The 113,060-nt window shown below is 62.1% G+C and carries 106 protein-coding genes, 1 tRNA gene, 1 pseudogene and 1 riboswitch (2 of these 109 running past the window's edge); of the genes and pseudogenes, 46 read left to right on the top strand and 62 right to left on the bottom strand.

Annotated elements, in window-relative coordinates:
* The 8 genes from C9I57_RS12895 to C9I57_RS12860 form a co-directional block, all read right to left on the bottom strand.
* On the bottom strand, positions 1–292 hold the beginning of the coding sequence (locus tag C9I57_RS12895) for an SDR family NAD(P)-dependent oxidoreductase (protein WP_107151028.1). 413 nt of this gene lie to the left of the window's left edge; only the first 292 of its 705 coding nucleotides appear in the window; it begins with the start codon at positions 290–292; its stop codon lies off the left edge, out of view.
* Positions 293–314: 22 nt separating this feature from the next.
* Complete coding sequence (locus C9I57_RS12890) at positions 315–1,073, bottom strand: glycosyltransferase (RefSeq protein WP_107151027.1); 759 nt, start codon at positions 1,071–1,073, stop codon at positions 315–317.
* A complete protein-coding gene (locus tag C9I57_RS12885; RefSeq protein ID WP_107151026.1) occupies positions 1,070–2,065 on the bottom strand; it encodes a glycosyltransferase in 996 nt (331 codons plus the stop codon). The genes C9I57_RS12890 and C9I57_RS12885 overlap by 4 nt, the downstream gene beginning before the upstream one ends.
* Before the next feature lie 79 nt (positions 2,066–2,144).
* Complete coding sequence (locus C9I57_RS12880; RefSeq protein ID WP_146166210.1) at positions 2,145–2,954, bottom strand: hypothetical protein; 810 nt, start codon at positions 2,952–2,954, stop codon at positions 2,145–2,147.
* A gap of 129 nt (positions 2,955–3,083) precedes the next feature.
* On the bottom strand, positions 3,084–4,151 hold the full coding sequence (locus C9I57_RS12875) for a glycosyltransferase family 4 protein (protein WP_107151024.1): 1,068 nt from the start codon (positions 4,149–4,151) through the stop codon (positions 3,084–3,086).
* Entirely contained in the window at positions 4,148–6,484 is a 2,337-nt protein-coding gene (locus tag C9I57_RS12870) for a glycosyltransferase family 4 protein (RefSeq protein ID WP_107151023.1), read from the bottom strand. Before C9I57_RS12870 ends, C9I57_RS12875 begins: the two co-directional genes overlap by 4 nt.
* Before the next feature lie 6 nt (positions 6,485–6,490).
* Complete coding sequence (locus C9I57_RS12865; protein ID WP_107151022.1) at positions 6,491–8,662, bottom strand: glycosyltransferase family 2 protein; 2,172 nt, start codon at positions 8,660–8,662, stop codon at positions 6,491–6,493.
* A gap of 3 nt (positions 8,663–8,665) precedes the next feature.
* Complete coding sequence (locus tag C9I57_RS12860; protein ID WP_107151021.1) at positions 8,666–9,646, bottom strand: glycosyltransferase family 4 protein; 981 nt, start codon at positions 9,644–9,646, stop codon at positions 8,666–8,668.
* A gap of 275 nt (positions 9,647–9,921) precedes the next feature.
* On the opposite strand from C9I57_RS12860, the gene C9I57_RS12855 reads away from it, so the two are divergent.
* Genes C9I57_RS12855 through C9I57_RS12845 form a run of 3 tightly spaced genes read left to right on the top strand, consistent with a single transcriptional unit; the run spans position 9,922 to position 13,795 of the window.
* Entirely contained in the window at positions 9,922–10,881 is a 960-nt protein-coding gene (locus C9I57_RS12855) for a UDP-glucose 4-epimerase family protein (RefSeq protein WP_107151020.1), read from the top strand.
* Between the two features lie 8 nt (positions 10,882–10,889).
* Entirely contained in the window at positions 10,890–11,900 is a 1,011-nt protein-coding gene (locus C9I57_RS12850; protein WP_107151019.1) for an MraY family glycosyltransferase, read from the top strand.
* A gap of 5 nt (positions 11,901–11,905) precedes the next feature.
* Entirely contained in the window at positions 11,906–13,795 is a 1,890-nt protein-coding gene (locus C9I57_RS12845; protein WP_107151018.1) for a nucleoside-diphosphate sugar epimerase/dehydratase, read from the top strand.
* A 72-nt stretch (positions 13,796–13,867) separates the two neighbouring features.
* Here the strand turns inward: C9I57_RS12845 and C9I57_RS12840 are convergent, their stop codons facing one another.
* The 6 genes from C9I57_RS12840 to C9I57_RS12815 all read right to left on the bottom strand — a co-directional run bounded on the left by C9I57_RS12840 (position 13,868) and on the right by C9I57_RS12815 (position 20,038).
* A complete protein-coding gene (locus C9I57_RS12840) occupies positions 13,868–14,308 on the bottom strand; it encodes a GtrA family protein (protein ID WP_308836354.1) in 441 nt (146 codons plus the stop codon).
* Entirely contained in the window at positions 14,305–15,411 is a 1,107-nt protein-coding gene (locus C9I57_RS12835) for an MraY family glycosyltransferase (protein WP_107151016.1), read from the bottom strand. Before C9I57_RS12835 ends, C9I57_RS12840 begins: the two co-directional genes overlap by 4 nt.
* A gap of 139 nt (positions 15,412–15,550) precedes the next feature.
* Positions 15,551–16,558: a sulfotransferase family protein gene (locus tag C9I57_RS12830; protein ID WP_146166209.1), complete on the bottom strand. Its 1,008-nt coding sequence runs from the start codon at positions 16,556–16,558 to the stop codon at positions 15,551–15,553.
* 344 nt (positions 16,559–16,902) lie between these two features.
* Positions 16,903–18,252 (bottom strand): O-antigen ligase family protein, encoded by a 1,350-nt coding sequence (locus C9I57_RS12825; protein WP_107151014.1) that lies wholly within the window; start codon positions 18,250–18,252, stop codon positions 16,903–16,905.
* A 72-nt stretch (positions 18,253–18,324) separates the two neighbouring features.
* The gene (locus C9I57_RS12820; protein ID WP_107151013.1) at positions 18,325–19,188 is read right to left on the bottom strand and encodes a beta-1,4-mannosyl-glycoprotein beta-1,4-N-acetylglucosaminyltransferase; all 864 of its coding nucleotides are present in this window, start codon (positions 19,186–19,188) and stop codon (positions 18,325–18,327) included.
* A 559-nt stretch (positions 19,189–19,747) separates the two neighbouring features.
* The gene (locus C9I57_RS12815; RefSeq protein ID WP_107151012.1) at positions 19,748–20,038 is read right to left on the bottom strand and encodes a HigA family addiction module antitoxin; all 291 of its coding nucleotides are present in this window, start codon (positions 20,036–20,038) and stop codon (positions 19,748–19,750) included.
* 455 nt (positions 20,039–20,493) lie between these two features.
* Here C9I57_RS12815 and C9I57_RS33015 point away from each other — a divergent pair, with 455 nt between their 5' ends.
* From C9I57_RS33015 to C9I57_RS12805, 3 genes are read left to right on the top strand one after another with little or no spacing between them, the layout of a single operon-like run.
* Positions 20,494–21,270, top strand: coding sequence for an aspartate aminotransferase family protein (locus C9I57_RS33015; RefSeq protein WP_219909868.1), 777 nt, complete (start codon positions 20,494–20,496; stop codon positions 21,268–21,270).
* Positions 21,267–21,761, top strand: coding sequence for an aminotransferase class III-fold pyridoxal phosphate-dependent enzyme (locus C9I57_RS33010; RefSeq protein ID WP_219909867.1), 495 nt, complete (start codon positions 21,267–21,269; stop codon positions 21,759–21,761). Before C9I57_RS33015 ends, C9I57_RS33010 begins: the two co-directional genes overlap by 4 nt.
* Positions 21,758–22,720 carry an inositol monophosphatase family protein gene (locus C9I57_RS12805; RefSeq protein ID WP_107151011.1) on the top strand — a complete coding sequence of 321 codons (963 nt, stop codon included), beginning with the start codon at positions 21,758–21,760 and terminating at the stop codon, positions 22,718–22,720. Before C9I57_RS33010 ends, C9I57_RS12805 begins: the two co-directional genes overlap by 4 nt.
* A 176-nt stretch (positions 22,721–22,896) precedes the next feature.
* Here the strand turns inward: C9I57_RS12805 and galE are convergent, their stop codons facing one another.
* The 4 genes from galE to C9I57_RS12785 are packed head-to-tail and all read right to left on the bottom strand — an operon-like array spanning position 22,897 to position 27,171.
* A complete protein-coding gene (galE, locus tag C9I57_RS12800) occupies positions 22,897–23,919 on the bottom strand; it encodes a UDP-glucose 4-epimerase GalE (protein ID WP_107151010.1) in 1,023 nt (340 codons plus the stop codon).
* An 18-nt stretch (positions 23,920–23,937) separates the two neighbouring features.
* The gene (locus tag C9I57_RS12795) at positions 23,938–25,077 is read right to left on the bottom strand and encodes a glycosyltransferase family 4 protein (RefSeq protein ID WP_107151009.1); all 1,140 of its coding nucleotides are present in this window, start codon (positions 25,075–25,077) and stop codon (positions 23,938–23,940) included.
* Positions 25,078–25,081: 4 nt separating this feature from the next.
* The gene (locus C9I57_RS12790) at positions 25,082–25,912 is read right to left on the bottom strand and encodes a glycosyltransferase (protein ID WP_107151008.1); all 831 of its coding nucleotides are present in this window, start codon (positions 25,910–25,912) and stop codon (positions 25,082–25,084) included.
* Positions 25,909–27,171 carry a lipopolysaccharide biosynthesis protein gene (locus tag C9I57_RS12785; RefSeq protein ID WP_107151007.1) on the bottom strand — a complete coding sequence of 421 codons (1,263 nt, stop codon included), beginning with the start codon at positions 27,169–27,171 and terminating at the stop codon, positions 25,909–25,911. The genes C9I57_RS12790 and C9I57_RS12785 overlap by 4 nt, the downstream gene beginning before the upstream one ends.
* A gap of 355 nt (positions 27,172–27,526) precedes the next feature.
* On the opposite strand from C9I57_RS12785, the gene C9I57_RS12780 reads away from it, so the two are divergent.
* Positions 27,527–28,921, top strand: coding sequence for a phosphomannomutase/phosphoglucomutase (locus C9I57_RS12780; protein ID WP_107151006.1), 1,395 nt, complete (start codon positions 27,527–27,529; stop codon positions 28,919–28,921).
* A 13-nt stretch (positions 28,922–28,934) separates the two neighbouring features.
* On the opposite strand, the gene C9I57_RS12775 is transcribed toward C9I57_RS12780, so the two are convergent.
* Entirely contained in the window at positions 28,935–29,975 is a 1,041-nt protein-coding gene (locus C9I57_RS12775; RefSeq protein ID WP_107151005.1) for a DUF2242 domain-containing protein, read from the bottom strand.
* A gap of 284 nt (positions 29,976–30,259) precedes the next feature.
* On the opposite strand from C9I57_RS12775, the gene waaC reads away from it, so the two are divergent.
* Genes waaC through waaA form a run of 3 tightly spaced genes read left to right on the top strand, consistent with a single transcriptional unit; the run spans position 30,260 to position 33,479 of the window.
* Positions 30,260–31,255 carry a lipopolysaccharide heptosyltransferase I gene (gene waaC, locus C9I57_RS12770; RefSeq protein WP_107151090.1) on the top strand — a complete coding sequence of 332 codons (996 nt, stop codon included), beginning with the start codon at positions 30,260–30,262 and terminating at the stop codon, positions 31,253–31,255.
* Positions 31,256–31,275: 20 nt separating this feature from the next.
* A complete protein-coding gene (locus C9I57_RS12765; RefSeq protein ID WP_107151004.1) occupies positions 31,276–32,160 on the top strand; it encodes a Kdo hydroxylase family protein in 885 nt (294 codons plus the stop codon).
* Positions 32,157–33,479: a lipid IV(A) 3-deoxy-D-manno-octulosonic acid transferase gene (waaA, locus tag C9I57_RS12760; RefSeq protein ID WP_107151003.1), complete on the top strand. Its 1,323-nt coding sequence runs from the start codon at positions 32,157–32,159 to the stop codon at positions 33,477–33,479. The genes C9I57_RS12765 and waaA overlap by 4 nt, the downstream gene beginning before the upstream one ends.
* Before the next feature lie 52 nt (positions 33,480–33,531).
* Here waaA and ureG read toward each other — a convergent pair whose 3' ends face one another.
* From ureG to C9I57_RS12705, 11 genes are all read right to left on the bottom strand, one after another.
* Positions 33,532–34,152 (bottom strand): urease accessory protein UreG, encoded by a 621-nt coding sequence (ureG, locus tag C9I57_RS12755; protein WP_107151002.1) that lies wholly within the window; start codon positions 34,150–34,152, stop codon positions 33,532–33,534.
* A gap of 24 nt (positions 34,153–34,176) precedes the next feature.
* The gene (locus C9I57_RS12750; RefSeq protein WP_107151089.1) at positions 34,177–34,857 is read right to left on the bottom strand and encodes an urease accessory protein UreF; all 681 of its coding nucleotides are present in this window, start codon (positions 34,855–34,857) and stop codon (positions 34,177–34,179) included.
* Complete coding sequence (ureE, locus tag C9I57_RS12745; protein WP_107151001.1) at positions 34,844–35,509, bottom strand: urease accessory protein UreE; 666 nt, start codon at positions 35,507–35,509, stop codon at positions 34,844–34,846. Before ureE ends, C9I57_RS12750 begins: the two co-directional genes overlap by 14 nt.
* A gap of 21 nt (positions 35,510–35,530) precedes the next feature.
* Positions 35,531–37,237 (bottom strand): urease subunit alpha, encoded by a 1,707-nt coding sequence (gene ureC, locus C9I57_RS12740; protein WP_107151000.1) that lies wholly within the window; start codon positions 37,235–37,237, stop codon positions 35,531–35,533.
* A 99-nt stretch (positions 37,238–37,336) separates the two neighbouring features.
* The gene (locus C9I57_RS12735) at positions 37,337–37,642 is read right to left on the bottom strand and encodes an urease subunit beta (RefSeq protein WP_107150999.1); all 306 of its coding nucleotides are present in this window, start codon (positions 37,640–37,642) and stop codon (positions 37,337–37,339) included.
* A gap of 19 nt (positions 37,643–37,661) precedes the next feature.
* Positions 37,662–37,964 carry an urease subunit gamma gene (gene ureA / locus C9I57_RS12730; protein WP_018442305.1) on the bottom strand — a complete coding sequence of 101 codons (303 nt, stop codon included), beginning with the start codon at positions 37,962–37,964 and terminating at the stop codon, positions 37,662–37,664.
* A 47-nt stretch (positions 37,965–38,011) separates the two neighbouring features.
* On the bottom strand, positions 38,012–38,731 hold the full coding sequence (locus tag C9I57_RS12725) for an amino acid ABC transporter ATP-binding protein (RefSeq protein ID WP_107150998.1): 720 nt from the start codon (positions 38,729–38,731) through the stop codon (positions 38,012–38,014).
* Positions 38,718–39,368, bottom strand: coding sequence for an amino acid ABC transporter permease (locus C9I57_RS12720; protein WP_107150997.1), 651 nt, complete (start codon positions 39,366–39,368; stop codon positions 38,718–38,720). Before C9I57_RS12720 ends, C9I57_RS12725 begins: the two co-directional genes overlap by 14 nt.
* On the bottom strand, positions 39,365–40,033 hold the full coding sequence (locus tag C9I57_RS12715; RefSeq protein ID WP_107150996.1) for an amino acid ABC transporter permease: 669 nt from the start codon (positions 40,031–40,033) through the stop codon (positions 39,365–39,367). Before C9I57_RS12715 ends, C9I57_RS12720 begins: the two co-directional genes overlap by 4 nt.
* Complete coding sequence (locus C9I57_RS12710; protein WP_107150995.1) at positions 40,033–40,830, bottom strand: transporter substrate-binding domain-containing protein; 798 nt, start codon at positions 40,828–40,830, stop codon at positions 40,033–40,035. Before C9I57_RS12710 ends, C9I57_RS12715 begins: the two co-directional genes overlap by 1 nt.
* A gap of 235 nt (positions 40,831–41,065) precedes the next feature.
* Positions 41,066–41,989 (bottom strand): urease accessory protein UreD, encoded by a 924-nt coding sequence (locus tag C9I57_RS12705; protein WP_107150994.1) that lies wholly within the window; start codon positions 41,987–41,989, stop codon positions 41,066–41,068.
* Positions 41,990–42,301: 312 nt separating this feature from the next.
* Between C9I57_RS12705 and C9I57_RS12700 the strand changes: the two genes are divergently transcribed.
* The 4 genes from C9I57_RS12700 (at position 42,302) to C9I57_RS12685 (ending at position 47,652) form a co-directional block, all read left to right on the top strand.
* Positions 42,302–44,548, top strand: coding sequence for a T6SS effector phospholipase Tle3 domain-containing protein (locus tag C9I57_RS12700; RefSeq protein WP_107150993.1), 2,247 nt, complete (start codon positions 42,302–42,304; stop codon positions 44,546–44,548).
* Positions 44,545–46,029: a virulence factor gene (locus tag C9I57_RS12695; protein WP_107150992.1), complete on the top strand. Its 1,485-nt coding sequence runs from the start codon at positions 44,545–44,547 to the stop codon at positions 46,027–46,029. Before C9I57_RS12700 ends, C9I57_RS12695 begins: the two co-directional genes overlap by 4 nt.
* Before the next feature lie 17 nt (positions 46,030–46,046).
* On the top strand, positions 46,047–46,310 hold the full coding sequence (locus C9I57_RS12690; RefSeq protein ID WP_107150991.1) for a PAAR domain-containing protein: 264 nt from the start codon (positions 46,047–46,049) through the stop codon (positions 46,308–46,310).
* Between the two features lie 112 nt (positions 46,311–46,422).
* On the top strand, positions 46,423–47,652 hold the full coding sequence (locus C9I57_RS12685) for a hypothetical protein (RefSeq protein ID WP_107150990.1): 1,230 nt from the start codon (positions 46,423–46,425) through the stop codon (positions 47,650–47,652).
* Here C9I57_RS12685 and C9I57_RS12680 read toward each other — a convergent pair.
* Positions 47,649–47,783 (bottom strand): annotated as a pseudogene (locus C9I57_RS12680) (ABC transporter ATP-binding protein); the annotation flags it as partial. The gene C9I57_RS12685 and the pseudogene C9I57_RS12680 sit on opposite strands and share 4 nt — an antisense overlap.
* 294 nt (positions 47,784–48,077) lie before the next feature.
* Here C9I57_RS12680 and C9I57_RS12675 point away from each other — a divergent pair.
* Genes C9I57_RS12675 through C9I57_RS12660 form a run of 4 tightly spaced genes read left to right on the top strand, consistent with a single transcriptional unit; the run spans position 48,078 to position 54,815 of the window.
* Entirely contained in the window at positions 48,078–50,783 is a 2,706-nt protein-coding gene (locus C9I57_RS12675) for a type VI secretion system Vgr family protein (RefSeq protein WP_107150989.1), read from the top strand.
* 23 nt (positions 50,784–50,806) lie between these two features.
* Positions 50,807–53,053 carry a T6SS effector phospholipase Tle3 domain-containing protein gene (locus C9I57_RS12670; RefSeq protein WP_107151088.1) on the top strand — a complete coding sequence of 749 codons (2,247 nt, stop codon included), beginning with the start codon at positions 50,807–50,809 and terminating at the stop codon, positions 53,051–53,053.
* Positions 53,050–54,534 carry a virulence factor gene (locus C9I57_RS12665; RefSeq protein WP_107150988.1) on the top strand — a complete coding sequence of 495 codons (1,485 nt, stop codon included), beginning with the start codon at positions 53,050–53,052 and terminating at the stop codon, positions 54,532–54,534. Before C9I57_RS12670 ends, C9I57_RS12665 begins: the two co-directional genes overlap by 4 nt.
* Before the next feature lie 17 nt (positions 54,535–54,551).
* Positions 54,552–54,815 (top strand): PAAR domain-containing protein, encoded by a 264-nt coding sequence (locus tag C9I57_RS12660; RefSeq protein WP_107150987.1) that lies wholly within the window; start codon positions 54,552–54,554, stop codon positions 54,813–54,815.
* A 36-nt stretch (positions 54,816–54,851) separates the two neighbouring features.
* Here the strand turns inward: C9I57_RS12660 and urtE are convergent, their stop codons facing one another.
* The 5 genes from urtE to urtA form a co-directional block, all read right to left on the bottom strand.
* Entirely contained in the window at positions 54,852–55,544 is a 693-nt protein-coding gene (urtE, locus tag C9I57_RS12655; RefSeq protein ID WP_107150986.1) for an urea ABC transporter ATP-binding subunit UrtE, read from the bottom strand.
* Between the two features lie 19 nt (positions 55,545–55,563).
* Positions 55,564–56,409, bottom strand: a complete 846-nt coding sequence (gene urtD, locus C9I57_RS12650; RefSeq protein ID WP_107150985.1) for an urea ABC transporter ATP-binding protein UrtD — start codon at positions 56,407–56,409, stop codon at positions 55,564–55,566.
* Positions 56,406–57,596, bottom strand: a complete 1,191-nt coding sequence (gene urtC, locus C9I57_RS12645; RefSeq protein ID WP_107150984.1) for an urea ABC transporter permease subunit UrtC — start codon at positions 57,594–57,596, stop codon at positions 56,406–56,408. Before urtC ends, urtD begins: the two co-directional genes overlap by 4 nt.
* A 10-nt stretch (positions 57,597–57,606) precedes the next feature.
* A complete protein-coding gene (urtB, locus tag C9I57_RS12640; protein WP_258187616.1) occupies positions 57,607–59,283 on the bottom strand; it encodes an urea ABC transporter permease subunit UrtB in 1,677 nt (558 codons plus the stop codon).
* Between the two features lie 137 nt (positions 59,284–59,420).
* Positions 59,421–60,719 carry an urea ABC transporter substrate-binding protein gene (gene urtA / locus C9I57_RS12635; RefSeq protein ID WP_107150982.1) on the bottom strand — a complete coding sequence of 433 codons (1,299 nt, stop codon included), beginning with the start codon at positions 60,717–60,719 and terminating at the stop codon, positions 59,421–59,423.
* 446 nt (positions 60,720–61,165) lie between these two features.
* Here urtA and C9I57_RS12620 point away from each other — a divergent pair, with 446 nt between their 5' ends.
* On the top strand, positions 61,166–63,124 hold the full coding sequence (locus tag C9I57_RS12620; RefSeq protein WP_146166208.1) for a carboxypeptidase regulatory-like domain-containing protein: 1,959 nt from the start codon (positions 61,166–61,168) through the stop codon (positions 63,122–63,124).
* A 146-nt stretch (positions 63,125–63,270) separates the two neighbouring features.
* On the opposite strand, the gene C9I57_RS12615 is transcribed toward C9I57_RS12620, so the two are convergent.
* The 3 genes from C9I57_RS12615 to C9I57_RS12605 all read right to left on the bottom strand — a co-directional run bounded on the left by C9I57_RS12615 (position 63,271) and on the right by C9I57_RS12605 (position 64,756).
* Positions 63,271–63,594, bottom strand: coding sequence for a rhodanese-like domain-containing protein (locus C9I57_RS12615; RefSeq protein ID WP_107150978.1), 324 nt, complete (start codon positions 63,592–63,594; stop codon positions 63,271–63,273).
* Between the two features lie 29 nt (positions 63,595–63,623).
* The gene (locus tag C9I57_RS12610) at positions 63,624–64,277 is read right to left on the bottom strand and encodes a protein-L-isoaspartate O-methyltransferase family protein (RefSeq protein WP_107151087.1); all 654 of its coding nucleotides are present in this window, start codon (positions 64,275–64,277) and stop codon (positions 63,624–63,626) included.
* A gap of 221 nt (positions 64,278–64,498) precedes the next feature.
* On the bottom strand, positions 64,499–64,756 hold the full coding sequence (locus C9I57_RS12605; RefSeq protein ID WP_107150977.1) for a hypothetical protein: 258 nt from the start codon (positions 64,754–64,756) through the stop codon (positions 64,499–64,501).
* 216 nt (positions 64,757–64,972) lie between these two features.
* Between C9I57_RS12605 and C9I57_RS12600 the strand changes: the two genes are divergently transcribed.
* From C9I57_RS12600 to C9I57_RS12590, 3 genes are read left to right on the top strand one after another with little or no spacing between them, the layout of a single operon-like run.
* The gene (locus C9I57_RS12600; protein ID WP_107151086.1) at positions 64,973–65,278 is read left to right on the top strand and encodes a YkgJ family cysteine cluster protein; all 306 of its coding nucleotides are present in this window, start codon (positions 64,973–64,975) and stop codon (positions 65,276–65,278) included.
* Positions 65,275–65,868: a DUF1439 domain-containing protein gene (locus C9I57_RS12595; protein ID WP_107150976.1), complete on the top strand. Its 594-nt coding sequence runs from the start codon at positions 65,275–65,277 to the stop codon at positions 65,866–65,868. The genes C9I57_RS12600 and C9I57_RS12595 overlap by 4 nt, the downstream gene beginning before the upstream one ends.
* Before the next feature lie 32 nt (positions 65,869–65,900).
* On the top strand, positions 65,901–66,743 hold the full coding sequence (locus tag C9I57_RS12590; protein ID WP_107150975.1) for an undecaprenyl-diphosphate phosphatase: 843 nt from the start codon (positions 65,901–65,903) through the stop codon (positions 66,741–66,743).
* Positions 66,744–66,747: 4 nt separating this feature from the next.
* Here the strand turns inward: C9I57_RS12590 and trmB are convergent, their stop codons facing one another.
* On the bottom strand, positions 66,748–67,551 hold the full coding sequence (gene trmB / locus C9I57_RS12585) for a tRNA (guanosine(46)-N7)-methyltransferase TrmB (RefSeq protein WP_107150974.1): 804 nt from the start codon (positions 67,549–67,551) through the stop codon (positions 66,748–66,750).
* Positions 67,552–67,671: 120 nt separating this feature from the next.
* Positions 67,672–67,878, bottom strand: coding sequence for a hypothetical protein (locus C9I57_RS12580; RefSeq protein ID WP_258187615.1), 207 nt, complete (start codon positions 67,876–67,878; stop codon positions 67,672–67,674).
* A 236-nt stretch (positions 67,879–68,114) separates the two neighbouring features.
* Here C9I57_RS12580 and C9I57_RS12575 point away from each other — a divergent pair, with 236 nt between their 5' ends.
* The gene (locus C9I57_RS12575; RefSeq protein ID WP_107151085.1) at positions 68,115–69,848 is read left to right on the top strand and encodes a PQQ-binding-like beta-propeller repeat protein; all 1,734 of its coding nucleotides are present in this window, start codon (positions 68,115–68,117) and stop codon (positions 69,846–69,848) included.
* Between the two features lie 67 nt (positions 69,849–69,915).
* Here C9I57_RS12575 and C9I57_RS12570 read toward each other — a convergent pair whose 3' ends face one another.
* Positions 69,916–71,133 carry a YeeE/YedE family protein gene (locus C9I57_RS12570; RefSeq protein WP_107150972.1) on the bottom strand — a complete coding sequence of 406 codons (1,218 nt, stop codon included), beginning with the start codon at positions 71,131–71,133 and terminating at the stop codon, positions 69,916–69,918.
* A gap of 155 nt (positions 71,134–71,288) precedes the next feature.
* Positions 71,289–71,363 (bottom strand) — tRNA-Gly (locus tag C9I57_RS12565).
* A gap of 192 nt (positions 71,364–71,555) precedes the next feature.
* Between C9I57_RS12565 and C9I57_RS12560 the strand changes: the two genes are divergently transcribed.
* Both C9I57_RS12560 and C9I57_RS12555 read left to right on the top strand, forming a co-directional pair.
* A complete protein-coding gene (locus C9I57_RS12560) occupies positions 71,556–71,852 on the top strand; it encodes a DNA-binding protein (RefSeq protein ID WP_107151084.1) in 297 nt (98 codons plus the stop codon).
* On the top strand, positions 71,852–72,157 hold the full coding sequence (locus C9I57_RS12555) for a helix-turn-helix domain-containing protein (RefSeq protein ID WP_107150971.1): 306 nt from the start codon (positions 71,852–71,854) through the stop codon (positions 72,155–72,157). The genes C9I57_RS12560 and C9I57_RS12555 overlap by 1 nt, the downstream gene beginning before the upstream one ends.
* Positions 72,158–72,298: 141 nt before the next feature.
* Here C9I57_RS12555 and gstA read toward each other — a convergent pair whose 3' ends face one another.
* Complete coding sequence (gene gstA / locus C9I57_RS12550; RefSeq protein WP_107150970.1) at positions 72,299–72,925, bottom strand: glutathione transferase GstA; 627 nt, start codon at positions 72,923–72,925, stop codon at positions 72,299–72,301.
* 129 nt (positions 72,926–73,054) lie between these two features.
* Here gstA and C9I57_RS12545 point away from each other — a divergent pair, with 129 nt between their 5' ends.
* The 4 genes from C9I57_RS12545 (at position 73,055) to C9I57_RS12530 (ending at position 77,771) form a co-directional block, all read left to right on the top strand.
* Complete coding sequence (locus C9I57_RS12545; protein ID WP_107150969.1) at positions 73,055–73,987, top strand: LysR family transcriptional regulator; 933 nt, start codon at positions 73,055–73,057, stop codon at positions 73,985–73,987.
* A 128-nt stretch (positions 73,988–74,115) separates the two neighbouring features.
* A complete protein-coding gene (locus C9I57_RS12540; protein WP_107150968.1) occupies positions 74,116–74,988 on the top strand; it encodes an AraC family transcriptional regulator in 873 nt (290 codons plus the stop codon).
* A gap of 450 nt (positions 74,989–75,438) precedes the next feature.
* Positions 75,439–77,154: a CHASE domain-containing protein gene (locus tag C9I57_RS12535; RefSeq protein ID WP_146166207.1), complete on the top strand. Its 1,716-nt coding sequence runs from the start codon at positions 75,439–75,441 to the stop codon at positions 77,152–77,154.
* Positions 77,151–77,771 carry a response regulator transcription factor gene (locus C9I57_RS12530; RefSeq protein WP_107150966.1) on the top strand — a complete coding sequence of 207 codons (621 nt, stop codon included), beginning with the start codon at positions 77,151–77,153 and terminating at the stop codon, positions 77,769–77,771. The genes C9I57_RS12535 and C9I57_RS12530 overlap by 4 nt, the downstream gene beginning before the upstream one ends.
* Here C9I57_RS12530 and C9I57_RS12525 read toward each other — a convergent pair.
* From C9I57_RS12525 to C9I57_RS12510, 4 genes are read right to left on the bottom strand one after another with little or no spacing between them, the layout of a single operon-like run.
* Positions 77,759–78,463: a Crp/Fnr family transcriptional regulator gene (locus C9I57_RS12525; protein ID WP_107150965.1), complete on the bottom strand. Its 705-nt coding sequence runs from the start codon at positions 78,461–78,463 to the stop codon at positions 77,759–77,761. The genes C9I57_RS12530 and C9I57_RS12525 overlap by 13 nt on opposite strands.
* A complete protein-coding gene (locus C9I57_RS12520) occupies positions 78,456–79,085 on the bottom strand; it encodes a 2-hydroxychromene-2-carboxylate isomerase (RefSeq protein ID WP_107150964.1) in 630 nt (209 codons plus the stop codon). The genes C9I57_RS12525 and C9I57_RS12520 overlap by 8 nt, the downstream gene beginning before the upstream one ends.
* 9 nt (positions 79,086–79,094) lie before the next feature.
* Positions 79,095–79,769, bottom strand: coding sequence for a 3-oxoacid CoA-transferase subunit B (locus tag C9I57_RS12515; protein WP_107150963.1), 675 nt, complete (start codon positions 79,767–79,769; stop codon positions 79,095–79,097).
* 23 nt (positions 79,770–79,792) lie between these two features.
* Positions 79,793–80,563: a CoA transferase subunit A gene (locus tag C9I57_RS12510; protein ID WP_107150962.1), complete on the bottom strand. Its 771-nt coding sequence runs from the start codon at positions 80,561–80,563 to the stop codon at positions 79,793–79,795.
* Positions 80,564–80,892: 329 nt separating this feature from the next.
* Positions 80,893–80,955: riboswitch (Fluoride riboswitch) on the top strand.
* An 86-nt stretch (positions 80,956–81,041) separates the two neighbouring features.
* On the opposite strand from C9I57_RS12510, the gene crcB reads away from it, so the two are divergent.
* Positions 81,042–81,428, top strand: a complete 387-nt coding sequence (crcB, locus tag C9I57_RS12505; RefSeq protein WP_107150961.1) for a fluoride efflux transporter CrcB — start codon at positions 81,042–81,044, stop codon at positions 81,426–81,428.
* A gap of 64 nt (positions 81,429–81,492) precedes the next feature.
* Positions 81,493–81,825, top strand: coding sequence for a DUF190 domain-containing protein (locus tag C9I57_RS12500; protein ID WP_107150960.1), 333 nt, complete (start codon positions 81,493–81,495; stop codon positions 81,823–81,825).
* 19 nt (positions 81,826–81,844) lie between these two features.
* On the opposite strand, the gene C9I57_RS12495 is transcribed toward C9I57_RS12500, so the two are convergent.
* Positions 81,845–82,408 (bottom strand): YggT family protein, encoded by a 564-nt coding sequence (locus C9I57_RS12495; protein WP_107150959.1) that lies wholly within the window; start codon positions 82,406–82,408, stop codon positions 81,845–81,847.
* Between the two features lie 285 nt (positions 82,409–82,693).
* Positions 82,694–82,876 carry a hypothetical protein gene (locus tag C9I57_RS32425; RefSeq protein WP_146166206.1) on the bottom strand — a complete coding sequence of 61 codons (183 nt, stop codon included), beginning with the start codon at positions 82,874–82,876 and terminating at the stop codon, positions 82,694–82,696.
* Between the two features lie 327 nt (positions 82,877–83,203).
* Here C9I57_RS32425 and C9I57_RS32740 point away from each other — a divergent pair, with 327 nt between their 5' ends.
* Together C9I57_RS32740 and C9I57_RS12490 are read left to right on the top strand one after the other, a co-directional pair.
* Entirely contained in the window at positions 83,204–83,365 is a 162-nt protein-coding gene (locus tag C9I57_RS32740; RefSeq protein ID WP_018442160.1) for a hypothetical protein, read from the top strand.
* A gap of 362 nt (positions 83,366–83,727) precedes the next feature.
* Positions 83,728–84,006 (top strand): hypothetical protein, encoded by a 279-nt coding sequence (locus tag C9I57_RS12490; RefSeq protein WP_107150958.1) that lies wholly within the window; start codon positions 83,728–83,730, stop codon positions 84,004–84,006.
* A 106-nt stretch (positions 84,007–84,112) separates the two neighbouring features.
* Here C9I57_RS12490 and C9I57_RS12485 read toward each other — a convergent pair whose 3' ends face one another.
* A complete protein-coding gene (locus C9I57_RS12485; protein ID WP_107150957.1) occupies positions 84,113–84,787 on the bottom strand; it encodes a LysE family translocator in 675 nt (224 codons plus the stop codon).
* Between the two features lie 103 nt (positions 84,788–84,890).
* Entirely contained in the window at positions 84,891–86,465 is a 1,575-nt protein-coding gene (locus C9I57_RS12480) for a UbiD family decarboxylase (RefSeq protein WP_107150956.1), read from the bottom strand.
* 631 nt (positions 86,466–87,096) lie between these two features.
* On the opposite strand from C9I57_RS12480, the gene C9I57_RS12470 reads away from it, so the two are divergent.
* A complete protein-coding gene (locus C9I57_RS12470) occupies positions 87,097–88,221 on the top strand; it encodes a lytic transglycosylase domain-containing protein (protein WP_107150954.1) in 1,125 nt (374 codons plus the stop codon).
* A gap of 129 nt (positions 88,222–88,350) precedes the next feature.
* Here the strand turns inward: C9I57_RS12470 and C9I57_RS12465 are convergent, their stop codons facing one another.
* The 5 genes from C9I57_RS12465 to mdtD all read right to left on the bottom strand — a co-directional run bounded on the left by C9I57_RS12465 (position 88,351) and on the right by mdtD (position 93,238).
* Complete coding sequence (locus C9I57_RS12465; protein WP_107151083.1) at positions 88,351–89,568, bottom strand: pyridoxal phosphate-dependent aminotransferase; 1,218 nt, start codon at positions 89,566–89,568, stop codon at positions 88,351–88,353.
* A gap of 46 nt (positions 89,569–89,614) precedes the next feature.
* Positions 89,615–90,055: a transcription antitermination factor NusB gene (nusB, locus tag C9I57_RS12460; RefSeq protein WP_107150953.1), complete on the bottom strand. Its 441-nt coding sequence runs from the start codon at positions 90,053–90,055 to the stop codon at positions 89,615–89,617.
* Positions 90,052–90,564: a 6,7-dimethyl-8-ribityllumazine synthase gene (ribH, locus tag C9I57_RS12455; protein ID WP_018442167.1), complete on the bottom strand. Its 513-nt coding sequence runs from the start codon at positions 90,562–90,564 to the stop codon at positions 90,052–90,054. Before ribH ends, nusB begins: the two co-directional genes overlap by 4 nt.
* A 69-nt stretch (positions 90,565–90,633) precedes the next feature.
* The gene (gene ribBA, locus C9I57_RS12450) at positions 90,634–91,764 is read right to left on the bottom strand and encodes a bifunctional 3,4-dihydroxy-2-butanone-4-phosphate synthase/GTP cyclohydrolase II (protein WP_107150952.1); all 1,131 of its coding nucleotides are present in this window, start codon (positions 91,762–91,764) and stop codon (positions 90,634–90,636) included.
* A 79-nt stretch (positions 91,765–91,843) separates the two neighbouring features.
* On the bottom strand, positions 91,844–93,238 hold the full coding sequence (gene mdtD, locus C9I57_RS12445) for a multidrug transporter subunit MdtD (RefSeq protein ID WP_107150951.1): 1,395 nt from the start codon (positions 93,236–93,238) through the stop codon (positions 91,844–91,846).
* Between the two features lie 109 nt (positions 93,239–93,347).
* On the opposite strand from mdtD, the gene C9I57_RS12440 reads away from it, so the two are divergent.
* The 3 genes from C9I57_RS12440 to glgA all read left to right on the top strand — a co-directional run bounded on the left by C9I57_RS12440 (position 93,348) and on the right by glgA (position 97,294).
* Entirely contained in the window at positions 93,348–94,208 is an 861-nt protein-coding gene (locus C9I57_RS12440) for a LysR substrate-binding domain-containing protein (protein ID WP_107150950.1), read from the top strand.
* 259 nt (positions 94,209–94,467) lie between these two features.
* Entirely contained in the window at positions 94,468–95,736 is a 1,269-nt protein-coding gene (glgC, locus tag C9I57_RS12435) for a glucose-1-phosphate adenylyltransferase (protein WP_107150949.1), read from the top strand.
* A gap of 73 nt (positions 95,737–95,809) precedes the next feature.
* Positions 95,810–97,294: a glycogen synthase GlgA gene (gene glgA / locus C9I57_RS12430; RefSeq protein ID WP_107151082.1), complete on the top strand. Its 1,485-nt coding sequence runs from the start codon at positions 95,810–95,812 to the stop codon at positions 97,292–97,294.
* 33 nt (positions 97,295–97,327) lie between these two features.
* Here glgA and C9I57_RS12425 read toward each other — a convergent pair whose 3' ends face one another.
* Positions 97,328–98,368: an SGNH/GDSL hydrolase family protein gene (locus tag C9I57_RS12425; RefSeq protein WP_107150948.1), complete on the bottom strand. Its 1,041-nt coding sequence runs from the start codon at positions 98,366–98,368 to the stop codon at positions 97,328–97,330.
* A gap of 357 nt (positions 98,369–98,725) precedes the next feature.
* On the opposite strand from C9I57_RS12425, the gene C9I57_RS12420 reads away from it, so the two are divergent.
* The 5 genes from C9I57_RS12420 to C9I57_RS12400 all read left to right on the top strand — a co-directional run bounded on the left by C9I57_RS12420 (position 98,726) and on the right by C9I57_RS12400 (position 104,511).
* Complete coding sequence (locus C9I57_RS12420) at positions 98,726–99,304, top strand: acetate uptake transporter (RefSeq protein WP_107150947.1); 579 nt, start codon at positions 98,726–98,728, stop codon at positions 99,302–99,304.
* 80 nt (positions 99,305–99,384) lie between these two features.
* Entirely contained in the window at positions 99,385–101,325 is a 1,941-nt protein-coding gene (acs, locus tag C9I57_RS12415; RefSeq protein ID WP_107150946.1) for an acetate--CoA ligase, read from the top strand.
* A gap of 12 nt (positions 101,326–101,337) precedes the next feature.
* The gene (locus tag C9I57_RS12410; RefSeq protein WP_107150945.1) at positions 101,338–102,384 is read left to right on the top strand and encodes a tellurite resistance/C4-dicarboxylate transporter family protein; all 1,047 of its coding nucleotides are present in this window, start codon (positions 101,338–101,340) and stop codon (positions 102,382–102,384) included.
* A gap of 131 nt (positions 102,385–102,515) precedes the next feature.
* A complete protein-coding gene (locus C9I57_RS12405; RefSeq protein WP_107150944.1) occupies positions 102,516–102,833 on the top strand; it encodes a DUF1840 domain-containing protein in 318 nt (105 codons plus the stop codon).
* Positions 102,834–102,906: 73 nt separating this feature from the next.
* The gene (locus C9I57_RS12400) at positions 102,907–104,511 is read left to right on the top strand and encodes an APC family permease (RefSeq protein WP_258187614.1); all 1,605 of its coding nucleotides are present in this window, start codon (positions 102,907–102,909) and stop codon (positions 104,509–104,511) included.
* Positions 104,512–104,615: 104 nt separating this feature from the next.
* Here C9I57_RS12400 and C9I57_RS12395 read toward each other — a convergent pair whose 3' ends face one another.
* Together C9I57_RS12395 and C9I57_RS12390 are read right to left on the bottom strand one after the other, a co-directional pair.
* Entirely contained in the window at positions 104,616–105,029 is a 414-nt protein-coding gene (locus C9I57_RS12395; RefSeq protein WP_107150943.1) for a (R)-mandelonitrile lyase, read from the bottom strand.
* Positions 105,030–105,042: 13 nt separating this feature from the next.
* A complete protein-coding gene (locus C9I57_RS12390; protein ID WP_107150942.1) occupies positions 105,043–105,369 on the bottom strand; it encodes a carboxymuconolactone decarboxylase family protein in 327 nt (108 codons plus the stop codon).
* 471 nt (positions 105,370–105,840) lie between these two features.
* Between C9I57_RS12390 and C9I57_RS32735 the strand changes: the two genes are divergently transcribed.
* A complete protein-coding gene (locus C9I57_RS32735; RefSeq protein ID WP_181321813.1) occupies positions 105,841–106,269 on the top strand; it encodes a hypothetical protein in 429 nt (142 codons plus the stop codon).
* A 235-nt stretch (positions 106,270–106,504) separates the two neighbouring features.
* Here the strand turns inward: C9I57_RS32735 and C9I57_RS12380 are convergent, their stop codons facing one another.
* Both C9I57_RS12380 and C9I57_RS12375 read right to left on the bottom strand, forming a co-directional pair.
* The gene (locus tag C9I57_RS12380; RefSeq protein WP_146166205.1) at positions 106,505–106,813 is read right to left on the bottom strand and encodes a hypothetical protein; all 309 of its coding nucleotides are present in this window, start codon (positions 106,811–106,813) and stop codon (positions 106,505–106,507) included.
* Between the two features lie 96 nt (positions 106,814–106,909).
* The gene (locus C9I57_RS12375) at positions 106,910–108,373 is read right to left on the bottom strand and encodes an efflux transporter outer membrane subunit (RefSeq protein ID WP_107150939.1); all 1,464 of its coding nucleotides are present in this window, start codon (positions 108,371–108,373) and stop codon (positions 106,910–106,912) included.
* 92 nt (positions 108,374–108,465) lie between these two features.
* Between C9I57_RS12375 and C9I57_RS12370 the strand changes: the two genes are divergently transcribed.
* The 3 genes from C9I57_RS12370 to C9I57_RS12360 all read left to right on the top strand — a co-directional run.
* The gene (locus C9I57_RS12370; protein WP_107150938.1) at positions 108,466–109,083 is read left to right on the top strand and encodes a TetR/AcrR family transcriptional regulator; all 618 of its coding nucleotides are present in this window, start codon (positions 108,466–108,468) and stop codon (positions 109,081–109,083) included.
* A gap of 81 nt (positions 109,084–109,164) precedes the next feature.
* Positions 109,165–110,280, top strand: a complete 1,116-nt coding sequence (locus C9I57_RS12365; protein ID WP_107150937.1) for an efflux RND transporter periplasmic adaptor subunit — start codon at positions 109,165–109,167, stop codon at positions 110,278–110,280.
* On the top strand, positions 110,277–113,060 hold the 5' portion of the coding sequence (locus C9I57_RS12360) for an efflux RND transporter permease subunit (RefSeq protein WP_107150936.1). The gene runs 357 nt beyond the window's last position; only the first 2,784 of its 3,141 coding nucleotides appear in the window; its start codon is at positions 110,277–110,279; the stop codon falls past the right edge of the window. Before C9I57_RS12365 ends, C9I57_RS12360 begins: the two co-directional genes overlap by 4 nt.

Below are 113,060 nucleotides of genomic sequence, written 5' to 3'. Positions count from 1 at the left end.
ACGTACACGCGCTTTCCAAATAAATCCCGGCGTTATTTATCAATACGTCAAGCCGCCCGAAGCTTTCGTCGATTTCTCGAAAGCAATCGGTTACGCTTGAAGCGTCGGCAATGTCTAGCCGAACCGACCGAACCGTAAGGCCGTATGTGCGAAGTCTCTCTGACTCTGTCCGACCGCAATCGACGTCACGTGCTCCGAGGAGTGCGATATACCCCAACTCGGCCAGTAGCCGAACGCAGGCAAGGCCCAGCCCTCGATTGCCGCCTGTTACCAACGCGACCTTCAGATCCATATATCTCCCCCCGACAATGTCACTACGCAGGGTCTCGACCCTCGATGGAAGTCATTGTCTGGTATTGCAAGCTAAAAAAGCCACAATACGCTACAAGCCATGGCAGAAGTATCCGAAAATAACCTTGCTTGTGGAAGCGTCGCAAAGAGCAATATATCGGACGCCGAATGTGTCCGAACACTCTTCCGTTTCGTTTTGCTAGGCTCTTTACCCGGACGAGAAATTCGACGTTCTCGCCTAGCGCTACGCGTTCGTTGTAGCCGCCGCTATCCTTGTACAAGCTCTTGTGGACATAGCTTTTGCCAAACGGACGACGCAACAGCATCTTGATGAGTTCAAGCGTCCAGAAAACAAAAAAGGCCCGCACGTCCGCTATGTCAGGGAGTGTCCGGATCGTACCTGCGACGCTGTCCTTTTCATGCATATGGTGTGACAGGCCGGATAGAAATGTGGGCGAGACGCGGTTGTCCGCATCAAGGAACACTAGCGTCGTTCCTTTTGCGGCGGCTGCTCCAGCATTTCGGGCACGCGAGACGCCCATGCGATACTCGTGAACAAGTCTAACGTTAAGCTCTTTATGGCCGCGCGCAAACTCCCAGATCACCTCGCTGGTCGCGTCCGACGAGCTATTGTCGACTAGAATAACTTCAAACTGCTGGAGCCCGATTGTCTGCTTAGTTAGATCATGAAGCAGGTTTCCGATGTATGCTGCCTCGTTATGACAGGGAACGACAACAGAAAAATCAACTCGTCGAATATTCATTACAGCTGATTTGCTCATACGTCGTGCCCAGTCCTCGCTCTCGCACTACGCTTTATCGCTTCCGCCATTGGCACCAAGGAGTGTGGCGCCAGGTGCTTGCGCTGTATTTCCCTAGACAGCGCTTCACCATGGAAGGGCTGCTGCAGTGCGTTTCTAACAGCCCTGGCGATGGCTTCTTCGTCAAGCGGATTGACTGTCACGGCATGGGAGCCGAAATGCTCCTTTGTCCAAGGCCCCTCGGATAAAATGAGTGGCCGGCTGGCCAACGCGGCCTCCAGAGCCGAGGCGCCAGGCGGTTCGAGGGGAACCTCGAGGAACGCGCTGCAACCCTGAACGGCAGAGCACAATATTTCCGATGCTGGCGGCATCTGCGGTACGAAAATGAAATGCGATGGCGCAGATGATCGACACTCCTCGAAGTAGTCTTCATCGTTTGGGTGTCCGACAAAAACCATCGGCACATCGATATCTCGTAAAGCCCGTATTGCGGTAAGCTGATTCTTTTTCCTATTTAATACGCCAATCCAAAGGATGTACTTGTCGAGGTCGTAAATTCGCTTGAAAAGTCGGGGATCGGACGGGTGCAAAAAATTCGCGCTTAGCGGTACTGGAACGTGTAGCGTCTTTTCGTCCTTAATCGAAATGTATTGTCGGACATGAGCTAATTCCGATTTAGACTTGAAAATCACTTTGTCGGCGAGCTCAAAGAAGCTGGCTACGAGATTCTTTTCTTCAGACGCAGGCGGCTGATCCCACCAGAGGTTTGGCCAAAGAAAGACCGACTTCTTTTGTGACTTGGCCCGCTGAAGCATGGTGAGTCCGTCAGCCTGTACCGAAAAATGCAGGACACTGGAGTATGATGACAGGGGCCGGCTAGAAGGCCCGTAGACGTCAGCATCGATGCCTAGCATGCGCAAACCCTCGATGAGGCCGAGCAACTCAGTCTCCCCTCCGCCTGGGTTGAGGAACGCACTGTAGTAGGTCGTTATCAGAAGTCTTACCGTGTCCATGTGACAATCATGCGATGAAAAGTACTAGGGGAGCCGGGCAGAGTCGGGGCTGCTCGCGTCGCAATCAGTGTACCGCAAGCTAGGAGTAATAGGGCGCGATATGGCGATCGGGCAACTTCTCGAAGAAATTTGCGTCGATTATCGGGCAATTCATGGCGAACAGGCGCGCGGAGAGAAAATGTTCCGATAAGATAGCTCGTGCCTTCTTCTTGAAGAACGAGAAGTTCTCATGATTGACTGGTTGAGAGCTGTGCCAGTGAAGTTGGTATTCCGGATAGTCGGGGTTCACTGTCCCAAACAACCAGCTGCTGATGTATGCTTTCCAGTTATCGGAGATCTTGTCGGAGTCACTCCAGAAGGTTTCCGGAGCGCTAGAGAAGATCTCGCTTTCGGGCAACGGAAACGTCAACTTTCCAAGTCGCTCGCAGACATTAAAGGGGAGGAAGAGGATGTTGCTTCGTATCCACTGGCGGTACCGAATCCCCATGAGTTCCACGTCGCGCGGAAAGTCATCGAGGTAGCCGATAGATTCGGCCGTAAGATCATGTCCTTCGATTAGCGGTCGATTGAAGAAATCGAGGAAGCTCCGGCCACCCTCGCGATAACTGCGTCGAAAGAACGTGTCATTGGCGAAAAGAATCAGATCGTTGGCAGTAAGGTTTAGCGCAGACTTCGCAAAAGCGTAGCCGTGATCCCATCCTGTAAATTCGGAAAGGCGATTATCGCCGCTGATCTCCCAGATAGGGTCATCGGTTTTCCGGTAAGCTTCGGTCGCCTTGTTGTTGATGATGATCAGCTTCTTCTCGCTCTCGGGGAACATGCGCCCGAGGATTTTTTTGGTCATGGACATGCCTTCGGCCACATGAGTATTGCCGTAGACGAGAAACAAAACTACGATCCTTTCTGCACCGGTTATCATGTAACGCCTCAGTTCCTTCTAACGCTTCAGATAGTTCGATATTGCATAAGCTGAGTCAACTTCGCCGCACGCCCAGGAACGCGGAGCATCGGGGGGGGCTCACGTAGCTATCGATTCGCCTTCGTGCGTCAGCAGCTTTAGCCACTCCTCGTCGGAGGTTGTCGAAAGAATCGCCTGGGCGCGAGCGTGGTACATGGAGGCTGCCTTCGATGTATCGTTGGCGTCGCGACTAAGCAACCGATGCGTTGCCGCTGCCCATATATCCGCAGACGAATCGCTAGGCAGGATGTCGCTCGGTGCGCACAATTCCTCGGCTGCGGTACCAGCGCGCACGAGGGCCGGCTTACCATGATGCATCGCTTCGAGTACCGGGACACAGAAGCCCTCATGGCGGCTCGGCACGAGTAGAACGTCGGCGCGCGCGAAGCAGTCGACGAGGTCCGCGTCGTCCAGCATGCCTTTAAAATCGACGTGGGTCAAAACGCCCTGGCTGCGGGCGAAGTTGAGCAGATACTTCGCATAGTCGTAGTTAGGCATACTGCCAACAACCGATAGCAGGGCGTCTGCTCCGAGTTCGCTCAGCTTGGGCAGCAGCGCAATAGCGTCCTCAACGCGCTTGTGTGGAACGACGCGGCCAACCACGAGCAACTGTCGAATTCGGTCGGTTGCGATGTCTTGCCGGCGTTCGTGCCTGAATGCCGGCATATCGGCAAACACTGGCGGTAAGACCTTGATCGCGCAGGCATCTGCGTGCTGTGCAAGCGCGCGCGCGGAGAAGCGCGAATTGGCAATAAGCAGGTCGAAGGTGCTCAACTGATGGAGCTGTTGCATTGCGTCGCGGCAAAGCTGTGCGGTACGGGGCTCGAACGCTTCGAGCAGCTCAGAATCTGTGACACCGTGGAAATAGCAGAGCTTTCTGCAATCTAGCTTTGCAAGCTTATCCAGATACGGATCAAAGATCGAGTAGCTTACAAGCAGCACGTCTTGGGGCTCGCACTCGGCGAAGAGTTCCGCAAGAGGCCGCACGCGCGCGCTCGCGGCATCAAATCGTTCTGCGTACAATTCGACTGCAAGGCCCAGACGCTCGCAGGCTCGTGCGATGCCGAGGCAATGATTACCGACCGCATCTCCGATGAAAATGTCGGGCGCACACACAAGGACTTTCATCGCCCTTCCACCAATCCCGTGATGTCGGACAGCCTTTGCGCATAGGCACGGGACACGGATGCGATCGAATAGTCTTGGATGATTCGTTGCTGGCCTGCGCGCGAAACCCGATCGCGCCTTTTTTGATCTTCGAAGACGGTTCTGATCTGATCGGCCGCGATCGAAGTATCAGGATCGCACCAGTATTGCCCTTCGTAAAACAGGTAATCTCCGGCACGCAAGGGAACAAGTTCTCCTTGCACCAAGAATGAGGTGTCCTCGTCGCAAAAGTCGACGTTTCCGGAAAAATTCGTCACGACAACAGGCTGACCCAGAAGCATTGCTTCTGCGATGATGCGCCCGAACCCTTCGCTCCGATGAAGGGAGATGTATGCGTCGCACGACGCCATGAAGTCGATAGTGTCCTGACGCGATAGCCGCTCTGAGATGATTTGAATCCTCGAATCCATAGACGCCCATTCCTTGACAGTGCGCCACGTCGGATCGCTGTCCTGCACATTCATCGCTTTCACGACCAAGCTGACGTCCGTCGCGCCATCTCCAAACGCTTTGCGGAATGCTTCGATGCCTGCAAGCGGGTTCTTCCGAGTGAGCCAGGAGTGGCCGTCAAACATCAGATAAAACAAGAACTTCCCATTCGGAAGTCCGAATCGCTCCCGTACGGGGGCGACAGGTGCCGGTACCTCGACGGCCATCGGCATGTGGTAGACCGGGGCTTCCGTCTGCCAGGAAAACGCAGACTGGACAAACTTGCTCTGAGCCCAGATTTCGTTGACGAATCGGTGCAACTTGCCGAACGCCGTTGGCCATTGAGGCAGTTCCCATGGCCATGCGCCAATCTTGTAAGTATCGCGCTCGATGAGGCTGCGCCCCCCCTCAAGAGCCAAGCGAAACATTTCTGGTGGCGGTAGGCAGAAAAGGCTGACCCCGTATTTGAGATCCGTGCTGATGAGGTGGTCGACGGACGTATCCAGCCGCGCCGGACCCGACATTGGCGCGTTCACAAGTACGCGAGGTATCGACGCAAGCTCGAGTGCACGAGCAGCCATGCGCGCGTCCTCAGCGAGGCCCAGCACGCCTTGCGGGAATCCTACGATGTTCACGCCGAACGGGAGTTCGTGCCAGGGGGTCTCCGGGGCAACGGCGATAAACTTGTCGTCGCCATCGACTTTGATGACGGAAACAGAATTGAGGGCAATATATTCGTTCTTGCCGTGAGCTTGCCACCAGTTCACCAGGCTCGCTACGCCAGCTAGGTTGGTGGGGTCGAATGCTGCCCGAAGATCGCCTCGCTCCTTCCATATCGAAACGAGGAATTCGGGTAGTTGAGCCGCAGCCACGCGACCGTCGCCCAGTTCGTTCGCGTTTCGAGTGGAGAGAATGTTAGTCGTAATTGTTGCCAACGGGCTGGCCAACTTTTGGGTGCCGCTCCACCAAGTCAGGCTCGCTTCCAAGTCCTCCAGCTGATCATTTGCAGCGCCCCTGCGGCGGCTGGCTTCACATTGCCGAAGCAGATCGGAAAAGCGTGCGTGAGGCAGCCCGATATAGTTCCTGCCTGCCTCGTCGAGGCGAGGGAGTTGCTGGGAGGCCGATGACAGCGTCCAGCGAATACCAGGACAGACGATGTGCGAATGTTCGCGCCACCAACCAAGGTAGTTGAGGCGACCAGTGAACGTGCTCACATCGAACGCTTGTCGTAAGTTATGGTGCTCCTCTCTGACAAGGTGTAGCAAGCGAGGCAACGCAAGTTCGCCGGTGTCGTTCGGCGGCGCCGCGCGCAAGAGGTCGCTCAGTGTGTCTGCGGGCGACCAGCTGATCTTCGGGTATTCGTTTTGCCCGTGCTCTTGCCACCAAGCGAAGCATGCCAGGCGTCCAGAGATGGTGTTCATGTGGAACGCCCGCCTCAAATCAGAGCGGCTATCGACAATCATCTCGAGAAAGCGCGGGAAAACAAGGCGGTCCCTACTGTCAGAACTGACGCCCCGCGACAACGTCAGCACGAGTTGTTTTCTATCGAGAACGCTCTCTCGGGTGTTCCTAAGCCAATAAGCAATCGCCCGCCCGTAGTCGGAAATCAGTGTTTCATCGTCCAGCTGAGATAGATGCTCAATGTCCTGGGGCCTGAGCGTCCAATCGAAATCGGGGTAAACGACGTGCGCTAGCGCTTCCCACCAAAAATAAAGAGCGACTCGGTCGGCCAGCGTCTTGCTGCTGAACTCCGGCAGGTCGGGGCGAAATTTCAGCAGGAAGTAGATGGCATCCGGCAGAGCAAACAGCTCATCCTCGGCGGGATGTCGCGCCTGTCCGAGCCACGCGGTTACGTTATTGTTCATGTTTTACTAGATCAAAGACACGGCGCGGGGCGGCCATGCGTAGGAAAAGTCCTCATGTTCCAACGTCAGGTTGGGCGAGTAGCAAGGGTCGTGCAACAGGAAGTCGCCCCAGCGCTCTTGCATAAACTGGATCTCGCGGCCGAATCTCGCGATCTTTTCGGGGTTGTCCTCGAGTCCGCGCGTGGCTGATTCATGATGGTAAAGCTCGGCATAAGGTGTCCACACGTTACGATAGCCGGCTTTGCGGACTCTTAGGCAGAAGTCGACATCGTTGAATGCAACCTGCAATTCTTCGTCGAGTCCGCCGACCTGCTTGAAAATCGATTGCCGCACGACGAGGCACGCGGCGGTGACTGCGCACATCGAGCTGCGCAAGAGGGTTCTCGAGAAATAACCGGGTTGCCTTTTATCCATGCACTTGTGCGAATGACCTGCGACACCGCCAATGCCGATGATCACTCCTGCGTGCTGCAACGTATCATTCGGATAAAGTAGCTTTGCGCCCACGCATCCCACGCCAGGCTGAAGTGCGAGTGAGACCATTTCGCTCAACCACTCTGGCACGATAACCTCGATATCGTTGTTCATCAAACAGATGAAATCGGCCTGGCTCGCAAAGCCCGCGCGGTTGTTCAACGCAGAGTAATTGAATGGCGCATCATCGCGACGAATCGTAGCACTTCCATCAGCTTCCAGCCGGGCAAACAGGTCGTGCGTTGCCTGTTGAACCGAGCCGTTGTCGATTATGGTGATACGATAGTTCGTGTAGGTAGTCTTCTCTCGAATCGACGCGACGCATTGCTTAACCAAGTGCGCCGCGTCGCGCGTAGGAATGATGATGTCAATCGACGGTTGTTTCTCGGGAAGTTCGTAGCATACCTTGTTGTATCCGCTGGCGCCGGGGGCAGGTTCAACGTGGCCTTTCACGCCGGCTCGTTGCAGATGCTCCTCGATTGCCCGCATAGCCGCGGTGTGCGCATACGGCTTTGCCTCGTGTGTGGATGCCGTGCTCTCCTGATGCTCGCGCCAATGGTAGAGGACTCGCGGGATATGGTGGATGGCACGCTCACCACTGTGATCGAGAAACCGTAACGCCAGATCGTAGTCCTGCGAGCCGTTGAATTCGTCGCGGAATCCGCCGATCTCACGCATCACCGACGTCCGGTAGGTGCCGAGGTGCGTGATCATGTTCTGGCCAAGGAAAAGATCGTAGTTGAAGTCTGACTTGAAATAAGGTTGTGAGCGGATCCCGTCGACGGAGATTTTGTCCTCGTCCGTGTAGATCAGTGCCGCATCGGGATGGGTCTGAATCGCTTCGGCGACGCAGTAGAGCGCCAGTGGGTGAAGCTCATCGTCGTGATCGAGCAATGCCGAAAAGTCGCCGGTCGCTAGCTCGAGCGCGCTATTGCTCGCAGCGCTGATCCGGCCGTTGGTGGTGCGGTAAAAGGCCTTGATGCGGGAATCAAGGCGAACATACTCCTCGATAACTTTGCGCACAGTCGTGTCTGCGGAATTGTCATCTGCGATGCAAAGTTCCCAGTGCTCATAGACCTGTGTTCTCACTGAGTCGATGGCCTTGCGCAACCAACGCTCGGGCGTGTTATAGGTGGGCATTAACACGCTGATGAGGGGCTTGCGGCTCCACTGCGCCGACCGCTCGCGCAGCGCCGGGTACATCGATCGCTTGATCTCATGCGATCGGAGCCACTTTTCGTAGTCGACTCGTTTATCCATTGCGGGTACCGCCGACGTTCCGTTCGGCAATGGGGCGAACACGAGCATATGGCGAGGCCGGTGATAGACGAACGGGGTCGCGCGTGCGAGCAATTCGACCTTGAAGTTATTGATCGAAAAAAGCCCGGGCTGTGCGATCGGGTCGAGCCTGAGCGCCTGCGTCGTAAACGGTAAAAGGATTTCCTGATTGACCGTGCCATCGCGGTCAACGTCCAGGAGTATCGTCGTTGCCTCCGACATTCCACGGCCCGCATCATAGTAGAGCATACATGCCGTGGCCGGCAGTTTGTCGGTAAGCAATTGGAACGAGATGCGGGCGTGCCTGCCCACCATCTTTTTCCAGCCTTTGATCCAGAACTGGGGATCGTTGTTAATCGCCAACCACTGGTGAGCAGTGTTGGCAGTTTTCTCGAGATTTTTTAGAGGTCGTAGTTGGAATTTCATTTCTCAGACTAACGAGCGATAAATAGTATGCAGGGCCGCAAGGGCCGACTGCCAATCGAGACGCCGATTTTCTATTGAGAGCGAATTGCTGCGCCTGCTGCAGCCCCGTGTTGCCAGGGCTGACTGGATGGCACTCAGAACACTTTCGACATCAGTGGGATGGAGATAGGACACGCTGTCACCGAAGTATTCCTGAGTCGACCCCACCTCGGTCACCGCGGCCGGGCAACCAGCGGCGTGGGCTTCTAGCGCGGCAAGGCCGGGTGTCTCCAAGGTGCTCGGCAAGCAGAAAACGTCGGCGGCCGCGTAGGCCGATCGAAGCAGCACCGAGTCGTGCGGCAGGTGACCAAGATACATCACCTGGTTACCGCCCTCCTCGAAGCAGGCACGCGCGTAGTCTGGATCGCGCTGGTGCCCGATGAGTACGAGCTTGACTTCGGGAGTGGCTTTCAACGCTCGGACCAGCGTCAACTGGTTCTTGCGCGGTTCGATGTTCCCGACATTTAGAACGAACGGCCCTCTGATTGCGAATTGGTCACGGAAAAGTTCCGGTGCGACCGGCTCGTAAAATGTGTGCTCGACGCCATTGTATACCGTCGCAAACTTCTCGCGCGGCAATTCGAATACTTGTGCGAGCGCTTCGCATTCGGTATCCGAGTTCGCCACGACTCGGTCGGCGAGCGCAAATTGATGCTTGATTTCCCCGACCGGATAAAGGTGCTTTGTTTCCTCGGTGATCCAGAGGCTAGACGACACAACGAGCGGAATACCCAGCTGCTTGATAAAGTTGCAAAAATGAACCGACCCACCGACGCACGAGAAAAAATGGACGATATCGTGCTCGAGAAATCGCGGATTCCACTGATCGAATAGCGTAACTTCTACCCCATGTGCCGGCAAATATTTCCGGTAGGCAAGCAACTGTATTTCCCCGCCTCCTGGGGTATGGAACGCCATCGGATACGTAGCGAACAGCACTTTCATAGCTGGGGAACTGTACCTTCAAGAGAGCCCCCGGCGCACGAGCCCCAGGGGAATAAGCCGTTTACAATAACGCGGCGCGGCTTACGCGCCCTGCTCAGCCACTACCGTACGGAAGGGCGTATTATAGCGCGCTCCTTACCCGTTGATTCCAGACGAGAAAAGTATTCGTTCCACATCATGACGCCTTTGACAGCAACCTTGTTTCTTGCTAGCTCCGCGAGCTCTCGAATGCCGCAGGCACCACGCGTTGGCTCAAGGAGGCGGTGGGTGCGGCAATGAGCCAAGTCGTCGCGGTCACGGGCGCTAACGGATTTGTCGGAAGAGCGTTATCGCGTTTGCTGTTGAGCCAAGGCCACAGGGTTGTTGGGCTCGTGCGGAGCGGACACGATGTCGCCGAGGGTATCCAGGAAAAGGTCTTTGTTGGCGATGACTTCGGAAGGATTGAAGCGGCTTGGCCACAACGGTTGCGCTGCGGCGGCGTTGTGCACCTTGCGGCGCGTGTGCACGTCGTGGGTGACGCCAGCCAGCAGTCTCTCTCGGTTTATCGATCTACAAACGTCTCGGGTACCTTGCGCGTAGCGAAGGCCGCGCGGCGCGCAGGCGCGCAGCGGTTTGTATTTGTGAGCAGCATCAAAGCGGTTGCCGAGAAGGGCAGGGGCCAGCCGATAAAAGAATCCGATCTGCCGGAGCCGGGCGACGCTTACGGCATTTCGAAACTAGAGGCCGAGCGCGCGTTGCTCGAATATGGTCGTGAATCCGGGCTTGAGGTCGTAATCGTGCGCCCTCCGCTCGTCTACGGGCCTGGCGTCAAAGCGAACTTCCTCAGTCTGATGCGCGCGATTGCGAATCGTGTACCGTTGCCGCTGGGAGCGGTCGGCGCTCGGCGCAGCCTGCTTTTTGTCGATAACCTTGCCGACGCGCTCATGCATTGTCTGTCGCACCCGCTCGCCCCGGGGCAGACGTTCCATGTTGCTGACGGCGTCGATCTAACCGTAGCTGAACTCGCTCGAGCGCTCGCCGATGAACTGCAGGTGCCGGCCCGCCTGTGGAGCGTGCCCGTACCGTGGCTTCGTCTTGCCGGAAGCTTGACGGGGCGATCAGATCAGGTCGATCGGCTCGTGGGTGAGCTAAGGCTCGATAGTTCGCACATTCGCGAGGTTTTGGGCTGGTCCGCGCCGTGTACGGTGAGAGAAGGGCTGCATAAGACCGCTGCATGGTATAGGTCTGCTCATTGACAACCGAAATGGTCGCCAATTCGATTACCCCCACTGTTTTTGCATTCGCCTGCGCTCTTGTCGCGTGTGCGGCCATTCTTTTGCTGTTACTGAAGACAGGACTTGCTTGGCGCTTGGCCACCGATATCCCTAACGAACGTTCGCTGCACGAACGCCCGACACCGCGCGTCGGCGGATGGGGTGTCGTAGCCGTGACAGTCATAGGCTTGGCAATTACTGCTCCACGTATGTGGGCGATCACCCTCGCTACCTTGAGTCTTGCCGCAGTCTCGCAGATCGATGACCGACGCGGCTTGTCTGCGAGAGTACGCTTCGCTGCACATGTAGGAGCGGTGGCTGCGGTCATGATCGCCTATCCGGCAACTTTGCCCTGGTGGATGCTCGCGGCGCTTGCGCTCTTTCTCGTCTGGCTGGTCAACCTTTACAACTTTATGGACGGCGCCGATGGGCTGGCAGGTGGCATGGCCTTCTTCGGCTTCGGTGGTTACGCCGTGGCCGCGCTGACGAATTCCCCACCGACCCCTGAACTGGCGCTCGCCTGCGCAGCCATGGCGGGCGCGGCCGCAGGCTTTTTGTTATTCAACTTTCATCCTGCGCGTATTTTCCTTGGTGATATCGGGTCGATTCCCTTGGGCTTCCTGGCTGGAGTAGTTGGCTATTGGGGATGGCGGACAGGCGCATGGCCGATCTGGTTTCCTGCGATGGCTTTCGCGCCGTTCATCGCCGACGCATCGGCAACATTGCTGCGCCGCCTCGCGCGCGGCGAAAAGTTCTGGCAGGCCCATCGCGAGCACTACTATCAACGAATGGTTCGCTCCGGGCTTGGCCACGCTCGAACCGCCATTTTCTGGTACGTACTGATGTTGATTGGCATAATGCTTGCTGTTTGGGCCCTCGCGCAGCCGGCGGTCGCGCAATGGACTGTCGTAGCTGCATGGGCAGTGGTGCTGATGTTGGTAGGTATGGCGATCGACGTTCGCTGGCGCCGTTTCCAATCGGCCGGACAAGCTCGGGGGTAACGTCAATGTTGAAAAGCAGCAAAGCTCGGTGGTGGTTGCCGCTTTGTGCATTCTTATTCGACCTCTGCGCAGTGGCGGGCGCATGGTGGTCCGCCTACTTCATCCGCTTTAACGGCCCCATCCCGCCCGACTTCCTTGCCGGATCGTTCCGAGCGCTCGCATGGGTGTTGCCCCTCTATGGCATAACGTTCCGGATGTTTGGCCTATATCGTGGGATGTGGGTCTTCGCGAGCTTGCCTGATCTGTTGCGCATCTCAAAGGCCGTAGCAGCGGGTGCCGTACTGACGATGGTCGCTTCGGTCATGGTCCAGCCGGTGCCTATCACGCCGCGTTCGGTTCTCGTGGTCTCACCGCTGCTTCTTTTTCTCGTAATGGGCGGTGCGAGAGCGGCCTACCGCGCGACGAAGGAGTTTTACCTCTATGGCGGACTCGTTGCTCAAGGCAAACCAGTACTCGTTCTTGGGGCAGGCGGCGCCGGGGCTAGCCTGGCGCGTGAGTTGTCACGGTCAAAGGAATGGCGCCTCGTTGGACTGTTGGACGATGACCCAGTGAAGTCGGGCCGGGAAATCTACGGTTACAAGGTGCTTGGTTCGATCAGCGACTTGCCTGTTTACGCGGCAAGGTTTAAGGCTGAGCATGCGATTATCGCACTTCCGTCAGCTTCGGTCGACGCGCAACGTCGTGTCGCTACTCTTTGCGTACGCGCCGGCGTACGGGCGATGGTAGTGCCGTCGCTGACGGCATTGTTGCCAGGACAGGGGTTCCTATCCCAGGTCCGTCAGATCGATCTGGAAGATCTTCTCGGCCGTGATCCGGTCAACATCGATACGGCGCCGGTCGAAGCGCTACTTCGCGGCAGGGTAGTCATGGTCACGGGCGCGGGCGGATCCATCGGCTCAGAGCTATGTCGGCAAATCCTCCGTTTCGGTCCGGCGCAACTCGTGGCGCTCGACATCTCGGAGTTCGCCGTCTATCGGCTCACGGAAGAGTTGCGCGAGCGCTACCCCGAGTTGTCGGTTGTGCCAATTGTCGGGGATGCGAAGGACTCGCTACTTCTCGATCAAGTCATGTCGCGGTACGTTCCCCATATCGTCTATCACGCGGCCGCCTACAAGCACGTGCCGCTGATGGAAGTGCTCAATGCTTGGCAGGCGGTCCGAAACAACGTCCTTGGAACGTACCGTGTGGCACGCGCGGCGATTCGCAATGACGTCAAACGATTCGTGCTGATTTCGACGGACAAGGCTGTCAATCCGACGAACGTCATGGGGGCGAGTAAGCGCCTCGCGGAGATGGCTTGCCAAGCCCTGCAGCAAACGAGTAATGGAACGCGGTTAGAAACGGTGCGTTTTGGCAATGTGCTCGGCAGTGCGGGTAGCGTGATCCCCAAGTTTCAGCAGCAGATTGCAAAGGGCGGCCCCGTAACTGTTACCCATCCCGAGATCACGCGCTTCTTTATGACTATCCCGGAAGCGTCGCAATTAGTGCTTCAGGCTTCGAGCATGGGGCAAGGCGGTGAGATCTTCATTCTCGACATGGGACAACCGGTCCGTATTGCCGACCTTGCGCGCGACCTGATCCGCCTTTACGGATATACGGAAGAACAAATCCGCATAGAATTCACCGGGTTGCGTCCTGGTGAAAAGCTTTACGAGGAACTGCTCGCTGACGACGAAGCGACCACTCGCACGCCTCATCCTAAGCTACGTATCGCGCGCGCGCGCGAGGTGCCGGACCAGTTGCTCGATGATTTGTTGCCGTGGCTCATGCAGCATCGTGTGCCCCCCGACGAGGAAGTGCGCCGCGATCTGCGGCGCTGGGTGCCGGAGTATCAGCCACCTCTTGGGCCGTCGCTGCAGGTGGTATCGTCCCGAGCAGCTGCGAATGCCCCGTGATCGCCTGAATAAGTCCGGTTCGTCCAGTGGCTGGAAAGCGTCCGCGTTTGTTTGACGCGAGGCATCCGGCGTTTAACAACTTTCATCGGTAATCGGCTTCGTACGTTTGAAGACCCACCACTTCGCGGTCGCGAAGTTGACGAGGAGTCCGGCAATTGAACCGGCTGCCACTGCAAGGAGCGGTAGCCATGGAGCGGGATGCAGTAGTGACACTACGGCGCTATACGCGGCGTAGTTCACGCCGCCGCCCACGGACATGGCGGTGAGGTAGCGCCACCATTCAGCCCAGATGGATTGACGTCTATCCGGCGTGAAGGTATATCGGCGATTGACTTGCCAAGTCGTCCACACCGCGCAAAGAAACGAAACCGCGCGGCCGGCGAAGTAACCCAGGCCGAGCCAGAGCATGAGATAGAGCATACCCGTATCAATGAGAAAGCCAACCACGCCGGCCATGAGAAACCGTGCAAGTTCTCGTCGCATCCCAGGTTCATATCTACCGCGCTGCTTCATTGCTTATGATGCCCCCGTCGAAACACCAGCCACCTCGGTGATCTGAACCGCACGATGCTCACATAGAGCCACACATAAGTCACTGCAAACAGGACGACGAACGCGAAAAGGTGAACTGTGTGCTGCCAGAAGAGCGTCGCGGGGATTACCCCAATCAAACAAAGCAGCCACAGATACGGCGACGTAAGTGAATTCCGCCGCGTGATCTCATGCGCCGTCTTCGCCCCCACGGCCCAGCGCATGAGCCGCTTATAAACGAGCATGTGCAGGTGCACCCCATCCGGGATCCCTGGAGACATGCCGCGCACGAACTTCTTCCGATAGATCGAGAAGCAGGTCTCGAAGATCGGATACACGAAAAGCAGCACGGGATACCAAGCCGACACCTCGTGATGCCGCATGACGAGCAAAATCGCAAGCTCGGCGAGCATGAAGCCTATGAAATAAGCCCCGCCGTCGCCGAGAAAGATCAGCCCCGCCGGAAAATTCCAGATGAAAAAGCCGAGCACGGCGCCCATCATGATCAGCGATGCGGAAAGAACGATGGGGTCCGAGAGCCGGAAGGCCACATAGGCCAGTGATGCAAACATCATCGTCGCGACCATCGAAGCGAGGCCGTTGAAGCCGTCGATGATATTGACTGCATTGGCGAGTGCCGCCACGGCGAGCACGGTCACGATGCATGAAATGGCTGCGTACGAGAGCAGGAAGTCGAGCGGCGGCACGCTGATCCGCACGACGGCGATATGCAGCGTGAAATACGCGAGAGCCGCGGCACCCATCGTCGCCACGAGCCGCACGGTCGGCGAAACGCGCTTGGTGATGTCTTCGGTGAGGCCCGAAGCGAAGGCCGGGATGCCGCAGGCGATCAGCGCAAGGATGCCGCGGGAAACGGCGGGATACGGGCCGAGGAGTTCCAGCGTCGAAGCGACGAGCCCAATCACGATACCGACGCCGCCAACTCGTGGCACTGGCTGCACATGGAATTTCTGAACGCCGGCCAGATCGCTGTCGGTCGAAAACCGCTCATGAAGGTGCGCGTAGCGCACGATCAACAACGTGACGAAGAGCGAGACGAGAAAACCTAGCGCGAAACTAAGCATGACGCGGGGCGTGAGAGGTAAGTGGCGAATTATACAGACTGGGCTCGCCCCGCCATGCGCTTGGCCCGGTGCCCTCACAGGCCTTCGTTTTGCCCTTCTTTACGCCAGCAATTCGATCAGCTCGCGCAGCTACCGCCTCTCATGAGCATAGTCGGCGGCGCATCGCTCGAAACGGCGCCGCCAGACGCTCGAATACCGATGTGAACTTATCGTTTGCGCGCTGACGCGATTTCGCCTGCACTGCCTCGTCGAGGTGGCACTGCGCGTTCGCAACAGCCGCATCGAGTGCGGCCGGCTGCTGTTCGCCATCGGAACCGCTGGTCGAGCGCAACGCCAAAAACAGTTGGCGCACTTCGTGAGGCGCCGAATGGATCCCTTCGAGGTCGCTCGCTTCAAAGCGCCAGTGCTGAAGGCCCTTGTCGAGAAAGTCGCGTTCAAAGTCGCTCGCACGGTCAACGTCAACTTCGAGTCCGAGATGTTCGGCAATCCTCAGCAACTCGTCGCGGGGAGAATCGATGAGCTTGTCGTATTCGACGATTACGCGCAGCCTATCGCGCGTCGCCTTAAGCGCCGGGACCATGTGATTGAGCCAAAGCAAATAGGACCGGTCCAATGGGAAACGGTCTCTCTTTTGCAGAGACCGGCCGACGCTGATGGGATTGCGAACGGCAATGACATAGGCGACTCGCAGGCCCAGCTGATCAAATATGGGCTGCCAGAAAGGCAGTAGTCGCGACAGACGGGGATCCTTGAGTGCGAAGATTCGATTGCAGCATTTCGCACGCAACGCCGATACTGCCTTTGCCCGCAGTGTGTTGAGCTTCTCGAGGTCGATCCTGCTGAAGTCGATCGGCGCCAACGTATGCCATTTCGCGTCTGCTGCCGCGAGAAGGCCTTCGTTGATATCGACGATATCGAGATCCTCGAAAAACCCCTTGTCGTTTTCGCCGGCTACCGCGTTGCCAAGGTTGTCGCCGAGCTCTGCACCCATCGTATTCATCGCGCGGATGATGACGCTTGTGCCGCTACGATGCATGCCTAGCACGACGATCAGAGTCGCTGTGTCAGGCGCGGTTCTCGTCGCCGCAATTCCTGATTCGAGAGTGTCCTGTAGTTCGTCGTCGTCCGCCGCTAAAAGTGTAGCCACCTTGCCCCTGCCTTACGAAAAGATGCAAGCTCACATCGACCCCATTCGCACGGGTTTTGCATCCGGGCGGTGGCACGATGCGATGGAGGATACTCGATGCGCTAAGCCGCCGGGCGACGGCTTTTTTACGTATCGTTAAATCTTTGTGACGCCCGACGCAAGCATTGGTGCGAACTGCATCCTCTCGGCGTGGGCCTCCGGCTGTCGCGTTAATCTTAATGTAAAGAAAAACGAAACTTGCCTCTGAATTCTAGGCGAAAACTCGTCGAAGCGCCGCTGAAGCGAAGCAAGTGTTTAAGGCGCTCGGAACGGGCCGAGCGCCAATGCGAATGTCTCGAAGTAACTCAAGCGGCGCTTTTCAATGCGCCAGTAGCCAAGTCCAGCGCTTTTTCTTTCTGAGCCATCCGCCCGGCAGTACTGCCAGCCTTTGCCCGCTCGGCGAGCACTTGGCCCGCGAGGCCCGCGATCAGCAGGCCATTGAACGTCGCCGTATATTTCAGCGTGAACGTTTCGAACGCAACGCTCGCGAACATCAAGCAAATCACGAATGCGAGCCCCATGTCGGCTGCGATGCGCGCGCGCGGGCCGTAATGGCGCGCACGCCAAAAGGTTACGATTGGCGCCGCGAAAAGCGCCACGATGGCGATGCCGCCCGCGATGCCTGAGCGCAGCAGGTTCGCAAGGAGTTCGTTGTGCGGGCCGTCGTAAATGGTCTGTCGTGCAGCTTCGCTCGCGAAAGAGGTAATCCACGGTTCATCGAGAAAAGCGCGAAATCCGGTGTCACCGTAGCCAGACCAGGGGCTGTGCCGAAACAGCTCCCAGGCCATGTGCCACATCGTGAGCCGCAGCCCGCCGGACGTGTCGCGGTTCGACCCATTCAGCCACATTTCGGTCTCGCGGTAGACACTGACGAGCCGTACCGACAGGACGTCATGCCAGAGTAGGGTGACAGCGAGCAAGGCGATGCCGAGCGCGATGAGCGCGACGAAATGCTTGCGGCGAATCGACGGACGCTTCAGCCACAGCCATAGTGCCGCGGCGAGCGGGACCAGCAGGTACGCGGTGCGGGTTTGCGAGCCAGCGACGAGATACAAGCCGGCCAGGATACCCGCGATGGACAGTACGCGTGCGAGCCGCGACTGGTCCGGCCCAATCCCGAACAGGCTCAACATTGCCAGAAGCAACGCGTAGACGCCGAACATATCGGTGTCGGCGAAGTAAGTCGCGAAACGTCCTCCCCAGAGCGCAGTCGGCTGCGGATCGAGCTTTACCTCCGCGACGAGGACCAGCAGCGAGAGAGGAGCCGCGATGCGGATAAGACCGACAAAGTCTATTCGCTTGTAGCGGAAGTACAACAGCACGCCGATCGAGATCAGTATGCGCGACGGTGCGTCGTATGCCTTCGGGATCCACTCGCCGCGCAGCACTTGCCCGATCAGCACAGAGACGATCGGGAGCGCGAGCGCGATGCACATCCACCGCAGCGTCGGATCAGGGCCATGCTCACGAGCGTCCCGCCAGATTTTGCCCGCTGCCGCGAGAGCCGGCAGCAGCAGCAGGAACAGGCACGTGTTGGTCGTAGCGCGCAGCGAGAGCAGGCCTACGATGCTCAATGCCGTGACCGCGAGAACATACGCGTCGAGCCAAGGGGCGCCGGTCTGCCCGACGTAGCGTGCAATGCACTTTTTCATCATGTGGGATATCGGCCCGGAGAATATTTAATCTCGCGGTATTCTAAAGGCACTGGCAGAGCGGCGGCACCGCTTTCAGGTCTCGACCGGCTCGAGCAGCCATGTCGAGTACTTGTCGCGAGCGGCAGCGATCTGCGGCGGGAACTGCGGTTCTTCGATGGGCTGCGGTGCGTAGCGCAGTGGCCGATCGAGCACGTCAAAACCAGAGCGGATCCGGCTTTCGATGAAGGCGATGTCGTGGAACTCAGGCTTCATGAACTTCTGGTCGGCAACGCTCTTCATCTTCAGGATCATCTTGTCGGGGCTGGTCACCCAGGAGAAATGCCAGCCTGCGTCGAGCACATGCTGCACGCCGAACCGGCGAAACCACGCGCGCTTGAGCGAACGCAAGAGGCCGGACGACTTGTACGAGCGAACCGCATTGACGTTGCCGAAGAATTGCTTGAGGTGACGGAAGGTCGTGATTCGCGTGCCGATCCAGTCCGCGTATCCACCGCCGTCGAGCAGCCGGTTATTGAGGAAGTAGGCGTAGCAATACTGGTGGAAGTCGCCGCGCAGGTAGCGGCGCGGATCGTAGAGGCGAATACACTCGGGGCGCGGAATCTCGTCGAGATCGGACACGAGGATCAGATCGTCGGGGGCCGCGTCATGAAGTCCGTTGATCAGGTAGCTGCGCTGGTAGTTCTCGTTCTTCCAGTGATCCGGCGGGCCGGGCGGCAGGTGATCGACCTCGAGGTAGCGAATCTTATCCTTGAAGCGCTCGAATCGGTTCATGTCGAAATTCAGCGGCTTCGGGGCCCCGACCTGCGTGTAGCGCGATTCCGCGATGACGAAGTAATCGACGTGATCCCACAGCATCTCCATCCTGAGTTCCAACAACATGTCTTCGTTGAAATAACAGAAGCAGTCGTAGACCTTGGGCAGCGTCTTTTTAGTCATTTTTTGGACACTCTAAATAACGGATTCTGGCGGGTGAATCGAGGACGCACAGGCGGATGCCAGCGCTCGTCGCGGGCGCAGCAGTGCAGGTAAGGGAATCGTGCGGCAGGCGCACATCGACTTCGCGCTGACCGAGGGTGGCGTGCACGCCTCAGTTCATCGCGCGCGAACGCCGCGGAGCGCTAATGCCGACTACAGTGGGTCTTGCGGATTAACTGGCTCTGATCGAGCAGTTGGTCGATAGTCCAATATTTCTTTTTGTCCATCTGAACTTCCCCGTTGGCGGACGTATATGGTGCAAAGCACTCATTCTTACTATCAGTATACAGCACGCCTTTGCCCGCATTTGGCAGCGTAGCGAAATTGCGACAGGGGATTGGTCCGGTGGCGTTTGGCCTCGAATAGCTCACGGAAGGTCCGCCGAGCGATGCCTGCCCATTGATTGCTGCCGCGAGGGCTGCGCGAGCGCACGCCGAGCGCCAGCACGATGGCGCGCCGGCTGCCGAGGAGCAACCGGCGATGGCCGTCCGACGGCTGCGTGTTGCGCTACGCGCGCCCGCTATGCAGCGTGCAAAAGCTCTGGGAAAGTGTCGATCTTGCGATGCGGTTTTTGCTTTGCTTGCCACAGGTCGTAGCGCGCTTGCATGATGACCCATATTTCCGCTGAGGTGCCTAGCGCTTCGCCCAATAAGACGGCCATCTTCGCTGAAATGCCGGAGCGCCCGTTCAAAATTCGCGATAGCGCAGCGCGCGCGATGCCCAGACGCTCGGCAACTGTCGTGACGCTCAGGTCACCAAGGTAATCGCGTAACACCAGACCGGGGTGCGAGGGATTGTGCATTGATTTCATAGAACTTCCTTAGTGTTGGTCCAGGTAGTCGACCGGGATGACACCGGTACCCGCAGAGAAGGATGTTATCCGCCATTTTCCCGTTGCCCATATGGGCCAATGGCCATCAACGCACTGGCGCTTCGCCTTCTTGCTGCTCGACTGCCGGAACCTTACCGGCACCCGCGTGCCGTGCCGAGGCTGACGGTGGGCCATCTCGTGTTTTTTCGCACATCGCTGGCGGCCGTATGGCCATGCGCAGGCTCAGCGACGCGGAGCTAGCAGCCCATTCCGGTGCGCGGCACACCGCTACGCCGTTGCCAGTACCCGTTATTTCGTCCGAAAAGCGGCTCTCTTTCGCTTGACAGAAGCAGCAGACGCTAGTGTCGACTGTGCAGGAACTTCCTGCTCAGCTTTCGTTCGGGCCGATTCGAAAGCTGAACTCGAGTCGTTGTGAACAACAAAGGAGAGGCGAAATGGAAACGGCAATCGAAGTGGAATCGCTGTATTACCCGGTTAGCAGGCAGAAGATGGTGCGCGGAGAGGGTATTTATCTTTACGATGAAGATGGAAATGCCTACATTGATTGCGCATCGGCAACCTTCAACCTGAGTCTCGGCTATTCTCACCCGGTGGTACTTGCTGCGATACGGGCGCAACTCGATGAGCTTATCCACATTACGTCATCGTTTCGCAGCGATCCGGTCAGCGCCCTCGCCGAGCGGTTGCTTGCGGTGGCGCCAGCGAATATGCGCAAAGTTCATCCAAAAGTGTGCAGCGGTTCGTCGGCGAACGAAGGCGCCATCAAGATGGCTCAGTATGCAACTGGCCGATCGGAAATCATCACGCTGTTCCGGAGCCACCTCGGACAAACAATGATGATGACATCGCTGTCGGGCAACGCCTTTCGTAAGGCACCGTTTCCTCTTGTGTATCCGGGATCTCTGCATGTGCCGGATCCGTATTGCAAGCGCTGCTTCTATGAGAAAGAGCCAAGTAGTTGTGGCCACCTTTGCGTAGACCGAATCGAGGATTTCCTCGAATACGCGAGCAGCGGCCGCGTCGCCGCGATCATCGTTGAACCGATTTCCGGTAATGGCGGCAACATTGTCCCTCCCGATGGCTACTTTCCAAAGCTACGCGCGTTTTGCGATAAACACGAGATTGTATTGATCTTCGACGAAATCCAGACGGGCATCGGCCGTACTGGGCATATCTTCGCCGCGCAGCACTTTGGCGTTGAGCCAGTGTGATCACGACGGCCAAGGGCCTGGGCGGTTCAGGCGCGCAGGTTGCAGCGATCATAACGAACGAGCGTCTTGCAGGACTGCCATCGCATCACCATTCCTTCACCTATGGCGCAAATTTGCTCGCCGCGGCAGCCGCGAACGCGACCCTCGACATCGTACGCGAACCAGCGTTTCTCGCAAACGTTCGCGCAACGGGCGATCACATCATGGCCCGGCTCCGCGACGCACAGAAGCGCTACGGTGCGATTGGTGACGTGCGCGGTGTCGGCTTGATGATTGGCTTTGAAATAGTCGACTCCGACGGAGCACCCGACACTGCATTAACGAACCGCCTAGCCGAGGCCGCCATGCATTACGGTCTGATTCTGCGTACGTCCCGCTATGGCCTTGGTAACGTTCTCAAAGTTCGTCCGCCGTTGATTCTAACGATGGCGGAAGCGGATCTCATCTGCGATCGTCTAGAAGCGCTGTTTATTGGGGAGAATCTGGAATGAAGGAGTTCCTCGTTGGCCTCGCATATCACGTACGCGGCGAGTTGCTTCAATATGCTGGCAAGCGGCTCGCGCGCCGAGTGGACGGCGATTCACCTGGCGGCGACGCGCAGTTTGACATCGATCGTATTGCTGAACAGGCGGTCATCTCGTTTGCGCGCGCGCACGCCCCGGAGCCGCTAGCGATCTACACGGAGGACCAAGCTCTCATCGAGACTGGACCTGCGCCTAGAGCGCTGCTTGTCATCGATCCCATTGACGGCACCCGTCCAGCTTCCGCAGGTCTCGAAATGGGAATGGTCTCGATCGCGCGCGCGCCGTTTATAAATGGCCAAGCGCGCCTCGGTGACGTCGATGCGGCACTGCTGCTGGAAATAAAGGGGGGCGGATTGCTCTATGGTGATCTGCAAAACGGACTATCGGGTAGCAAGTTACCAGCTCCGATTCCGAACCTTAGTCGCAATACCGACCTCGCGAAGATGTTTTGGTCCATCGAGTTCAACGGGCATCCGATGCGTCTCATGAGCGCAGCTTATGGGCAGCTCGTTGACATGTCGGCGAATAGCGGTGGTGTATTCGTTTTCAACAGCGCAACTTACTCTATCTCGCGGATCGTCACTGGACAGGTCGATGCGTACGTCGACATCGGCAATCGCCTACTCAAGGATCACCCATGTACGGAGTCGGCGTTTAAGATGGCTGGTCGCGGGTCGATACTCCACTTGTTTCCGTACGATATTGCAGCGGCGGTGTTTCTCGCCAAGCTGGCAGGCGTCACGATCACCGACGCCTACGGCCACGATATGGGGATGACGGATTTGATGGATATCAGTCCACACAATCAACAGTCCTGTGTGGCGGCATGCACGCGTGAATTGCACGCCGCGCTGCTAGACACAATCGATTGGAGCCCACCGGTCGTCCAATCGACGTTAACTGCAGGTCACTACAGGGGCGGCTAATACTGCGCTGCTAATAATGACTTCTGATATCCACCGCGGCGACGAGCAATATAGAAAAGTCGCTGCGTAGAATCGGCGTAGGGGTGGCGAAACGGCTTGCCCCTACTGCCGACACTTCGAGCGGCATGTCGCTAGCTGAAAGGTTCTAGCTGACGGTACGAGCTTCTGTTGATCAATCAAGCAAACCCATCCGGATTCATCGACTGCCACCGCCAGTGATCGACGCACATGCGTTCGATCCCATGCTCCGCTCGCCAGCCCAACAGCTTTTCCGCTTCCGTCGTGCTCGCGAAGCAAGACGCGACATCCCCGGGCCGCCGTGCGACGAGCTCATAAGGCACGGGGCGCCCCGAGGCCGCCTCGAACGCCCGCACGATCTCGAGCACGGAATATCCACGGCCCGTACCGAGATTGACCGTGAGGCTCGCATCGCGCTTCTTCAGCGCATCGAGGGCCGCCGTATGTCCACGCGCAAGGTCGACGACATGGATATAGTCGCGCACGCCCGTGCCGTCGGGCGTTTCGTAGTCGCTGCCGAACACGCGCAGCTTCTCGAGCTTCCCGACAGCCACCTGAGCGACATAAGGCATCAGATTATTAGGAATGCCGGCCGGATCTTCGCCGATGAGCCCGCTCTCATGCGCCCCAACCGGATTGAAGTACCGCAAGATGGCAATGCGCCATGACGGATCGGCGCGCTCGACGTCGCGCAGCATCTGCTCCGACATCAGCTTCGTTTGCCCATACGGATTCGTGGCGGACAGCGGGAACGATTCGTCAATCGGCGAGCGTTCAGGCACGCCGTACACGGTCGCGGACGAGCTGAATACAAAACGCTTCACATCATGCGCACGCATCGCGTCGAGCAGCACGAGCAAGCCATCCAGATTGTTCCGATAGTAGTCGACCGGCTTCGCAACAGATTCACCGACGGCTTTCAACGCCGCGAAATGGATAGCCGCCTCGATCGGATGCGCGCTGAAGATGCGCTCGAGCGTGACGGCATCGCGCACATCGGCTTCATAGAAAGCGACGCTGCGCCCCGCGATCTTCTCGATCCTGCGAACGGCCTCGCGCTTGCTGTTGACGAGATTGTCGACGATCACCACGTCGTACCCGCTGTCGAGCAATTCCACCGCGGTATGTGAGCCGATGAACCCCGCGCCGCCCGTGACCAGAATCGTGCCATTGTTCGCCATCGCCGTGCTCCCTCGAAATCAAAGTGATACGCCGGTGAGTTCGTTCAACGTCTTCAAGTATCGCGCCACGACAGCCGCTTCGTCGAATTCCGCGGCGACTTTCACGCGGCCTCGCTCTCCCATCGCGCTCCGATCGTCATGGCTCATCGCCATCATTCGCTCGAGCTTCTCCGCAAGACTCGCCGCATTACGCGCCTCGCAGAGCAGCCCGGTCAGGCCGTCATCGACGACGTCGCGACAACCTGGTACATCTGTCGCGACGATGGGCCGGCCCATCGACGACGCCTCCATCAACGTCCTCGGCACGCCCTCGCGGTACGAGGGCAGCACGACGCAATCCGCATTCGCGATGTGCTCACGAACATCGTGCGCCTCGCCAAGGTATTCGACAATGCCTTCGCGCTCCCACGCGCGGACTTCTTCGAGCGTAATGGCGCTCGGGTTGTCGACGCCGGTCGGCCCGAGCAACTGGAAGCGAGCCTGCGGGTGTCGGGCGCGCAGCGCGCGCGCCGCGTCGACATATTCGCCGACGCCTTTATCCCAAAGCAAGCGCCCGATCAGGATAAATGTAAAGTTCTGTTTCCGCGGCAGCGGCGCGTAAGCAAAATGATCGAGATCGACGCCTTCGCCGTTCAATAGTCGCGCGCGTTCAGGGTGCGCGAGCAGCCGCGCGTCGAGGAACGCGGCTTCGTCGTCACGGTTGAGGAACCAGACCTCACGCGGGAATCGGAATGCGAATCGGTAAAGCGCTTTCGCTACGACAGCCGCGCGGCTCTTCTGAATAAAGACGTAGCCGAGCCCAGTCGTCACTGCGATCGACGGCACGCGTGCGAGCCATGCGGCAACCGATCCATAGATGTTCGGCTTGATCGTGTAGTGGAAGACGACGTCGGGGGCAACTTTTCTGTAATGCCGATAGAGCTCGGACAGCGTGCGCAAGTCGTCGCGCGGATTGGTGCCCTTCGACGCGACGAAGAGGTCGATGCAGTGGCAGCCCATTTCTTCGAGCAGCGCAAACGTCCTGTCGCGCGGCGCAATCACTGTGACCGTTGCGCCTTTGCAGACGAGGGTTCGAATCAAACCATGCCGATAGGTGTAAATGGCCCACGCCGTATTGCAGACGAGGCATACCGAAAGAGGGCGGTTCGATGCATTCATCGGTTCAGGCTCGTTTCGCAAACACCGCTGCCTTCACTCGTTGCAGCAGCGTGTAGGGTGTCACGAGGTGCAGAAGATTCTTCAGGAGTCCTAGCCAGTCGTAGACGTTGAGCGCATTGAAGTAGCGCAGCTGCAGCTTCAGTGTCGAGACGACCTGACGGCGGCGCTTCTTCGCGCTGATGCCGCCTTCGTTGATCTCGTAGTAAAGGCCGAGCTCGGGCAGATTCGCGCAGTCATAACGCTCCATGAGCCGCACGAAGAGATCGAGGTCTTCGGCGGCCCGGTAGTTCGCGCGATAGCTTCCGACTGCGCGCACGGCATCGACGCGCAGCATCATCGCGGGATGCACGAGCTGCGTTCGAAAAAACCTCAGACGACGTACGTCGTCGGGGGCCGCCGCCGGTTTCAACAGGAAAAGCGGCTTGCCTTCGAGCGATACGACCTGAGTCCACATGCCGACGCCCGCCACGTTCGGGTGTGCTTCGAGGTAGGCGCGCTGCTTGAAGAGGCGTCCCGGCGCCGCAAGATCGCCCGCATCGATGCGCGCCGCGTACTTGCATCCGCGCGCGGCGAGTGCCTCGATGCCCGCTTCGAGCGCGCGCTCGATCCCGCCGTTCTTCAGCATGCGCAGGATGTCGACGGTTACGTTCGGCAGCTCTGGCGCGACGATGGGCGGCACACTGCCGTCGTCGACGATGAGGACGCGCACCGTCGCAGGCTCGTCGAACGACGCGAGCGTGCGCTCGACGTCGACCTGAGCGTTGTACGCAGGCATGAGCACCGTCACGTCGGCGAGCGAATTTTGCGGGGTGGCGCGGGCCTCGAGCGTTGTCATGTGCGCAACTGCAACTTCAAGCGGATGTAGTAAAGGTTCACGGCTGCGGCAGCGAGATAGCCCGCGGCGAGGCCCGCCAATGCACCGTACGAGCCGATGCGAGGAATGGCCACGAGATTGACGGCAAACGCTACGCCAAGCGCGAGTACCCACTTCGCGAGGAGCACGTACTTCGCTTGATACTTCAGCACGACGAGGTTGCCGATGGCCTCGATCCCGGCCGGCACGGAGAGCCACACGCACCAGCGGAAGATCGATATCGCGCCTTCGTAGTCCGGGCCGAACACGCGCGTAATGATAAAGCTCGCCAAAAGGTCGAGCACGCACGCGCCAACGGCCATCAACGCCGCCGCCAAAACGACCAGCCGGCGTACGTTGCGCAGCAGATGCCGCAGGTCTTGCACGCGGTAGACGAAGGCCGGCGCGATCGTTTGAGCCAGCATGAGCCCGAGCGCGATCCAGTTCTCGTTGATTTGCTGGGCGGCCGAGTAGCGGCCGAGATCGGCGAACGAGATCGCCCGCTCGAGCATGAGCCTGTCGAGCTTCAGAAACAGATACATGCAGATGAGGCCGGCCCAGAAGACGGTACCTGCGTTCGCGAAGTGGCGCAGGAGCGGCCGTTCGACACGCCATCCAAGCGTGCCGCCGTGGCGGCGCATGTAGTAAAGCACGAGCACACCGCCGATCGCGGCGGCTTCCACCGCCCAGAGCCAGCCGAAGCGTGCCGGTGCAACGGCGATGCGGACGAACAGATACACGAGCCCGGCCTTGACGAGAGCGGTCGCGATGCTCGTCACGAGCTGTGGCTTGCTGTAGGTCATGCTTTGCAGCCACGAATTGATGACACCGATGAACGGCTCGCGGAACAGCATCGTGACGGCGAGACCGGCGAGCATCGCGCCGACGAGCGGATCGGTGGCGCCCGCGGCGATGCCAGTCCACGTCGCGGCGAGCGCGAGCGCGGAGACGGTCATTCGCAGCACGAACGCACTGCCGAGCACGACGCCGAGTTCAGAGGGCGGGCGGTGTACGATCGTCGGGACGAGAATTTCGGCCCCGCAGACCCATGTGATGGGGGCGAGCACGAGCAGCAGCGTGTTGGCGTATTGCCATTTGCCGAAGACGTCGGGGCCAAAGTAGCGGGCCAGCAGGCCGCTGATGGCGATCGCGACGGCGATCTGCGTGAGCCGTTCGAGCCCGAGCCAGACGATGTTCGCGACGGCTTTCGCGACGTCCGGATTTGCAAGGCGTTTCAGCATGCGGCGCGCGGCAGGAATCTTGCTCGCCGCTTCGACGTGGCGCCCGCTCCGTCGAACCCGGCCCGCACGGCGGATGGAGCCGGAAAGACGGCGTCGGCTAACGAATGTCCGGCGGGGAAACGGCTTGGCATTAAAATGGGCGCGTCGTGCGTCAGTCGAAAAACGGCAATTATATGTGGGAAATCCCTGCGCACTCGCGTGCGGCGGCGGTGCGGCCGAAGCCGGTGGCTGGTGCATCGGCCGCCGTACTGTACTTGGCTTGGGCGTCTTTTACGTTTCTTTTTTCTGAAGGACGCTACGCTTGCCGCAGGTCGATCCGAGTTTTTTATTGAGTAGCCAAGAGAGCCTATCCACCATGATTTCGCAATCTATCTTCAAGGCGTATGACATTCGCGGCGTGGTCGGCAAGACGCTCGATGTCGATGTCGCCCGTCTGATCGGCAGGGCGTTCGGCAGTGAGATTCGCGCTCAGGGCGGCGATGCCGTCGTCATCGGGCGCGATGGGCGTCTGTCGGGCCCGTCGTTGTCGGCGGCGCTGGCTGACGGGCTGCGCTCGGCGGGCGTCGATGTCGTCGACGTCGGCATGGTGCCGACGCCGATCGGCTACTTCGCCGCAAGCGTGCCGCTCGCGCTTCCCGACGGTGAGCGTTCGGTCGATTCTTGCATCGTCGTGACAGGCAGCCACAATCCGCCGGACTACAACGGGTTCAAGATGGTGCTGCGCGGCGCGGCGATCTACGGCGAGCAGATTCAGGCGCTCCATAAGCGCATCGTCGATGGCGACTTCAGCGCCGGCGACGGCGGCTATGTCGAGTATGACATCGCGGACAAGTACATCGAACGCATCGTCGGCGACGTGAAGCTCGCGAGGCCGATGAAGCTCGTCGTCGATACGGGCAACGGCGTGGCCGGCGGCTTGGCGCCGCGTCTTTTCAAGGCGCTCGGCTGCGAGCTCGTCGAACTCTTCACGGAGATCGACGGCACGTTTCCGAACCATCACCCGGACCCGGCACATCCCGAGAATCTGCAAGACGTCATTCGCGCGCTGAAGGAAACGGATGCCGAGATCGGCTTCGCGTTCGACGGCGACGGCGATCGTCTCGGCGTCGTCACGAAAGACGGGGAGATCATCTACCCGGATCGTCAGCTCATGCTCTTCGCGAGCGAGATTCTCTCGCGCAATCGCGGCGCGAAGGTCATTTATGACGTGAAGTGCACGCGCAATCTCGCGAAATGGGTCCGTGATCACGGCGGCGAGCCGCTGATGTGGAAGACGGGGCACTCGCTCGTCAAGGCGAAGCTGCGCGAAACGGGCGCGCCGATCGCCGGCGAAATGAGCGGCCATGTCTTCTTCAAGGACCGCTGGTACGGCTTCGACGACGGTCTTTATACGGGTGCCCGGCTGCTCGAGCTGCTTTCGCGTGAGAAGGACCCGAGCAAGACGCTCAACGATCTGCCGAATTCGCTCTCGACGCCCGAGCTGCAATTGAAGCTCGAGGAAGGCGAGAACTTCGCGCTGATCGCCAAGATGCAGAAAGAAGCGCGCTTTACGGGCGCCGACGACGTCATCACGATCGACGGTCTGCGCGTCGAGTATCCGGACGGGTTCGGTCTTGCCCGCTCGTCGAATACGACGCCGGTCGTCGTCATGCGCTTCGAGGCCGATAGCGCGGACGCGCTCAAGCGGATCCAGGAAGACTTCCGCCGCGTGATTCTCGCGGCGAAGCCTGACGCGAAGCTGCCGTTCTGAGGGCGGTCGCCGGTTACGGCGTGGTCGTGGCCGGCGCGGCGGCGGAGGCAGGCTCAGGCGCCGCCGCCGGGCTTGCCGCGGCCTGCGCCGGCTCGGACAGCTTGGTTGAGCTGACTGGCTGAGCCGTAAGCGTTGGCAACGCGGGAGCCGTGGCCGCCGCTGTCGCCACGGTAGCGGCCGCCACTGCCGTTGCGGGCGGCGTTGTCGGCGTCGATAGCGGCGCAGGTGCCGCTACTGCTGACGCTGCTGTGCTTGCAGCCGCCATCGTCGCTTGCTGCACCGTTGCCGCTGGCGCGGCCGCCGGCGCTGTTGCCGTTGGCTGCGTTGAGGGCGCCGTGACTGCCGAGTGCGTCGCGGGCGCGGCAACCGCCGGCTGCGAGGCTGCCGCAGCTATCGCGGGCGTGGCGGGGGCCGCCGCAGGGCTTGCCGGAGCCGCCGCCGCGGGCGGACCGCCGGGCAATTGCGCCTCCTTGATCGGCGTAGGCGCGACGCGCAGCGCCTTCGGCGCCGAGTGCAGGTAGTGGTCGACGTACTCGAAGAACTGCTTGTAGAACGTGCCCGCCTTGATTGTTTCGCTCGACACTTTCACCATCGAATCGCTGCTTGAACGGATCGGGAGCGAGACCGAGCCGAGCAGGCTGAAGCCGACGCTCGCCGACGTATCGCTTTTCTTCAGCGCGTAGCCGCTTTGCACCGCGTTTGCGTAGACGATGCTCGTGCTCTCGGGGTCGTCGCCGGGCGTGCAGACCACGTGAAATTCCACGGTGATGTGCTTGTCGCCGCTCGGTTGGAAGTCACGCGTGGCATCGATCGTGTCGGGGCGCGTCGCGGTGGCGAGATAGCCCTGGTTCAGCAGCGCGCGGCGCGCGGCCTCGCAGGTCTGCGTGCTGTTCGCGTTGAACGTGCGCGAGAACGGGCTCGAGCCCGTCTCGAAGAATTCCTGCTGGGGCGACGGCGGCTTGGTACTCGAGCACGCGGCGAGCGCCCCCAGCGCGACGGCTGCCGCAAGCGGCAGCGTCACGCGCAAAACGGAGGATCGATAGAGTTTCTGCATATTTGGTTAGACGTTTCTGATGCATTCGCGTCTGCGACGCGATGACGGCGACGTGCATTGTAAAGGGATTGGCCGGCGAACACTGAGACGCTCGCATCGACACAAAAAGGGGCGCGTTTGCGTGTGATGCAGCCCTGAAGCGCGGAAAAACGCCTCGGGCAGGGTAGAATCGCGCGCTTGGACTGATTCCCCCGCGTTCTTGCGAATTTTCGCGCAGCGGTTGGACTTTCTCCGCTCTCGGCGGTTCAGCCGCCGCGTTGCGTACCTTTCTTTTTTCTTTCGTTGTGCAAAAGATACTGATCGTCCGAGTGTCGTCGCTGGGCGACGTCGTCCACAACATGCCGGCCGTCGCGGATATCCGGCGGCGTTATCCGGGCGTGCAAATCGATTGGCTCGTCGAAGAGAGCTTTGCCGATCTCGTGCAGCTCGTCACGGGCGTGCATCGCGCGATTCCGTTCTCGCTGCGACGCTGGCGCAAGCGGCTGCTGTCGCCCGCGACATGGCGCGAGATTGCGACGTTTCGCCGCGATCTCGCGGGGGAGCATTACGACCTCGTGATCGATTGCCAGGGGCTGATCAAGACGGCCTGGGTCGCGAGCTGGGCGCGCGGGCCGCTCGTCGGTCTCGGCAATCGGACCGATGGTGCCGGCTATGAATGGCCGGTGCGCTTCTTTTACGACCGGAGAGTGCCCATTGCGCCGCGCACGCATGTCGTCGAGCGTACGCGTCAACTCGTCGCGGCGGCGCTCGGTTTGCCGCCGCCTACGCCCGAAGACGATATCGACTTCGGCTTCAATACCTCGCGGGCGGCGCTCGCGATCTCCGAGCTCGGCTTGAACCTTCCCGTGCCTTACGTCGCGTTCGTTCATGCGACGTCGCGCGCCGATAAGCAATGGCCCGAATCCGCGTGGATCGAGCTCGGTCGCGCGCTCGTCGCGCGCGGCGCTTCACTCGTGCTGCCATGGGGTAACGAAGCCGAGCGCGCGACGAGCGAACGGCTCGCCAAGGAGTTCGGCGCCGCCGCGATCGTGCCGCCGCGGCTGTCGTTGCCGGCTGTCGTTGGTTTGCTCGAGGGGGCCGCGGCCACTGTCGGCGTCGATACGGGGCTCGTCCATATCGCCGCCGCGCTCAAACGTCCGACGATCGAGTTGTACAATTTCGCGACCGCGTGGCGCACGGGCGGCTACTGGTCGCCCAACGTGGTCAATCTCGGCGAGGGGGGCGCGCCGCCCTCGCTGCAACAGGTGAAGTCCGCGCTCGCAGGATTCGGCCTGCTTTAGGACTGCGCTCAAACGACCCAATGAACGAATCGCAAATCATCGAAGTTGCCGCGGGCGATTGGCAAGGGCAAGCGCTCTCGGTCCGTCGCGAGGCGCTGCTTGCGGCGCTGGAGCGCGGCAAGGTGCTCTATTTTCCGAACCTGCGGTTTGCCATCGAAGGCGGCGAGGCGACACTCCTCGATCCGGCGCTCGCGGATCCGGAGCGCAAGAACATCAGCCTCGAGCCGAAGGGCGGCGCGTTGCGCGGCGTGATCGGCGATGCGGATAGGCAATCGGCCGTGCGGGCGCTCGTCACGCGCTACCAGATCAACGCACTTTCGCTCGTCGATGGTCTCTTCCCCGAGTACCGCGGCAAGCTTCGAGCGGCGCCGACGAGCCTGCGTCTCATGCAGGTCGAGACGCGCCACACCTCCTGGCGCAAGGACGACAGCCGCCTGCATGTCGATGCTTTTCCGTCGCGGCCGAATCGCGGCGAGCGGATTCTGCGCGTGTTCGCAAACGTCAATCCGCATGGCACGCCGCGTGTGTGGCGCGTCGGCGAGCCGTTCGAGCAGATGGCCAAGCATTTCTTGCCGCGCATCAAGCCGCAGCTCCCGGGCACGGCGTGGCTGCTCGAACAGCTTCACATCACGAAGTCGCGCCGCAGCGAGTATGACCATCTGATGCTTCATCTGCATGATTCCATGAAGGCCGACCTCGACTACCAGAAGTCGAGCCCGCAGCAAACGATGCCGTTTCCGCCGGGCAGCGTCTGGATCTGCTTCTCGGATCAGACTTCGCATGCGGCGATGTCCGGTCAGTTCATGCTCGAGCAGACCTTTTTTCTGCCGGTGCGTGCGATGGCCGAGCCTGAGTGTGCGCCGCTCGGCATCCTCGAGCGGCTCACGGGACGGGCGCTGGTTTGAGGATCGTTTATCGCCTGCTCTGGTGGATCGTCGCGCCCCTCGCGGTGCTGCGATTGTTGATCCGTTCGCGGCGCGAGCGCGGGTATCGCGAGCATATCGGCGAGCGGTTCGGCCACACGCGCGCGCGTTCGCCTGATGACGATGCGCCGCTCATCTGGGTCCACGCGGTATCGGTTGGCGAAACGCGCGCGGCGCAGCCTCTCATCGGAGCGCTGATGAAAGCGCGACCCGACGCGCGCGTGCTTCTGACCCACATGACGCCGAGCGGCCGCGCGACGGGCGAGCAGCTTTTTGGGGACCGCGTGGCGCGCGCCTATCTGCCTTATGACATGCCGCGCGCGGTGCGCCGCTTCTTGCGGGCCTGGCGGCCATCGCTCGGCATCGTGATGGAGACGGAAGTCTGGCCTACGCTCATCGACGAATGCCGGCGCGCCGATATGCCACTTGTTCTCACGAATGCGCGAATGTCGGCGCGATCGTTCAAGCGCGCCGCGCGTTTCGGCAAATCGACGCGCGAAGTCTTCGGTGGCTTTGCGCGTGTGCTGGCGCAAAGCCCGTCCGATGCGGAGCGGTTGACGGCGCTTGGGGCGCGGCAGGTGGCCGTGCTCGGCAATTTGAAGTTCGATATGGCGACGCCGACGGAACTCCTCGCGCGCGGGCGCGCCTGGCGCGCAGCGATCGGATCACGGCCCGTGTGGGTGGCGGCGAGTACGCGAGAAGGCGAGGAGCCGCTCGTGCTCGATGCATTCGCAGCGCTCGCGACCAAGGGTTCGTTGTTGATTCTCGTGCCGCGGCATCCTCAGCGGTTCGACGAGGTGACCGATCTCGTTCAGCGACGCGGTCTGCGCTGCGTGCGGCGTTCGGCATGGGGTGGCGAGGCTGTTGCCGCCGCGGCGGCCGAGCGCGTTGCCGATGCGCCGTTGCCCTCCAATGTCGACGTGCTGCTCGGCGATTCGATGGGTGAGCTCGGCGCTTACTATGCCGCGTCGGATCTCGCGTTTATCGGGGGAAGCCTGCTGCCGCTTGGCGGGCAGAATCTGATCGAAGCATGCGGCGTGGGTGTGCCCGTGTTGATCGGGCCGCACGTCTTCAATTTTTCGCAAGCAACGGCCGACGCGGTCGCGGCGGGCGCGGCGGTACAGGTCGAGGATCCCCCAGCGCTCGCGCGGGCGCTCGATCAGCTCTTTGCCGATCGGCCGCGACGCGTGGCGATGGCGGCGGCCGCGTCGGCTTTTGCCGCGCGGCATCGCGGGGCCACCGCGCGCACGGCGGAGGTGTTGATGGCGCTGTTGGGGGACGAGCTGGGCAGCGAGGGGTAGGGCTCGCGGCGGAAGACCGAACACTGCTTCGCGAGCTCTACCGAGCAGACGATTAGACCTTCAACAGCCCCTTGGTCTCGATGAACGAGACGACATCCGACAGGCCTTGCTGCGCTTTCAGATTGCACATAACGAACGGTCGGTCGCCGCGCATTTTCTTCGTATCCGACGCCATGATGTCGAGGTTGGCGCCCACGAGCGGCGCAAGATCGGTCTTGTTGATGACGAGCAGATCTGACTTCGTGATGCCCGGGCCGCCTTTGCGCGGAATCTTCTCGCCGCCCGCCACATCGATCACGTAGATCGTCAGATCGGAAAGCTCTGGGCTGAACGTGGCCGCCAGATTGTCACCGCCCGATTCGATGAACACAATATCGGCATCCGGAAAACGCGTGAGCATCCTATCGACGGCTTCGAGGTTGATCGATGCGTCCTCACGAATCGCCGTATGCGGGCAGCCGCCCGTCTCGACACCCATGATGCGCTCGGCCGGCAAGGCGCCCGCGATCGTCAGCAGACGTTGGTCTTCCTTCGTGTAGATGTCGTTCGTAATTGCGACGAGGTCGTACTGATCGCGCATCGCTTTGCACAGCATCTCGAGCAGCGTCGTTTTGCCGGAGCCGACGGGCCCGCCCACACCGACGCGCAGCGGCGGCAATTTCTTCGTTCTCATAACAGCGATACCTCTCTTCCAAAACTAAGACCGGAAAAGCCGCGAGTATTGCGACTCATGTCGCGCCGACAGCACGCCGAGCATCGGAGCAAATGTATTGATCTGCTCGGGCGGCGTTTCGAGCGCGCGTGTCACGGCCATATCGATCGGCGCGCGCAAGGCGACGATGATGCGCTGTCCCGCCATCTGGCCCAACGGCACAGCCTTCAGCGCGGCGGCAGCTTGATTTTCCACCCAACTGAACGCATAGGCGGCGAGGGCGGCTGGTGCTTCGATAGCGTGCGCGGCGACAGCGAACGCAAACGCAGTGGGCTGAGCGACGGGCGACAAGGCAGCTAGGGTCTCCCTGCGCTCGGCATCGCCCCATTCGAGCGAGAGGCAAAGCTGCTTCATCGACCACCCCATTTGCTCCGTTTCGCGCCTCAGCTCCACCGATTCGCGGCTCGCAAGAAACGCAGCATCGGCGGAAGCGATTGCGGCTGCTTCGTGTCGATTCCAGCGTTCGATCTGATGTGCGAGAAACGGCAACTCGCAGCGCGCGAGCACGTTCGTCAAGCCGCTTTCGATCCATGCGCGCGCGCTTTCCGTATCGGTGACCCATTGCGCATCGATCGCCGATTCAAGGCCCTGCGAGTAGCTGAAGGCGCCGACCGGCAGCGCGGGCGACGCGAGATGCAGCAGGGCAGTCAGTTCAGCGATGCGCATGACCGTCGTCGTGCTCGCCGTGAGCGTGCGTGCAGCCGTGATCGTGATCATGACAATGATCGCCACCATGATGATGGTGATGTCCATGTTCGTGATCGTGGGCATGGCCGTGTTCGTGCGCATGACCATGCTCATGTCCGTGGTGTTCCTCGAACACCTGCTGCGCGATCGCATAGTCTTCGCGGAACGTCGCATCGTGACCATGGCGATGCCCACCGCCGTATGCGCCTGATTCGGGTTGGAACGGCAACGACGCGGTTTCCACCCGTGCCCCGAGCCGCTTCAGCATCTCTTCGAGTACGGGATCCGCCTCGAGCTTCAGGTAGTCCGCGCCGACTTCGACCGGTGTATGACGATTGCCGAGATGGTAGGCGGCGCGCGTAAGCGTCAACGCATCGGGCGCGCGCACGAGCAGCACCGATTCGTTGGCAGCGACGACGCGCACGAGCCCGCCATCGTCGGCAACGAGTACATCGCCGTCGGCGAGCACGGTGCCGCGCGGCAGGACGAGCGCGACTTCCTCGCCGTTGTCGAGCGTGGCGGCAAGGCGGCTTTTGCAACGCGCGTCATAGGCGAGCGTGAGCGTCGGCGCGCGCGCTACGAGCGAACGGGCGATGACGTTGGGGGCGAGGCGTTTGTCGATCGTGCGCATGACTGAAATGAAGCTTAGGACTCAGAACAAAAAGTAGCGCTGCGCCATCGGCAACACCTTGGCCGGCTCGCAGGTGAGCAACTGACCGTCCGCCACCACCTGGTACGTTTCCGGATCGACGCTGATCGACGGCTGCCACGAGTTGTGGATCATGTCCGCCTTCGAGATGTCGCGGCACCCGCGCACGGGCACGACGACTTTGTCGAGACCGTACCGTTCGGCAATGCCGGCATCGGCCGCCATCTGCGAAACGAACGTCAGCGAAGTACGCGCGAGCGCGCCACCGCGTGTCGCGAACATCTCGCGATAGTGAACGGGCTGAGGCGTGGGAATCGACGCGTTCGGATCGCCCATCTGCGCGAGCGCGATCATTCCGCCCTTAAGGACGAGCGTCGGCTTGATCCCGAAGAACGCCGGCTCCCAGAACACGAGGTCAGCCCATTTGCCGGCCTCGATCGATCCCACTTCATGCGCGATGCCATGCGTGAGGGCCGGATTGATCGTGTACTTGGCCACGTAGCGCTTCGCCCGGAAGTTATCGTTGCGCGAGCTGTCTTCCTGCAGCGCCCCGCGTTGCACCTTCATCTTGTGCGCGGTTTGCCAGGTGCGGATGATGACCTCGCCGACGCGTCCCATCGCCTGCGAATCCGACGAAAGCATCGACAGCGCGCCGAGGTCGTGCAGGATGTCCTCGGCCGCGATCGTTTCGCGGCGAATCCGCGATTCGGCGAACGCGAGATCCTCGGCGATCGAAGGATCGAGGTGGTGGCAGACCATCAGCATGTCGAGGTGCTCGTCGAGCGTGTTGATGGTGTAGGGGCGCGTCGGATTCGTCGACGATGGCAGCACGTTCGCCTCGCCGCAAACCTTGATGATGTCGGGCGCGTGGCCGCCGCCGGCACCTTCGGTGTGATAGGTGTGAATCGTGCGGCCCTTGAAGGCCGCCACCGTCGCTTCGACGAAGCCGGCCTCGTTGAGCGTGTCGGTGTGAATCGCGACTTGCGTGTCGGTCGAGTCGGCCACGGAGAGGCAATTGTCGATCGCGGCCGGCGTCGTGCCCCAGTCTTCGTGCAGCTTGAGTCCGATGGCGCCGGCCTTGATTTGCTCGACGAGCGGATCGGGCAGGCTCGCGTTGCCCTTGCCGAGAAAGCCGAGGTTCATCGGCCAACCGTCGGCCGCCTGCAGCATGCGCTCGAGGTGCCAGGGGCCGGGCGTGCAGGTCGTCGCGTTCGTGCCCGTGGCGGGCCCCGTGCCGCCGCCGAGCATCGTCGTCACGCCCGACGCGAGCGCTTCGTCGATCTGCTGGGGACTGATGAAGTGAATATGCGTATCGACGCCGCCCGCCGTCACGATCAACCCTTCGCCGGCGATCACTTCCGTCGCCGCCCCGATGGCGATCGTGACGCCGGGCTGAATGTCGGGATTCCCGGCCTTGCCGATCGCGGCGATGCGGCCGTTCTTGATCGCGATGTCGGCCTTGACGATGCCCCAGTGATCGAGAATCACCGCATTCGTCACGACGGTATCGGCCACTTCGGCCGCGACGCGCTGCGATTGCCCCATGCCGTCGCGTATGACCTTGCCGCCGCCGAACTTCACTTCCTCGCCGTAGACGGTGAAATCGCGCTCGATTTCGATCAGCAGCTCGGTATCGGCAAGCCGGATCCGGTCGCCCGTCGTGGGGCCGAACATTTCCGCGTAGGCGCGGCGATCGATGCGAAGAGTCATGATGTTTCGGTGTCCGAAAGGATAAGCGTCGGGCGTATAGCGCGTGTGTCGGCAGGGCGGTGCGGTGCGGCGGCAGTCGGTCGCGGGCGCGAGAACGCGTCAGAGCGGGCCCATCACCTTGCCGTTGAAGCCATAGACAGTGCGGTCTCCGGCCAATGCGACGAGCTCGACCGTGCGCTCCTGTCCCGGCTCGAACCGCACGGCCGTGCCGGCCGCGATATTGAGCCTGAAGCCGCGCGCTCGCTCGCGATCGAAGGAAAGAGCGGCGTTCGCTTCGTAGAAATGAAAATGCGAGCCGACTTGCACGGGGCGGTCGCCCGTGTTCGCAACGGTCAGCACGACCGTTTCGCGGCCAGAGTTGAGCTCGATCTCGCCGGGCTCGGTCAGGATTTCGCCAGGGATCATGGGACCTTACCTCGCACGCTTACGGAATCGGATGGTGGACGGTCACGAGTTTGGTGCCGTCGGGGAACGTTGCTTCGATTTGAATATCGGGGATCATTTCGGGCACGCCTTCCATCACGTCGTCGCGCGTGAGCAGCGTCGTGCCGTAATGCATGAGCTCGGCGACGGTCTGGCCGTCGCGCGCCGCTTCCATCAGCGCCGCCGTGATGAACGCGACGGCCTCCGGGTAATTGAGCTTGAGCCCGCGTGCCTTGCGACGCTCGGCCAGCAGCGCCGCCGTGAAGATGAGCAGCTTGTCTTTTTCGCGTGGGGTGAGCTTCATCGTTTTACCTGCTTGCCGAGCGGTGCTCGAGCGCGGTTGCCGTTCCGTTACTGGACGAATTTCTGCAATTCTATGCTCTGCGGCGACCCGAAGATCTGCTCGGGCGGGCCGCTCTCCCAGACGCGCCCTTGATGCATGAAGACGACGGTATCGCTCACGCGGCGCGCGAAGCGCATTTCGTGGGTGACCATGATAAGCGTCATTCCCTCGCTCGCCAATTGTTCGACCACGCCGAGCACTTCGCCGACGAGCTCCGGATCGAGCGCCGACGTGATTTCATCGCACAGCAGCAATGACGGCTCCATGGCAAGCGCGCGTGCAATCGCGACGCGCTGCTGCTGGCCGCCGGAGAGCTGGCTCGGGTAGGCGTCGAACTTGTCGCCGAGGCCAACGCGCTGGAGCATTTGCTCTGCGCAAGCGTGTGCTTTCGCGCGCGGCGCTTTCTTGACGACGGTTTGCGCGAGCATGACGTTCTCGCCGGCGGTCAGGTGCGGGAACAGATTGTATTGCTGGAACACCATGCCGACCTTGAGCCGCAAGCGCCGCAAATCCGCATGACGGGCATCGATGCGTTCGCCGTCGATATCGATCGATCCCGAATCGATGCTTTCGAGCCCGTTCAGCGTGCGCAGGAGCGTGCTCTTGCCCGAGCCGCTGCGGCCGATGATCGTGACCACTTGGCCTTTTTCGACGTTCAGGTCGATGCCCTTCAGGACATGGGCCGAGCCGAACTGCTTATGGAGCGCGGTGACTTCAACGAGCGACATTGAGTTTTCTCTCCAGCGCACGGGCGGTGCGCGACAGCGGATAGCAGAGTGCGAAGTAAATGAGCGCGACGCAGCCGTAGACGAGGAACGGGCGGAACGTTGCGTTCGAGATCACCGTTCCCGCCTTCGTGAGCTCGGTGAAGCCGATGATCGAGACGAGCGCGGTGTCCTTCACCGCTTGCACGGAAAAGCCGACCGTCGGTGCGATGGCGATTCGAAAGGCCTGCGGAAGGATCACATGCCTCAATTGCTCTAAGTAGTTCATCGCGAGGCTTGCGGACGCTTCCCATTGCCCGCGCGGGATCGCTTCGACGCAACCGCGCCAGATTTCGGCGAGGTAAGCGCTCGTAAAGAACGTGAGACCGAGCGTTGCGGCCACCCATGGGTCGACGTCGAGTCCGATGAGCGGCAGTCCGAAGAACACGACGAAAAGCTGCATCAAAAGCGGCGTGCCCTGGAAGATTTCGATGTAAATCTTCGCGGCACTGCGCAGCGCGAACGACGGGGACACGCGTGCGAGCAGCAGCAGAAAGCCCGCTATGCCGCCCGAGCCGAAGGAGACGAGCGAGAGCAGGACCGTCCAGCGCGCGGCGAGCAGCAGGTTCTCGAGGATTTGTGTGAGGCTGAACTCGATCATCGTGAACCTCGCAGGAAGAGCCGCCGGCCTGCGATATTGAGCAGGGCACGTACGACGACGGCAAGCCCGAGATAGGCCACGGTAATCGCGAGATACGTTTCGAACGCCCGGAAATTACGCGACTGGATGTAGCTCGCCGCGTAGGTCAGATCGGGTACCGAGATCTGCGAAACGACGGCCGAGCCGAGCATGACGATGACGATTTGGCTCGACAGCGCCGGGAACACCTTTGCAAGAGCCTGGGGCAGCACGACATGCCGATAGGTTTGCGCGGGCGTCATGGCGAGCGAGGCTGCGGCTTCGAGATGTCCGCGCGGCACCGCGGCCACGCCTGCGCGAATGATCTCCGTGGCATAGGCGCCAAGGTTCAGCGTCATGGCAATGACCGATGCGGAGATCTCGTCGAGCCGTAGACCGAGGGCCGGAAGGCCGAAGAAGACGAAGAACAATTGGATGATGAACGGCGTGTTGCGAATCGCTTCGACATAGGCTGACGCGACCGCGCGCAACGCAGCCGAGCGCGCGTCGCGCGCGGCGGCGCCGCCGATGCCGATCGCGACGCCGAGCACTGTCGAGGCGGCCGTCAGCCCGAGCGTGAAGGTCGCCCCGCGCGCGAACATGCCCGCGTATTGCGCGAGGTCGCCGAATTGCAGCGCGTAGCTCATTACAGCGAAGCCGGCAGCGGCTGGCCGAGCCACTTCTTCGAGATCGCGTCCAGCGTGCCGTCATGCCTTGCGTTGGCGATCGCGGCGTTGACCTTTTCGAGCAGACGCGTTTCGTTCTTGTTGAGACCCACGTAGCAGGGCGAGCTCTTGATGACGAACTTCGGCTCGGGCAGGCGCGGCGGCTTCTTCGCGATGATGGCGGCGGCCACGACGTTGCCGGCGGCGATCAGCTCGACCTGTCCCGAGAGGAACGCTGCGATCGTGGCGTTGTTATCGTCGAAGCGCTTGATAGTCGCATTGGGGGCCATCTGAGTCAGCGCGACTTCTTCGAGCGCGCCGCGCGTCGCGCCTACCGTTTTGCCCGTCAAATCGGCCGGGCTCGCGACCTTGATGTCGGCCGGGCCGAAGACGCCCTGGTAGTAGGGTGCGTAGGCTTGCGAGAAGTCGATGACCTTCTCGCGCTCGGGCGTCTTGCCGAGCGAGGAGATGACGAGATCGACCTTGTTCGTCGTCAGGTAGGGGATCCGGTTCGCGCTGTTGACGGGCACCAGCTCGAGCTTCGCGTTCAGCGACTTCGCGAGCACGCCGGCCATGTCGATGTCGTAGCCCTGCGGCTTCATATCGGTGCCGACCGATCCGAACGGAGGATAGTCCTCGGGAACGGCGACACGCAGCACGCCGCTCTTCGCGATGGTGTCGAGCGCATCGGCTTGGGCGTTCTGACTCGATGTCGCGGCGGCAACAGCGACGGCCGCGACGAGCGCGGCAAAAGCGCGCCCGATGAAACGTTGCTTCATGGAACGGTCTCCTACGCGGCCACTCGCGCCGCGGGGAATGCGACACCGTCCGTAGCCGATTTGAGCGCCGGATTGAGCAAGGGCTATGCCAACGCCGGTTGCAACTGGTCTGGCCTGTCAGGCCCTTCCTGTATCAGCCGGCTAGAGCATTGAGTGCACCGAATCGGGCCGAGTGTCCCGATGTTCGCTTCATTTTGGTGCTTTCATGCCCCGTTTCATGGCGTTTTGAGCCGGCCTACGTTGCCCAGAGCCGCAGCGGGCGAGCGGCCACACCATGAACGATGGGCCGCAGCGTGGTCCAGCATTGGTGCATGAGCTGCTGCAACGGCTCCATCGACGAGGCGAGCACGCGCACGAGCAGCACCCCGCCGGGCAGCGCTGTGGCGCCCGCGCGCAACGTTGGTTCGAATGGCAACTGCTCGGCTAGCGTTTCGGCGAGCTCCGGCGTGCAGGCCGCGCCGAGCGCCCACAGCGTGCCGAAGGCAGCGAACCCGGCCAGGCCTTGGGGCGCATCCCGCAGCGAATCGTGTGCGTCCAACTGGGCGCGTTCATGCCATAGGAGCGAGCTGTCGTCGCCGTCTTCTAGTGCGATCGAGGTGATGGAAGTCAGCTCGCCGTTCGCCCACCGTTCGCCGGCCGCTTGCCGGCCGAGCTGCATCGCATCCCAGCCGATGGCCGTTGCCCCTGGTGCGATGGTGAAGGCGAATTCGAGGTCGGCTCGCGCATCATCGAAGACGATGTTGTTCTGCGGCAGCCAATCGAGCTTTCCGTTTGCGGCTACGTCGATCTGGATTTTCTGCGCGGCGCGTTGCCCGTTGGCCTTGTACCACTTCGTTGCGCCCGGTGTCGTCAAGACCGCGTGTGCGGCTTCCCCCACACCGATGTCAATGACGAGCCGGTCGCCGCCGGCGACACCGCCGGGCGGATGGACGATCACCGCATGGCAGATCCCATCGCCTTCGGGGTAGAGCGGCCGCTGCACGAGCAGCGGGCCGCTATGAAGGCGCTTCGATAACGTCGTGCGATCGGCGTTATGCGTGAAGCGGAGCTCGAGGCTGGCGTCCCAGCGATTCGCGGGTATCGGTTGCGCGCCGGGAAGCTGCGGCGAGACAGCCGGGGATGGCGCGGTGACGAATGAATTGTGTTGCGGTGAGAGCATCGACGGGGAAAGCGGCAACGGGGGCTGTGCCGCGAATCTACACGAACGAGGCAGTCGAGGCCAGTGTCCTTACCCAGTCCGCATCACCGGTGCCGATACGGTTCCGAGTCGGCCGCCCCGTTACTTCGTCCTAGTTTGATCGCACTAAAAGATCGCGATAGCGTTCGCGGCGCATCGTTCGCCTCGTTCATATGCGATCGCTTCATGCGTATCGCATATGCGCAATTGGAGCGATTCGATACGAACAGAGGCAATAACAAAGCAAGAGAGTAGGCGATGCAGAACCGAGTTAAAGAACGGGCTAACAAGGACATGACCGAATCGGATCAAAGCGCTGTTGCTTCGCCGGCTGGGGCCGTCCCCGACCCGCCGCGCATTCAAGTCGGTCGAGTGCAGGGCGTCACCCTCTTTGGCGCTCGCAACGAGCTTATCTGCGTCAAACAAATGCCGCTGCCGGGCGTCGTCATCTTCGTGCACGGCGTGAATTCCGAGGGGGAGTGGTACACCGCTGCCGAGGAGGGGCTGTGCAAAGGGCTAAACCGGCGGTTGGGCCGCTTGGACGACCAGCTGGCTTATACGGGCGTCAAGGCCGGGCAGATGGCGCCGGTCAGTTACATCGAGAGTTTGACGCCTGACGGTTACGTCAATCCGAAGATGTGGGCTGATACTTATATCAAGCCGGATCCGTCGTTCTCGCCTGTGATCCACTTCCGTTGGGGCTACAAGGCGAACAAGCAGGATCTCAAGGACTACGGCGCGAACCTGTTTCTCAACGAGCACAATTACTGGGGCGGCGGCCCGTTTGCGAATGGCTGTTCGAGCCTCGCGGATTTATGGAGCCCGGGGCTCGACGATCGAATCTTCGGCTGGCTCACGGTGCAGGCGTTGAATTCCACGCCGCGCCTGGTCTATCAGACGCCCCCGCGCGCCTACATGGTGATGGCCGCGCTGCGGCTCGCCAATCTGATCAAGTCGATACGAGAAAAGCAAGCCGATGTGCCGATCACCGTCGTCTGTCACAGCCAGGGCAACATGATCGGGATGGCGGCCGCGTTTCTCGGCGACCGGATGTCCGACGTGACTGACCCGTGGGGCAAGGCCGGAAGCTGCGTGGCGGACGCCTACGTGTTGGCCAATGCGCCGTACAGCCTCGTCGAGAAGCTGGGCATGGAGAACTGGGCGCAGCGCACGGTGCGCGATGCCGATGGCAACCGCGGCCGCGCGACGTTCAACGCGCGGGCTGAAACGTTGAAAGCCTTCTTCGAGATATTGCGCAAGCGCGCGGCGCTGGAGCCCGATGCACGCGAACTCGATGAGGACATGGGCAACAAACGGCCCTCCGCGAAAGGGAAGCCGTATAGCGCCGGGCAGGACCGCACGAGTCACGGCCTGAACGGCCATACGCTAGGCCGCGTGACGCTCTATTGCTGTCCGCACGATCAGGTGATCTCGGCGACGACCGTGCAAGGCATTGGCTGGCGTGGCATGAGCGCCGAGGAGATCGAGCGGACTGGCGGTCATGGCGTCTTCACGCAGCGCGTCTTCGCATCGGGGTGGGTAGTCGGAAAGGATCCAACTGATAGCCCTACGTATCGTTATTGGGAAGACGACTGGCGCGTGACGGTGAACCGGAGCAAGGGATTCTGGTATCCACCGTCGCCGAGTGCCCAGTTCGGGCTATATCGAGCACTGAACGCAAACGAGAATCCGTTGGCGGCGCTGGGCACGTTGGCAAGTGCGCCGCTTCTCTATTTCGCCAGGCTCATTGCGAAGCCGCGCATCAACGCGGATCCACCGGAGAAATGGAGCATCCCGCTAGCCGCGCCGAAGCTGGACGAGCCGTTCGAGCCCGAGGCGATGCGCTATGGGCGGGTGTCGGAGATTGTCGTTGATGGCTTGACCAGTCGGTTCAATGAGAGCTACGACCCGCCGTCTGCCGCACGCAACGCGCAAAAGCGCGAGGGTGATAAGGACGCGGACGACCCTTACGACACATTCAGATCGGACGAGCCTGGAACCCAGGCACAGGGAACGCAGGAATCGGAGGCCGCGCAACGCTACGAGCACCACGCACTGATGCGCCAGGAGGCTCGCCGAAACGAGCGGCACGGCCGCACCAAAGGGTGGGTGGCCGACGACGGCAAGGTGGTCGGCGAAGACAATCTGGCCAAGGCGACGATCGAATACAAAGCATGGCGTAACGGGCAGATCGGCAAGATTCTGAAGGAGGGCAGCAAAAACAATCCGACAAACCATTCGACGATTCTGACCAATCCGATGCATGCCAGGAAAGCGCTCGCATATGACATCGCGATCGGCCTTTGCTATCTGTCGGAGGATGACTGGTGGGCGCTTCGTATCGAGGCGGATTGGCGGTTCGGAAATGGTTTGAGCGACACCAATCCGGCCAAAATGTACTGGGAATACTTCGACATGGGGACTAAAAATGGCGTGCCACTACATGACTGGGCACACAACGATCCTGAGGCCGTGAAGCCAGCCGAGATCGACGATCAGCGAGAGGGCGATTTGTTCCTGAGCGCGGGGGGTGTTGTATGAGTTCATTGATAGGCACTTGGCGCCGGCGGCTTTTGCTCGCAGTTGGTGCCACTTTGTTCACCTTCGCGATGACACTGGCCTGGATGCTTTACGCGGACTCGCGCGAGCCACAATACTTTACCGATGAGGACTTCATGAAGCGATTGGTGCATTTTCCTTTCTGGATGGGCGTATGTGTTTTGGCGGTGAGCACATTTTTTTCACTCGGCATATTCGATACAGCGAAAGCGCAAACAGTCGCGACGAAAGCCGGAGCCGTGGAGGCGGACGAGCCGTTCGTTGCGCAAGTGGTAGGGATCGAGTGGTTAAATCCGCTCCAGCGTCGCGACTATCCAACGGAGTGGCAAATTTTATGGACGCTCGGTCTCGTCAAGCCGAACAAGAACGACGACATGGTGAGGACCGATCCTGCTAGTTTTACTTCGCTTCAGCCAGTTGCGGGAATCGCCTATGGCAACCGCGGCACGGAAACATTCAAAGGCTTCTACCACAAGTACGTTGACAAGCTTCTCGGGATTTTCGACGAAAGATATGTGATGAACGCGAAATACTTCTATACGGTCAAGCCAGATGACCGAAGGAAGTGGCGGGAAGTGGCCGGCATTCACGTCGAACTTGCGATCCCCTCTGATCGTCTCGATCCGGCCGAAGCGCAAACGTATCTAAGTAGTAGGATCATGAGGTACTTCGAAATCGGTAACAAGTCGTTTCCCGACCTCTGGAGCAAAGATACGCCACCCGACGTACGCATAACGCCGGGCGGCCCCAACGCGGGCTTCGCTTCGCTAAACGCCGCACTCGATTACCTCCAGGCGCACCCGCAGGAAAGCGTCTGGGTGATGAACTGGGACGCGCCGAGCTTTCCGCCGAAGGACAATCAACTCAACGAAAACATCGCGCTGCTGATCCTCGCCGGACCGGAGATGAAAACCGAGCGCGCGCCGCTCGCCTGGATCGGTAAAGCGGCGACCGGCAACGTCAAAGACCACGAAAAAACGGCCGGCACGACGCGAGCAGTCCAGGCATGGAAAGCCGCGATCGCCGCGGCGGCGCACAACGCGAACGTATCGGTCAATGACATCGACTACGTCATTCACGACGCGGGCAAGGGCAGCGACGAGGCGTCGCAGCGTATCGGCACGCTCGGCCGTACGCTCACAGAAAGCTTGCCGGAATTCGAGTTCCAGAAGCAGACATTCAACACCGCTGGGCTGCTTGGCTACATGGGCGCCGGGACGGCACTCACCAACGTCGTCCTTGCGATCGGGCGCGCTAACCATTTAGGCGGCAATGTTCTCGTGGCGGGCACGACGAATTCAGACGAACCAGTCGCCGTCGCGATCAGACCTCCCGAGAAGCTGAACCCGATCGATCCCGAAGCCGAGTGGTTCAGAGCGCGAGGCGAGAGCGACGCCTACCTACCGTGGTGGGGGCGCCGCTATGACTCGACCTATAACGACTGGCAGGGTTGGTCCTGGTGAGAAAGAGGAGCGACGGAATGCGAGGCATCATCCGAGTCGGAGACGCAACGAGTCACGGTGGCAGGGTCGAAACAGGGAGCGACATGAGCGACGTGATGGGTCGCGCGGTCGCCAGACTCGGCGATCGCTGTTCGTGTCCGGTCGCCGGACACGGATCCTGCGTGATCACAGAAGGCGATCCGGACTTCATCGTCGACGGCAAGCCTGCAGCTTTCGACGGCCACAAGACGACTTGCGGTGCGACGCTCATCTCGAGCCTTTCATCGTCAGTGCGCGTATGAGCGCGAGTCGCTTGCACGATGGAGGGCCGCTTGAGCAGAACAAGCAGATGTTGAACGATCACCACAGCTGTCGGTGCCACGACGCCTTTTCCCACTAGTCCACCTTCGATATATGTGGAACTTAGCGAGGGGAATTCCCCTGTACTGGCATCTGGCGCTCGACACGACGATTACGCACTTCTTCACCATATATCTCGCTCACGGCGGCCACTTCGCGCTTGCTGCAGCCGTGTCGACGGGGGATTCGCTGTTGAAACTCGTCTTTGCGGTGGCGGGTTCCGCGGTGGCCGCGCGAACCGGGCTGCCGACGCGAGTTGCCTGGTGTCGCTACCTACGTCCGGCTTTGGCAGTGGCGTGGCTCGCCGCCATTTCATTGCTGTACAGCGAAGGCAGTGATCTCCTTGTTATCACAGCCGTTATCGCCTTCAAGGTTGTCCTGTTGGTCGACGGCGCGTTCAGTGCGGATTTCCCGTTTGTCGCGCAGCAAGCATTCGCGCTCGATCTGACTCAGAGCGCGAGCATACAAAACATCATTTGGCGCGGATCGCTCGCTGTTGCGCCGGCATTCGCTCTAAGCATCGTCAATCGCGACGTGGACATCTTCTATTTCGTGCCGGTGATAGTTGTTTTGTTGGGTCTCAGCCTGTTCGCGCTCCAGTCTGTCGATGAGACAGTGCTCGAATCTGGCTCTGCGGAGAGGTCCGAAAGCGACGATGTCCGTTCCAAGCGGCTGTTCAGTTCGGTCATGAGGAACCGATTGATGCGATGGGGGCTGGTCTATCAGCTTGTCGTTAACTTTGCTTTTGGAGGGGTAACGTACCTGCTCATCGTTGAGCTAAAGCCGACGTCGAACATCGCTTTGAATGGCATCAGTGCGTTGTATCTTCTATTTTTTGTCTATCAGATCGCCGTCATGCTGATGGGTGACGGCGCCATTCCGGTAACGAGGCTGGGCGGCATTGTCGGTATCGTTGCCCTGACGGCAGGACTGACCATAGCGATCGGGTCGTGTACGAACTTCTGGCTCGATATCACGCTCTGTTCTTCGATGGGCCTACTGTATGCATTCGAGCTTGGCGCTGTTCAGAAGGTACTGATCTCGAAGCTGAAGGGTCCTCAATACCTGAGCTACTCGGCGTTATCAAAGGTTTGCGCTCGACTATCATCGGCGGCAAGCGTGGCCATGCTCGGTTTCGGCGTAGCAATGGGCGTATCGCCATCTTCATTGCTGATCATGTGCGGGGTAGTTGGCCTCTTCGGCGCGCTGCTTCTCAAACTCTGCGTTCCTCAAGCGAGTGGCCGTGTTGCTAGTGCGCAGATGAGCAACGAGGGAGGTGCTTAGACAGCAATCAACTCCCGAACCCCCTTCTCACCCACCCGGGCTCCCGCTCCGCCCGCGACGATCTCGCCACGCCGCATGACCCAATACCGGTCAGTCAGCGCTCTGGCGAAGTCGTAATACTGCTCGACGAGGCAGTCGAGCCAGCGCCCTTACCCAGTCCGCATCGCCCGTGTTGATGCCGACCCGAGTCGTCCGTCCGGTTATTTCGTCCTAGTTTGATCGCACTAGAAGATCGCGATAGCGTTCGCGGCGCATCGTTCGCCTCGTTCACATGCGATCGCTTCATGCGTATCGCATATGCGCAATTGGAGCGATTCGATACCAACAGAGGCAATAACAAAGCAAGAGAGTAGGCGATGCAGAACCGAGTGCTAGTACAAGTTGGGTACGGGCCTTTGCCGTCCCAGGCGAATCGCGCCTTTCGATTGAAGTGGCGCGATAACGAGAAGGAGTTCGATGGGCTCATCCTGCCGCAGCGCATCGATATCCGCGAGGAAGTTTGCGGCGGTATCGAGGGCAGGCTGTCTTGCGTGACCGGCATCGACGGCATATCGCTTACTGCTTTGCTCGGCGTGCCGGTCGCCGTCCAGCTCGTGACGGACCGCGGCGACCTGCATTCGATTTGCGGGATCGTGACGGACGCGTGGAAGGGTGCGTCCGATTTGGGGCTGATCGCCTATCAGCTCGTCATTCGCGATGCACTGAGCATTCTCGAGCGGCGCGTCAACACACGGATTTTTCGAAACCAGACGGTGCCGGGGATCGTCGCTACGCTCGTCGCGGAGTGGCACCGCAAGAGTTCGACGCTGGCGAGTTCGTTCGGTCTCGACATGTCCCGGCTGCAGCGCGACCGATATCGGAGCCACGATCAGACGATCCAATTCGAGGAGTCCGACGCCGATTTCATTCGCCGGCTGTGCCGGCGGGAAGGTATCGCCTGGTTCATCAAAGCGGGCAAGCGCAATCACGGAAGCGGGTACGACCGTAAGGCGGTCGCACATACGCTCGTCCTGTTCGAGCGGTCTCATAGTCTCGACGATTCTTCGGCAGGGTGTGTTCACTATCGATCGCATGATGCGCACGAGCAGCGCGACACGATCACTCGACTTTCTTCGGGGCGCCGGATCGTGCCGGGCTCGACACGGAACGTGGGCTGGAATCGGGACCAGGCGCGACTGGATCATGTTGGAATGCGGACGGGAGTCGATCAGGGTGAAGCCGGCAACGACCTCGCGAGCTTGCTGAAGGATGCTCGCATCGATCCGCCCGATACCGCCGATTCCTGGGATCAGTACGACCAACACGGCACGTGGCGCGCGGATGCCTATCTCGCGCGGAGCATGTGCATCGAAGGCGCGAGTAATGTGCGCGACCTTGCGGTGGGCCATAGGATCGGCATCGCCGGGCACCCCGACTTCGACCGGCTGCACGAGTGGAATCGATGGGTCATCGTGACGTCCCTTCATCATCGCGGCGAAAACAATCTTCCCAAGGAGTTGACCGACCGCGCGCAGGCGCTCTTTGCTGCGAGCCAGTGGCTGTTCGATTCTCCGCCCAGCTCGGTGAATACGCACGCTCGGCCGAGCGCATGGCCAGGCACACCGGAAAGCCGCTACCAGAACACGTTTAGTTGCGTTTCGCGCGATACGCCATTGACGCCGCTCTACGATCCTCGGGTTCATTTGCCGCGCGTGCATCCGATTACGGGTGTCGTAGTGTGTCCCGAAGGCGATGAGGTCTATTGTGACGAGCTTGGACGAATCCGCGTGCGGATTGAGGGGCTTAACGCCGATGATCACGAACATGCGAAAGGGGCCGGTACGAGCGGCACGCCCGCGGATAGCGCGGCTGTACCGGTGAGCACGCGGTGGGCGGGCTCGCGCTTCGGCGAGAGCCTGCTGCCGCGCAGAGGCATGGAAGTCATCCTCGACTTCATGAATGGCGATCCCGATAAGATGTTCGTCGCTGGTGTGTTCTACAACGGCGCGAAAACGCCGGCTGCTTTCAGCAACAAGGGATCGCTGCCTGCGAACCGCCGTTTGTCCGGGATCAAGACCCAGGAAATCAAGGGCACGCGCTATAACCAATTGCGGTTCGACGACACCACGGGGCAGATAAGCAGCCAGCTCGCCAGCGCGCACGCGAGCAGCGAACTCAATTTGGGTTATCTCACCCATCCGCGCGAAGACGGGTGGGCGGAAGCGCGCGGCGAAGGGGCGGAGTTGCGCAGCGACGCGAGCGTGGCCATCCGCAGTGGGAAAGCGTTGCTGATCTCGGCTTGGCAGCGACTGAATGCAGCCGGCGGTCAATTGTCGCGCGATGAATATCTTCGTTTGATGCAGGAATGCATGGCGCTTTCGCGCAGCCTCGGCGAATACGCGGCGGCGCATCGTGGCGTCGATTTCGATATGCAGCCGCAAGACGAACTTGCTTCAACGGTGAAGAGCTGGCCGGATGCTGATGGAGACGGTTCGACCGAACAAGCTGCGATCGGCATTACGGCGCCGGCCGGCATCAGCGCCGCGACATCGAAAACGATAGCGATGCATGCGGGCGGCAATGTGGACTCGGTCGCGCAGGGGAACATTCAATTCGCGAGTGCTCATCGGGTCAATCTTCAAGCCGGACATGGCGTAGCGATGTTCGCGCATCGAGAGGGTGTCTCGGCCATCGCCAATCAAGGCAAGGTCACGCTTCAGAGTCAGGCCGACGATACGCAGATCGAGTCGGCGAAGAACATCCGGCTCATGGCTGCGGACGGCCAACTCGCCGGCACTGCGACCGACGAGGTGGTCTTTGTCACCTCCGGCGGGGCGTACTTGAAGCTTCGGGGTGGCGATATCGAATTGGGTTGTCCCGGCCGCTTCGCGGTAAAGGCGGCAGGCCATACATGGGATGGGCCGGCGAGCATGAGCGCGGACTTTCCGTCATTTGACGACGCGGCGCTTGACCGCATGCCGAAACTCGTTCGTGCCACGGACGCGGAAGGCATCGCCGGTTACGACGCTGAAGTTCGGCGAGCCGCGGGGCAGATCGCCAAGGGTGAGACCGATGCGGCGGGATGGTCTGAACCAATCAACAGCGACCAATTCGAGCAGTTGGACGCGATCTTCTTCAAGAAGAACACGTGATCAAAGAACGTGACAACAAGAATATGAGCGACTTCAATCTGAATACGGCTGTGTCACCAGCTGGGGCGGTCACCGACCCGCCGCGCATTCAAGTCGGCCGCGTGCAGGGCGTCACCCTCTTTGGCGCTCGAAACGAACTGATCTGCGTCAAACAGATGCCGCTGCCGGGCGTCGTGATCTTCGTGCACGGTGTGAACTCCGAGGGCGAGTGGTACACCGCCGCGGAGGAGGGGCTCTGCAAAGGGCTAAACCGGCGGTTGGGCCGCTTGGACGACCAGCTGGCTTATACGGGCGTCAAGGCTGGGCAGATGGCGCCCGTCAGCTATATCGAGAGTCTGACGCCTGATGGTTACGTCAATCCAAAGATGTGGGCTGAGAGTTATATCAAGCCCGATCCGTCGTTTTCTCCGGTCATCCATTTCCGTTGGGGCTACAAGGCGAACAAGCAGGACTTGAAGGACTACGGCGCAAACTTGTTTCTCAACGAGCACAACTACTGGGGCGGCGGCCCGTTTGCGAATGGCTGTTCGAGCCTGGCGGATCTATGGAGCCCGGGGCTCGACGATCGGATATTCGGCTGGCTCACGGTGCAGGCGTTGAATTCCACGCCGCGCCTGGTCTATCAGACGCCCCCGCGCGCCTACATGGTGATGGCCGCGCTGCGGCTCGCCAAACTGATCAAGTCGATACGAGAAAAGCAAGCCGATGTGCCGATCACCGTCGTCTGTCACAGCCAGGGCAACATGATCGGGATGGCGGCCGCGTTTCTCGGCGACCGGATGTCCGATGTGACTGACCCGTGGGGCAAGGCCGGAAGCTGCGTGGCGGACGCCTACGTGTTGGCCAATGCGCCGTACAGCCTCGTCGAGAAGCTGGGCATGGAGAACTGGGCGCAGCGCACGGTGCGCGATGCCGATGGCAACCGCGGCCGCGCGACGTTCAACGCGCGGGCCGAGACGTTGAAAGCCTTCTTCGAGATATTGCGCAAGCGCGCGGCGCTGGAGCCCGATGCACGCGAACTCGATGAGGACATGGGCAACAAACGGCCCTCCGCGAAAGGGAAGCCGTATAGCGCCGGGCAGGACCGCACGAGTCACGGCCTGAACGGCCATACGCTAGGCCGCGTGACGCTCTATTGCTGTCCGCACGATCAGGTGATCTCGGCGACGACCGTGCAAGGCATTGGCTGGCGTGGCATGAGCGCCGAGGAGATCGAGCGGACTGGCGGTCATGGCGTCTTCACGCAGCGCGTCTTCGCATCGGGGTGGGTAGTCGGAAAGGATCCAACTGATAGCCCTACGTATCGCTATTGGGAAGACGACTGGCGGGCGACGGTGAACCGGAGCAAGGGATTTTGGTATCCGCCGTCGCCGAGTGCCGAGTTCGGGCTCTACCGCGCATTGAACGCGAACGAGAATCCGTTGGCCGCGCTGGGCACGTTGGCAAGTGCGCCGCTTCTCTATTTCGCCAGGCTCATCGCGAAGCCGCGCATCAACGCTGATCCGCCAGAGAACTGGACCATCCCTGTAACCGCGCCGAAGCTGGACGAGCCGTTCGAGCCCGAGGCGATGCGCTATGGGCGGGTATCACAGATTGTCGTTGATGGCTTGAAGAGCCGGTTCAATGAGAGCTATGACCCGCCGTCCGCCGCGCGCAATGCGCAAAAGGCCGAGGCTGAGAAGAACGCGGACGACCCCTACGACACTTTCAAGTCGCAAGAACCGGAACTGCAAGCACAAGGCACGGTGGAATCCGAGGCGGCGCAACGCTACGAGGACCACGCGCTCATGCGTCAGGAGGCACGCCGAAACGAGCGCCACGGCCGTACCAAAGGGTGGGTGGACAACAACGGCAAGGTGGTTGGCGAAGACAATCTGGCCAACGCAACGATCGAATACAAAGCATGGCGCAACGGGCAGATCGGCAAGATTCTGAGTGAGGGCAGCAACAACAATCCGACGAACCACTCGACGATCTTGACCAATCCGACGCATGCAGAGAAAGCGCTCGCATACGACATCGCGATTGGCTTGTGCTACCTGTCGCAGCGCGACTGGAAGACGCTGCGTATCGAGGCGGATTGGCGGTTCGGAGATGGTTTGAGCGACAGTCATCCCAATAAGAAGTACTGCACGTACTTCAAGTACGGGACCTATCGCGATGAGCCCTTGCATGACTGGGCGCGCGCCGATCCCGAGGCCGTCAAACCGGTGACGATTCAGGGCCAGCGCGAGGGCGATGTGTTCCTGAACGCGGGAGACTTTGTATGAACGCACTAATCGGCACGTGGCCTCGCCGGCTCTTGCTAGCGGTCGTCGCTGTGGTGGTGACCTTCGCGGCCATGCTGGCGTGGATGCTTTATACGGATCAGCGCGGCCCGCAATACTTTACCGATGAGGACTTCATGAAGCGATTGGTGCATTTTCCTTTCTGGATGGGTGTATGCGCGTTCGTGGTGAGCACGTTCTTTGCGCTCTGCGTGTTTGAAACGGCCGCTGCACAAACTGTTGTGACGAAACCCATACCGGCAGAAGCCCCTAAGCCGTTCGTTGCTCAGGTGGTAGGACTCGAATGGCTGAATCCGCTGCAGCGTCGCGACTATCCAACGGAGTGGCAAATCTTATGGACGCTCGGTCTAGTCAAGCCGAACAAGAACGACGACATGGTGAGGACCGATCCCGCAAGTTTTACGACGCTTCAGCCTGTCGCGGGAATCGCCTATGGCAATGACGGCACTGAAACATTCAGGGGCTTCTACCACAAGTACATCGAAAAACTCATTCCAATCTTCGCCGAAAGATACGTAATGAACGGGAAGTACTTCTATACGGTTAAGCCAGACGACCGAAAACAATGGCGGGAATTGGCCGGCATCCATGTTGAGTTGGCGATACCTTCCGACCGTCTCGACCCGGTTGAAGCGGCAGCGCTTTTGCGCGACGAAATGGTGTACGCCTTCGAAATTGGCAGCAAGGCCTTCCGGGACCTATGGAGCAAAAGCACACCACCCGATGTCCGTGTTACTCAGGGAGGTCCTAACGCGGGCTTCACCTCACTGAACGCAGCACTCGATTACCTCCAGGCGCACCCGCAGGAAAGCGTCTGGGTAATGAACTGGGACGCGCCGAGTTTCCCTCCTAAAGATAATCAGCTCAACGAAAACATAGTGCTGCTGATCCTCGCCGGACCGGAGATGAACACCGAGCGAGCGCCACTCGCTTGGATCGGCAAGGCAGCGGCAGCCCACGTCAACGACTATGAAAAAACTGCCGGCACGACACGAGCAATCCAGGCATGGAAAGCGGCGATTGCGGCGGCGGCAAACAACGCGAACATATCGGTCAATGACATCGATTACGTCATTCACGACGCAGGCAAAGGCAGTGATGACGCCTCGCAGCGCATCGGCGCGCTTGGCCGTACGCTCACCGAAACACTGCCGGAATTCGACTTCCAGAACCAGACATTCAACACCGCTGGGCTGCTCGGCTACATGGGCGCCGGGACGGCACTCACCAACGTCGTCCTTGCGATCGGGCGCGCCAATCATTTAGGCGGCAATGTCCTCGTGGCGGGCACGACGAATTCAGAGGAGCCGGTCGCCGTCGTGATTACTCCTCCGAAGAAGCTAAACCCAATCGATCCCGACGCGGACTGGTTTAGAGCACGAGGAGAGGGGTACGCCTACCTACCGTGGTGGGGGCGCCGCTACGACTCGACCTATAACGACTGGCAGGGTTGGTCTTGGTGACAACGAGGAGCGACGAAATGCGAGGCATCATCCGAGTAGGTGACGCAACGAGTCACGGTGGCAGCGTTGAAACGGGCAGCGACATGAGTGACGTAATGGGCCGTGCCGTCGCAAGACTCGGCGACCGCTGCTCGTGTCCGATCGCTGGCCATGAGTCTTGCGTCGTCGCTGAAGGCGACCCGGACTTCATCGTCGACGGCAAGCCTGCAGCTTTCGACGGCCACAAGACGACTTGCGGTGCGACGCTCATCTCGAGCCTTTCATCTTCAGGGCGCGTATGAACGAAGCCGCCTGCATGACGCAGGCGGCTCAATCGCTTAAACAGCAATCAACTCCCGCACCCCCCTCTCATCCATCTCGTCTCCCGCCCCACCCGCAACGATCTCGCCACGCCGCATGACCCAATACCGATCGGCGAGCGCACGCGCAAAGTCGTAATACTGCTCGACAAGGAGAATCGTCATCCCCGTCTCATCGACGAGCCTCCTAAGCGTCCGCCCGATCTCCTGAATGATCGAAGGCTGAATCCCCTCGGTCGGCTCGTCGAGAATCAAAAGCTGCGGCTCGCTCATCAAAGCACGCCCGATCGCCAGCTGCTGCTGTTGTCCACCTGAAAGATCGCCACCGCGCCGCTTCCGCATATCCTTCAGCACGGGAAAAAGCGAGTAAATGCGCTCGGGTACTTCCGAGACCGGCTTACGGCTCGCTGCGCCAACGAGCAGATTCTCTTCGACGGTCAGCCGCGCAAAAATCTCTCGCCCTTGCGGCACATACCCGAGCCCGCGCGAGACGCGTGCATGCGGCGGCAGCGCCTCTATCGATTGCCCGCCCCAGGCGATCGTGCCGCTTTTCGCGCGCACGAGCCCCATGAGGCAGCGCAACAGCGTCGTCTTGCCTACGCCGTTCCGCCCGAGCAGCACGGTCAGCGATCCCTGCGGCACTTCCATCGTAACGTCGCGCAGAATATGGCTACCGCCATAGAACTGATTGAGCCTGTCGATGTTGAGCATCGATCCAATTCCTTGTTAATTAGCGCCCAAGATACGACTCGATTACCGCTTCATCGCGCTTCACTTCGTCGAGTGTTCCCTCGGCCAATACCCGCCCTTCGGCCATGACGGTCACGCGCGAGCGCTCGCCCGCGAGCGCGGCGACGAACTCCATATCGTGCTCGACGACGAGCATCGAACACGTCCCGCGCAGACGATCGAGCAACTGGGCGAGCGCCATCGTCTCGTCGTCGGTCATGCCGGCCGCCGGCTCGTCGAGCAACAGCAGTGCGGGCCGCTGCATCAGCAGCATCCCGATCTCGAGCCGTTGCTTCTGTCCATGCGAAAGCTCACCGGCCAGCCGACGCGCGCTCGCTTCCAGCCCGATCGTCTCGAGGGTCTCCTCGATCCGCGCCTGCGCTTCCCGATTCAATTGGGCGCGCAGCGACGCCCACCATCCCTTGTCGGCCTGCATCGCGAGTTCGAGATTCTCCCAAACAGGGTGTTGCTCGAACACGGTCGGCTTTTGAAACTTTCGACCGATACCCGCGCGTGCGATGGAAGGCTCGTCCATGCGCGTAAGATCGAGCGTCTGTCCGAGAAAGACCTTGCCGTGATCGGGCCGGGTCTTGCCCGTGACGACATCCATCATCGTCGTCTTGCCCGCACCGTTCGGCCCGATCACGCATCGCAGCTCGCCGACGTCGAGCGTAAGCGTCAAGCTGTTGAGCGCGCGGAAGCCGTCGAAGCTGACGGTGACATCCTCGACGTAAAGAATCGTTCCGTGCGAGACGTCGATCGTGCCTTGCGCGACGGCATGGCCCATTGCGGCAGTGCCCGAGAGCGCGTGGTTGTCGGCCACAGCGCTGTCCGTAACGACATTCATCGCTGCGTCCTCCGGGAGAAAACACGCTCGGCGAGCCCTACGAGCCCACGCGGCATGACGAGCGGCACGACGACGAAGAGGGCGCCGAGGAAAAAGAGCCAATACTCGGCGAAATAAGCGGTAAAGAAGCTCTTCGCGCCATTGACGGCGAATGCGCCGACGATCGGCCCGATCAGCGTCCCGCGTCCGCCTACGGCCACCCATATCGCCATTTCGATCGAGTTGCCGGGCGACATTTCGTTCGGATTGACGATGCCGACCTGCGGCACATAGAGGGCGCCGGCGATCGCGCAAAGCACGGCCGACAGCGTCCAGACGAAGAGCTTGTACGCGAGCGGGCTGTAGCCGAGGAACATGAGCCGCGTTTCGCTGTCGCGCATGGCGGTCACAACGCGCCCGAGCTTGGAAACGACGATCGCGCGCGCCGCAAGAAACGCGAGCACGAGCACTGCGAACGTCAGTAGGAACAGCATAGTCCGCGTGCCTGGATGCGTGATCGGAAAGCCGGCAATGCGCTTGAAGTCCGTGAAACCGTTGTTGCCACCAAATCCCGTTTCGTTGCGATAGAAGAGCAGCATCGCGGCATACGTCAGCGCCTGCGTGATGATCGACAGATAGACCCCTTGCACGCGCGACCTGAACGCGAAGAAGCCGAACGTCCAGGCGAGCACGGCCGGCACGAGCACGACGAGCACGAGCGCATACCAGAGATGCGAGGTGCCGTGCCAGTACCAGGGCAACTCGTGCCAGTTGAGAAACACCATGAAGTCGGGCAGATCGCTCTGATAGACACCGTCATGACCGATTGCGCGCATCAGGTACATGCCGATCGCATAGCCGCCAAGCGCAAAGAAGAGGCCGTGCCCCAGGCTCAGGATTCCGCAGTAGCCCCAGACCAAATCGAGCGCGAGTGCGGCAATCGCGTAGCACATGAACTTGCCGCCGAGCGTCAGCGCATAAGCGGACAGATGAAACGCGCTCGATTGCGGCAGCACGAGGGCGGCGAACGGCACGCCGACACCTACCGCAACGATCAGCGCGACGAGGGCGGCCCAGGCGGGGCGCGGCAGGAGCGCACGGCGCGGAGGAAGTCCGAGCGCAAAGCCCGACAACGTGGGGTCGCCGGCCACGCTCGCCTCGGCGATGGTGTGGCCGGCGAGCGGCGAAGTGGAAGTCGTAATGGTCATATAGCGTGTCTCAAGCGCTGCGCCCCTTGAGTGCGAAGAGCCCCTGCGGACGTTTCTGGATGAAGAGCACGATCAATACGAGCACGGCGATCTTCGCGAGGACGGGCCCGGAAAGCGGCTCGATCGCTTTGGCGAGCACCCCGAGCCCGAAGCTGCCGAGCACCGTGCCCGCGAGCTGGCCGACGCCGCCTAGCACGACCGCCATGAACGAATCGACGATATAGCTCTGGCCAAGGTCGGGGCCAACATTGCCGATCTGGGAAAGCGCGCAGCCGCCGAGCCCGGCGATGCCCGCGCCGAATGCGAAGGCATACGAATCGATGCGTGCCGTCTTGATGCCGACGCAGGCCGCCATGCTGCGATTCTGCGTGACCGCGCGCACGAACAGGCCGAGCCGCGTGCGCGTGAGTACGGCCCATGCGATCGCGATGACGGCAAGCGAGAAGGCAAGAATCGCGATTCGGTTGTAAGGCAGGATCAGGTTCGGCAGCACGATAATGCCGCCCGTCATCCAATGCGGGTTCGCCACTTGGACGTTTTGCGCGCCGAATAGTGTCCGCGTGGCCTGAATAAGCACGAGACTAATGCCGAACGTGGTCAGCAGTGTTTCGAGCGGCCGCCCGTAAAGATGCTTGATGATGAGGCGTTCGATGACGATGCCGACAGCCGCCGCGGCCGCGAACGAAACGGGTACCGCGACGAGCGGATACCAGTCGAACGCCGCGGGTGCGTAGTGCTGAAACGCGTTCTGCACAACGTACGTGGCATAGGCGCCGATCATGAGGAATTCACCGTGTGCCATGTTGATGACACCGATGACGCCATAGGTGATCGCGAGGCCGAGCGCTGCCAGCAACAGCACACTGCCAAGTGAGACGCCGGCAAACAGCGTTCCGGCGATGCGGCTTTCGCGTTCGACGGCATCGAGCGCGTCGATGCCGCGCTGCGCCGCTTCGCGAACGCGCGCGTCGGGCTCGGAGAACGTCCCATCGGGGCGCTTGGCGACGAGCGGGCGCAGCAGCGCGTACGTGTCGGGATCGTGGCGCGCCGCGACGAGCTCGGTGGCTTCGAGCCGCTTGGCCGGATCGCGATCCGACAGGGCCGTGGTGGCCCAAAGCGTATCGAGCCGGTGCTTGAGGGCCGGGTCCGTCTCCTTGGCCCGGGCCCTATCGATGAGGGGCTTCATGGCCGGATCGGGATTGTTCAACAGCGCGTCGACGGCCGCGCGCCGCGTGGCAACGTCGGGCGAGGCGAGTTGCAGGCCAGCGAGTGCGCCGGCAACTTGGGTGCGCAGCGAGTTGTTCAACGTAATGGCCTGCGCATCGCCGACCGCGACCATTTTTCCGGTAACGGCATCCTGCGCCTGATCGCCCGCATCGTTCGGCTGAATCAGCACTTCACCGGAAGACGTGGCCAACGCCTGATCGTTGGCGAGCGCATTGAGGACTGCTAACGAACGCGCATCGTGCTCGGCGACGAGCTTGTCGATGACGGCCGACTTCGCTTCGAAGTCGTCGCCCGCGAGCGGCGCAACGTCGTCTTGCGTCAACGCGAGCGCCGCAGAGCTCGCGAGCGAGCAGACGAGCGTCAACAGCCATGCGCGAGCGAGCGCCGGTACGCGTGCTGGCAGTGACGCGCATTGCCGGAGGCTGGAGCTTGCACGAGCAATCATGAATATCGGCTTCATCCGGGTTTTTTCCGAGCAAGCTCGGATATGAGGGGCGAACGCAATGCGCGACGACCAGTCGGAGTCCTGTCCGTCGCGCATGCTTCGTTCAACTAACGATCGAGTGACGCGTTACAACGGTTCGACGCAGCAGGGCATCACGCCACGTTGCGCCGGCGCAGAAACTCGGGAATCGAGCTGACGACGTCGGGCTTGCCCTCGTTGCCGGCGATGAACGGGCTCCACGGCTGCGCACGAACGGCCGTCTTCGTCTTCCAGACGACGTTGAACTGACCGTCGCCGCGAATTTCGCCGATCATGACGGGCTTGTGCAGATGGTGATTGCCGTCCATCGTCAGCGTGAAGCCCGATGGCGCGTTGAAGCTCTGGCCGACCATCGCGACGCGCACTTTGTCGACGTCCGTGCTCTTTGCCTTCTCGACAGCCTGCTTCCACATGTGAATGCCGACGAAGGTCGCCTCCATCGGATCGTTCGTCACGCGCTTCGCACCGCCGGGCAGGTTCTGCGATTTGACCCAGGAAGCAAACTGAGCCTTGAACTTGGAGTTCTCGGGGTTCTTGACCGACATGAAGTAGTTCCATGCCGCGAGGTGACCGACGAGCGGCTTCGTATCGATGCCGCGCAGTTCTTCTTCACCGACCGAGAACGCGACGACGGGCACGTCGGTCGCCTTGAGCCCCTGATTGCCGAGTTCCTTGTAGAACGGGACGTTCGAATCGCCGTTGATCGTCGAGATGACGGTTGTCTTGCCGCCTTGCGAGAATGTCTTGATGTTGGCGACGATCGTCTGATAGTCGCTGTGACCGAAAGGCGTGTAGACCTCTTGAATGTCGGCGTCGTTCACTCCCTTCGAATGGAGGAACGCGCGCAGGATTTTGTTTGTTGTTCGCGGGTAAACGTAATCGGTGCCAAGCAGGAAGAAGCGCTTCGCGCCGCCGCCTTCGGGGCTCATCAAATACTCGACTGCGGGAATGGCCTGCTGATTCGGCGCTGCGCCCGTATAGAAGACGTTGCGCGACATTTCCTCGCCTTCGTATTGAACGGGATAGTAGAGGAGCCCGTTCAACTCTTCGAAAACAGGCAGAACCGATTTGCGCGAAACCGATGTCCAGCAGCCGAATACGCAGGCAACCTTGTCTTGCGTGAGCAACTGCCGCGCTTTTTCGGCAAAGAGCGGCCAGTTCGACGCCGGATCGACGACGACGGGCTCGATCTTGCGGCCGAGCACGCCGCCGTTCTTGTTGATGTCGGCGATCGTCATGAGCGCGGTGTCTTTGAGCGATGTCTCCGAGATCGCCATCGTGCCCGAGAGCGAATGCAGGATGCCGACCTTGATGGGACCGCTATTGGACTGCGCGCGGGCGAATGGGCTTTGTCCTGCGAGCGCCATTGCGCCAGAGACCGAACCGAGCTTCAACAGGCTGCGACGTTTCATTAGCTTCCCCTTGCCGTGGGTAAATCGATTTGTTTGAGATCGGAGCAGTCGATGCGCCGCCGCGTCGACTGCGGGGGCGACAAGTGCAAGGCTCATGCCAAGTGAGAATGGGTACGCGTCGCACGGACCGATCTGGCTTATGAACGTGGCGTCGTAAGCGGCCCGCGGGCGATGGTGGTGCATGGCGCACCGGTCCACGTTTCATGGCGGTGCGTCGTGCGTTGCGATGATGCGTCGATGCGCTTGAATGGGGAAACCAATGATTGCCCCTCGGCGGCCGCATTTGCGCCACATCTCAATTGACGACTTGTAACAATACTCCGCCTATAATCATTGCGCCCAAAAAAGGGCCTCTTGCATATCGCTGCAATGCAAAGAAGGAAACGTGCAACGAGAAAAGAAGAAAGCAGTTGCGGTTTTACTAAAACGACCTCTACGGATCAAAAATGAGAAGACATCAAAGAAAGACGGGGCTGGCGTTAAGTTCGATCGCGATATTGGCCATATCGCTCATTTCGGGGTGCGGGGGCGGCGGGAGTAGCGGGAGCGCGTCGACGAGTACGAGCGCGCCCACTGCCAATGCAACACCAACCACTGTATCGGGGACCGTGGCTGTCGGCAGCGCGGTCGCCAATGCAAGCGTGACGATCATCGGCGCCAACGGCGCCACCGTCAGCGCGACAAGCGATTCGTCGGGCGCTTATACGGCTTCGATCACCGGATTGACCGCGCCTTTCGTCATCGTGGCGACTGATCCGTCCGGCACCAGCTCGACGCTCGTGTCCGTCGTGGCGACCTTGCCGACGGGCACTTCGGCGCCGATCACCGCCAATGTGACGACGTTGACGACGGCCGTTGCCGCCTTGCTGACAACGAGTGGCAATCCGCTCGATGTCTTGTCGAGCGGCAACGCGAGCTCGCTCGTGACGTCGTCGAATGTGGCGTCGGCGGAGGCGAAGCTCAACGCGATGCTTTCCTCGATCCTCACCGACAACGGTTTGAGCGCGACCTCGTTCGATCCGATCGCCACCGCGTTCACGCCCAACCAGCAGGGCGCGGACGCCGTGATCGATGCGGTGGAGCTCATTGCGGCGGTATCGGGCGGGATGCAACTGGTCTCGACCGGCAACCCAGGGTCGGGCATCGCGCTCAACAGCGGCACCAGCACGCCTTCTCCTCTCGCGCCGCCGCCGGCCGCCGCGGACTACCTGCAATCGCTGATGTCCGAGTTGGCACAGTGCCTGTCGGGCACGAGCGCGTCCTGCACGCAGGCCATTGATGCTAGCTACCTCGAAAACGGCTTCACGAGCTTTGCGACGGCGCATCCCGGGCTCGCCGCATCGGGCGTGACGCTCGGGTTGCCTCAAACGCTGAAGTTCTTCACGTCGACGAACGGCACGCAAGAGGCGCTCGTGGAGCTGCGCTATACGACGTCGAGCGGGACCCACGGAGCGGCGACGACGGTGGTCCAGAAGACCGCGGCGGGTTGGGACATAGTCGGCAATCAGCAGCCTTTCAATGTGACGATCAATTCGTTTTTGGCGAGGCGGACTTTCGTCGATACGGCTGATCAACAGTTCGGACGCTATGAGGCCGGAATCGGCATCAACATACCGGCCAACGCGGCGACCAACCTGGCCGCGGCTTCGGTCACAGGGCCCGGGATCAACGGCACCGCCTACCTGGTACCGCGCAGCGGCACGGGCAATAACGCGCTCGCGCTGACGAGCACGGCGCTCGCGAGCGTGCCGACGGCGCCCACCACGACGAACTCGAATACGACGCTCTATCGCTGGTCGTGGACCGCATTGCCGGGGTCGACGGGGACGTTCTCGCCGGGCACCAACAGCCGCGGTTTCTACACGCCGTCGCCGATCGACGTGACAACCGTTCCGCAGTTCGCCACCTACATCGTGACGTTCTACGATTCGACGGGCACGCAAATCGCCCCGCCGTTCAACGTGACGAACGCATCGCCGACGCTCTCCGCATCGGCCGGTGCGGGCGTGCCCTGGCAGACCCTGTCGTCGAGCGTGCTCAACGACTTCCTGAACCCTGCCGGCGCGCTTGCGGGCACGCAGTCCTCAGTCGGCATCGCGTGGTCGACCAACACGGGCACGGCAAACGTGGCGCCGCTCGTGTCGAGAGTGCAGATCCAGACGACGCCCGGCACCGGTGTTACACCGTCGACCGAGGTCGATGGATGGGCGAGCGCGCCGGCGACATTCGCAGCCAACGGCCAGTATTCGGCGACGGTGACGGCGGGCGTCGATCAGTCGGGAGTGCAGGAATGCACGTCGGCCTGTCCGTTCCCCGCGCTGCAAGCTGGGGCATCGCGCTTGGTGCAGTTGTCGTGGAACGGCGGACAGACGAGCTTCTACAATCTGTTCAAGTACAACGACTGATCACTGTGGGCGTTTGCGAGATCAGGTAGATAGCTCAAAGCAAAACGCCGCCGGCAACGATCCCGGCGGCGTTTTTTATGGCTGGAGCTTCAGATCAGCAACCGCAATTCCGCGCGGATGTCGGCTATGCCTAAGCGCGCCACGGGTCAATACGTCGGCACCGACGCATCGACCTGACGCGACCACGCGTCGATCCCACCCTGAAGATTGAAGATCTGCTTGAATCCGCGCGACTCGAGGAACATGCCGACGTTGGCGCTACGCGCACCATGATGGCAGATGCAGACAATCGGCGCTTCGTCGTCGAGTTCTTCGCTGCGCGCGGGGATATCGCGCATCGGAATCGATACGCACCCGGCGATGCTCGCGGTTGCGATTTCCCAAGGCTCGCGCACATCTAGCATGACGGGCGCCGCCCGCGAAGTGTCGGCGAGCCATTCGGCGAGCGCGGAGGGGGTGAGATTTTGCATGGTGGACGACTCGAAGACTCGAAACGATGTCAGAACTTGAAGCGCGGCGGCTCCACCGCGTTCGCGAGCGGCTCGACATAGGTTTCGAAGATATCGGCAACGCGGAACTGCTTCTCGTCGATGCGCGTGATGATTTGCGCCTTCATGACAGGCGCCGTGCCGACGAACGCGGCGAGCCGGCCGCCGATCTTCAACTGCTCGAGCAATTCCTGCGGCAGCACGGGCAAGCCGCCCGACACGCAAATGACGTCGTACGGCGCCGCGGCAGGCCAGCCGCGGGAGCCGTCGCCGGCCGCCACTTCGGCGTTCACGACGCCGTTCGCGGCGAGATTGCCCTTCGCCAGCTCGACGAGCTCGGGCTTGATGTCGATCGTCAGCACATGCTGCGCGCGATGCGCGAGCAGCGCGGCCATATAGCCGGAGCCCGCACCGATCTCGAGCACGCTCTCATGCTTCTTGACCGCCAGCTCCTGGAGGATGCGCGCCTCGATGCGCGGCTGGAACATATGCTGGCCGGCAGGCAGCGGCACTTCGAGATCGGCGAACGCGAGGTCGCGGTAGGCCGCCGGCACGAAGTTCTCACGCTTGACGATCGCGAGCAGATTCAGCACTTCCTGGTCCAGCACGTCCCAGGGGCGGATTTGCTGCTCGATCATGTTGAAACGGGCTTGCTCGATGTTCATGGCGTCTTGACTCTCGACGACTGCTAAATCGGTTCTGCTCTCGGACCGGATCGGACGCCACATGCGGGCGCCGACAGGCTCGATGAAGCATGGATGACTATGGAGGAAAACTCCATGATTGTACCAAACCGCGTCCGTCGCTCGGCGCATCCCGGCAGGTCCGGCGCGGCGAGCGCGCGGCCGGAGCGCGGCCTGCGGCAAGGCGGCACTAGGTGGCGGCACTAGGTCCCGCTGCGCTTGATCTGCGCCGCGAAGGCCTCGTCGAGCTTGCTCGCCTTTTTCGGCTTGGCGGGCTCGATTCCGTCGACGAAGGCAACGAATTCCTCGAGCGGCATGGGTTCGCCCAGCTGGCGGTCGCCGCCGCCGGCCTTGTCGATCAAACGAAACCGCCCGCCTGGCAGGCTGACGGCGGTATACCCTGGGTTGCCGCTGCGCGCCTTGAGGCGCTCGACGGCGGTGATGGCTCGGGTGCCGCGCATGATGTCCTTCCGTTCTCTAAGTCAGAGAAAAACGCTCACTTTACCAAGTACGCCGAGTCCGCTGCTCATGCGACATGAAACGAGCCGGAGCGGGAGCGCAGCAGGGCGCTGAGCAGGGCGGGGCACGCGACGACGAACGAACGCAGGCACAATGCAGGTTTGGCTCGCGTTCTCGGCATCGCGTGCCGCCCATCGCTCGATTCAGGAAGTTTTTTCGTGGATGCTTTTTCGTTGCCCGGCGCCGTCGATCACGCCTGTCGCCCCGGCTGCGGCGCCTGTTGCATCGCGCCGTCGATTACGAGCCCGATCCCCGGCATGCCGAACGGCAAGCCCGCCGGCGTGCGCTGCGTGCAGCTCGACGACGACGATCGATGCAAAATCTTCGGCCGCCCCGAGCGGCCCGCCTGCTGCAGCGGCCTGCAGCCGCACGCGCAGATGTGCGGCGACTCGCGCGGCGAGGCGCTCCTCTGGCTCACCGAACTCGAAAAACTGACGCAGCCCGCGCAAGGAGGTCACGCATGACGCATGCCGCAGCGCCGTACCGGCGCCGGTTCTTTCGGATGATGCTCGGCATCGGTATCGCGGCGGGCATCGCCGCGCCGTTCGCCGCGTGCGCGAGCAGGACTTTCCCGTTCATCCCCGATCACTACACGTTCTCGCAGCGGCAAGTCCAGGAAGCGGTGTCGCGCAAGTTTCCCTATCGCCATTCGGTGTCGCAGCTTTTCGATGTCGCGTTGACGAATCCTCTCGTCGGTTTCGAGCCGGAGGCCAATCGTGTGACAGTGCGTCTCGACGCGCATGTCACGAGCCCGTTCCTGCAGCAGCCCGTCGACGGGGCGTTTACGCTCTCGAGCACGCTTGAATACGACAGCACCCAGCGCGCGGTCGTGTTGCGCTCGCCGAGCGTCGAGCATGTCGATGTGGCGGGCGAGGCAAGGGCCTACCGACAGCAGATCGAGGCCGCGGGCGCGCTCGCCGCCGCGCAATGGCTCGACGGCTATCCGATCTACACGTTCAAGCCGGAAGAGCTGCAATTCGCCGGCGTCAATTACGAACCGGGTACAATCACCATCCTTTCAAATGGCATACGCGTGCAGATCGTTGAAAGGTGATCGCACGCGAGACTCTCAAAAGGGGGCCACGGATGGATTGGACGTTGATCGGCAAGGCGCTGATTCTCGGCGTCGTCGAAGGCGTGACCGAGTTTTTGCCCGTCTCCAGCACGGGGCATCTGATTCTGGCGAGCTACCTGCTCGGATTCGATGGCGACGGCGCGAAGACCTTTAACGTGGTGATCCAGTTCGGGGCCATCCTGGCTGTCTGCTGGGAGTACCGGCAGCGGATCGGCAGCGTCGTCGCGGGGCTGCCGACGAGCGTCGATGCCAGACGTTTCGCGCTCAACGTCATCATCGCAACGGTTCCGGCCGTCGCGCTCGGCCTCATGTTCGAAGCACAGATCAAGGCCGTCCTGTTCGAGCCGATGCCTGTCGCACTGGCGCTCGTGGTCGGCGGCGCCGTGATTCTCTGGGTGCAAGCGCGCGAGCGCGCGAAGGGCGTCCAGGGCACGGCCGCGCGTATCGGCTCGCTCGATCAGCTGAGCCCGTTCGACGCGCTCAAGGTCGGCCTGGCGCAGTGCTGCGCGTTGGTTCCCGGTGTTTCGCGCTCCGGGTCGACGATTGTCGGGGCGATGCTGCTTGGTGTCGAACGGCGTGTCGCCACTGAGTTCTCGTTTTTCCTCGCCATCCCGGTGATCGTGGGCGCGTCATGCTACGAGATCGTCAAGCATGGTCACGGTGCGATCGCAGACGCGGCCGGCCTATTCAGCGTGGGGACCGCCGCCGCTTTCGTCAGCGCCTTCGCCTGCGTGCGCTGGCTGTTGCGGTACCTGGCCACTCACGATTTCACCGTGTTCGCCTGGTACCGGATCGCGTTCGGCATGCTCGTGCTCGTCGTCGGCTACGGCTACGACGTTCGGTGGGCGGGTTGACCTTTCAGGCCTCGCGCCGTTTGAAGACCAGGTCCCACACACCGTGGCCAAGGCGCAGGCCGCGCGATTCGAATTTCGTGACGGGCCGATAGGCGGGGCGCGGTGCGTAGTCGCGCGCCGTATTCTCGAGCATGGGCTCCGCGCTCAATACGTCCAGCATCTGCTCGGCGTAGTTCTGCCAGTCCGTGGCGCAGTGCAGATACGCGCCCGGTTTCATCCGCGAAGCGAGCAAGGCGACGAACGGCGGCTGAATGAGCCGGCGCTTGTGATGGCGCGCCTTATGCCAAGGATCGGGGAAAAAGACGTGCACGCCGTCGAGCGTTTGCGCGCCGATCATCCGCTCGACGACTTCCACCGCATCATGCTGCACGATGCGGATATTCGACAGTTCGCGCTCCCCCATGAGCTTGAGCAGGGCACCGACGCCGGGCTCATGCACTTCGACGCCGATGAAATCATCGTCCACGCGTTGCGCCGCGATTTCGGCCGTCGTCGCCCCCATGCCGAAGCCGATTTCCAGGATGCGCGGCGCACGGCGTCCGAAGACGGTGTCCCAATCCGTGGATCCGTCCGAGTAGGGCACGACGAAGCGAGGACCGAGCTCGTCGAGCGCGCGGCGCTGACCCGTCGATACGCGGCCGGCGCGCGTGACGAAGCTGCGGATACGGCGAAGGTACGGGGTTTGCTCGGCTGAAGGCGCCGTCTGGTCCGAATGCGTGGCGGCTGCCGTTTCGGCCGGCGTCGCGGTGTCAGCAGCAGGGCGGGGCGTGCCGGACGGCTGGCCCGCTTCGTTGGGATCGTGAGTCATCGTAATAAGAGCTGATCGAGGCACGCCCGACTCGGGCGGTCCCGTTGCGCGACGTGCGCGAGATTTTAGACGAGAGCGGGTGGTTGCGGAACTCGCTTCGGCGAACTGCTCGCCGGGCGATCAATCCGAGACGATCACGTGGACGAAAGTCGGGTATTCGAGGTCGAACTCGTTCGTTCGACCGACCCGTACGTCTAGCAGCAATCGCTCGATCGTTTTGAGCATTCGCTCGTGCTGAGTGGCTTCGTGTGCGGATGATTCGCGAAGCAGCTCCGTGAGCGCAGCGCGCGCATCGACGAGCAGCGCTACCGCACTCGTGCGGGACATGAAATGGCGTTCCATTGCCAAGGAGAAAACGACCAAAACGCGGAGAGACCTGCAATTGTCGCGCGAATTGTGCGATCGCGCATCGACACGCGCGCGAAACCCGGTTCCAACGTGGCGGAAAGATGCGCTGCAATGGCCGTAGCTCGAGCCGATCGATTCTTAATATCTGTCACACGCGAATAGCGCCCGTCGCCACTTCAGTTGTCAGGGGCGAGATGGGCGGTTGGGAGGCGAGCATGCGAACATGGCAGCACGCGCCCCGTGCAGGCCTGCGCGGCTGTGGGTACTGGCTTCGGCAGATCTGCGCATGGCTCATCATTGCGGGCGGCTGCGTATCGTGCGGCGGCGGAGGGTCGGGTGGCGGCAGTAATGCCGCGGCGTCGAGTGGAGCCGGTGGCGCGGGTGGTGCCGCCGGCGCGGCAGGATCGGGGTCCGCAGGGAGCGGCGGCGGTGCATCGGCGATGGCGACGGACGTGCTCATGCATCACAACGACCTTGCCCGCACCGGTCAGATGCTGGCCGAGACGACGCTGACGCCGGCTAATGTTCGAGCGGCGACGTTCGGCAAAGTCGGCTTTTTGCCGGCCGACGGCAAGGTGGACGGGCAGCCGCTCTTCGTCACGCAGCTCTCGATCGGCGGCTCATTGCACAACGTCGTCTACGTCGTGACCGAGCACGACAGCGTCTACGCTTACGACGCGAGTACGTTCGCACTCCTCTGGCAGGATTCCCTGATCCGCGGCGGCGAGACACCGAGCGACGATCACGGCTGCCAGGACATCACGCCTGAGATCGGCATCACGTCCACACCTGTCATCGACCGCAGCCGAGGTCCGGACGGTGTCATCTACGTGGTGGCGATGACTAAGGATGGGAGCGGCGGCTATCACCATCGCCTGCATGCGCTGGATCTGGCGACCGGAGCCGAGATGCTGGGCGGCCCCACTGAAATCACCGCGAGTGCTCCTGGCGGCGGGTCCGGCAGCGCGAACGGCGTCATCACCTTCGATCCCTCGCTGCAGACGGAGCGTGCGGCGCTGACGCTCGTTGGCGGCAACATTTATATGGGGTGGACATCGCATTGCATGTCGGGGAATTATCACGGCTGGATCATGGCCTATAACGCGGCCACGCTCACGCAGACCGGTGCGATGCTCGTTACGCCAAACGGCAGCGGCGGGTCCGTGTGGATGGCTGGCTCGGGTATGGCGTCCGATGGCGCGTCGATTTTTGTGCCGGACGGGAATGGAACCTTCGACACGACGCTCAATGCCCAGGGGATGCCGGCCGGCGGAGATTTCGGCAACACACTCATGAAGCTGCCGATCGGTTCGTTGACCGCGACCGACTACTTCACGATGACGGATACCGTGACCGAATCGAACGCCGATAACGATTTGGGCTCGGGCGGCGCGATGGTGCTGCCGGATCAGACGGCGGCCGGGGGCGCCGTCAAGCACCTCGTTGTGGCGGCCGGGAAGAACAACAGCATTTACGTTGTCGATCGCGATTCGATGGGCAAGTGGAATGCCACTAGCGACAACATCTGGCAGGAAATTCCGCCGGGTACGCTTGGCGGCGGCATATGGGGCTCGCCGGCGTATTACAACGGCGTGGTGTATTACGGCGGCCTCAACGACAACTTGAAAGCGCTGCCGATCACTAACGGATTTCTCGCGACGACGGCGTCGTCGAGGAGCCCAACGACGTTTGCTTATCCCGGCACGACGCCGGCCATCTCGGCGAATGGTGCGACGAACGGCATTGTCTGGGCGGCCGAAAACGGGACGACGGGCGCGCTACACGCTTACGATGCGGCGAATCTCGGGAACGAGCTCTACAACAGCAACCAGGCCGGTGCTCGCGATCAGTGGGGCGCCGGGAACAAGTTCATCACGCCGATGATCGCGCTTGGACATGTGTACGTGGGCGCGACGAACGGCGTGGCGGTGTTTGGGTTGTTGCAGTGAGCGGATGTGAGGATCTGAAAAGCGGTTTTCGCGGCAACGCGCGCGAAAACCGCTTATCGGACGAGCGCTAGCAAGCGGTCTGTCTGACCGTCTTCTCGTTGGCAAGACCAAACACGGGCCGCAAGCGCGTTCCAACGACGCTGCCGACGAATGCGCAGATCGCCCAGAGCCATCCGTGCAGGCTGCCCGAGACTATGCCGCTGAAATAAGCGCCGATGTTGCAGCCGAATGAGAGTCGAGCACCGTAACCGAGCAGCAAGCCACCGATAACGGCTGCGGCCAGCGAACGCGGCGGCACGCGCCAGCCCGGCTGGAAGCGGCCCGCCAGCGCCGAAGCGGCAAGCGCGCCGATCATGATTGCGATGTCCATGATCGTCGTTACATCGAACGACAACGGCGCGGCAAGCGCCTTGGCTTGATGCTGCCAGTAGGACCAGTTCGCGACATCGACGCCGAGCGCCGCGGCGCCCTTCGCGCCCCAGAGCGCGAATGCCGAGGTAATGCCCCAGGGCCGGCCGGCGAGCGCGAGCGTCGCGAAGTTCAGGACGGCCAACGCGATCGCACCGACCCACATCGGCCATGGGCCGACGAGCCAAGCGGGACCATTATCGCTTCCAGCCGTGTTGCCAGACTGCAGAGTGCCATGTCGGCGCTTCTCGGCAAAGACCGTCAGCCACGCGACTGCACCGAAGAGCGCGAGGTTGATTGCGATCGCCGGGCCGACGCCGAACGTCGTGATGAACGAAAACGGCTTGGGTGCTGGCAGCGCCGCCCACCAGGCGAAATGCTGCGTGCCGATCAACGAACCGACCACGAAGAAGAACAGCGTGACGATCATGCGCGTGTTGCCGCCACCGATCGCGAAGAGCGTTCCCGATGCACAACCGCCGCCGAGCTGCATCCCGAGGCCGAAGAGAAACGAACCGACGATGACGGAGGTACCTGCCGGCAACACGTGGCCTGCCACCGGATGCCCGAACAACGTTCCTGAAGACAAGGCGGGGAAGAACAGCACCACGCCGAGGGCAAGCATGGCCATTTGCGCGCGCAGCCCGGCGCCGCGGCGATCGGAGATGAACCGGCGCCATGCAGACGTGAAGCCGAACGATGCGTGATAGAGCGAGACGCCGAGCAGACCACCCACGATCCAAAGCGCGGCCTGGCGACCGCTGACGGTCGAATCGAGATAGATCAGGCCCGCGAGAAACGCGAGCGATGCGATGCCGAGCGCACCCATGTGAATGCTGGGGCGCGCTGTGCGACTTGCGACAGAAATGTCGGACATGGCGAGGCTGGATGGTTCGGGATCTGCATCCCAAATGAATTATCTGTCTAGGGCGAAAAGATGTATAGGAGAGTTTAGTTATAAAGATATGCGTCCGCCAGGCCGGGGCTGTGCCGGTGAGCGAGTGCGTTTGATGGGGAGGGGGTGACTCGGGTTGGAGCGGGCGATGGGAATCGAACCCACGTCTCCAGCTTGGGAAGCTGGGGTAATGGCCATTATACGACGCCCGCAGAGCCCATAATTCTACAGGGTTTTGGTGGGTTGTGGAATGCGATGTCGTGGCTGCTGGCTTGAAAAGTTATCTACTTGAGGGTTTCTTGCTCGCATCGCCCGTCCGGCGGGTGGCATCAACGCCGAAGGGATGTAAGAGGCAAGAGCTTCCAGTACTTGATGTTCTACGGGAATCCCGTATAATGCCGCGTATGCGGACCGTGATCGAAACCCCAACCTTCCAGAAACAAGCCGAGCGCATTTGGTCAGATGCCGAACGTCTCGACTTCATTGGTTGGATCGCCGCCAATCCGGATGCTGGGGATGTGATTCCGGGTGCCGATGGCGCTCGCAAAGTTCGCTGGAAGCGTGCAGGCACCGGCAAGTCCGGTGGCGCGCGTGTAATCTACTTCAACCTGACCGATGAGGAAATCGTGTTGCTTGTGGCGGTCTATGCGAAGGCCGAGCGTGAGAACATGCTTCCCAAGGACATCCGAAAGGTGGTGTGATGGACATCGAGAAAATCGCCAAGGCGGTCGAGGCAGACGCCGGTGAGCCGCTGCCGCATCTGCGCCAAGCGCTTGAGGAAGCCAAGGCGCGCGTCGGTCGCGTGACGACGCCCGAGCAGATGATCGTGCGCCAAGCGCGCGAGGCGGCTGGCATGACTCAGCCAGCGTTTGCGGAGCGAATCGGTACGCCAGTGGCCACGCTGCGTGACTGGGAGCAGGGCCGCTTCGCGCCATCGGGTGCTGTGCTGTGTTTGCTACGCCTGATAATCAAGCATCCCGAGCTGACGGCCGAACTCGCTGCGTAAAGCGAGCCGAGCCTGTTGCTCAACCTAGCCATTTCAGTGGGGATGGCAAGCGGCAGAATCTGGCCTGTGGCATCGAAACTGGCATGGCTCAAAAGTGGAGCTGCCTCGGCAACGTATGAGCCGGCGCGCTCGTCGCGTTCATCACGCGTGAACCTTCAGCCCTTCGGCCACCATCGCTTCGCGCACGGCGGGGCGTTGACCCACGCGTTCGAGGTAGGCGCGCAGAGCGGCGAAGTCCGAGAGATCCACATCGACCAATTTTGACCAGCTGACGACAGTAAACAGATAGGCGTCGGCCACCGTAAACGACTCACCCATCAGAAACCGGCTCCCGGCCGCCAAATGCCGGTCTACGAAGCCAAGCCGCTCGGCAATCTTGCCGCGCGCCACCGTCTGCGCTTGCTCGCCGTATTCGGCATGGAACAGCCAAGGGCTGTACATCTTGTGCAGCTCGGTGCCGATGAAATTGAGCCACGATTGCAATCGTGTGCGCGCAAGGGTGCCCGCAGCCGGGGCAAGCCCGCGTTCGGGTTTCTGATCGGCCAGGTATTGCACGATGGCCGGTCCCTCCGTCAGCAATTGGCCGTCATCGAGTTCGAGCACAGGCACATAGCCGTTCGGATTCACGGCTGAGAAGTCCGTGCCCGATGCCGTGGTGTGCGGCGTCTTGCCGAGATTGACGCGCACCAGTTCGAGCGCGATACCAGCTTCGGCGGCAACGATATGCGGCGACAGCGAACATGCGCCGGGGGAGTAATAGAGCTTCATCGGGTGGCCTCTTGAAGGGAATGACGAAATGGACAGCGGACTCAGCATACGGTGTGCGTTGGTGCAACGTCCATTGCGCAATTGGCATTTGTATTTGCATCGGTGCAAACGATCGTCTAACGTCGCGGCATGAACGATTGGAACGACTTGCGTCTCGTGCTGGCCGTGCATCGCGCGGCAAATTTGACGGTCGCGGCGGCGCGGCTGAACGTGGCTCACTCAACCGCGTTTCGTCGGCTGAAGGCGCTCGAGACGCGCCTCGGCGTGCGGCTCTTCGAGCGGCTGCCGGGCGGTGTCTATCAGGCCACGGAGGCAGGGCAGCGGATGGCCGCCGCCGCGGAGCGGATGGAAGACGAAGCGCTGGCGCTCGATCGTGATCTGACGGGCCGCGATCATCGGGTTTCCGGGCGGCTGCGCGTGACGTCGTCCGAGACGCTCGCGTATAGCCGGCTCACGGGGCACCTGGCCGCATTTCGGCAGGCGCACCCGGGCGTCTCTGTTGATTTGTTCATCGACAATCGCGTGCTCGACCTTTCGCGCCGCGAAGCCGATGTCGCGTTGCGCCCGGTTCGGCCCAGGCAGGGCGATCTATGGGGGCGCCGGCTCGCGCGGATCGCATGGGGGCTCTATGCGACACCCGCTTATTTGGCTGCGCGCGAAAGTCCGTCGGCGAGTGCAAACGCGCTAGCCCACCATGCGGTGATCGGATGGGAGGACGGGGCGACTGGCATTCAAGCCGCCCAGTGGCTGTCGCAGGTGGTGCCCGAGGATGCTCTCGTCTATCGGACCAACAGCCTTGTGAACCAACTCGTCGCGGCGCGCGCGGGAATCGGGCTCGCGTTACTGCCGTGCTATCTGGGCGATAGCGAGGACGGCGTCGTGCGCGCGACACCGGAGCCGGTGCCAGATCTGGAGGGTGAGCTCTGGATCGTGGCGCATGCCGATCTGAAAGGTACCGCACGGGTCAGGGCATTCTTCGATGTGGTCGGCGATGGCCTTTCGCGCGAACGCGCATTGTTCGAGGGCCGCGGCTGTGTTGCCTCCTTCGCGCCAAATGCCTAAGTTCCATTCAAAAACCGATTTGAATCGGGGTAATCATCGATCAAATAAGTCGCGAGCCTTGAGCAAGCGCGGCTAGGCGAAATGTTTTGATGATGGGCGACCATATGGCAAATCGCACAATCTAGGCCATGGACGCACATACCGACAGCACAACCAAATACGCGAAGCGCTTCGACGCCGTGCTCGCCCATATCGATGCCAATCTGGAGGGCGACCTATCGGTAAACGCGCTCAGCCGCGTCGCGAACTTCTCGAAGTTCCATTTTCATCGACAGTTCGTCGCGTACGTTGGCGTACCGGTCGCTCGCTATGTGCAACTGATGCGCTTGCGTCAAGCGGCCCGCCGTTTGGCTTCGCGCGAACCCTGCTCGGTGTTTGACGCTGCACTTGACGCCGGCTTCGACAGCCCTGAGGCCTTCACCCGGGCATTCAAGCGTGCATTCGGCGCCGCGCCGAGCGCATTCCGGCAGCGTCCGAACTGGCAGGTCTGGAGTGCGACCTTCGTTGTCCCATACATCTCGAGGAAACTGACCATGCAAGTACAAATCGTCGATTTTGCCGAAATCCATGTCGCCGCACTCGAACACCGTGGGCCGCCCGGACTCCTCAACGAAAGCGTGCGCAAGTTCATCGACTGGCGCAAGCAAAGCGGGCAAGCCCCAGTGGCGTCGAGCAGGACCTTCGGCATCCCGCATGGCAACCCGGACACGATGCCGGAGGACGAATTCCGCTTTGACATCTGTGCGGAGATCGACGAGCCGGTCAAGCCGAACGGGTACGGCGTTCGCGAATTCGTTATTCAGGGCGGTCGGTGCGCGGTGGTTCGGCATTCGGGATCGACCGACCATATCGGCGAGACCATCTACCCGATCTATCGGGACTGGCTTCCTGCAAGCGGGGAAGAACTGCGGGACCACCCGTTGTTCTTTCACTACCTGAGTGTTTATCCGGAGACCCCTCAGGACGAGTGGCAGACCGACATCTACATCCCGCTGGTCTGACTTTAGTTTCTGGTCACGCTGCGAAATTGCTGGCTATTTCCGCGCGCGAGCAGCCTCATCTCTTCTGAATTTCAGGTTCCCCCTCCCGGCGCGCCGAACTTCCATGACTGCCGGGAGGGACCTGTCCACCACACGTTAAGCCCCCGTAGCGCTATGCCTGTTGTCGCCGTCCCCGATGGTTTTTTATCGCTGATTGTTCGTCGGAATGGGCACCTCAAAGATATCGAACGGTGCGTGGCCGAGACTAGTGTGGATTGCCGCGCGTCTCTACCGTAGTTCCCGCAATACTCATAGGCATTGCCGTAGCTCCAGGGTCACGTCATTACGCACGGCTCGGCTTCCTCGTAGAATGGCTCGTCGTCGCCCGTTCTACCTCAGATCTACATTTTGTTGCTCGCTCGACATCGCCGCGCTGTTCGACTGATACTCACCGCCTTCGCTCTCTGGCTCGTGAGTTCGCTCATCATCGTTGCGGCATTGATAGCGTCAGAGATCAATCGCCTGCAGCGCGAATTCGTCGTTCAGAGTGCCGCGACTTACGAAATCATCCGCCAGCGGCTCGATCAAAACGAGGCCGTTATGGCCGGCATCGATTCGCTCCTGCATACCTTTCCGGGCGTCGACTCCCGAGGACTGCGTGACTACGCACACCGGATGCTGGTCCGCTATCCGCACATTTACATGATCGAGTTGCAGCCGCGCGTCGAGCGCGCGGAGCTGCCGGCATTCGAGGCATGGGCGAAAGCCAAAATCTCCCGTGGATACCTCGTCAAAGACTACGGCTATGGTGACGTGCGCCAATGGCGTCCGGTAGCCGAGCGCCCCGTCTATTACCCGATCACATTCATGGAGCCGCAGACGAAGGCCGCGCTGCCTGTGCTCGGGCTGGACGTGTATGCCGACGACAAATTTAGAGCGGCCATCGACGAGACGATTCGGACGGGCCAGCCTTCGCTGTCCACGCCGTTCGACCTGTACGAAGGCGGCCGGGCCTATCTGATCTTCAAGGTCGTCTATGCGCAAACGCCGCAGGATCAGGCCTCGAGGCCACGACTGGCGACGCGTGTAGTGTCGATGCTGATCCATACCGGCAAGTTTCTGAGCAGCAGAGAGAAGCCGCCGCCGTTGGTGTCGATGCACATCTACGAGCAGGGATATGGCTACGATCAGCCCGAAGGGCTGATCGATCGCGTGGATGCCAAGCCTGTTGCCTCGTGGCTCGGGCGATTGCTGCCCGAGTTCACGTACCGCGAAATACTACCGAGCCAGATACAGCCGTTCATATTCGAAACCCGGCGTCAGCTCGGGGCGGAAGCGATCCCCGTTCTACCGGTTGCGCTCGCGTTGATTGCTACGTTTGTCATCGCCTTGCTCGCACTCGTCGTCTACCAGCAGCAAGTCGTGAGCAGGCGCATTGCACGAGAGAACCAGCGACGCGCGGATCGGCGCGAAGCGCAGGTACAGGTTGCTCGCCTGCATACGATCGGAGAAATGGCTTCGGGAATTGCCCATGAATTGAACCAGCCGCTTGCCGCGATCCTTAGCTACAACCAGGCGTGCGTACGCATGTTGCGTGAATCAAACCCGGACCTGACGGCAATCGAAGGTGCAATGAAATCGATGACGGATCAAGCAAAGCGGGCGGCCGACATCATCGTGCGATTGCGAGCGTTCGTCAGCAAGCATCCGGCCCAGGTGCTACCACTGGATATGCGGCAGGTCGTGCGGAATGCGCTATCGCTGGCCGAGCCGTGGTTGAGGCAGGGTTCGGTGGTGGTCAACCTCGATATGGCGACCGATCTTCCCGAAGTGCTCGCCGATAGCGTGCAGATCGAACAGGTCGCGCTCAACTTGATCCGCAACGCGGTCGAGGCGATGGAGTCGACGCCCGTCGACAATCGTGTGTTGACGCTGGGTCTGAAATGCGACGAGCGCGTGGTGACGCTATCCGTGCGCGATACGGGGCCGGGTGTCTCCGAAGAGATGCGCAAAACGCTGTTCCATCCGTTCAGGACGAGCAAGGCTGATGGCATGGGGCTCGGCCTGACCATCTGCCAGTCGATTGCGGAAACGTACGGGGGAAGCGTGATCGAGGATCCTTCGATTCCATTCGGCGCGGAATTTCAGCTGAGATTGCCGATCAACCAACGGAGGAATGCGTCATGACATGTGCCGACGAAACCATCGTCTATCTCGTCGATGATGACGCGGCGGTGCGAGATGCCTTGGCGTTGCTGATTCAATCGATCGGGCTCAAGGTCAAGACCTACGGAGACCCCGCGGCGTTTCTCGCGGAACTCTCAGGCGACGAGATCGGGTGTCTGGTGCTCGATATCCGAATGCCCGCACTCAATGGGTTTGCCGTTCAGGAGCGATTGGATGCGATGGGGTGCGGCCTGCCCATCATCATGGTCACGGGGCATGGCGACATGGCGCAATGTCGACGCGCTTTTCGGGCGGGCGCCGTGGACTTCCTGACCAAGCCGATCGACGAGACTGCCTTGATCGAAAGTTTGCAGACGGCCATTCATCGCGGCCGCGAACAGCAAGGCATGAGGCGGCAGATCAACGATGCGCGTGCCCGGATGAGTCGGTTGACGCCGCGCGAACGGGCCGTGTTCGATCTCGTCTGTGAAGGCTTGCAGAACAAGGTGATTGCAGACCGCCTGCACCTATCGCAGCGGACAGTGGAGGCCTATCGCGCATCCATGTTCGAAAAGCTCGAAGCGAGTTCGGTCGCTGATCTCGTCCGGTTGCGAATGATTGGTGGCTACGCCCCGTAGCTGCGCAGCCGTTCAAGATCGATCACGGTTACCCCGCCGTACTCCAGCACCACCACGTCGTCTTTCTCCAATGCCTTGAGCGACTGATTGGCGACTTGTCTCGTCATGCCCGAGAGCAGACCGAGCTCTTCCTGCGTGATTTCCAGATGGTTGCCCGCGCCGGGGTAGAGCACCGGGTTGAACAGCGAGGCGATGCAGCGCGCCAATCGCGGCGTGGGATCGAGCAGCCGGTCGTATTCGAGCAGGGCCATGAAATGACCGAGCCGCTCGTTGAGCTGGCGGACGAGGAAGCGGTTGAACGCCACGCTGTTTTCAACGAGCCACATAAAGGTGGCGCGGTCCATGAAGGCCATGCGCGTATCGCGCAGCGCGACGATGTCGTAGCGGCGCGGCTCATTCTTGAGCACGGTGCCTTCGCCGAACCAGCCGCCGGCCGGCACGCCGGTAAATGTGATGCCGCGCCCCTCGGGCGATACGGTGCCGACTTTGATCAGCCCCGTCACCACACCCGTCCAGCTCTCCAGAATCGTGTTCTTCGGGCAAATGCAGGTGCCTCGTGCATACGTCTTCTCGATGATGCCGGCGCAGGCGCGATCGGCCTCGTCGCCGGGCAGCTCGATCGACCATGCGGCGATGTGGGCGAGGCGCGCGCGGCTGATGCCGGGGCGCGCGTGGGGACTGTGATCAGCCACGCTGGATTCCGATCGGCAACGAGCTCACGCGCCGCACTTCGGGCGTATCCAGCCAATCGGTCTCCAGGCATTGCAGGAAAAGCGCGGTGGCGTCTTCGCCCCAGAACAGTTCGCCCTTATGCGCGAGCGTGGGCACACCGAATACGCCGAGCGCGATCGCCTCGTCGGTGTGGTGGCGCAGCGCGTCTTTCACGGCGGGCGCCTCGACGGCCGTTCTGCCCTCCGGAAAGCCGACGGCATCGCACAGCGCGGCAAACCCCTCTGGCGAAGCGACGTCGTGCCCATCGCGCCAGATATGCCGGAACACCGCACGGACGGCGTCGAGCGAGCCGCCCATCGCGATCGTCAACCGCAGCGCCTTGATCGGGTTGAACGGATGCGCGGGCGGCATGCGGAAGGCAATGCCGAGCTGCTGGGCGCGAAAAAGCGCATGCCGGTACGTGAACGTGCGCTTGCTGCCGATCTCGGCGGGGCCCTTCTGGCCACAGTGGTTCAGGATCGCACCCAGCACCACGGGGCGTGGACGGATGGCGATGCCTGCCGGCAGCTTGTCGAATTGCTCCAACTGCAGGTAGGCGAACGGCGAGACGACATCGAAAAACCAATCGACGGTATCGGGCATGGACGTTCCTCAGGCGGTACGAGCTTGCAGCAGCGGCGACAGCGCAAACGGCGCCGCGGTCATGGCGCGGATGTCGTCCAGTGTCGCATGCGAGACGATCTCGCGCAGCACGAGTCCCATCTCGGTCACGTCGAAGACGGCGTGCTCGGTGACGATCACCTTCACGCAGCCCTTGCCCGTCAGCGGCAGCGTGCAGCGCGGCAGAATCTTCGAGTTGCCATGCTTGTCGATATGCGCCAGCGCCGCGATTACCTTGCGCGTGCCGTAGCAGAGGTCCATCGCCCCGCCGATGCCCGGCCACCATTTGCCGCCGCGATTGCAGGCCCAGTTCGCGAGATTGCCTAATGCATCCACCTGCAAGGCGCCGAGGATGGTCACGTCGATATAGCCGTTGCGCATGGCGCCGAGGGAAGTGGCAAGGTCCATGATCGCCGCGCCGGGCGCCAGCGTGATCGGCTCGCAGCCGGCGTTGGTGAGGTCGCTGTCGATCGCATCGAGCGCCGGACGGCCGCCGAAGCCGAATGCGCCGTTCTCGGTATGGAAGATGACGCCGGCGTCCGCGTCGAGGTAGTTCGCCGTCAGCGTGGGAATTCCCAGGCCGAGGTTCACGACTTCGCCGGCGCGTAATTCTTGCGCGCAGCGGGCGGCGATGCGTTGCTTGGGATGATCGGGCAGGGCGGGCATGGCGGTCTCCTTGGTTTCCGGGGTCAGGCAACGGCGGGGGCCGCGGCCGGCAGGCGCCCCAGCTTGGTCCAGTGCCGCTTGTATAACGTGTGCTGATCCTCCAATGACAACCCTTGCACGACCGCGTCGACGAACACGCCCGGGCAGCCGACGCGCTCGGGCGGAATCGCGCCCACCTCCACGATCTCGTTCACCTCCACGATGGTGTACTCGCCGGCCATGGCGATGTCGCGCTGGTTCTGCAGCGCCGTGCCGCGAAACTCCACATTGCCGAACGTATCGGCGCGCCACCCCTTGATGATCGACACATCGGCGCGCAACGGCGGCTCGACGAAGCAGGTGAGGCCGTCCACGGCGATCGTCGGCTTGGGACCGCCACGCGCGCGGAACATGCCCGGCTGATCGAGAATGCCGACGCCCACCGGCACGAGCACACCGCCCAGGCCCATCGCGCCCGCGCGCACTTTCTCGGCCCAAGTGCCCATCGGAAAAAATTCGGCCACACGGACGCTGTCGCTCAAGTACGCTTGCGTCGACTCATCGGTGGTGCCGACGTGCGTGCCGATGAATTCGGCGAGCTGACCCGAAGCAAACAGCCGCGCCTTCAGAAAGCCGCCGCGCAGCCCCGGCGTATTGGTGATCAGCGTGAGCTCCCCGACGCCACTGGCGAGCAGCGCCTCGATGCAGCACGCCGGCTCGCCGGCGCCCACGAACTCGCCCAGCATCAGGCGACTGCCGCCGCGGACGTGAGCAACCGCCTCGTCCACGGACATAACCTTGTTGGCGTAGCGCATCGCGTCTCCTTTTTTCTCGTTACGGGCAGTCGGGGCGAGGGGCTCGACCCGGCTTGCTGCGCAGTGTAGGAGCGGCGATCGGGCAGCGATGTCTTCTGAATGACATTTGCTGTCCACGGCTCGGCAGTGTTCGCGGAAGTGACGCTGATTGGCATTTGCCGGCCGGTCTGCCGAAGCGGGCATTGATCGATGACCGGTGACATTTCCGACCACCATCGGGCATTGCGCCGCTCGCGCCCGCGCAGTTGCCTTGCGCGCCCGAACCGCATAAAGTATCGCGTCGTTGCGCCCGGCCTCGAGCCTGGCGCCGCGCCGGCCGTCCACCGGCTTGCGCTTCAGGAGATGGCATTCCTCCTTCAACCGCCCGCGTGGCTGATGATGCCTACCCCACCCCGAGCCGGGGACGGTAGGCGTTCGCGCACATCGCGCCGCTGGCCTTGGTTCGGTCTACCAACATCACTCGAACCAGGAACCCACGTTGATCTACTCGATACTCTCCATCTTCATCGGCGCCGGCTTGGGCGCATTGCTGCGCTGGGTCTTGAGTCTCAGCCTGAACGCCGTGTTCCCGACGGTGCCGCTCGGAACGCTTGCATCGAACATGATCGGCGGATATCTGATCGGCGTGGCGATCGTTTTTTTCTCGGCGAAGGCCGGCATCCCGCCCGAATGGCGGCTCTTCATCATCACGGGATTCATGGGCGGGTTGACGACGTTCTCGACGTTTTCGGCCGAGGTTGTCACACTGTTGTCTCAAGGTCAGATCGGATGGGCTATCGCCGCATCGGCGGTGCACATGCTCGGATCGTTCACGTTGACGGCGCTCGGTATGTGGACGGCGCGCATATGGCTAGTCGCGGCCTGACGATCGGCTGAAATTGCGCTGCCCTCGCTTATGCGGGGGCGGCCGCCGCTGGCGGGAGACCATCATGGACGACCATGTGCTTTTGCGCTTTTACGTTCACGAGAACCATCGACTGCACTGGAAGCCGCTTTGGGAGTGGCTGCTCGATGAAGCGAATCAGATGGGCGTCACAGGCGGCTCGGCCTTTCGGGCGATGGCGGGTTTCGGCAAGCACCGGGTCCTGCACGAAGACCGCTTTTTCGAGCTACAAGGCTCGCTCGCGATCGAAGTGGAGTTCGTCGTGACGGAGGCCGAGGCGCAGCGGCTCATCGATCGCGTCGCGCAAGAAAAAGCGCGCGCGATCTACGCGATCATACCGGCGCGCTTCGGCGTCATCGGTGGCGGCGAATCGGTGTGAAAACCGAACGGCCGCGACCTCAAATGCTGAAAAAAGTCAGCGAGACGGCCACGCGCGTCACAATCATCAGCAACACCTGAACGATGACGAACAGAAGGATCGGCGAAAGGTCGATGCCGCCGAAATGCGGGAGGACGCGGCGCAGCGGATCGAGAAACGGCGCCGTCAGCTGATAGAGGATCGGCATGGCGGGCGAGTGCGGATTGAGCCACGACAGCAGCGCCATCAGGATCGTCAGCCAGATCAGCAGGTTCAGCGCCCACTTGACGAGCGTGAGCAGCGCGACCACCGCAACGATGGGCGTGAGCCCGAGCGGATCGACGCCCGAAATGAACACCATCAGCGCCACATAGACGACAGCGGCGATCAAGGCCGCGACGAGGCTGGCCCAATCGATCCCGCGCGTGGTCTTGAAGACGTGCCTGAGCGGCAGCACGAGCCAGTTCGTCGCCTGCATCACGGCGTGCGCCACGGGGTTATAAGGCGGCATCCGAACCGCGAGCATCCACGCGCGCAACAGGAGCGCTGCGCCGAACAGGGTAAATACCGTATTGAGTAGAAAGCGGGCGATATCGCCGAACATCTTGGGTCCTTATTCTTGCGTTTTCGTCGGATTATCGTGGCGGAAAGGCCAATTTGCGTCGGTTTGCGTCCGGTCCGCGTCCGATGCGCGCCGGGCGCTGGCCGTCACCATATCACGGGTTAATTCAGGCTTGCATCTCGTGCGGGCGATTGTGCCTGTCAGCGGTCCTTGCGCCGAACCACACATCTGTTCGCGATCGTACCGATCCCCCCGCCGCGAACGTCTAAAAAGACGACATCGGTAAGACGAAGCTGAAAGTTCGGCGAGCGAACGCGGTGAACGTTCTTAACGATAAAGGCGAGAAAAAGTCACCTCGGGAAACTCCGGGTGGGCTGACGGGGCCAGCCGCCGCGTTTCGCGCACCGTCCACCGGCGGGCCGCGACGGCGGCACGGCGACGCGGCGCGTTGAAGAAATCGACGGCGAAGATTGGTAAAAAAGTGCACGAGAAGCGTGGAATACGTGCCATGAATGGATCCGTTCGACGGAAAAAGTGACGTTTCGCCGCGGGGTCGGCGCGAAAGGCGAGTCGCCTGTGCTGACGCCGTGGTTGCAGCGCAACACGGGGTTCGTGCTGATACTCGCCGATTGCAGTCGAGGGTCGTATGTAGGTGGAGGCGCGCCATTCGGCAGGAACCTGGCATGCCTCATGCAGTGCGTAGGCGCCGGTTGGGTTGCCCGATGAGTGGTGCGATCGTCGGATCGCGCGGCACCCAGTAGGTGGATGAAGGTACGGATGAAGTCGCAATTTCGTTCCTCGGAGAGTTCCTGTGTGCAGTCACCTGTGGAGGTAGCGATGAACGTCTTTTCCTATCGCAAGCACCTGAGGTTTCTCAGCCGTTCGCAACGCCGGCTCTGGTGGGACCAGCGCAAACGCCTGACCCCGCGCGTAAAAATCGGCGAAGCCTACGTGCCGCCCAGCATCACGCGCGAATTCACCTACGTGAAGGTCGGATGACGTGCACGCGACACGCCTCTCAATCCGATTCGCACGCAGCGCATGGCCGTACCGCGACAGGGCGCAGCACGCGCCCATGAGCACGGGCGCGTTGTCGGCGCCTGCCTGCGCCCATCATTTTGTAATCAAACATTACCGATCGTTTGGGCGATGACGCCGGGTGATCGGTAAAAGCTGATCGACCGCCTCCCACTCGACCTTCTCCCGCGCAAAGCGCACTCCTCGGCATCCGCCCCCGATTGCATTTTGAAACACATGAAAACGGCGGCGACGCCCCTTTTTCTATACATTAGAGACGTGAGCCGCCGTGCGGCGGCAGGTTGTCGATTGCTGCCGCATGCGTGCGCTGCTAGGGGAAACAAATGAAAAAGCTCGTCTCGTTGCTGGCTGTCGCTGCGCTCGGTGCAGGGTTCGCCGCGACGGCGCAGGCGCATGTCTCGATCGGGGTCGGCATCGGCGTGCCGGTGGCGCCCGCGTATCCTGTCTATGCCGCACCGCCGCCTGTTTATTACGCGCCTCCGCCACCCGTCTACTATGCGCCTCCGCCGCCTGTCTATTACGCGCCTCCGCCCGGCGTGTATGTCGGCGGCTATTGGGGACGTCCATATTGGCGACATCATCGCCACTGGCGTGAGTGGTAAGGCTTCAAGCGGGACCTGACAAGGTACCGCACACTGCGGCAAACGCCGCTCTCGACCGGCGCACCGCGGCCTCCAAAGCCGCGCTGCGCCGTTTTCATTTCGTCCGTCAGGCGCCTTGCATCACGAGGCTGCGGTATCCGTCGACGATGACGCTATAGGATAGATAAGCGAACAGCACGGCCGAAGCGATATGGCAGATGCGCAGCAGCCCCGCGCCGGCGCGCTTGCGGCCTTGGCTGGCGAGCGTGCAAAGAAAAAGCGTCCAGCAAAGTCCGCCGAGAAAGAAGCCGCCGAGAAAGATCGACGCGGCGCGCGCATCGGTTGCACCGGCTTTCGCGATAAGCGCGCCGCCCACGGCCGCGAACCAGACGATCGCCGAGGGCGAGGAGATGGCAAGCATCACGCCGCGCGCGAACGCTCGCGAGGACCTTCCCGTCGATACCTCGGGGAGTGTTGCTTGATCGGGTGCCGCGACTGCGTGCGGGGCCTTCGAGAAAAGCGCTTCGCGCGCCATTTTCCACGTGAGATAGAGCAGCATCGCGCCCCCGCCGACCCATACGAGCCAGCGTACCGCGTCGAAGCGCAGCAGTGCGGCCATGCCGGCAAGCGCAAGCATCGCGTACGCGAGATCGCCGAAACACGAGCCGAGCCCGAGCCAGAACCCGGGCTTGAAGCCGCGCGAGAGCGTCAGCGACAAGATCGCGACATTCACGAGCCCGATGTCGAGACAAAGGGAGAGTGAAAGAAAGAATCCGTTCGACAACATGGAGGCGGAATGCATGCGTGCGCTATCGGCTATCTGCTGCTATCTGTTCGATCGTAGGTGTGGCCGCGGCGGCGCGAAGCGCGCTGCTTCGCCCTATTCGGCTCTCGCCGCAGGTGCGTCAACGGCCGAAGCCCAACTGCTCCCATAGCGAATCGACGCGCGCTTTCACGGCCGGGTCCATCTCGATCGGACGGCCCCATTCGCGATCGGTTTCGCCAGGCCACTTGTTCGTCGCGTCGAGCCCCATCTTCGACCCAAGGCCCGACACGGGCGACGCGAAATCGAGATAGTCGATCGGCGTGTTCTCGACGAGCACGGTATCGCGCGCCGGATCGATGCGCGTCGTGATGGCCCACACCACCTCTTTCCAATCGCGCACGTTAACGTCTTCGTCGACGACGACAATGAACTTCGTATACATGAACTGACGCAGAAAGCTCCAGACGCCGAACATCACGCGCTTCGCATGACCCGGATAGCTCTTCTTCATCTGCACGATCGCCATCCGGTAGCTGCATCCCTCGGGCGGCAGATAAAAGTCCGTGATCTCGGGAAATTGCTTTTGCAGAATCGGCACCAAGACTTCATTGAGCGCGACGCCGAGCATGGCGGGCTCGTCGGGCGGCTTGCCCGTGTAGGTCGAGTGGTAGACGGCGTCGCGGCGCATCGTGATTCGTTCGACCGTGAAGACGGGGAACCAGTCCTGTTCGTTGTAGTAGCCCGTGTGGTCGCCGTACGGTCCTTCCAGCGCATGCTCGTACGGAGCGGTCGCGCTTTGATGCGGCCGTGGCGGCGCACCGATCGGCGCGGCGGTCGGCTCGCCGTTTTGCGGATGGATGAACCCTTCGAGAACGATCTCTGCCCGCGCCGGCACCTGCAACGTATCGACGCCGGGCGTCAGGCATTTGGCGAGCTCGGTGCGTCCGCCTCGCAAGAGTCCCGCGAACTGGTATTCGGAGAGCGTGTCGGGTACGGGCGTGACGGCGCCGAGTATCGTCGCCGGATCGGCGCCGAGCACGACCGCCACGGGATAAGGCTTGCCCGGGTTTTTCAGCGCGAACTCGCGGAAATCCAGCGCCCCGCCGCGGTGCGCGAGCCAACGCATGATGAGCTTGTTGCGACCGATCAGCTGCTGCCGGTAGATCCCGAGGTTCTGCCGCGTCTTGTTCGGCCCGCGTGTAACCGTGAGGCCCCACGTGACGAGCGGGGCGGCGTCACCGGGCCAGCAGGTTTGAATCGGCAGCTTGGCGAGATCGACGTCGTCCCCTTCGAGCACGACCTCCTGGCAGGGCGGGGCGCTGACGGTCTTCGGCGCCATGTCCCAGACTGCCTTCGCGAGCGTGAGAAGCTTGCCCGCGTCGCGCAGCCCGCGCGGCGGCTCCGGTTCCTTGAGCGCCGACAGCAATCGGCCAACGTCGCGCAACGATTGGAGCGCCGCGTCGTCGCTGGCGGCCGCCGTCTCGTCGATGCCCATGCCGAGCGCGATTCGGCGCGTCGTACCGAACAGATTGCCAAGGACCGGAAATGCGTAGCCGGGCGGAGCATCGAAGAGCAGGGCGGGCCCGCCGGCGCGCAGCACACGGTCGCAGAGCTCGGTCATCTCGAGCACCGGCGAGACGGGTTGGCGGATGCGGCGCAGCTCGCCGGCTTCCTCGAGGCGACCGGTGAAGTCGCGCAAATCTTTGTATTTCATGGGCTTACGATTTTGGCGGCCGCATCGGCGGCGCGGTGAAGCGGCGGTTTCAGACGATCGATGACCGGCGCTGAGTGGCCTGCGATTCTACCCGCGGCGGGGATCGATCGCATGTTCGTACCCTGATCGGCCCACCCGGTAAAAGTCGCCGAAACGCGCGCGGCGCGTAGTTTTCGGCCGATTCCGGCGAGACTTTAATTACTTTTTGTCATAGATTTTGGTTTTTGTAGCATTGACGATCTATAAAACCCTGCTAGAATCCGTCCGCATTGGCTGCAGGGCCAATGCGGTTCGAGTTCACTTTCCCCCGGTCATGGACGCAACGCGTCACCGTACGCCGCCCCTGCACGACGTTACACGGTCCGATTAGTTGGTTGCCATTGCCAGCGCGCCTCGTTGTCGCCGCTGGCGTTTTTTGCGTGAGAGCCACCGCGTGCACGCCGCACGGCGCGCCGCCGGTCCTTTTGCTCCGACGTGGCTCTCCACACGGTCGGTGTCGTAACCAACGACACTTCGCCGTATCCCGGCGTTGCCGCGGTCCCGACCAAGGCCCGCGACGCCTTGGCTTGCAACACGAGCGCTCGATGCTCGGCTTCATCGCTCGGCAAGCCATGCTCAATGGGAGAACTGAATGAATGCTTGGTTATCGTGGCGTCCCGATGCGCGTGTAGCGCTTGCCGTTCGCGCTGCGCTGCACCGCGGGACGCGTGTCAGCCACCTTCTGCTCAGCGTCGTCGGCGCTTGCGCCATCGCGATCTCGCTCATGCTCTGGCTGTTGCCGACCGTGCGCGGCACGCTCGCGGCCAAGCTCATGCCCGTGCTGAGCGCTGCCGTCGAGGCCGGCCCGGCGCGGCTCTTGAGCGGGCACCCGCTGCCGCCCTTCGCCCCCGCGAACGCGGTTGCCGGCGAAGACTCGGTCGCGGCGGCCGAGCCCGGTATCGATAACACGCGCTATGACGGCGCGTTCGACGGTAGCGGCGCGAGCGGGCTCCCCGTGAGCGCACCCGGTGCGGTCGACGGCCGTTCGGCCGCGAGTCTCGATTTTCTCGCGAAGATGGTCTCGTCGCAGCGTGTCGCCCCCGACGCGCGCGACGACCGCGTGCTCGTCTCCGTCCGTGAGCAGGCCCTCGTCGCGTCGTACATCGCGCGGCGCTATCACGTCGCGCAAGAGCCGGTCAGCGATCTCGTGAAGGCGGCCTTCGATACGGGGCGCCAAGTCGGTCTCGACCCGCTCCTGCTGCTCGCCGTGATGGCGATCGAATCGGGCTTCAATCCCTACGCCGAAAGTGGTGTCGGCGCGCGCGGTCTGATGCAGGTCATGTCCAAGGTTCACTCCGATAAGTTCCAGTACTTCGGCGGGCAATCCGCTGCGCTCCAGCCGCTCGCGAACATCACGGTCGGGGCGCTCGTGCTGAAGGACTGCATCGCACGCGGCGGCTCGCTCCCCGACGGACTTCGTCTCTATGTGGGATCGACGTCGAGCGACGACGGCGGCTACGGCGCCAAGGTGATGGCCGAGCGCTCGCGCCTGCGCGACGTCGCGCGTGGCCGGCAGGTGCCTGTGAATGCGCCGCAGGCGCCGACGCATCCCGTCGTCGCGTCGACCTCGAAGCGCGTGCAGGTTGCGATGAATGGCGGCCATCCCGCTGCCGCTGCGGGGCCGGCGAAGGCCAACTCGCCGGCGCCCTCGTCGACCCAATCCGACGATACGAGCGCGAGCGCGCCGCACGTCAATTCAGCCGAGCTTGCGTCGTAAGTAGACGCTTCGCCGTCTGTCGCGCGCAAGCGCTCGGCTCCTCCTCTCTTGCGCGCCTCTCGGCGCGCGGTTCGCTTACCCCTCGAAAGAATGCCGTCGGTACGTATCCCGACGGCACTTACGCCGAACTCAGCGCCCGAAGAGCCGCCCGAGCCGCGCGACGGCTTCTTCCAGCAGCGGGTAGGCGGTGGCGTATGAAATGCGAATGTGGTTGCGCGGCGCGCAGCTGCCAAAATCGAGGCCTGGCACGAGCGCGACGCCCGCATCGTGAAGGATGGCTTTCGTCAGCGCCGCGCTGTCGCCGGCTGCCGGATGCGGGGCGCCGCGGCAGTCCGCATAGACATAGAACGCCCCATCAGGCATGACGGGCACCGACAAGCCGAGTTGCTGCAGTGCCGGCACGAGGTAGTCGCGGCGGCGCTTGAACTCCAGACGACGCGCTTCATAGATCTCGATCGTCTCAGGCTCGAAGCAGGCGAGCGCCGCGTGCTGCGCGAGCGCGGAAGCGCAGATGAAAAGGTTCTGCGCGAGCTTCTCGAATGCCCCGATCATCGCGGTCGGCACGACGAGCCAGCCGAGCCGCCAACCGGTCATGTTGAAGTATTTCGAGAAGCTGTTGACCGTGACGACGTCGTCGCCGAAAGAGAGCGCCGAAACGGGGCGCGCGTCATACCAGAGCCCCTGATAGATTTCATCGACGATCGTGAAGCCGCCGCGTGCTCGCACGGCTTTGACGATGCGCTCGAGCTCGGCCGGCGCGATCGAAGTGCCGGTCGGATTCGACGGCGAGGCGAGCAGCACGCCGCGCGTGCGGGGCCCCCAGTGCCGCGCGATATCGTCCGCGGTGAGCTGGAAGCGCGCCTGCGGCCCGCTCGGCACGAGCACCGGCTTGCCCTCGGTAGCCGCGACGAAGTGCCGATTGCACGGGTAGGACGGATCGGGCATCAGCACCTCGTCGTCGCGATCGACGAGCGCCGCGCAGGCGAGCAGCAATGCCGCCGACGCGCCCGCCGTCACGACGATCCGAGCGGGATCGATCGAGAGCCCGTAGACGCTCGCATAGTGCGCCGCGATGGCTTCGCGCAGCGCCGTGATGCCGAGCGCGCCCGTGTATTGCGTCACGCCGCGCCGCAACGCCTCGGTGGCTGCCGCAATGACGGGCTCCGGCGCCGTGAAATCCGGTTCGCCGATTCCCATGTGGATGATCCGGCGTCCCGCGCGTTCGAGCAGCGCGGCCTCCTTGGCGAGCTCCATCACGTAGAAGGGGGCGATCGCGTCGATTCGCGAGGCGAGTTTCGGAGACGCGAGCCGGGCTTCGTGTGGGAGACCCGCGCCGACTCCGCCCATGAGGTCCTCCGGCGAGGCGAGCGATTCCACTGCGTTCATGATCAAATCAACCGCGCTGGCCTCGTCCCGCCTGCGTTTCCGCGGGGCGCAGCTTCAGCGCCAGCTTGTCGAGCACGCCGTTCACGTACTTGTAGCCGTCCGCGCCGCCAAACGTCTTGGCGAGCTCGACGGCTTCGTTGATGACGACACGGTACGGAATGTCGAGGTGGCTTTTGAACTCGTACGCGGCGACGAGCAACACCGCGCGCTCGACGGGCGAGAGCTGATCGATCGGCCGATCGAGGCACGGCGCGAGATCGGCGGACAGCGTCGCCGACTCGCGGATGACGCCGTGCAGGATCGCGTCGAGGTGCTCCGTGTCCGCCTTGTCGAAGCCTTGCGCGCCGCGCAGCTGCGCGTCGATTTCGCCTGCGGGCGCACCCGACAGCAGCCACTGATACAGCCCCTGCATGGCCAGTTCACGGGAGCGGCGGCGGGCGCTTTTCATGCCTCGTCCTCTTCTTCCTCGTCTTCGTCTTCTTCGTCGTCGCCGCTCAGCTGTTCGAGCGCGACCGAAAGGTTCGCCATTTCCACGGCGACACGCGCGGCATCGCGGCCCTTCTCGGCCATGCGCGCCACGGCTTGCTCGTCGGTATCGGTCGTAAGCACACCGTTGGCGACCGGAATGCCGAAATCGAGCGCGATGCGCGAAATGCCGTTGCCGCTTTCGTTCGAAACGAGCTCGAAGTGGTACGTCTCGCCGCGAACGACGGCGCCGAGCGCGATCAGCGCGTCGAACTGCCCGCTCTCGGCGAGCTTTTGCAGCGCGAGCGGAATTTCGAGCGCACCGGGCACGGTGACGAGCAGCACGTCCTCGCCCGCCACGCCGAGCCGTTCGAGCTCTTCGACGCAGGCGTCGGCGAGCCCGTTGCAAACCGGCTCGTTAAAGCGCGACTGGACGATGCCGACACGCAGGCCGTCGCCGTCGAGGTTCGGTTGATATTGTCCGATTTCCATGAAGAAGTCCGTTGAATAAGGGGAGAGGGCACGCGCCAGCGCGGCGGACGTGAGCGTATCGACGGCAGATTATGCGCTTCGCGCCGTGGCGGCGCCCGGCATGGACACGAAGCCGGTGACTTCGAGGCCATAGCCCGACATGCTGCCGAGCCGACGCGGATTCGACAATACCTGCATCTTGCCAACGCCGAGCTCGCGCAGAATCTGCGCGCCGACGCCGTAGGTCTTGAAGTCGACCGGGCGGCGCTTGAGCTGCTCGGCTTTCTCCTTCTCGTCGAACGCCTTGAAGAGATCGATCAGATGCTCTTTCGTATCGCCGCAGTTCAGCAAGACGACGACGCCGAGATCGCGCGCCGCGATTTCTTTCATGGCGGCATCGAGCGTCCACGAGTGCGTCGAAGTGCCCACTTCGAGCAGGTCGAGCACCGAAAGCGGCTCGTGCACGCGCACGGGCGTCTCGCGATCGGGCGTGGGCGTGCCGCGTACGAGCGCGAGGTGCGGCGAGCCGCTCGGCTGGTCCAGGTAGAGCACCGCGCGAAACGCGCCATGCGCCGTTTCCATCGTGCGTTCGCAGACACGCGAGACGATCGACTCGGTGCGGCTGCGGTAATGAATCAGATCGGCGATCGTGCCCACCTTGAGGCCATGCTGCTCCGCGAACTCGACGAGATCCGGCAGCCGGGCCATCGTCCCGTCGTCCTTGATGACTTCGCAGATGACGGCGGCGGGCGTAAGCCCGGCCAGCGCCGCGAGGTCGCAGCCGGCCTCCGTATGCCCGGCGCGCACGAGCACGCCGCCCGGCTGCGCCATGATCGGGAACACGTGACCCGGTTGCACGACGTCCTCCGGACGCGCGTCGCGCGCGACGGCCGCCGCGACCGTGCGGGCGCGGTCGGCAGCGGAGATGCCCGTCGTCACGCCTTCGGCGGCTTCGATGCTGACGGTGAACGCGGTGCCGTACTGCGTGCCGTTTCTGTAGGTCATGAGCGGCAAGTTGAGCAGCTTGCAGCGTTCCTGCGTCAGCGTCAGACAAATGAGGCCGCGGCCGTAGCGCGCCATGAAGTTGATCGCTTCCGGGGTGACGAAGTCGGCGGCCAGGACGAGGTCGCCCTCGTTTTCGCGATCTTCTTCGTCGACGAGGATCACCATGCGGCCGGCCTTCAGTTCGGCGATGATCTCGGGCGTGGAGGCGAGGGACATATCGATGGGCTCGATCAGGGAAAGGGGGGTATTTTAACCCGCCCGAAGCGCGCCTCGCGCACGCTTCTCGCAACGCGTCCTACCGAGCGTGCAAGGGCGCCCCTGGCGAAGCGGTTTCCTCGAGCCGGCGGAAGACGAGCGCGGAAACCAATGTGATGAGTCCGACGCTCACGAAGCTGATGCGAAATGCGAGGACGGGCGATCCCCACTGCTCGGAAAACCATTCGACGAGGCCTCCGCCGATCGACACACCGAGCCCCATCGCGAGCATCTGCACCATCGAGAAGAGGCTGTTGCCGCTGCTTGCGTCGCGGCTCGACAGGCCCTTGAGCGTGACGCTGTTCATCGCCGCGAACTGCATCGAGTTCGAAGCGCCGAAGACGGCGAGCACGACGATGTCGACGACGATAGGCACGCCGCGCGAGACGAGCGCGAACGCGGCGATGGAGCCGCCGACGATCAAGGTGTTGACGAAGAGGAATGCATCGTAGCCATAGCGCTTGATGAGCGGGGCGATCCAGCGCTTCGCGAGCGTGCCGGCCAATGCGGCCGGCAGCATCATGAGGCCCGAATGCAGCGGCGTGTAGCCGAGCTCGAGCTGCAAGAGCAGCGGCAGCAAAAACGGCACGGCGCTCGAGCCGACGCGGCAGACGAGGTTCCCCACGAGCCCCAAGCTGAAATTGGGCTCGCGAAAGAGCGCGAGCTCGAAGAGCGGATCGCGGCGCCGCTTCGCGTAAGGAATGTAAGCGAGCGCGGCTGCGACGGCGAGCGCGAACAGCAGCGGGGCCAGGACGGCGCGGTGTGCCTGCGAGGGCGGCTCCACCGCGAGCGAGAACGCGACCATCGCGACCGAGAGCAGCGCGCAGCCGATCCAGTCGAACGGCCGAGCCTTCGCCGGCATCGCGTCGGACGGAAGAAAGCGATGCACGGCGACGAGGCCGACGGCGCCGATCGGCACGTTGATGAGGAAGATCCAATGCCACGAGGCCGATTGCGCGAGCCAGCCGCCGAGCGTCGGGCCGAGGATCGGCCCCACCTGTCCCGCGATCGAGACGAAGGCGAGCGCCGCGACGTAAGCTTCGCCGGGGATGCTGCGCAGCACCGCGAGCCGCCCGATCGGCAGCAGCATCGAACCGCCGATGCCTTGCAGCACGCGCGCGATCACGAGCTCGGGAAGCGTGTGTGCGCTCGCGCAGCAGATTGAGCCGATCACGAAAACGAGGATCGCCGAAAAATAGACGCGGCGCGTGCCGAACGTATCGGCAAGCCACCCGGAGGCCGGCGTGAGCATTGCCATCGTCAGCGTATAGGCGACGACGATCGGACGCGTGGCAAGCGGCGCTTCGTGCAGGCTCTGAGCGATCGATGGGAGGGCCGTATTGACGATCGTCGTATCGAGCGACTGCATGAAAAAGCCGCCCGCGACGATCCAGAGCAATGCGGTTTCGGACAGGCCTTGGGTGTTTCGACTCATTTGGGCGTTTGGGCTCGGCGGGGACCACTAAATGATAGGGACAGCCTCGTCGATCGGGAACCACCCTCAAGATGTTGACTGTTATCGGCGTTGCCGATAACAATCGCCCATGCTCAATCCCATCTGGCTCAAGACTTTCGTCACCGTCGCGCGCGGCCGCAGCTTCACCGAGGCGGGCCGGCAATTGATGCTCACGCAATCGAGCGTCAGCGAGCACATTCGGCGTCTCGAGCAGCATCTCGGGCGCAGACTCTTTGTCCGTGATACGCATTCGGTCGCCCTGACGGCCGATGGCGAAGCGATGCTGGCCCACGCGGGCGTCATCCTGCAGTCGATCGCGAAGGCGGAGACGCAGTTTCGCAGCTCGAAGCTGAAAGGGCGCGTGCGGCTCGGCTCGTCCGACGACGTCGCGCTGGGGCCGTTGCCGACCGTACTCGCCGCGTTTCGCGACGCCCATCCCGACGTCGAGCTGGAGATCACGATCGGGATGACGGGCCGGCTTTACGAGCTGCTCGACGCGGGCGCGATCGATTTGCTGATCGGCAAGCGTCGTCTCGGCGACCGCCGCGGGGTGCCGCTTTTCACCGGACGGCTCGAATGGCTGGCTCGGACCGGAACCGTCGTCGATCCCGGCGAGCCGCTGCCATTGATTCTCGTTGCCGAGCCGAGTGTGACGCGTGCCGTCGTGCTCGACGCCCTCGCGCAAGCGGGCGTGCCATGGCAAATCGTCTGCACGAGCAGCAGCCATGCCGGCTGCGTCGCGGCGGCGCGTGCCGGACTCGGCGTGACCGTGCGCGCCGAATATCTGGCGGCCCGGGGGCTCGCGCCGCCCGTCAATCGCGCGAGCCTGCCTGCGCTGCCCGACGTCGAATTCATCGCGCTGGCCGCAAGGCGGCTCTCGCGGCCGGCGGCCACGCTTTTGCAGCTATTGCACGAAAGCGATTTGCGCGGCGCGTGGGTGGGCGAGTGAGTGCTCACCGGTGAAGACGAAGCGCAATCGAGCCCTCCTTAATGCGGAATCGGCTAGACGATTTCCGTTTTGGACGGGTGCGCGGTGCCATCATTGACTGCCCGCGCATGGCGGTGACGAACGGAGCGTCGTGCAGCGATTGTTCTGAACGGGCTGCCGTGGTTTGATGCGAGAGCGTCAGCACCCAAAACGCGCCCATTGATCATACGAAAAGAATCCGTTGGCAGCGGCAAGGGCGGCAACATGAAGGAGACAACTCATGGAGACGTCGGCAAGCCTCAACGACTTGCAAAGGTCCACGCTCGCCATCGTGCTGGCCGGGGGGCGAGGCACACGCCTCGGCCCGCTGACCGACAAACGCGTCAAGCCGGCCGTTCATTTCGGCGGCAAGTACCGAATCATCGACTTCGCCTTGTCGAACTGCCTCAACTCCGGCATACGCCGGATTGCGGTCGTGACGCAGTACAAGGCGCATTCGCTCTTGCGTCATCTGCAGCGCGGCTGGGGATTTTTGCGCGGCGAGTTCGGCGAGTTCATCGATATGTGGCCCGCGCAGCAGCGCGTGGACGGGGCGCATTGGTATCGCGGAACGGCCGATGCGGTTTATCAGAACCTCGACATCATCCGCTCGATCAATCCGAGGTTCGTGGTCGTGCTGGCCGGCGACCACGTCTACAAGATGGATTACGCGCGCATGCTGCTCGATCATGTCGAAACCGGAGCCGAATGCTCCGTCGGCTGTATCGAGGTGCCGCGACGGGAAGCGACCGCCTTCGGCGTCATGGCCGTGGACGCGCGCCGCAACGTCACAGGCTTCGTCGAGAAGCCGGCCGACCCTCCCGCGGTGCCGGACAAACCGGACGTCGCGCTCGCCAGCATGGGCATTTACCTCTTCAACGCGGACTATCTGTACGCGCTGCTCGACGAGAACATTGCCAATATCCGCAGCGAGCACGACTTCGGCAAGGACATCATTCCGCTCGTCGTCTCGCGAAAGCGAGCGATCGCCCATCCGTTCCAGATGTCGTGCGTCTCGTCGGATCCGAAAGCGGCGCCGTACTGGCGCGACGTCGGCACGATCGACGCCTATTGGGCGGCCAACCTCGATTTGGCATCGACCGTGCCGACGCTCGATCTCTACGATCGCAATTGGCCGATCTGGACGAATCAGGAGCAGTTGCCGCCGGCCAAGTTCGTGCGCGATCTCAACGGTCAACAAGGTGTCGCAACCAACCTGCTAGTGTGTGGCGGTTGCGTCATTTCGGGTTCGCAGATCTCGCGCTCGGTGCTCTCGTCCTCGGTGCGCGTGGAGTCGTTCTGCAATCTGAGCGAGACCGTGCTGCTGCCGCAAGTCACGGTCCGACGCAGTTGCCGGCTGCAGCGCGTGGTCATCGATCGCGGCTGCACCATTCCGGAGGGAACCGTGATCGGCGAAGATCCAGCCGCGGATGCGGCGCGCTTTTATCGCACCGACGATGGCGTCGTGCTCGTCACCGCGGCGAGTCTCGCAAAGGGTTTGCAACGATGATCGACGACGCCTACGCCGATAGGTCCTCGCTGCTGAGTCCGTCAACGATATGCCCTTTGCAATGGAGGGCGGCGTGACCATCCGTGTGCTCCATGTGGCCGCCGAGCTATATCCGCTGCTCAAGACCGGGGGGCTGGCGGACGTTCTCGGCGCGCTGCCGCTCGCACAGGTGGAACTCGGCGCCGATGCCCGCGTGCTGTTGCCGGGCTTTCCGTCCGTCGTCGACGGCCTGGCGGACCTGCGTGAGGTCGCGCGATTGCCCGCTGCGTTCGGCGTCGACGACGCCTCCATCCAATTCGGGACACTGCGAGACGCCGACGGAGGCGTCGCGGGTCTCGGCGTTTATGTCGTGCGTGCCGATCGTTTTTATCGGCGCGACGGCAATCCGTATGTCGACGAGGCGCACCGGCCCTACGACGACAATATGCTGCGTTTCGCGCTGTTGGGCTGGAGCGCCGCGCAGCTGGCGGGCTCGGCGGACCCGGCGTGGTCTCCGGCGGTCGTTCACGCTCACGACTGGCATGCGGCGCTGGCACCGGCCTACGTGCAGGCCGCGCACGAGACGAGCGGCGTGCGCCGTTTGCCGAGCGTCGTGACCGTGCACAACCTCGCCTATCAAGGATTATTCCCCGCGCATGAATGGAGCTCGCTTCGCTTGCCCGATCGCTATTTCGGTATCGACGGGCTCGAGTTTCACGGCCAGGTCTCGTTCCTGAAGGGGGGACTTTATTTCGCCGATCGCATCACGACCGTGAGCCCGAGCTACGCTCGCGAGATTCAGACAACCTCGCATGGCGCCGGGCTGGACGGACTGCTCAGGCACCGCGCGCGGGACTTGACCGGAATCTTGAACGGGGTGGATTACACGGTCTGGAATCCGCGCAGCGATCGCTCCATCGTGGCGACGTACGGCCCGACGCGACTCCACCCCAAATCGAAAAACAAGGCGGAGTTGCAGGCACGCCTCGGTCTCAAGGCCGATTCGGATGCGCTGCTCTTCGGCGTCGTGAGCCGGTTGACCGAGCAGAAGGGCTTTGACCTCCTGCTCGAAGCGATACCGGAAATCGTGAGCCGCGGCGGCCAGCTCGCGGTCCTCGGCACGGGCGATCCGGCGCTCGAGGCGGGCATGCGGCGCGCGGTGCAGGCCCATCCCGAGGCCGTCGGCATCCATGTCGGCTTCGACGAGGCATTCGCGCATCTCGTCATCGCGGGCAGCGACGTAGTGATGGTGCCCTCGCGCTTCGAGCCTTGCGGACTGACCCAGCTTTATGCGCTCGCATACGGATCGCTTCCGCTCGTTCACCGCGTCGGCGGCCTGACGGATACCGTATCGGATGCGTCGCTGGAGAACCTCGCCGATCATGCGGCGACGGGTTTCGTATTCGAGCGATTCGAGCATGACGCGCTCGTTGCCGCGATCCGCCGAGCGTTCGCCTTGCGCGCCCGGCGGACCGACTGGCGACGCGCTCAGCAGTGCGCGATGCAGCAGAACTTCAGTTGGCAAAGCGCCGCGGAGCGTTATCTCGCGCTCTATCAAGAGATCGTGCCGCAATCCTGACGTCGTGGGCGCCCGGCCGCCGGGCCTGCCGCTTCAGTGACCCAGGCCGGTCTTGGCGATCTGCTGCTCGACGAATTGGGCGAAGAGCGCGTGGAGGCGCGTCGTCGGATGGAGATCGTCGGCGAACATGTAGGTCTGGTCGGCATTGGCTGTCGCGTACGTACGCGGCGAGCACAGCAACGAGGTCTGATCCGGCGTTTTCGATGGATCGCAGGCGAAGCTCGTATTCGACACGGTGAAGCCATTCGCCTGAAAGTTCGCGAAGATCTGATTGATCCATGTATAGGAATCGATCTGGATCACCTTGCCTTGCAGACCATCGGCTTGCAAGGCAGCGTTCAAGCTATCGTTGAAGAGTTGCGACAGCTGCGTCAGGTTGGCGCCGGCGTCGGGCGAGGCGAGCCCTTTCGGCGAGAGTCCGACATTCGGCACGTTGATCACCACGACATGCGTCGCACCGTTCTGGACGATCTGCCCAATGACTTGCGCGAGCGTCGTGGCCGCCGTCTGCACGATCTGCGTCGCGGCCGGGGGCGTCCCCGCGCGAAGCACGTCGTTCGAGCCCACCCAGACGAGCACCAGCTGATCCCCGTTGAAGCCGGCGTGGGTGCTCAAATAGCTCGAGACTTGCTGAGTCACGGGCATTTCGATGTTCCCGATCACATCGGTGAGGAAGTCGTAGAGGTTGGCCGGCGTGGCCACCGTCGCGCCGCCCTCGGCATAGCCTAACCCGCCTTGCGCATTCAGCTTGTGAGTGAAGTCGATCGTAAACGCGGCGTTCAGCGTGTCGCCGTAGTATTGCGCGACGTCCTGACTCCAGACCTGCCCGGGGTTGGTCGTGAAACGTCCGCCGCCCACCGCGCTCGCGATCGGCGCAAAGGTCCCGACGTCCGACAGGCTGTCGCCGAACGAGACGACTTGCAGATGAATGCCGCCCGCGGGAGTCGCTGCGCCGTTGTTGCCGCCGCCGCCGCCGTCGGTGACCGAGATCCTTCCATGTCCACCGCATGCCGCAAGCAAGGAAATCAGCGCGGCAAGAATTACAGCGCGTACGTTGTCATTGATTCCTCGCATAGCTCCTCCCTCGGCGACTCGAGCATGCGGCAGCGCTCACGTGGCGGACTTGTCGCACGCTCGCGCAGGATATGCGCCGAAGCCGGCAGCTTCATGAAGCAAGAAGGATGCGCCATCGACGGGGCGCGGGCCTTTCCGCGATTCGCCCTACATGAATTATGGATTCCCGCTTCGGCATGCGAGTTGCCTCATGGTGAGGTTGAACCGCGTGGGCTTCCAGCATGCCGCGCCGCCAGTGGGGCCACATCGCCCCGGCCGACAGGCATCCAAAGGCAAGCATTACACGGTCGCGCTCGGCGGCGACCGAGGGGTATCGCCTCCGGGCATTTCAACGGGAAACCACCACGGAGGCGGTTTATGGAAAGTAAGTTCTCGAACCCGGCACCGCTCGGTCTCGCCGGGTTTGCATTCACCACCTGGATGTTGAGCATGGTGAACGCGGGCTGGTACAGCGTGGACGCATTGCGGCTCGTGCTGGCAGTGGCGTTCGCTTTCGGCGGCACCGCACAGATGATCGCGGGCGTGCTCGAGTATCCGCGCGGCAACACCCTGGGGACAGTGGCGTTCCTCGGCTACGGCTCATTTTGGTGGTCCTTTGCGCTGTTCGCGGCGTTCCTGGGCGCCAACGTGCCCCAGTCGTTCGTCGGCTGGTACCTGCTGGTTTGGGGCGTATTCACGTTCTACCTCTGGTTCGCCTCGATGCATACGAGCACATCGGTGCAGCTCGTTTTCCTCGTGCTGTGGATCACCTACCTGCTCCTGGCCATCGGCGCATGGACCGGCTCGGTCATCGCCACGCAGATCGGCGGCTACACCGGCCTGATCACGGCTGTCCTCGCCTTCTATGCGTCCGCGGCCATGATCATCAACGAATGCCTCGGACATACCGTGCTTCCGACCCACGACTGGGCGCAACACCACCCGCGTGCCGCCTAGTCACGTGACGCCGGCCGCCGGTGCATCGCGCGCCGGCGGGCCGGCGCCGGCGGCGCTCAATTGCGAAGGAGGACCAAACCATGTCTGAGCATCGAGTCTTTCCGGTGCCCGCCGGCTGGGCCGCGAATGCCTGGGCCGACTCAGCCCGTTACGAGGCGATGTATCGCCATTCAGTGGAGGATCCGGAGGGATTTTGGCGCGAGCAGGGCCAGCGACTCGACTGGATCAAGCCATTCACGCAGGTGAAGGATGTCTCGTTCGCCAGCCGCGACTTGCATATTCGCTGGTTCGACGACGGCACATTGAATGCGTGCGCCAACTGCCTCGACCGCCACCTGGCAACGCGCGGCGATCAGCCCGCGATCATCTGGGAGGGCGACGATCCCACCGTCCAGCGGACGTTGACCTACCGCGAGTTGCATACCGAGGTCTGCAAGTTCGCCAATGTCTTGAAGACCCTTGGCGTCAAGCGCGGCGATCGGGTGACGATCTACATGCCGATGATTCCCGAGATCGCCGTCGCCATGCTGGCATGTGCGCGCATCGGGGCCATTCATTCGGTAGTCTTCGGCGGCTTCTCGCCCGATGCGCTCGCGAATCGCATCCAAGACTGCGACTCCAGCATCGTCATCACCGCCGACGAAGGCATGCGAGGCGGACGAACGATTGCGTTGAAGGCCAGTGCCGACAAGGCGATGGAGAGGTGCGCGAAAGTCGACCGGTGCATCGTTGTCAAGCGCACCGGCGGAAAGGTCGATTGGCGCGAAGGCCGCGATCATTGGTACGAGGACCTGATGAGCCGCAGCTCGGCCGATTGCGCGCCGGAGGAGATGGGAGCGGAGGACCCGCTATACATCCTCTATACATCGGGCTCGACGGGCAAGCCAAAGGGTGTCGTGCACACGACGGGTGGCTATCTGACCTACGTCGCGTTGACGCACCAATACGTCTTCGACTATCACGACGGCGATGTCTACTGGTGCACGGCCGACTGCGGGTGGGTAACGGGGCATAGCTACATCGTTTACGGGCCGCTTGCGAACGGCGCGACTACGGTGATGTTCGAAGGCTTGCCGAATTATCCCGACAGTTCCCGCTACTGGCAGGTATGCGACAAGCATCAGGTGCGAACCCTCTATACCGCGCCGACGGCTATCCGTGCGCTGATGCGAGATGGAGAGGCGCCGGTGAAAAAGACATCGCGCGAATCGCTGAGGCTGCTCGGTACGGTGGGCGAGCCGATCAACCCGGCGGCCTGGCTCTGGTACTACGAGGTCGTCGGCGAAAAGCGCTGCCCTGTGATCGACACCTGGTGGCAGACCGAAACGGGCGGCATCATGATCGCGCCGCTGCCGGGTGCGATGACGCTGAAACCGGGCTCGGCTACACGCCCGATCTTTGGCGTGCGTCCCGCGCTCGTCGACGAGGCCGGTCACGTGATCGAGGGCGCCGGCACAGGCAGTCTCTGCATGCTCGATTCGTGGCCGGGTCAGATGCGGTACGTCTACGGCGATCCGGATCGCATGCGGCAACAGTATTTCAGCCAGGTCGAAGGGATGTACTACACGGGCGATGGGTGCTATCGCGACGAGGACGGCGACTATTGGATCACCGGCCGCATCGACGACGTCATCAATGTATCGGGGCATCGCCTCGGCACGGCCGAAGTGGAAAGCGCGCTCGTGCTGCATCCCAAGGTCGCCGAGGCGGCCGTGGTCGGATATCCGCACGATCTCAAAGGACAAGGGATTTACGCGTATGTCACGCTGAAAGCCGGCCTCGAGCCGAGCGACGCGCTGCGAGAGGAGCTGACTCAGTTCGTGCGCCGCGAAATCGGCCCGATCGCGAACCCGGATTTCATCCAGTGGGCGCCGAGCCTGCCCAAGACGCGGTCCGGCAAGATCATGCGCCGAATCTTGCGCAAGATCGCCGCGGGCGAGTATGAGAACCTCGGTGACGTCTCGACCTTGGCCGATCCGCGTGTGGTCGAGGATCTGGTCAAGGAGCGAAAAGCGCATTGAACGGTGCCGCCGATGAGCGAGCGCCGCTCCTGGCTCGAGGCGTTCCCTCCGGCGGCTTTCGCAATGGTGATGGCCACCGGCATCGTGTCGATCGCAGCACGGTTGCTCGGCTATGGCGTCGCAGGGTGGGCACTGCTAGGCGTCAATGCGGTGGCCTATCCTGTGTTTCTTTTGATCGCGGTCTGCCGGTTCGTGCGTTATCCGCACGCGATACGAGTCGACATCGGCGATCACGGGCGGGGCCCCGGATTTCTCGCGCTGGTGGCCGGCACGGCCGTGTTCGGGAGCCAGATCGCCGCTTATAACCTCGTTCCCGCCGCGGTGCCCTGGCTCCTCGGCCTCGCAATCGTGCTCTGGGTCGTGATCGTCTACGCGTTTCTCGCCGCGATGACGATCGGACAGCGCAAACCGGGCTTGCAAACCGGCTTCGACGGCACCTGGTTGCTGCTCGTCGTCGCCACCGAGGCCATTGCGATACTGGCGACATTCGAAGCTCGGCTCGCGAGCCGCCCGGCGCCGCTCGCTTTCCTCTCTCTCGCGGCATGGCTGCTCGGCTGCGCCCTCTATGTGATGTTGATCACGCTGATCTTCTATCGCTGGTGTTTCGTTCCGATGAGTGCCGCGGAAATGACGGAACCGTGGTGGATCAACATGGGCGCCATGGCGATTGCCGCGTTCGCGGGAAGCCGCCTTATCCTGCTCGATCGCGAGTCGATCGCGCTGCCGCTGCATGCGCAAGCGATTCTGTACGTTTTGACCACGGCATGCTGGGCCATGGCGACGTTCTGGATCCCGTTGCTCGTGATTCTGTTCATCGCCAAGCACGGTGTCCAGGGCGATCCGATTCACTACACATCGGCGGAATGGTCGATGGTGTTTCCGTTGGGGATGTACACCGCCGCGACTTACAGCTACGCACATGTCGCGTCGGCGCCGTTCCTGAACGAAGTACCGCGCGTGACGATTGCGGTTGCCTTCGTGGCCTGGGTGCTCGCCTCGATCGGCATGTTGCACACCGCCTTTCATTACTTCCTGCCAAAAGACGAGACACAGGCCTGATGCTTGTTTTCAGCTCGGAGCGACGATTCCAAATACATCACAATGTGATATAAAATACCGGAAAGACGTATCCCGCCCCAGACCTCGGCGGGAGCGTTCGAAGAGCGGCAAGTCGGGGAGGGGGACACATCATGATGGTCACGTTCAAATCGTCCGCGGCGCCGGACGTGCTCATGCTCAGGGATCTAGCACAGTATCTGCTGGGACTCGTCGGCAAGCGCCTCGATGCGCGCGGAGTCATCTTGCACGACGAATTGCCCGTTGCCATCCGCCGGCTCGAAACTGCGATTGCCGACGAAGAGAAGGCCGAACGGGTACTGGAAGCATTCCAGCATTCTCACGGCGGCGAGCAACGGTCCGGAAACGGCCTCTCGCGGCGGGCGTGGCCGTTTCTCGACATGATGCGAGAAGCCCAGAAGCAGAGTGCCGACATCATTTGGGGACTGTAAGCATCCCGCTGAGCAAGCGTTCCGCTGAGTACGGATCGACGCTCGGTGAAGAGGGAATGCACAGCAGGAGGCAATGATGAGTGAAGCAACCGAGGCAGGCGTTACCGCAACGCTGCGTCGAGACGCCCGTGTGATCGGGCTGCTCTTTGCGAGCACGACGAGCATCGTCGGCTCGGGGTGGCTCTTCGGCGCGTTTCACGCCTCGAAAATCGCGGGTCCGCTCAGCATCTGGAGTTGGGTGGTCGGCGCAATCATCATCCTGTTGATCGCACTGTGCTTCGCGGAGCTGTCAGCGCTCTTTCCGCGCAGCGGCGCCCTCGTGCACATGAGCCATGCTAGTCACGGTGACGGCATGGGGCGGATCTGGAGCTGGATGCTGTTCCTGGCGTATGTGCCCGTGCCGGCCGTCGAGGCCGAGGCCATCGTCACGTACGCCAACAACTATCTTCCCTATTTCATTCAACCGGGCGGGCAGGGGCTGCTGACGGTCATAGGATTCGTGACTTGCGTCGTGCTGCTCGGCATCCTGGCGCTGCTGAACTTGATGACGGTCCGCTGGTTGTTGAACGTCAACTCGATCGTGACCTGGTGGAAGATCGCCGTGCCGCTGTTGACGGTGATCGCGCTCTTCGCCGCCAGCACGCACTGGAACGTGATGAGCGCCGATCCGACGGGGTACAAGGTGACGGGCATTTTCACGGCGTTGCCGGCGGCCGGCATCATCTTCAGCTATCTCGGCTTTCGCACGGCAATCGACCTTGGCGGCGAAAGCGCGAATCCCGGCCGCAACATTCCGCTCGCGGTCATCGGCTCCGTGCTGCTCGCGGCGATTCTCTACGTTCTTTTGCAGGTGGCGTTCCTCTACGCGCTCGCACCGGCCGATCTCGCCCACGGCTGGGCGCATCTCAGTTTCACGGGGCAGATGGGGCCGTTCGCCGGCCTGGCGGCCACGCTCGGACTCGGGTGGCTGGCCACGCTGCTCTATATCGACGCATATGTCTCGCCGGGCGGCACGGGCTTGATGTACGTGACGGGCGGTTCCCGCATCCTCTTCGCGATCGGCGAGATGGAAGCAGGGCCGCATGGGCTGATCAAGCTGAACGGCAACCAGGTGCCGTGGGTCTCCGTGCTCGTGATGTGGGCCGTCGGCGCGGTGTTCCTGCTGCCGTTCCCGGCATGGCAGCAGATGGTCAACTACATCACGTCGATCACGGTGCTGACTTATGGCCTGGGCCCAGTCGCGCTTTTGGTTCTGCGCCATAGCATGCCGGACCTCGAGCGGCCGTTCCGACTCGAGGGCGCATGGTTCATCGCGCCGGCGGCATTCATCTGCAGCAACTGGGTGATTTACTGGACGGGTTTCCGGACAAACTCATTCCTGTTTGGGATCGTGGCGATCGGGTTCATCTTGTACGCGCTGCATCATCACTTCGTGGCGAAGAAGCCCGCGGACGAGTTCGGCTGGCGCCATATCTCGTGGCTGCTGCCGTGGTTTGGCGGCATGTGGATTCTTTCGTGGCTCAGCGATATCGGTGGCGGCATCGGTGTACTGGATTTCACCTGGGGCGTGGTATGTGTCGCGGTCTGGAGCGGGCTGATGCTCATCGCCGCGCTGAGGACCGCGCTGCCCGCGGAGGATACCGCGCGCATGATGGGTTTCATCGACGCCACGCTGTAGCGGGTTCAAGGTCGCCGACGCGGAAATCTCGCGGTCATCGGACGAGGCTCAGCGCAAGTCGTAACTGCGCTGCTAACGGGGAGCGGCGCAACACGGCTTTGCTCTCAGGTGCTCAGCGATGGCCCGGCGGAGTATTGCTCGTCCGTCACCGGTTCCAGCCACTCGACGTTCTTGCCGTCGAGTGCCTCCTGGATGGCGATATGGGTCATCGACGTCGTCGGCGAAGCGCCATGCCAATGCTTATGGCCCGGCGGACACCAAATCACGTCCCCCGCACGAATTTCCGCGATGGGTTCGCCTTCGCACTGGGTCCAGCCGCAGCCGGCCGTCACGAGCAGCGTCTGGCCGAGCGGATGGGTGTGCCAGTTCGTGCGCGCACCCGGCTCGAAGGTCACGCTGGCGCACGACACCCGAGAGGGCGGTGGCGGCGCATTCAGAGGATCGATGCGTACCGTGCCGGTAAACCACTCGGCGGGGCCTTTGATCGACGGCTGTGAGCCTGGCCTCTTCAATTGCATCGTCTACTTCTTTTCAGTTGCTCGGGGACGGAAAGAGCTCTTTGAACTTCGCTACCGCGGACATGGCATTGGGCCAGCCTGTGTAGAACGCCAGATGGGTGACGAGTTCGATGAGTTCTTCTCGTGTGACCCCGTTCTCGACGGCGCGCGGAAAATGGAAGTTCATTTGCTCGGTCTTGCCGAGCACGATCAGCGCCGCGCACGTTGCGAGGCTGCGATCCCGCTTCGACAATTGCGGGCGCTCCCAGACATCGCCGAACAGCACGTCGTCGCTCAGTTCGGCCAGTTTGGGCGCCACGCTGCCGAACGACTGGCGCGCGGCGGTAGGTTTGGTGGACATGCAGGTCTCCCTTCTCCAAGCAGTGAATGACATGACCACATTGTCAGGACGATTCGGGCGTCCGACTAGACCGTAAAATGTACAAGCACTTATGAGCGGAGATCATCAATGCTGCGCGAGAACCAGAAGAACACGTCGTCAAAGGGGGTGCTTATCGTCACGGGGGGCGCAAGCTGGCCGGCGCGCCGAACTCGCGGATCAAGGGCCGCACGCATTGCGCATTACGCACGCGCGTTGCTTGCATTTATCGCTTTCGCCGGCTGCACGTATGCACATGCGACTGATACGGACTTGGCAAAAGGCCCTTGCGCAAAGGTCGACGCCGGATACGCATTCGACGACAGCGTGCGTGGCACGTTTGGGTCACCGAGCCCGGTGGAGGCATGCATCGACGTTTCGCACGCGCAAGATGACGGACCGCGCCGTCTACGTATCTTCGTGGGGGGCAAGCGAGTGGTTTCGGACGATGCCGTGGCAATGGGACCGGACGAAGGCGGCGTGAGGGGCGATCCATTTCAGCCGCTCCAAATTCGCGGCGGATCTGTGATCGTGCAAAACGCGGGCGGTGGCGGTACGGAGGGCTGGACCGAAACATGGCATTTGACGATGCGCAACGGCCAATGGATCGTCGCGGGATGGGACGAAGAGAGTTCGGATATGCATAGCGCTGCGGACGGAGGCGGCGAATCCCATACGAGCGTCAACGCGTTGACGGGGGACATACACGACAGCTACGATCCGCCCGGCGACGGCGATCATGCTGCGAAGCGCTCGTCGAGCCACATCTGCAAGTTGCCACCCGAATGGCACAGCCCGGCCATCACGCAAGTCGCGGCGATACGGGACAGGAGTTGGTATTGCGATGAGAAGCTTGCGAAGCCGCTGGACAGTGGAAGCTGACGCTGCATGCCGCTCAATTGACGATGGCCGGCAACTAAGTTGCCCGACGCAATAGGCCGCCGGTCAAGGACCACCCGAGGTTGACTCCGTGCGTGGCAAGCCTCGGCCTTCAGGCCGGGGAAGGATAGCGCGGACGCGGTAGGCGTCCTTTCGGCAGCGGGGTCACTGGGCGGCTTCCATGACGCACGGCTGAGGCGTTGCTTCGACTGCTCTTCCCGCGGTGCGGCAAGACCTCTTATAGGCCGAAGTACCACGCCGGGAACATTGCCAGCCCCAAGACGGCCCCCTGAATCGCCAAGACCGTCAGCGCCGCCCGCACATCCCTTCGGAGCCACTTGAGAATAAAAAAGCCCAGCACAGGTAGTTCGCCGACGACGAGCAACTGATAGATGTGTGCGATGGCGCCCTCGTCGGACTCGCGAACGGGGCCAGCAACGGCAATCGTTCCCATTGTGAGCGCGAAGGCCGCGAGAGACGTCAGGATCGGGATGAATGCACTAGGCCGTTTTGCCAGAGCAATGACGCTCGCACGATAAGCAGCCATGGTCGCTGTCTCCGATGAGAGGTCCAAGATGCGCGTCCGGTCAACCAGGCGAGCCTACACCTCGTAATAGCGAGCGTGACCGATCACCGGACCTTGCTACTTCACGGCCACTGCCTCGTATCCACGAGGTTGCCAACCCCCACCAAGTGCCTTGAAGGCGGCGACCGCCGCGCGTGCCGATTCCGTTTGAGCCTGCGCGCGCTCATCGGAGGCGCGCAGCACGTTGTCATCGGCCTGCAACACTTCGATGAGGCTGACGACACCTTTTTGGTATGCCGCGAACGAGGCTGATCGCGCGCGGCTGAGCGAGTCCACTCCCTGGGCGAGCACGGCGGCCTGTTCCTCACGCTTCACGAGCGCCGAAAAAGCGTTCTCCACATCTTCGGTCGCGTGCAGCGCGGCAAGCCGATAGGCGGCTAGCACTTCGGCCTGCTGGCCTTTAGCTTGCTGGATCTGCGCATTGATGCGGCCGAAGTCGAACAGACGCCAGCGCAGGCCCAGCACGCCAGCGGCCTGATTGGCGCCGCTAGTGAAGAGGTTGCCGCTGGCCACCGAGGTGGCGCTCCCGATCAGTCCGCTGAGCGACACCTTCGGGTAATACTCGGCAATGGCCACGCCGATGCGCGCGTTCGATGCGGCGAGGCGACGCTCGGCCACGATCAAGTCGGGCCGGCGCCTGAGCAGCTCGCCCGGCGATCCGGTGGCTTCGATCCGTGGGGCGGCTGGGATGTCTCCCCCTTCGGCCAACTCGGCCCGATGCGTGCCGGGCTGTGAGCCGAGCATGACGTCCAGTGCGTTCATCGCCGCATCCAGACCCGCCTCGAGGACGGGGACGGATGCCTGAACCTGAGCGAGGGCGCCTTCGGCCTGGCTCACTTGAAGATCGGCCGCCAACCCTTTGCTATACAGAAGCTTGATGGTCGAGAGCAGATCCTGCTGCGTGCGCACCTGATTTCGAGCAACCTGCAGACGCGCTTGCAAACCGCGAATGGTGATGTAGATATCGGCCGTTTGCGCGGCCACGGCCAATCGCGTCGCCGCGGCGCCCGCTTCGGACGCCTGATATTCGGCGAGCGCGGCTTGTCGTCCGCGACGCAGGCCCCCGAATAGGTCGAGCTCCCAGCTTGCGTTGAAATTGGCCTCGTAGTCGTTGCCGTAGCGATCGAAGCCGGGTGTCGAATTCAAGACGCGTCCCAAAGGCGTTTCGACGGACTGATAGACCCTGGCTGCCTGGCCGCTCACATTGCCGGACGGCAACAGCGCGGCGTTGGCGGCCCCCAGTCCCGCGCGCGCCTGAACGACGCGCGCGGCCGCCTGCGCAAGATCGAGGTTCTGTTCCAACGCAAGTGTCACGAACCGTGTCAGTTGCGGGTCGCCAAAGCCTGTCCACCATGTGGCGAGGTCCGCGGAGGCGCTCGCATGCCGTTGATCGACCGCGGCTTGGCCCTCGAACCGTTGCGGCATCGCGATATCGGGCCGGACGTAATCGGGGCCGACCGCGCAACCTGCCAATAGGCTTGCGGCGATCAGCGCTGAGAGAAGGCGTTTGGGCGGGGACATGGGTTCTTCCAACGATGGAGGCTGAGTTGGTGACTATAATACCAAATAGTCACTAGTTGTCCATAGGGGAGAGTGGCGGTAAGCTTGAGCCCATGAAAACAGCCGCTAGTTATCCGGTCTCGGGCCGCGGCCCGGCCGACCACGAGGTGCGCGATCAGATCGTTGCCGCCGCCACCGAGCATTTCAGCCGATACGGCTATGAGAAAACGACGGTCTCCGACCTCGCCAAGGCCATCGGTTTTTCCAAGGCCTACATCTATAAGTTCTTCGAGTCGAAGCAAGCCATCGGCGAGATGATCTGCGCGAACTGCCTGCACGAGATCGAAACCGACGTTCGTGCGGCCGTCGAGGAGGCCGGGCTGCCGCCGGAAAAGCTGCGGCGGATGTTCAAGGTCTCCACGGAGGCGAGCCTTCGGCTATTTTTCCGGGACCGCAAGCTTTACGACATCGCCGCATCGGCGGCCACGGAAAACTGGCAGGCCGTACAGGCGTACGAGGCACGCGTGCAGAAGCTTCTGCAGGAGGTGCTCCAGGAAGGTCGGCAAAGCGGAGACTTCGAGCGCAAGACGCCGCTGGACGAAACCGCGACGGCGATTTATCTGGTGATGCGGCCCTATCTCAATCCGCTCCTGCTGCAGTACAACCTCGATACCACCGACGTGGCACCGACGCAGTTGGCGAGTCTGGTGCTGCGCAGTCTGTCCCCCTGAGCAAATTTGTTTGTGACTGTTGACTATTTTGGTCACTAGACCGACAATGAAAGCCCCGATCACTTCGTCAATGGGTCTTTCATGCTCCGGCGTCGCCTCGCTACCTCCGCAGTCGTCACTGCGCTGCCCCTTGCGCTAGCCGCTTGCGGCGCAAAGGCACCGTCCGATCCGCGCACCGAGGCGCCGCTGGTGCGGACCGCCATCGTTCAGAGCGCGATTCCCGCATCCCGGTCCTTTACCGGAACGGTGGCTGCTCGAGTGCAGAGCGATTTGGGTTTTCGCGTCTCGGGCAAGGTGCTCGAGCGGCTCGTCGATGCCGGCCAAACCGTCAAACGCGGTCAGCCGCTGATGCGCCTCGATCCCATCGACCTGAAGCTTGCCGCGCAGGCGCGGCAGGACGCGGTCACCGCCGCTCGAGCGCGAGCGCAGCAGACCGCGCAGGATGAGGAGCGTTACCGCGATCTGCGCGGCACCGGCGCGATATCGGCTTCGGCGTATGACCAGGTCAAAGCGGCGGCCGATGCCGCCAAAGCACAGCTCAGTGCGGCCGAGGCCGATGCCGACGTTGCGCGCAATGCAACCCGCTATGCGGAACTCGTGGCGGACGGCGATGGCGTCGTGATGGAAACATTGGCCGAGCCGGGGCAAGTCGTCAGCGCGGGGCAGCCCGTCGTGCGCCTGGCTCACGCCGGGCGCCGCGAGGCCGTGATCCAGCTACCCGAAACGCTGCGCCCGGTCATCGGTTCCGTCGCGCAAGCCGCGCTGTTCGGCAACGGCGGCGCGAGCGAACCGGCCACGCTGCGCCAGCTTTCGGATGCGGCCGATCCGCGAACGCGCACCTTCGAAGCGCGGTATGTGCTGCAAGGCGCGTTGGCCAACGCTCCGTTGGGCGCAACCGTCACCATCCAGATTCCGGACGCGCGTTCGCCGGCCGAAGGTGGCTTGCAGGTGCCGATCGGCGCGCTGCTCGATGCGGGCAAAGGGCCCGGCGTGTGGGTCGTCAACGGCGAGCCGGCCAAGGTCGCATGGCGGCCGGTCACGGTCGAACATCTGGACGACGACAACGTGCGCCTGTCCGGCCAATTGAAGCAAGGCGAGCGCGTCGTCGCGCTGGGTGCGCAGTTGCTGCGCGAGGGCGAGCAGGTACGGGTGGCAAGTCAAGCCGTCGCAGTTGCTTCCGAGGGAGGCCGTCCGTGAGCGAAGGCCGCTTCAACCTGTCGGCGCTCGCAGTGCGCGAGCGCTCCATCACCTTGTTCTTGATCTGCCTGATCTCGCTGGCCGGGCTCCTTTCGTTCTTCAAGCTGGGCCGGGCGGAAGACCCCGCGTTCACTGTCAAGGTGATGACCATCATCACCGCATGGCCGGGCGCCACGGCGCAGGAAATGCACGATCAGGTCGCCGAGAAGATCGAAAAGCGCATGCAGGAGCTGCGTTGGTACGACCGAACCGAGACCTACACGCGCCCTGGCTTGGCCTTCACGACATTGACGCTGCTCGATAGCACCCCGCCATCGGAAGTGCAGGAAGAGTTTTATCAAGCTCGGAAAAAGATCGGCGACGAGGCTGCCAACCTTCCGGCCGGCGTGATTGGGCCGATGGTCAACGACGAATACGCGGATGTCACCTTTGCTCTATTTGCGCTCAAGGCCAAGGGTGAGCCGCAGCGCCTGCTCGTGCGCGATGCCGAGAGGCTGCGCCAACAGTTGCTGCACGTGCCGGGCGTGAAGAAGGTCAACATCATCGGGGAGCAGGCCGAACGCATCTACGTCCAGTTCTCCCACGACCGCCTCGCCACGCTGGGCGTAAGCCCACAAGATATATTCGCCGCGCTCAATGGCCAGAACGCGCTGACGCCGGCCGGCTCCGTCGAAACGAAGGGACCGGAAGTGTTCATTCGTCTGGACGGTGCGTTCGACAAGCTGCAGAAGATCCGCGACACGCCCATCGTGGCGCAAGGCCGCACGCTGAAGCTGTCGGATATCGCCACCGTTACGCGCGGATATGAAGATCCGGCGACTTTCATGATCCGCAACAACGGCGAGCCTGCGCTGCTGCTCGGCATCGTCATGCGCGAAGGTTGGAACGGGCTGGAGCTCGGCAAATCGTTGGACAGTGAAGTCCGCGCGGTCAACGCCGAACTGCCGCTCGGCATGAGCTTGACGAAGGTCACCGATCAAGCCGTCAACATTCACTCGGCCGTCGACGAGTTCATGCTCAAGTTCTTCGCCGCGTTGCTGGTGGTCATGCTCGTGAGTTTCGTGAGCATGGGCTGGCGCGCCGGCCTGGTGGTCGCGGCGGCCGTGCCGTTGACGTTGGCTGTCGTGTTCGTGGTGATGGCCGCGACGGGCAAAAACTTCGATCGCATCACACTCGGATCGCTGATCCTCGCGCTGGGCTTACTCGTGGACGACGCCATCATCGCCATCGAAATGATGGTGGTGAAAATGGAGGAAGGCTACAGCCGCGTCGCCGCCTCCGCCTATGCTTGGAGCCATACGGCCGCGCCGATGCTATCGGGCACGCTCGTGACGGCCGTCGGCTTCATGCCGAATGGCTTTGCCCGGTCCACCGCCGGCGAATACACGAGCAACATGTTCTGGATCGTCGGCATCGCGCTGATCGCATCGTGGCTCGTCGCGGTGATCTTCACGCCGTACCTGGGTGTGAAGATGCTGCCGGACTTCAAGAAGATCGAAGGCGGTCACGACGCGATCTACGACACGCCGCGCTACAACCGCTTCCGTCAACTGCTCACGCGTGTCATCGCGCGCAAATGGCTGGTCGCGGCTTCGGTCGTCGGCCTCTTCGTCTTGGCTATCCTCGGCATGGCCGTGGTCAAAAAGCAATTCTTCCCGATCTCCGACCGTCCCGAAGTGCTCGTCGAGGTGCAGATGCCCTATGGCACGTCTATTTCCCAAACGAGCGCCGCTACGAAGAAAGTGGAGGCGTGGCTGGCTAATCAGAAGGAAGCGAAGATCGTCACGGCTTACGTGGGTCAGGGCGCGCCACGCTTTTACTTGGCGATGGGACCGGAACTGCCCGATCCGTCGTTTGCCAAGATCGTAGTGCGCACGGATAGTCAGGATGAGCGCGACGCATTGAAACAGCGGCTGCGTCAGGCCATCGCCAATGGTCTCGCCTCCGAAGCGCGCGTGCGGGTCACGCAACTCGTATTTGGTCCGTATTCGCCGTTCCCGGTCGCCTACCGCATCACTGGCCCCGACCCGGACAAGCTGCGCGGCATTGCGGGCGAAGTGGAGCAGGTGATGCATGCCAGCCCGATGATGCGCACGGTCAATTCCGACTGGGGCACACGCGCGCCCACCCTGCATTTCACCTTGCAGCAGGATCGGTTGGAGGCGCTCGGGCTGACGTCCAGTGCCGTCGCCCAACAGTTGCAATTCTTCCTGACGGGCGTTCCCGTCACCGCCGTGCGTGAGGATATTCGAACCGTACAGGTTGTGGCGCGTTCGGCGGGCGACGTTCGGCTCGATCCGGCGAAGATCGGCGACTTCACGCTAGCTGGCGCGGGCGGACAACGCATCCCGCTCTCGCAGGTGGGCAAAGTCGAGGTGCGCATGGAGGAGCCGATCATGCGCTGGCGCGATCGCGTGCCGACGATCACGGTGCGCGGCGACATCGCCGACGACTTGCAGCCTCCTGACGTATCGACGGCAATCACCAAGCAGCTTCAGCCCATCATCGCGAAGCTGCCTGGCGGCTACCGCATCGAGCAGGCGGGCTCCATCGAGGAATCGGCCAAAGCGACGCAGGCCATGTTGCCGCTTTTCCCGATCATGCTGGCGGTGACGCTGATCATCATCATCTTCCAGGTGCGCTCGATCTCCGCGATGGTGATGGTGTTTCTGACGAGCCCGCTGGGCTTGATCGGCGTGGTGCCGACGCTGATCCTGTTCCGTCAGCCTTTCGGCATCAATGCGCTCGTCGGGCTCATTGCGCTGTCGGGCATCCTCATG

The sequence above is a fragment of the Trinickia symbiotica genome, from assembly GCF_003028655.1.
Classification (GTDB): Bacteria; Pseudomonadota; Gammaproteobacteria; order Burkholderiales; family Burkholderiaceae; genus Trinickia; species Trinickia symbiotica_A.
The sequence above is the reverse complement of the archived record's forward strand: the minus strand, read 5'-3'. Positions and strand labels throughout refer to the sequence as shown.

Excerpts from the sequence above, each read along its gene's own strand:
- ureG (WP_107151002.1), bottom strand. The coding sequence starts at position 34,152 with ATGAGAACGAAGAAATTGCCGCCGCTGCGCGTCGGTGTGGGCGGGCCC.
- C9I57_RS12670 (WP_107151088.1), top strand. The coding sequence starts at position 50,807 with ATGAGCGACTTCAATCTGAATACGGCTGTGTCACCAGCTGGGGCGGTC.
- urtA (WP_107150982.1), bottom strand. The coding sequence starts at position 60,719 with ATGAAACGTCGCAGCCTGTTGAAGCTCGGTTCGGTCTCTGGCGCAATG.
- C9I57_RS12890 (WP_107151027.1), bottom strand. The coding sequence starts at position 1,073 with ATGAGCAAATCAGCTGTAATGAATATTCGACGAGTTGATTTTTCTGTT.
- C9I57_RS12855 (WP_107151020.1), top strand. The coding sequence starts at position 9,922 with ATGAGCCAAGTCGTCGCGGTCACGGGCGCTAACGGATTTGTCGGAAGA.
- ribBA (WP_107150952.1), bottom strand. The coding sequence starts at position 91,764 with ATGTCCCTCGCCTCCACGCCCGAGATCATCGCCGAACTGAAGGCCGGC.
- C9I57_RS12790 (WP_107151008.1), bottom strand. The coding sequence starts at position 25,912 with ATGACAACGCTCGAGGCCCGCGCCACCCCGCAAAATTCGCTCGCCGAC.
- C9I57_RS12400 (WP_258187614.1), top strand. The coding sequence starts at position 102,907 with ATGATGAGTGAAGCAACCGAGGCAGGCGTTACCGCAACGCTGCGTCGA.
- C9I57_RS12380 (WP_146166205.1), bottom strand. The coding sequence starts at position 106,813 with ATGGCTGCTTATCGTGCGAGCGTCATTGCTCTGGCAAAACGGCCTAGT.
- C9I57_RS12720 (WP_107150997.1), bottom strand. The coding sequence starts at position 39,368 with ATGATCGAGTTCAGCCTCACACAAATCCTCGAGAACCTGCTGCTCGCC.
- acs (WP_107150946.1), top strand. The coding sequence starts at position 99,385 with ATGTCTGAGCATCGAGTCTTTCCGGTGCCCGCCGGCTGGGCCGCGAAT.
- C9I57_RS12765 (WP_107151004.1), top strand. The coding sequence starts at position 31,276 with ATGAACGAATCGCAAATCATCGAAGTTGCCGCGGGCGATTGGCAAGGG.
- C9I57_RS12615 (WP_107150978.1), bottom strand. The coding sequence starts at position 63,594 with ATGCAAAATCTCACCCCCTCCGCGCTCGCCGAATGGCTCGCCGACACT.
- ureA (WP_018442305.1), bottom strand. The coding sequence starts at position 37,964 with ATGAAGCTCACCCCACGCGAAAAAGACAAGCTGCTCATCTTCACGGCG.
- C9I57_RS12465 (WP_107151083.1), bottom strand. The coding sequence starts at position 89,568 with ATGGGCGGAGTCGGCGCGGGTCTCCCACACGAAGCCCGGCTCGCGTCT.
- C9I57_RS12560 (WP_107151084.1), top strand. The coding sequence starts at position 71,556 with ATGCGGACCGTGATCGAAACCCCAACCTTCCAGAAACAAGCCGAGCGC.
- C9I57_RS12485 (WP_107150957.1), bottom strand. The coding sequence starts at position 84,787 with ATGCATTCCGCCTCCATGTTGTCGAACGGATTCTTTCTTTCACTCTCC.
- C9I57_RS12685 (WP_107150990.1), top strand. The coding sequence starts at position 46,423 with ATGTGGAACTTAGCGAGGGGAATTCCCCTGTACTGGCATCTGGCGCTC.
- C9I57_RS12825 (WP_107151014.1), bottom strand. The coding sequence starts at position 18,252 with ATGATGAAAAAGTGCATTGCACGCTACGTCGGGCAGACCGGCGCCCCT.
- C9I57_RS12715 (WP_107150996.1), bottom strand. The coding sequence starts at position 40,033 with ATGAGCTACGCGCTGCAATTCGGCGACCTCGCGCAATACGCGGGCATG.
- C9I57_RS12395 (WP_107150943.1), bottom strand. The coding sequence starts at position 105,029 with ATGCAATTGAAGAGGCCAGGCTCACAGCCGTCGATCAAAGGCCCCGCC.
- C9I57_RS12610 (WP_107151087.1), bottom strand. The coding sequence starts at position 64,277 with ATGAACATCGAGCAAGCCCGTTTCAACATGATCGAGCAGCAAATCCGC.
- C9I57_RS12875 (WP_107151024.1), bottom strand. The coding sequence starts at position 4,151 with ATGAAAGTCCTTGTGTGTGCGCCCGACATTTTCATCGGAGATGCGGTC.
- C9I57_RS12580 (WP_258187615.1), bottom strand. The coding sequence starts at position 67,878 with ATGTCCCGCACGAGTGCGGTAGCGCTGCTCGTCGATGCGCGCGCTGCG.
- C9I57_RS12805 (WP_107151011.1), top strand. The coding sequence starts at position 21,758 with ATGAAGGAGTTCCTCGTTGGCCTCGCATATCACGTACGCGGCGAGTTG.
- C9I57_RS12590 (WP_107150975.1), top strand. The coding sequence starts at position 65,901 with ATGGATTGGACGTTGATCGGCAAGGCGCTGATTCTCGGCGTCGTCGAA.
- C9I57_RS12850 (WP_107151019.1), top strand. The coding sequence starts at position 10,890 with ATGGTCGCCAATTCGATTACCCCCACTGTTTTTGCATTCGCCTGCGCT.
- C9I57_RS12510 (WP_107150962.1), bottom strand. The coding sequence starts at position 80,563 with ATGCGCTACGCCAACAAGGTTATGTCCGTGGACGAGGCGGTTGCTCAC.
- C9I57_RS12480 (WP_107150956.1), bottom strand. The coding sequence starts at position 86,465 with ATGAAATACAAAGATTTGCGCGACTTCACCGGTCGCCTCGAGGAAGCC.
- urtE (WP_107150986.1), bottom strand. The coding sequence starts at position 55,544 with ATGCTCAACATCGACAGGCTCAATCAGTTCTATGGCGGTAGCCATATT.
- C9I57_RS12885 (WP_107151026.1), bottom strand. The coding sequence starts at position 2,065 with ATGGACACGGTAAGACTTCTGATAACGACCTACTACAGTGCGTTCCTC.
- C9I57_RS32740 (WP_018442160.1), top strand. The coding sequence starts at position 83,204 with ATGAACGTCTTTTCCTATCGCAAGCACCTGAGGTTTCTCAGCCGTTCG.
- C9I57_RS12575 (WP_107151085.1), top strand. The coding sequence starts at position 68,115 with ATGCGAACATGGCAGCACGCGCCCCGTGCAGGCCTGCGCGGCTGTGGG.
- C9I57_RS12665 (WP_107150988.1), top strand. The coding sequence starts at position 53,050 with ATGAACGCACTAATCGGCACGTGGCCTCGCCGGCTCTTGCTAGCGGTC.
- C9I57_RS12775 (WP_107151005.1), bottom strand. The coding sequence starts at position 29,975 with ATGCAGAAACTCTATCGATCCTCCGTTTTGCGCGTGACGCTGCCGCTT.
- C9I57_RS12545 (WP_107150969.1), top strand. The coding sequence starts at position 73,055 with ATGAACGATTGGAACGACTTGCGTCTCGTGCTGGCCGTGCATCGCGCG.
- ribH (WP_018442167.1), bottom strand. The coding sequence starts at position 90,564 with ATGGAAATCGGACAATATCAACCGAACCTCGACGGCGACGGCCTGCGT.
- C9I57_RS12865 (WP_107151022.1), bottom strand. The coding sequence starts at position 8,662 with ATGAAATTCCAACTACGACCTCTAAAAAATCTCGAGAAAACTGCCAAC.
- ureE (WP_107151001.1), bottom strand. The coding sequence starts at position 35,509 with ATGCGCACGATCGACAAACGCCTCGCCCCCAACGTCATCGCCCGTTCG.
- C9I57_RS12725 (WP_107150998.1), bottom strand. The coding sequence starts at position 38,731 with ATGTCGCTCGTTGAAGTCACCGCGCTCCATAAGCAGTTCGGCTCGGCC.
- C9I57_RS12690 (WP_107150991.1), top strand. The coding sequence starts at position 46,047 with ATGCGAGGCATCATCCGAGTCGGAGACGCAACGAGTCACGGTGGCAGG.
- C9I57_RS12530 (WP_107150966.1), top strand. The coding sequence starts at position 77,151 with ATGACATGTGCCGACGAAACCATCGTCTATCTCGTCGATGATGACGCG.
- C9I57_RS12515 (WP_107150963.1), bottom strand. The coding sequence starts at position 79,769 with ATGCCCGCCCTGCCCGATCATCCCAAGCAACGCATCGCCGCCCGCTGC.
- C9I57_RS12470 (WP_107150954.1), top strand. The coding sequence starts at position 87,097 with ATGAATGCTTGGTTATCGTGGCGTCCCGATGCGCGTGTAGCGCTTGCC.
- C9I57_RS12840 (WP_308836354.1), bottom strand. The coding sequence starts at position 14,308 with ATGAAGCAGCGCGGTAGATATGAACCTGGGATGCGACGAGAACTTGCA.
- C9I57_RS12410 (WP_107150945.1), top strand. The coding sequence starts at position 101,338 with ATGAGCGAGCGCCGCTCCTGGCTCGAGGCGTTCCCTCCGGCGGCTTTC.
- C9I57_RS12845 (WP_107151018.1), top strand. The coding sequence starts at position 11,906 with ATGTTGAAAAGCAGCAAAGCTCGGTGGTGGTTGCCGCTTTGTGCATTC.
- C9I57_RS12405 (WP_107150944.1), top strand. The coding sequence starts at position 102,516 with ATGATGGTCACGTTCAAATCGTCCGCGGCGCCGGACGTGCTCATGCTC.
- C9I57_RS12835 (WP_107151016.1), bottom strand. The coding sequence starts at position 15,411 with ATGCTTAGTTTCGCGCTAGGTTTTCTCGTCTCGCTCTTCGTCACGTTG.
- C9I57_RS12860 (WP_107151021.1), bottom strand. The coding sequence starts at position 9,646 with ATGAAAGTGCTGTTCGCTACGTATCCGATGGCGTTCCATACCCCAGGA.
- C9I57_RS12520 (WP_107150964.1), bottom strand. The coding sequence starts at position 79,085 with ATGCCCGATACCGTCGATTGGTTTTTCGATGTCGTCTCGCCGTTCGCC.
- C9I57_RS33015 (WP_219909868.1), top strand. The coding sequence starts at position 20,494 with ATGGAAACGGCAATCGAAGTGGAATCGCTGTATTACCCGGTTAGCAGG.
- C9I57_RS12540 (WP_107150968.1), top strand. The coding sequence starts at position 74,116 with ATGGACGCACATACCGACAGCACAACCAAATACGCGAAGCGCTTCGAC.
- C9I57_RS12695 (WP_107150992.1), top strand. The coding sequence starts at position 44,545 with ATGAGTTCATTGATAGGCACTTGGCGCCGGCGGCTTTTGCTCGCAGTT.
- C9I57_RS12700 (WP_107150993.1), top strand. The coding sequence starts at position 42,302 with ATGACCGAATCGGATCAAAGCGCTGTTGCTTCGCCGGCTGGGGCCGTC.
- C9I57_RS12785 (WP_107151007.1), bottom strand. The coding sequence starts at position 27,171 with ATGCTGAAACGCCTTGCAAATCCGGACGTCGCGAAAGCCGTCGCGAAC.
- gstA (WP_107150970.1), bottom strand. The coding sequence starts at position 72,925 with ATGAAGCTCTATTACTCCCCCGGCGCATGTTCGCTGTCGCCGCATATC.
- C9I57_RS12570 (WP_107150972.1), bottom strand. The coding sequence starts at position 71,133 with ATGTCCGACATTTCTGTCGCAAGTCGCACAGCGCGCCCCAGCATTCAC.
- C9I57_RS12870 (WP_107151023.1), bottom strand. The coding sequence starts at position 6,484 with ATGAACAATAACGTAACCGCGTGGCTCGGACAGGCGCGACATCCCGCC.
- C9I57_RS12660 (WP_107150987.1), top strand. The coding sequence starts at position 54,552 with ATGCGAGGCATCATCCGAGTAGGTGACGCAACGAGTCACGGTGGCAGC.
- C9I57_RS12750 (WP_107151089.1), bottom strand. The coding sequence starts at position 34,857 with ATGCGCATCGCTGAACTGACTGCCCTGCTGCATCTCGCGTCGCCCGCG.
- C9I57_RS12495 (WP_107150959.1), bottom strand. The coding sequence starts at position 82,408 with ATGTTCGGCGATATCGCCCGCTTTCTACTCAATACGGTATTTACCCTG.
- urtC (WP_107150984.1), bottom strand. The coding sequence starts at position 57,596 with ATGACCATTACGACTTCCACTTCGCCGCTCGCCGGCCACACCATCGCC.
- C9I57_RS12370 (WP_107150938.1), top strand. The coding sequence starts at position 108,466 with ATGAAAACAGCCGCTAGTTATCCGGTCTCGGGCCGCGGCCCGGCCGAC.
- C9I57_RS12795 (WP_107151009.1), bottom strand. The coding sequence starts at position 25,077 with ATGAATGCATCGAACCGCCCTCTTTCGGTATGCCTCGTCTGCAATACG.
- C9I57_RS12605 (WP_107150977.1), bottom strand. The coding sequence starts at position 64,756 with ATGCGCGGCACCCGAGCCATCACCGCCGTCGAGCGCCTCAAGGCGCGC.
- nusB (WP_107150953.1), bottom strand. The coding sequence starts at position 90,055 with ATGAAAAGCGCCCGCCGCCGCTCCCGTGAACTGGCCATGCAGGGGCTG.
- urtB (WP_258187616.1), bottom strand. The coding sequence starts at position 59,283 with ATGAAGCCGATATTCATGATTGCTCGTGCAAGCTCCAGCCTCCGGCAA.
- trmB (WP_107150974.1), bottom strand. The coding sequence starts at position 67,551 with ATGACTCACGATCCCAACGAAGCGGGCCAGCCGTCCGGCACGCCCCGC.
- ureC (WP_107151000.1), bottom strand. The coding sequence starts at position 37,237 with ATGACTCTTCGCATCGATCGCCGCGCCTACGCGGAAATGTTCGGCCCC.
- C9I57_RS12390 (WP_107150942.1), bottom strand. The coding sequence starts at position 105,369 with ATGTCCACCAAACCTACCGCCGCGCGCCAGTCGTTCGGCAGCGTGGCG.
- C9I57_RS12820 (WP_107151013.1), bottom strand. The coding sequence starts at position 19,188 with ATGACTAAAAAGACGCTGCCCAAGGTCTACGACTGCTTCTGTTATTTC.
- galE (WP_107151010.1), bottom strand. The coding sequence starts at position 23,919 with ATGGCGAACAATGGCACGATTCTGGTCACGGGCGGCGCGGGGTTCATC.
- C9I57_RS12500 (WP_107150960.1), top strand. The coding sequence starts at position 81,493 with ATGGACGACCATGTGCTTTTGCGCTTTTACGTTCACGAGAACCATCGA.
- urtD (WP_107150985.1), bottom strand. The coding sequence starts at position 56,409 with ATGAATGTCGTTACGGACAGCGCTGTGGCCGACAACCACGCGCTCTCG.
- C9I57_RS12365 (WP_107150937.1), top strand. The coding sequence starts at position 109,165 with ATGCTCCGGCGTCGCCTCGCTACCTCCGCAGTCGTCACTGCGCTGCCC.
- glgC (WP_107150949.1), top strand. The coding sequence starts at position 94,468 with ATGGAGACGTCGGCAAGCCTCAACGACTTGCAAAGGTCCACGCTCGCC.
- C9I57_RS12555 (WP_107150971.1), top strand. The coding sequence starts at position 71,852 with ATGGACATCGAGAAAATCGCCAAGGCGGTCGAGGCAGACGCCGGTGAG.
- C9I57_RS12375 (WP_107150939.1), bottom strand. The coding sequence starts at position 108,373 with ATGTCCCCGCCCAAACGCCTTCTCTCAGCGCTGATCGCCGCAAGCCTA.
- C9I57_RS12425 (WP_107150948.1), bottom strand. The coding sequence starts at position 98,368 with ATGCGAGGAATCAATGACAACGTACGCGCTGTAATTCTTGCCGCGCTG.
- C9I57_RS12440 (WP_107150950.1), top strand. The coding sequence starts at position 93,348 with ATGCTCAATCCCATCTGGCTCAAGACTTTCGTCACCGTCGCGCGCGGC.
- C9I57_RS12710 (WP_107150995.1), bottom strand. The coding sequence starts at position 40,830 with ATGAAGCAACGTTTCATCGGGCGCGCTTTTGCCGCGCTCGTCGCGGCC.
- C9I57_RS12780 (WP_107151006.1), top strand. The coding sequence starts at position 27,527 with ATGATTTCGCAATCTATCTTCAAGGCGTATGACATTCGCGGCGTGGTC.
- C9I57_RS32425 (WP_146166206.1), bottom strand. The coding sequence starts at position 82,876 with ATGGCACGTATTCCACGCTTCTCGTGCACTTTTTTACCAATCTTCGCC.
- mdtD (WP_107150951.1), bottom strand. The coding sequence starts at position 93,238 with ATGAGTCGAAACACCCAAGGCCTGTCCGAAACCGCATTGCTCTGGATC.
- C9I57_RS12705 (WP_107150994.1), bottom strand. The coding sequence starts at position 41,989 with ATGCTCTCACCGCAACACAATTCATTCGTCACCGCGCCATCCCCGGCT.
- C9I57_RS12490 (WP_107150958.1), top strand. The coding sequence starts at position 83,728 with ATGAAAAAGCTCGTCTCGTTGCTGGCTGTCGCTGCGCTCGGTGCAGGG.
- C9I57_RS12595 (WP_107150976.1), top strand. The coding sequence starts at position 65,275 with ATGACGCATGCCGCAGCGCCGTACCGGCGCCGGTTCTTTCGGATGATG.
- C9I57_RS12420 (WP_107150947.1), top strand. The coding sequence starts at position 98,726 with ATGGAAAGTAAGTTCTCGAACCCGGCACCGCTCGGTCTCGCCGGGTTT.
- C9I57_RS12815 (WP_107151012.1), bottom strand. The coding sequence starts at position 20,038 with ATGAAATCAATGCACAATCCCTCGCACCCCGGTCTGGTGTTACGCGAT.
- C9I57_RS12620 (WP_146166208.1), top strand. The coding sequence starts at position 61,166 with ATGAGAAGACATCAAAGAAAGACGGGGCTGGCGTTAAGTTCGATCGCG.
- C9I57_RS12735 (WP_107150999.1), bottom strand. The coding sequence starts at position 37,642 with ATGATCCCTGGCGAAATCCTGACCGAGCCCGGCGAGATCGAGCTCAAC.